A 115,343-nucleotide genomic window follows, 5' to 3' on the forward strand; every position below is an offset into this window, starting at 1 on the left:
CGGGCTTTCCAGCAAGAGAATTGAACATGCCTTCCACAACTTCTGTTTATACCTTGCCTTTTATTCATGAATTAAAAGGAACACAAGGAGAACCTGGTCATGCATTAACAGGAACCACTCCGATGCATGCAGAAAAAGATTTGCCAGAAGTTCCTGCCTATGTGTATGTGAGTGAGGTTTCCCATAATTTTAAAGGGCATGCATACTTATATGGGGGCGGATTGTATCGACGAGGAAATCTGAAACATGTTTTATTTGATCAAAAAGGAAAACGTTGGCAGTCAACTATAAAACCTTTACCGGAAGAAAACATTGATTATTACTTGGAAGTAAATGAAGAAGAGCCGGTAGGAACAACCGCCATTATGGCATTACGTACTCAGATTTTTGTAACAAGAAGTGAAGTTGCTCTTGTAAAAGGAATCCAAATAGGGATACCAAAAATAATGGGAATTTACGATAGCCAAGGGAAATACTTGAGAGGATGAGAAAGATGGGAAGATTTATCGTAATTGTTCTAGATAGTTTTGGAGTAGGAGCAATGGAAGATGTTCCGGAAGTAAGACCTGCTGATATGGGTAGCAATACTGCTCTACATATCATCGAAAGAAAACCGAATATTAAAATCGCTACTTTGGTAGAACTAGGTTTAATGAATGCGATTGGTGAAGAAACCAATCGTTTGAAATTTTCTTCCAAAGCCAATTGGGGAAAAGCAAATCTTGGACACCAAGGAGCAGACTCTTTCCTGGGACACCAAGAAATTATGGGAACAACCCCACCAATCCCACTCAACCAAGCTTTCAGCGAAATAATTGATGAAGTAGAGCATCATTTAAAAGAAGCAGGATACCATGTTCGAAGAGAAGGAGCAAAAGGTGAGCCAAAAATCTTAGTGGTAAATGACTCTGCAACAGTAGGAGATAATTTAGAAACAGATTTGGGGCAAGTTTTTAATGTATCTGCTTGTCTAGATCTTATGCCTTTTGAAGAAGTGAAGAAATTAGGAAAAGCAGTCCGAGAAGTAGTGAAAGTATCTCGTGTCATCGCTTTTGGTGGCGAAGAAATTCGTCTAAATGATTTATTAAATGCTCGCAAAGTGATAGGAAATAAGTTTGCTGGTGTGGATGCACCAGAATCAGGTGTATATAACAACGGGTATCAAGTTATTCATTTAGGATACGGCATTGATCCAGAAGTCCAGATCCCTACTATATTAGATCATGAAAATATCCCAGTTACCTTAGTTGGAAAAGTAGGAGACATCGTGCAAACGTCTAGCCCGTATGTTTTCTTAGGAGTGGATAGCGATGACCTATTCGACAGCTTGATTTCTCAAGTAAAAAAAATAAATACGGGTTTTTTCTGTTTAAATATTCAAGAAACGGATTTAGCAGGTCACGCTGAAAATGTAGATCGGTATGCAGACCGCTTGGAAGTGAGCGACAAACGAATCAAAGAACTAATTCCACTTTTAAACGAAGAAGATATTCTTATTGTTACAGCTGACCATGGAAATGATCCAACCATTGGACATAGTCAACATACCCGTGAATACGTGCCTTTGCTGATATATCGGAAGGGAATGGAAGGACATGAAGTTGGGATACGTAATAACATGTCCGATACGGCTGCAACAGCCGCGGCATACTTTAATGTGAAAAAACCGCAACACGGAGTTCCTTATTTAAATCTTATTCAAAATCATGAGGATTCAATAAACTAGGAACTGCAAAGTATCAATGGTAAAGTAGTAGTAAGAATAGTAAAGAGGTGTAGAAAATGATTGAAGCAGTTATTTTTGATATGGATGGTGTTATTGTTGATACTGAACCTGTCTACTATAAAAGAATGCAAGATTTTTTAGCACACCATCAAGTGGACTTCGATAAACGCGAACTAACACATTTAGTGGGTTCTACAGAAGAAGATGTTTGGAAGTGGGTTCAGGGGTTGTGGGACGGCGATTTAAGCAGAGAAAAATATGATAAAGCTTATGGGGATTTATATGAAGGCGAACCAGTTTCTTATCAAGACATTGTCGACCAAGAAATTTATGACGTACTCGATTGGTTAAAAAAAGAAAATTATAAAGTTGGCCTCGCATCTTCATCTTCTTTTGCAAATATTGAGAGTGTACTCGAACAATGCCAGTTGACTCACTATTTTGATTCTATTTTAAGTGGAGAAATGTTTGAACAATCCAAACCGCATCCAGAAATCTATTTAAATAGTGCAAAAAAACTTGATGTTCATCCTAATTATTGCCTAGCCATTGAAGATTCAACGAGGGGTATTAAAGCAGGGAAAGCAGCCGGAATGACTGTCTTTGCCAAGAAAGATAATCGGTTCAACTTCCAACAAGATTTAGCAGATAAAAAAATAAAAAGTTTAAAAGAGATTATGGAAGAATTAAAAAAATAATTAGTTCAACTCTACATAGATACTCAAAAAGAGACTAGGTAGAGTTTTTTTGTGCGTTCAACTAGTCATTCTTACTCATAACCGTTATTATAAACGTAAAGATTGAAAGCGCTGTTATTTACACTGCTTTCTGTTTATAAAATCATCATTCTATAGGAGGAATACACAATGAAGTGGGCCATTTTAGGAGCAGGCAATATTGCAAACGAGTTCGCGCGTTCGTTCCAATCAGAAAAATCGGAACTGTATGCGGTAGCGTCACGTTCCTTTGAAAAAGCAAAAGTATTTGCGGAGAAGTATAAAATCCCAGTCAGTTATGGTAGCTATGAAGAAATGCTGGCAGATGAATCGATTACTGCCGTTTATATTGCTACTCCACACAGTCATCATTACGAACAAATGAAACAATGCTTAGAAGCTGGAAAGCATGTTTTTTGCGAAAAGGTAATCACGACTCGTAAAAATCAATTGGACGAAGTTCTTAACTTGGCTAATTCAAAAGGGTTGTATGTAGCAGAGGCCATGACGATTTTTCACGTGCCCTTGTATCCAAAATTGAAAAAATGGCTGAGTGAAAATCACGTAGGGAAGTTAAAGATGATTCATGCGCCCTTTGGTGCTCAAAAACCAACCGATTCCCCGATGTATTTTTATAAAATGGAATTAGCAGGAGGGGCTTTGTTCGATATTGGAACATACGCATTAACGTTCGTGCTTGAATTTATGAGTAGTAACCCAACAGAAATTCTCACGATGGGAAATATTCATGAGAGCGGTGTGGATGAATCATCGGTTATTTTGATGCGGAATAAAGAACAAGAATTGGCTACGGTCGAGCTTTCTTTTGGAGCCAATCTTCCTCATATCGGTGTGATAGCTTTTGAGAAAGGATACCTAGAAATTGAAAATTATCCGCGAGCCAGTAAAGCTGTCTTTACTTTCTTAGATGGCAAGCAAGTAATGGTTGAAGTAGAAGATCAAACTCCTGCGTTTACACATGAAATCAATCATTTTACGGATATGGTCCTTACAAATGGGGAGAATCCTACTATAGGGAGAACCCAAAATGTATTGAAAATCATGGATGTGGTGCGTAAAAAATGGAATCTCGTTTATCCTTTTGAAGAAATGAATAAGTAAAGACAAAAGGATAAAGGAGAGAGAAAAGATGGGAATAAAGGAAAGACTCATCGCCGGATTTGCAAAAGAGGAAATAACACCGGCCATTCCGGTTTCCATGTCTGGATATAAAGGGACGCGAACAGCTACAGGAATTCATGATCCATTATATGCATATGTCCTCGTAATCAAAAAGGGTGAAAATTTATTTGTCTTAACTGTTCTCGATTTATTGAGTGTAGATGTTGAATTAGTCGCTTCTATTCGTTCAAAAGCGGAAAGTCTAGGAATCAAAGGGCATCACGTTCAAATTCTAGCAACGCATACGCATTCAGGGCCAACTGGCATGAATGACACCAAAAGAGGAATCATGAAAGGTAATCAGTATTTCCTAGGCCATAAAAGTGATTCTTATATTCAAGAAGTTTCTGAAAAAATAATAAAAGCGATCCAAATGGCAATAGAAAACTTACAACCTCAATCCTTAACAATTGGAAAAACTACTGTTTCCGGAATATCGGGTAATCGCTCTAGAAAAAGTGATAAATATGATGATGTGTTGTTGGCATTAGAATTTTGCTCGGCTACCAATGAAAAGAATTTATGGATACGTTTTTCATGTCATCCAACAGTTTACAATTCTTCTAACACGTGTATTAGCGCGGATTTTCCAGCTGCTTTGTACCAACAATACGCCAATCAATACCAACACATTCTTTTTATGAACGGGGCCTGTGGAGATATCTCAACTAGATATACAAGGAAAACCGCTGATTTTAAAGAAATCGAACGAATTGGTCATGTTTTAGAAGAAGCCGTTACCCATTCCTTAAAAGAGCCTGTTTATAAAGGTGCTTTGGATTTTTTTCATATGTACTCCAAAACTTTCAATATTCAAACGAAGACTCCCGGAAATACAAAAGAGTTAGAGGAAAATTATCACTTAGCAAAAGAAGGAATTGAAAAAACTTCTCTCCAAGCAGAAATAGCGTACGCTAAACATCAAAAACAACAAATGGTTTCCTTGGAAGTCGGAGCGATTGACATTCAAGGCTTTATCTTGCTTTTTCTTCCTGTTGAAATTTATTCATCGTTAGTTTTAGACCAGTTAAATGAAGATATTTTCTTTTCGGGCTTTGCGAATGGATATTACACCTATTTACCTGATACAAAGGCGTATGAAAAAGGTGAATACGAAGCACATATGTCTCCTTTTGCTATAGGAGAGGGAGAGAGAATGATTGAACAGATAACCAGATGGGCACAAGGGTTTAAAAAGAAAGGAGAATGAAATGGATTTTATTGAACAGTATAACCAGTGCGTACAGGAATGCCTGCATGCTATTTATGCTCAAAAAGAGACCATCCAACAAGCAGCAAAACTGATGAGCGAGGCTCAAAGAGAGGGTCATAATCTCTACGCCATTGGAACAGGGCACTCACACATGATTGCGGAAGAAGTCTACGCGAGAGCAGGTGGGTACGCAAAAATCTATCCCATTATTGAAGTAGAAATGACGCTTATCACTGATCCGATGAAGAGTACGTATATCGAAAGAGAAAGCAGTTATGCCAATATAATTGAGAGTCTCTATCCCTTAAAAGAAAAGGATGTCTTAATTGCCATCAGTAATTCGGGAAGGAATGCTTTTATTATTGAATATGTTCAAAGAATGAAACAAAAAGGAGTAAAGGTTATTGTCATTACGTCTAGAGCTCATACTTCAAGAGTAGAATCGAGACACGAGAGTGGGCTTCGATTATTTGAGTTGGGTGATGTCGTACTAGATAATGCAGCGCCTTACAACGATGCAGCTATTGAAATAGCAAAAGACAAACTAATGGGCCCCTTGTCCACTATTGGAGGAACCTTTCTTATTCAAAGTCTGATGGGAGAAATGGTTACGAATTTAGTTTCCGAAGGCATGGATGTCCCCGTATTCAAAAGTAGCAATGCAGATGATGCCGACGAATATAATAAAGGGTTGTTTGATCAGTACATTTATAAGGGGAAGGGTTATTAAATATAAGAAATCGCTTAGAAATAGCGCGCCCCCCGAAAATATCAGGTTTTTTAATTAATTAAAGATAACAGTAAGTTCTCAGAGTAATACTTCAGGGGACTCCGGTAATATTTGGCCACTTCCCTTATGCTTTTATTCACTAATGAATATATCACCTTAAATATTCCAACAAAAGTATTTAAGCATTTATTAATCCTATTTTGAGATTATTGCAAAGAGTGATGAAATACGTTATAATAGATAGACGTGTAGCCATTTAGTTGGTATTAACAAACTACAATTGTTACAATGTGTCTAATAGAAGGAAAAGAGGTGTAGCATTCATGGAAATGGAAAATATTGACGAAAACACAATTCGCGTATTGATAGAAAGTACTGATTTAGAAGAACGGGGGATTACCTTTTTAGATTTGCTTGGTAATCAAAAGCAAATTGAAAGTTTCTTTTATAGTATTTTAGAAGAAGTAGACGTTGATAAGCAGTTTTTGGAAACAGACGCCATAACCTTCCAAGTGCTGCCAAAAGGAAGCGGACTTGAATTGTTCATCAGTAAAGCAAATGGTGACGATCTTGATTCGGTTGATGGTGACTTTGACCCCGCGGAACATTTACTGGAAATAATGAATAATCACTCAGAAAAGACAAAAACAAAAGAGATTCTAAAAGCAGATGACGATGGTGTTCTTGGCATTATGGTTAAATTCAATGATTTCGAACACTTTATTGAATTGTCTAAACATTTCTTCATTGAAAGCGGCCAATCAAATCTTTATTACTATAAAAATGATTACTATTTAGCGATTGACTTCTATATTGATGAGATGGTTAAAACAAATCTTGAAGTTACGATTGCAAGTATTCTTGAATTTAGTGAAGAGTCAGAGCTATCGGTTGAATTTTTAAATGAATACGGCCAACTTATTATGAGTGAGGATGCACTAGGAACAGCGCGTCAATACTTTAAATAGTCTAAAAGCAAAAACTGTCCATAAATAATCTGGATCCCAAGTCAAGGACAGTTTAAAAAAGAGAGAATCTAGGCTACTTGTTTCAAGAGCTGATCCCGGTAGGAAACCGGGGTCAGCTTTTTCAGTTTCCATTGGCCGCGCTCGTGGTTGTAGTAGTCCATATAGTTGATAATGACAGACTGTAACTCCTTCAGTGAATGACACTCCTCGTAAGGAATTTCGTCCTTTAGGTGGCCGAAGTAGCTCTCCTGTGGGGCGTTGTCCCAGCAGTTCCCACGGCGGGACATAGATTGGGTTAGGCCATTCTTCTGCACCAATTTCTGGAAGATGGGGCTAGTGTAGTGCGACCCTTGGTCGGAATGGAGGAGGGCTTGCGCAGGGAGGTCCTCTCCATGTTTTGCCACTAGATCTTTCACCGTATCGAGAGCTATGTCCAAGGTGATTCGGTCGGCGACGGCGTAGGCTAAAACCTCCTTTGTGGCGCCATCCAAGATGGTAGAGAGGTAGCCTAGGAAGCCGTCTTTTCCCCGGAGATAGGTAATATCAGTCAGGAGCACCTTCTTCGGCGCTGACTGATCAAACTGCCGCTGGAGCCGGTTCGGAACGGTGCGATGTTCTTGTGTGGCTTTTGCGATTTTTCGGTACGGGTTCGCACGGCGGATAGGACACTGGAGTCCATACTTTCGCATGATCCGCTGGACTTTCTTGCGGTTCACTACAGTTTTCTTCGTGTTGAGGAAGTACATGACAATGGCACGGGAACCTTTCGCCACCCGTTTATAGGCCATTGCTTCCAGAACACGGTCGCGCCACCTCTGGTCCTCCTCTTCCTTCTCCTGCCTTTTGCATTGGTTCTCGGGGGAGAAATGCGCGTAGTAGCCGGAATTGGATACTTCCAGAATCAGACAAGCTCTCCTGACGGAGAGCGAGCCGGGGCGACTCGTCACCTGTTGGATGAGGGCGAACCGCTCCTGCTTGCTTAACTCATTTCCCCTCCTTTCTGCGAAGTCGATTTTTTTTAACAGCTCATTCTCCTGTCTGAGGAGGACATTCTCCTGCTTGGCCCGGCGGAGCTGCTCTTCGGTCGAAAGCTCCGTGAGGCGGGGGCGCCCCGATGCGCCCTTGCGCTGATCTCGTACGCCCGTGATCCCGCTCTCCTGATAGGCCTTCTTCCAGCGGTTGGCAGCGGTGTGGATTCGCCGCTCGCCTAGGACCTCCACTGGGAGACTCGCCTCCATGAAAATCTGTCGGGCAGTCTTTCCCTTTTTCCACTCCGCAAGGAAGTGGACCTTGAACTCGTCCGAGTAGGTGATGGCTTTGGGGGAGACGTTCTGAACATAGGGGTTGTGGGATAGGTCTGTAACCTGCTCGTCCGTGAATGTTCGTTTTGACATGGGTTCCTCCTCTTAAAAATGTATTTTTTGTAAGGCTCTCTTGGGGGAGCGGTCGCGGTTCCCGTTCCTTTCCTCCAGTTTATCAGGAAAGGGAGACTAATTCTCGTACAAGACATAAAAAGACCCTATAAAGGGTCTCTTTTTTAAAGAGTCTACTTTATAGGGTCCAGTTTATAAAAACAGTCTTTGCTTTTTTTTTGAGCAATAAAAAACGATTTCTACCTTCTTTTGCATATTTATAAGTAGGAGGAGATCAGGATGTTTTATGCACAGACAATTGAAGGAAGGCGGGTCCATGCTAACGATTATGACAGAACGCAACCCCTTATCTGTCCTGGTTGCAGAGCTCGTGTTTATTTAAAAAGCGGAAACAAAAATGTTACTCATTTTGCCCATTATGCAAATTCAGACTGTCAACAGTTCTCTGAAGGGGAAAGTCAGCGTCATTTACTTGGTAAACAACTGTTGTATAGTTGGATAAAGTCGCAAAATATCAAAGTAGAATTAGAAGCGTGGTTGCCGGAAATGAAACAAAGACCGGATTTGTTATTAGAGATCGACCATCGACGTATTGCATTAGAATATCAGTGTAGTCCAATTCCTTATAAAAAATTAAAAGAGCGAACTCAAGGGTACCAGAATCATGGTTATGAAATTTATTGGATTTGTGGTATAGACTATTTTCCTCATGAGAGGTTAAGGGATAAAACACGGATGTTTTTACAAAAGAACGGCAGTTTAGTTTGTTTAGATAGCGTTAATGGGTTAGTTTACCAATTTGGAGACTTTCAATACAATAAATATAATAAGTTGACTTGGGTACAACAAATAAATAACATATCATTATTGAACGTAAATGAATTTGAAAAGTTATATTGTGATTCAATAGATCGACGCGTTCTCCAAAAGACCACGATGCCTTATCCAAAACAAATTGCGCTCTTATACAAAAAAGATCAGCGCCACCGAGACTTTCTATCTGATTTGTATGTCAATCAGCATGCACTAGCTAATTTACCAGCCTTTTTGTTTACACTTCCCAATAAAACGCTTGTCTATCAAATTCCAGCGTATATGTGGAAGTATGCCTTTTTAAATCAACTGCAATCTAGGCTAACTTATTCTCAAGTTCAGACTTTTATAGAAAAGTTACCACGTTATGAAACACTTTTTTATAAAGAAGAACCTTTGTTAGACTTTATTAAAGAACTAGAAGCCAGAAAGATTTTAAAGCGCATAGGAAAAAAAGAATGGCAAGTAAGTTCATTTCCTCTCCGAAATAAATGAGTTTATGATAAGATAATGATTATAGAAGTAAATTAATGGAGGGGTATAAGGATGTCTGAAATAAAACAATTACCAAAACGTCAAGAACTCGATGAGGCCATGACTTGGGATTTAACGTCTATTTTTGAAAACGATCAAGCTTACGAACAGGCTCTGGAAGAAGTTAGTCAGTTAGCAGAAGAAGCTAAAACATTACAAGGTAGTCTGGGTGCGAGTAGTAACGCTTTGTTAACAGCTATTGAAAAGGTATTGGAAGTGAACCAGAAACTTGAGCGTGTCTACGTCTATTCGCACTTAAAAAATGACCAGGACACAGCCAATAATACATACCAAACGCTACATGATCGTTCGATGGCAGTGCTGACAAAAGCTAGCGAAGCAACTTCTTGGTTTAATCCAGAAGTTTTAGCAATTCCTGAAGAGACTTTAGCTAAATATTTAGATGAAAATGAAGGATTACAAGCGTATCGTCATTTATTAGATGACTTAACTTCTCAACGTGAGCATGTTTTGAGTGCACGCGAAGAAGCTTTGCTTGCAGGAGCATCAGAAATTTTTTCTGCGTCTAGCCGGACTTTTTCGATTTTAAATAATGCTGATATTGAATTTCCAACGGTTAAAGATGAGGAAGGCCATGAAGTGAAGTTGTCGCATGGTTTATATGGCAAACTAATGGAAAGTTCAGATCGAGGTGTTCGTAAAGAAGCGTATGAGGCCTTATATAAAACTTACGCGGGATTAAAAAATACATTCGCGTCCACTTTGTCATCTCATGTTAAAACACATAATTACCAAGCAAAAGTACGTAATTTCCCATCTGCACGTGCTGCTTCTTTAGCGAATAACCATATTCCAGAAAGTGTTTATGACACTTTACTAGAAGTAGTAAATGACCATTTGCCATTGTTACATCGCTACGTTGCTTTACGTAAAAAATTGCTCAATGTAGACCATCTCTACATGTACGATATGTATACACCTTTGACTGGTGAAGCTCCTATTCAATATTCTATTGAAGAGGCAAGAGCAACAACTCTAAAATCTTTAGAACCTCTAGGAAAAGAATACCAAGAAATTTTACAAGAAGCATTTGGAAACCGTTGGATTGACTGGTATGAAAATGAAGGGAAACGTTCAGGGGCTTACTCATCTGGTGCTTATGATACTAATCCTTACATTTTAATGAACTGGCAAAATTCTTTAAACCAGCTTTATACATTGGTTCATGAGTTAGGACATAGCGTTCATAGCTACCATACTCGTAATAACCAACCTTATGCCTATGGGGATTATTCAATTTTCCTAGCAGAAATTGCTTCCACAACAAATGAAAATATTTTAACTGATTATTTACTTAAAAATGAGACCGATCCAAATGTCCGTATCTATGTATTAAATCATTACTTAGATGGATTTAAAGGGACTGTTTTCCGCCAATCACAATTCGCTGAATTCGAGCACTTTATTCATCAAAAAGGTCAAGAGGGTATTCCATTGACACAAGAATTCCTAACGGACTATTATGCTGATTTAAATGCACGCTATTACGGTCTAGCTGTTGAAGGCGATGATAAAATTGCACTAGAATGGTCACGTATCCCTCATTTCTACTACAATTACTATGTTTATCAATATGCAACTGGATTCGCCGCAGCAACTGCTTTATCTAAGCGCATCTTAGATGGTGAAGAAGGGGCATTAGAACAGTATTTAACTTACTTAAAATCTGGTAGCAGTGACTATCCAATAGAAGTAATGAAAAAAGCAGGCCTCGATATGACAGATTCAGCCTATTTAACAGATGCCATGAAAGTCTTTGAAGCGCGTTTAAACGAGTTGGAATCTCTAATTGAAAATAAATAAAAAAATAAAACTACCACGGCATCTATACGCCATGGTAGTTTTATTTTAGAATTTGTAAATAATTTTTACTGACAGGAAGAATATTGTTACTCTGAGTAAGTTTGAGATCTGAATGGTTAAACGCTTCTTCTAAGCGTTCGAAATTGATGATTTCTTCCAATAAAATACCAAATTGTTGGTTGTCATTTCCAAAAATGACTAGGGAAGGTGTCTGTTTAATATTCATCTCTTGCCCAATTCGTTGGTCAGCATCATAACTACTCTTAACAAAGTCAGAATCTTTATCCTCAAAGAACATCTCGACATCTAAGTTAGCACCTTTAGCAATTTTTTTCAAAAGTTGATCCGAATACAGTGCTAAGTTAACTGTTAATTCCTTTTGCAGGAGCAAAAGAAAGTTTCTTCCACGTTTTTTCCCTTGCATCAAAGCTGCTTTATAGGCAAGACTAGCATCATATATCGTTTGATAAACTTGGTTACGTAATTGAAGGTCGTTAACCGGTAAATCCATACGTCTCATATAAAAGCTAACGGTATTGAAGTTATGAAAGGTCAGAAAACGAAAGTGAATTTTTACATTTTTATTATCCGCAATACTCTCGATGTAGCGAAGCACTTCCTGCTCGCTATGATAGCATTTCAAACCGATGGGATTGACGAATAAATACAAGTCAAAATGCTTAATCGCATCTTTTGAATTTTGCAATGTTTGATTGTTTGTATGCATGATATCCCTTCTTAAAATACTATTTTCCTAATTGGTTAAAGTGAGTGATTAAATTGAAATAGGATTGACTTCTTATCTATTATAGTGTACGCACAGAAAGAAGTAAAACAAGTTGCTTTAATCAACACCTTGATTTTACTTCTATGTTCAAAATTTGGTCATATTATTTCTGAATGATTGGCTTATTTATTTGGATAATTAAGTGCGCGTGCGATTTTTTGTAGTGTCTTGCGTCGATTAATCCCATGTTTAACAAGAAATTTTTCAAAAACAGGTAACCCAATTTCAACGTCGTTTGTTTCAAATTCCAATTCATAGTCATTTTGATCTTGGTAATAACTCGCATCGAGACAAAATTCACCTTCGGGAACAGGAATGATGTAGCGGAAAGTCGATAACTGCCCCACAGGCTCTATATTTTCAATAGCAATCTCTTTTTCTTTTAATAAACGGGCAACGTCCCCATTTAACTTTAGTTGTCCATTACGAACTAAATGATTTCCTTCTTCTAAACTTAAAGGATCTGTCGTTTCAAGCATCTCATGCTCTCCTAAAGGAGACTTTAATGTTTGTTCCGAAAAGTCATCATAAATTCGGATTCTCAGCCCCATGCCCTGGTGGCGTAATTGACCATCTGCTGTATCATAATAAACATTGATCTGGTGAACGGGCTCTTTGCCGTCTAACTCAAAAACGGTGAGCAGTTGCTCATATTCATCTTTAGTCAATAAGTTTTTGAATTCTTTCTCAATTTGGTGACTCATACTTGCACATCCTTTCGACTGAGGGTATAAGGTTTATAGTGAACACCCTCTTTTCATAATAACACAATCAAGAGGGGTTCGGACATTTGAAGGTACTTATAATGTGAATTATGCTAAAATATGAGTATAGTCAAAAATATTAGAGTAGGTGTAGGTTATGGAAAATAATCTTATTACAAATTGGGATTCCTTCCTTGCTCCGTACGAGCAAGCTGTGGAGGAGCTAAAAATTAAATTAAAGGGAATTCGAAAGCAATATCGTGAAGTCAATTCCCACGCACCCATAGAATTTATTACTGGACGAATAAAAACCAAAGAGAGTATTTTAGAAAAGGCTGAAATTCGAGGTATTGCTTTGGATCGTTTAGAAGAAGACATTGAAGACATAGCGGGTATTCGAATTATGTGTCAGTTTGTTGAAGATATTCATGAAGTCGTTCGTCTACTGCGAGCGCGTAATGATCTTCATATTATAATTGAACGCGATTACATTACTCATAAAAAAGAAAGTGGGTATCGCTCCTATCATTTAGTCATTGAATATCCGGTACAGCGCATTGGCGGAGAGAAGATCGTGATGTGCGAGGTGCAAATTAGAACCTTAGCAATGAACTTTTGGGCCACAATTGAGCATACATTAAATTATAAATATCAAGGAGAATACCCACAAGTTCTGCACGATCGTTTAATACGAGCAGCCGAAGCTGCTTTCCTTTTGGATACGGAAATGTCAGAAATTCGTGAGGAAATTATGGAAGCAAATTATTTCTTTTCAGATAAAAAGAAAAATGTAAATTAGGGGTGCTTAAATATGCGTGTCGCACTGGTTAGTTATGATAAACCTCAAACCATTGCATTAGCTGAGGAATTTCTACAGAAAATTGCTGGAACAAGAATTACCATTGATGAAGAAAATCCTGAATTGATTGTGACAATTGGCGGAGATGGTACCTTGTTATCAGCCTTTCACAAATATAATCATTTGTTAGATAAAGTACGCTTCATTGGTATCCATACCGGCCACTTAGGTTTCTATACGGATTGGCGAAGTTTTGAACTAGATGAGATGATTGAAGGGCTTCTGCAAGATGAAGGTGAAAGCGTCAGTTATCCAGTCTTAGATGTTAAAATTAAATACCGTGATAAAAAAGAACCTTCGCACTTTATTGCTTTAAATGAAGCTGTTTTGAAAAAGATTAGCGGTACGATGGTTTGCGACATTTATGTTAAGGATGAACTGTTTGAAACCTTTCGAGGTGATGGGGTCTGTGTCGCAACACCTACTGGTTCGACTGGTATAAATAAATCGTTAGGGGGAGCTGTGATTCACCCACGAACCGAAGCGATTCAATTAACTGAGTTAGCATCTGTCAATAACCGCGTTTATCGAACCCTAATCTCACCCATGATTATTGCAAAAGATGAGTGGATTGTCTTGAAGCCTGAACAACAAGACGGTTTGATTTTATCCATTGATAATTTGTCTTTTGATAAGCAAAATATTGAATCGATTACTTATCGAATAGCGGATAAACGCGTTCATTTTGCGCGTTATCGTCATATGCATTTTTGGAGTCGCGTTGAAAATTCTTTTATTGGTAAAAAAGATTATTACGGAGAAAACGAAAGGGATGTTTAAGATGGCTAATATTTTAATAAATGAAAAACTTAAAGAATCGCAACTTAAAACAATCGCAGAGTTATTACCGGAATATGAGATACTGACTGAATTAGAGACAGATAAATTAAGGAATACTGAAGTAATCGTAAATTGGTCAAAAAAAATGACTGAACTATGGGAGGAAGGTAAGTTTCCGAATCTAAAATGGGTACAAGCGACCTCAGCTGGTGTTAGCTATTTACCTTTAAAAAAATTCCAAGAAAAAGGGATTGTGTTAACAAACGCATCGGGAATCCATAAATATACAATTACCGAACACATAGTTGGAGTCTTGTTAAGTTATTTAAGAGATTTCGATCAGTTAAAAGAAAATCAAGAAAAGAAGCATTGGACAAATGAAGTTCGTGTAAAACAGTTATATGGAAAAACAATTCTAATTTACGGTATTGGAAGCATTGGCCGTCAACTTGCTCGTGTTTGCCAAAGTTTTGGCATGCACGTGATTGGTGTAAATACTAGTGGCGACGCTGTTGATGAAGCAGATAAGACTTTGTCACAAGAAAATAGTGATACACGCATTCAAGATGCTGATATAATCGTAAATATTCTGCCAGAGACACAAGAAACAATTGGCTTTTTTAACCACCAACGTTTCCAAAAAATGAAAGCCCAAACCTTATTTGTAAACGTGGGACGTGGTAGTGCGGTTGATACAGAAGCACTTATAGAGGCTTTAGATAATGATATTATTGCTTTTGCTGCCCTCGACGTTTTTGAAACAGAGCCACTTGATGCTGACAGCCCGTTATGGGAACATGATAAAGTATTTATATCATCACATAGTTCTGGCAAGGTTGAACATTTTAGAGATGCCTTGTTTACAGTAGTGGAACCGAATGTACGTGCTTATGCTAAAAATGGAAAACCTTCACTTAATGTGATAGACTACGATAAAAGTTATTAAATAGATGTAAAACCTGCGGAATAATTCGGCAGGTTTTCTGCTGAAAAAGTTAGAATTGGGGCTATGTATTGTGATTTATGAATGGTATTTAGAACGAGATCAAGATATATTATTACTAACATTTTTAAGAGAACAAGGGGTGTCACGCAAATTACTGACAAAAGTTCGCCATTATGGCGGGAAGGTATGTATAAATGGTCAAGAGGCCTATATGCGGACACATTTAAAAGAGGGGGATTTTATCCAGTTATTTGTTCCTGACGAAGGCGAACATGAAACGACTGTTCCCAGTCAAATTCCTATCAAGATTTTATATGAAGATGCGCATTTCTTAGTTGTAGATAAACCTTTTGGTGTTGCATCGATTCCTTCCAGACAACAACCCGATATGTCGATGGCGAATCGCGTGAAAGGCTACTATCAGTCGCAGAATTATCCCGACCAGATTATCCATATTGTGACACGGTTAGATCGTGATACAACCGGGGCAATGCTGTTTGCAAAAAGTAAATATGCCCATGCTTTAATGGATAAGCAATTACAAAATAAAACGCTGGAAAAAATATACTATACAATTTTAACGGATACTGCAATACTTCCATCTGAGCACGGCTACATTGACCAACCCATTGGTAGAACGGAAGATTCTATTATTACGCGAATGGTTCGTGAAGATGGGAAACCAGCACTTACTGAGTATTGGGTAGAACATAGTTATCCAGATGGACAACTCGTACGCGTCAAACTACATACCGGGCGTACACACCAGATTCGTGTTCATTTTGCTTATATGCAGGCACCTCTACTGGGAGATTCTTTATATAATGGACGCTTGGATGCCACAATTCAACGTCAAGCCTTGCATTGTAAGGAGTTGTCCTTTATACATCCAATTACAAAAGAGCCTCTTCATATTGTTTCTGAATTTCCAGAAGACTTCCAAAACTGGTTAGGAGAGCAAGAGGTTAAGGAAGGAAGAGAAAATGCAAGAACAACAATATGAGTTTGAAATTGATTTGGAAACAGAGCGAATTGAACAATTATTACAAAGTAACAATTTAGTTGATTTTCGTGAAGAATTTTTGTCTTATCCCCTTTATGAACAAGCACAAATTTATCGAAATTTAAATGAAGAAAGTCGTTTGCAAATTTATAGCTATTTATCTCCCCAAGAAATTTCAAATATGTTCGAAATACTTGAGGAAGATATTGAATCGATTGAAGAATACCTTTTAGAAATGAATAAACAATATGCGGCTGATATGCTAGGAGAAATGTACACTGATAACGCGGTAGATATGTTGCAACAGCTACCAACTGATGAAATCCCTACTTATTTACGCTTAATGGATGCCAAACAAGCAAAGCAAATCCGTGAGATTATCCATTATGAAGATGAAACAGCAGGGTCAATAATGACCACTGAATATGTTTCTTTAAAGGCGAACCAAACGGTACGCTCAGCCATGGCTATTTTGAAAAGTATGGCTAAGGAAGCAGAAACAATTTATTATACGTACGTGATTAATACAGAAGGACAGCTAGTAGGTGTTTTATCTTTAAGGGATTTAATTATTTCAAATGAGGATGTCATGATTCGCGATATCATGAGTGACCGGGTTGTCACGGTCAACGTTGATGATGACCAAGCAGATGTTGCACACGTTGCACGTGATTATGATTTCTTAGCGTTACCTGTTATTGATGAAAATAATGTTTTATTAGGTATCATTACAGTGGATGATATCATGGATGTTATGCACGAAGAAGCAACCAGCGATTACTCTGGTTTAGCTGCGGTTGATGTTGACGAGGTAACTAATAATCCCTTTGAAGCTGCAAAAAAACGTTTGCCTTGGTTAATTACTTTGTTATTTTTAGGAATGGGAACATCTAGTTTAATCAGTAACTACGAAGGGTTAATTTCAGAGGCAGCTATTTTATCGGTGTTTGTGACATTGATTACCGGAACTGCTGGGAATGCAGGGACACAATCGTTGGCTGTGGCCGTTCGTAAGATTGGACAACCTGAAACAGAAAAAAGAAACTTTTCAGCGATGATTCTCCAAGAACTATTGACTGGTCTTATTTCCGGTCTGGTAACGGGTATTACGATTATGATAGTAGTAGGTATCTGGAAAGGAAACTTTATTTTAGGGGCTATTATTGGTTTTTCTATGTTGATGGCTATTACAGTCGCTAACTTAGCAGGGAGTTTGATTCCTATTTTAATGGACCGTCTTGGTTTTGACCCAGCTGTAGCAAGCGGACCGTTTATATCAACTTTTAGTGATTTAACATCTGTCCTTATTTATTTTAGTATTGCTCAGTACTTTTTATCAAATTTCTTATAAAAAAATCAGCAGTAAACGCATTTTATTAGCGTTTGCTGCTGATTTTTTAAAAACCTTTATAGTACTTTTTTCATATCATAGTGGTAGATTCCGGCTTCTTCATATTGCTCACTGCATATTTGATAGTCTAGCTTTTCATAGAACGGAAGAGCATGAACTTGGGCACCCAGAACCATTTCTGTTGCACCGAGTTGTTTTGCTTTAGCCTCCATAAAAGCCATAATTTCTTTCCCGTAGTTGTTCCCGCGTTCACGCAGAAGGACAGCCACACGCTGTAATTTGAAGGTTTGTGCATTAAGGGGATAAAGTCTAGCCGTTACTAAAGGGCGTTTTTTTTGATCATAACCGACCACGTGGATACAAGAAGATTCTTTTTCATCAATTTCGATAGCAAGCGAAACGTTTTGCTCGTCTACAAAAACACTATGACGCAAGGCTAAAGCATCTTGATAAATAGTTGATTCTATATCCGTTGATAATTCAAATGTTAGCATAAGCAAATCTCTCTTCTATCATAATTTCTGTCTCGTCTTTTCATTCTACCAAGATAATAAGTCAAAATCAATGAAGAGTTTAGGATCAAATAGTTGCAATCGTTTCGAAAAATGAGTAGAATATAGCCTGTAGTGAATACTATGGTTTCGATTGTGCAATTTTTCATTAGTTAGAGAGGATTTTGCATAATCAATTTTGTTTGCAAAAAAATAATTGATATATATGGAGGCTATACAAATGAAAGTAGTTGTAGTTGGATGTACACATGCGGGAACCGCAGCCGTTAAAACAATCCTATCGGAAAACAATGATGTAGACGTTACAGTTTATGAGCGTAACGACAACGTATCCTTTTTATCATGTGGGATTGCCCTTTATGTAGGTGGCGTTGTTGAAGATGCACAAAGCCTCTTTTACTCAAATCCTGAAGAGCTAGAATCGTTAGGTGCTAACGTTAATATGGAGCACGACGTAAAAAATATAGATACAGATAATAAGACACTTACTGTTGAAAACCTTAAAACAGGTGAAACCTTTGAAGAGTCATATGATAAATTAGTTATGACAACCGGATCATGGCCAATTATTCCGCCGATTAAAGGAATTGAAAGTAAAAATGTTGTATTGTGTAAAAATTATAACCAAGCTAAAGAACTAATTGAACGTAAAACTGACAAACAAAAAATAACAGTTGTTGGTGGCGGTTATATTGGTATTGAATTAGTAGAAGCATTTGCAAATGATGGTAAAGATGTCACATTAATCGATGGTTTAGATCGTATCTTAAACAAATATTTAGATAACGAATTTACTGATATTCTAGAAACAGAATTGAAAGATCGTGGCATTAAAATTCAACTGAATGAAATGGTACAAGGGTTTGTTGATAGCGAATCTGGAGACACGACAACGGTTGTGACAAGCGAAGGGGAATACGAATCTGAACTTGTTATTCTATGTGTAGGATTCCGCCCAAGTACGGAGCTATTAAAAGGCAAAGTTGATATGATAGGAAACGGTGCAATCATTGTTGATGATTACATGCGTACAAGTATTCCAGATGTTTACGCAGCAGGAGACAACTGTGCGGTACATTACAATCCAAACGGCGGACATGCTTATATTCCACTTGCAACAAATGCTGTTCGAATGGGATTCCTAGTAGGTAAAAACATTAAAGATACAAAAATGAAATACCGTGGAACACAATCGACATCAGGCTTGCACTTGTTCGGATTTAATATTGGTTCAACTGGTGTGACTGCTGCAAGTTCTGGTGCTTTCGGTTTAGAAACAAAATCTGTTCTATTTGAAGACTACTACCGTCCAGAATTTATGCCAACCAATGAAAAATTACTTATGAAACTTGTTTACGAAAAAGAAACATTGCGCATTGTCGGCGGACAAGTAATGTCTAAATATGATATTACCCAATCTGCTAATACCTTGTCACTTGCTATCCAAGGTCGTATGACAATTGAAGATTTAGCTCTAGTAGACTTCTTCTTCCAACCACACTTTGACCGTCCATGGAACTATTTAAATCTATTGGCACAAAAAGCACTTGAACAAGAAGGATTAATTAACCATGTTGAAAAAGAATCATTTGATCAAGCTTAATAAGTGAGATTATGAAGAAAAAGACTGGAACTTAAGTTCTGGTCTTTTTTTATTCCTTATTACAATTGGTATCGTTCACTAACTTGTAATTTTAATGATTACCAGTCATAATAGAAAAAACAAGTTGATTCATGTGAATTAAAAATAAAAGGAGAAAAGACCCATATGAACGCAGATCCCGATAGTCAGAAGTTGATTTGGCAATTAATTTTGATAGCAGCTTTAACAGGTGTTAATGCTTTTTTTGCATCATCAGAGATGGCTTTTGTATCACTAAATAAAAATAAAGTTGCGAATGAAGCAATTAAAGGTGATGAAAAAGCGCGCAAAGTTTTAGCATTGCTAGAAAACTCAGATGATTTTTTAGCTACCATTCAAGTTGCCATTACTTTTGCAGGTTTCCTTTCCAGTGCTTCTGCCGCAAATTCATTTGCTAATCTCTTAAAACCCTATCTTGGTAGTATATCTGGAGCAAATGAAATTGCTATTGTGATTGTTACTTTTATTTTATCGTATATTTCATTGGTTTTTGGTGAGCTATTCCCTAAACAAGTCGCTATGCAAAGACCTGAGCAACTTGCTTATGCAGGGGCAGGTATTATCACCACGACTCAAAAAATAATGACACCGTTCGTACGCTTGTTATCTTTTTCTACAAGAGCTTTAGAAAAAATAACACCTTTAGATTTTTCAGATAAAAGTGAAAGTTACTCGCGCGAAGAAGTCCGTACGATGCTCGAGCATAGCAGCACCGAAGGGTTAATCGAAGCAGCTGAGTTTAAAATGTTAAAAGGTGTATTGGCTATGGACAATAAACTTGCTCGAGAAATTATGGTGCCACGGACAAATACCTTTATGTTAGATATTAATGAAGACTCTTACGAAAATATCCAAGCAGCACTCGTTTCACCACATACCCGCATTCCTGTTTATAACGATGAAAAAGATGATGTGATTGGTCTCCTGCATTTAAAAAACTTACTAAAAGAATCACGTTATACGCCAACTGACCAAATTGATTTGCGAAAAATTTTAAATCGGCCGCTGTTTGTTCCTGAAACGATTGTTATAGATGAATTAATGACTGTCTTGAAGCGTACACATAATCAAATGGCGATTCTGCATGACGAGTACGGTGGAATGGTCGGGATTGTTACCTTAGAAGATATTCTAGAAGAAATAGTGGGCGAAATAGAAGATGAATATGATGAAGCCTATATACTAATTGAACGAAAAGATGATAATTACTACGAGGTAGAAGGAGCCACACCACTTTACCGCTTTAATGAATTTTTTAATACCAACTTAGAATCGCCTTTGGTAGACACAATAGCGGGTTATCTATTGACGGAAGTGGGAATGTTACCGGAAAATGGAGAGTCAGTGGGGATTGAGATAGAAGGACTAAAAATTTATACTTTAGAATTCGATAGCAATCGCCTCTCTAAAGTGAGTGTGGTTTATAGTGATGGGTCTCCACATGAAACTCCTGAACGATTAGTTGTAGAACAAGTTCCAAAAATGTCTAAAAAAAATAAAAGTTGAAAGATGCTCCGGCAATCTGATAAGGGTTGCCGGAGCTACTATTTACCATTATAATAACAGAGGCGCTTTATACCGATTTAAATTGAGAAAGGACTAATTATGGCTCAAACATTAGCAGAAAAAGTACAGTCAAGAAAAACATTTGCCATCATCTCTCATCCCGATGCTGGTAAAACGACCATTACGGAACAACTCCTTCTTTTTGGAGGGGCAATTCGTCAAGCAGGGACCGTAAAAGGAAAAAAGTCTGGAAAATTTGCAAAATCAGACTGGATGGCAATTGAAAAACAACGGGGAATTTCCGTGACAAGTTCCGTCATGCAAGTTGACTACGATGGTTTTCAAATCAATATACTAGATACACCGGGTCACGAGGACTTCTCCGAGGATACTTATCGAACCTTGATGGCTGTGGATAGTGCCGTCATGGTTATTGATAGCGGTAAAGGGATTGAACCACAAACTAAAAAACTTTTTAAGGTTTGTCGTATGCGTGGGATTCCAATATTCACCTTTATCAATAAACTAGACCGGGATGGCCGTGAACCCATGGACTTAGTAGCGGAATTAGAAGAAGTGTTAGAAATAGATGCTTATCCAATGAATTGGCCTATGGGGATGGGTAAGAACTTTTTAGGAATCTATGATATTTATAATGAACGTGTTGAAGTGACGCATCCAGAACAAAATGGTGATAATGATTTCTTACCTTTAAATGATAAAGGAGAAATCGTTGGTGACTATCCAATCAAAGATTCAACTATTTATACACAGGCTCTAGATGAAGCATTGCTTTTGAAAGAGGCGGGTAATAAGTTTGATGAAGAAGCGATTACCAACGGTGAATTAACACCAGTATTTTTTGGTTCGGCTCTAACCGGCTTTGGTGTCCACACATTCCTAGATGCTTTTATTGACTTTGCACCCCAACCAGCTAGTAAAAAAACAGCAGAAGGTGACGTTGTTCCTACAGATGCAGAAGATTTGACTGGGTTTATTTTTAAAATCCAAGCCAATATGAATCCTGCTCATCGTGATCGAATTGCCTTTATGCGTATTTGCTCGGGTGAATTTGAACCAGGTGTCGATGTAACCATTCAACGGACCAATAAAAAGATGAAATTATCACACACGACACAGTTTATGGCAGATTCAAGGGGAAATGTTGAAAGTGCAGTAGCTGGCGATATTATCGGTCTGTACGATACTGGAAACTTACAAATTGGTGATACGCTTTATGAAGGTAAGGACCCGGTTCAATTTGAAGCTTTACCGCAATTTACTCCTGAACTATTCATGAAAGTAACACCTAAAAATGTTATGAAACAAAAATCATTTTATAAAGGCGTTAAACAGCTCGTACAAGAAGGAGCGATTCAGCTCTATAAAACCTATCACACAGAAGAATTTATTATTGGAGCTGTAGGGCAGTTACAATTTGAGGTCTTTCAATATCGCTTGTTGCATGAATACAAAGCAGAAGTGGACATGACACCGATGGGTTCTAAAATCGCCCGTTGGATTGATGAAGATGATTTGGATACCAATATGTCATCAAGTAGAAATCTCTTATGTAAGGATCGTTTTGATAACCCGGTCCTCTTGTTTGAAAATCAATTTGCAGTTCGGTGGTTTGAAGATAAATATCCGGATATAAAATTACGTTCTTTATTATAAAACCAAAAAACACCTACAATACCGTATCTTAAAAAAATACTGTTTTGTAGGTGTTTTTTTATGTCGTGTATATAAGTAACTCAATGAATCAATCGGTGGGCATCGTGTTTAACATAGGATAGTTCAACAAAGTTGTGCCCAGGTAATATTTCTACTTCTTCGATATTACGATTTGAAAGTTTGGATAAGACAAAGTCAATTTCATTTTGTTTTACACGACGATTGCGGTTTAGTAAAATAATATCTTCGTGCGTAGGTGCACCCGTAAAAATAACAGTTGTTTGACCGAGAGAATATACCTTGACAAAATTGGCATCGGTGTTAGCTAGTTGCTCCTTGACGAGTCGTGGATGACTATTGGTTACATCAATTAATTTCATAAGAACACACTCCCTATTCTAATGGTATTATGTCTATTATAGACGTTTTAAAACAATTAAAGTAGCTAAGAATACAAATTCTCATAAATAATAGAAAAAGAGATTGGGATATGGTCCCAATCTCTTCGGTTCGAAAGACTCTTAATCTTGTGTTTCACTTGTTACTTTACTTGTTTCTTTGACAAAAATTGTATCATCTTCGTTGACATCAAAATCAATATTTTTTACTTCAGGGTTATCAAGGTAATAGTCTGCTACGCGGTCTTCAATTTGTTCTTGAATAATACGACGAAGTGGGCGTGCACCCATTGCTGGGTTATAACCGAGATCGATTAATTTTTCTTTGGCTTTATCGCTCACTGTGATTGTAATATCTTTATCTTTTAATGCTAAGTTAACATCGTCAAGCAATAGACTTAAAATAGCTGTTAAGTTTTCTTTACTCAATGAGTTAAATTCCACTATGGCATCAAAACGGTTGATAAACTCTGGTTTAAAGTAGTTAGATAATTTATCAATGATTGAATGTGTCTTGCCAGCTAGAGCAGCGCCAAATCCAACGCTAGCTTCTTGGTCACCTGTACCAGCATTACTCGTCATAATAATCACTGTGTCTTTAAAACTAATTGTCCGGCCTTGAGCGTCTGTTAAGCGACCATCTTCTAGAATTTGTAAGAAGAGATGCATGACGTCTGGATGGGCTTTTTCAACTTCGTCTAGTAAGACAATACTATAAGGTGTTCGACGGACACGTTCAGTTAATTGACCAGCTTCTTCGTAGCCAACATAACCTGGAGGAGAACCGATTAACTTAGATACGGCATGTTTTTCCATATATTCACTCATGTCAAAACGTATAATCGCATCTTCAGTCCCAAACATTTCTTGCGCTAATTGACGTGCTAATTCCGTTTTACCTACACCTGTTGGACCAACAAATAAGAATGATCCAATTGGACGGTTTTTACGCGAGAATCCCACACGGTTACGGCGAATAGCTTTAGCCACACGATCAATTGCGTCATCTTGACCAATCACATGTTTCTTCAAATCTTCATCAAGATTTTTGAGTTGTGTTTGTTCTTTTTCTAATAAATCCCCAACGGGTATGTTAGTTTTTATTTCAATAATCGTTTGGATGTCTTTTTCCGTCACTAAATTATTTTGGTCTAAAGTCTGAGGGTTTTCCTTCATATGTCGTAAATTAGCAATTTGATCACGGTAATAAGCTGCTTTTTCGTAATCCTCTGCATTAGTTGCGGCTTCTTTTTCTTTTTCAGCTGTTTGAATCCGATTATCTATCTCGTTAGGATCAACAATTTTCAAGGTTAAGTTTTTCTTAGATCCAGATTCATCTAAAAGGTCGATTGCTTTATCCGGTAAGAAACGATCTTGAATATAACGATGCGACAATTTTACAGCTGCTTCAATCGCTTCATCTGAATATTTAACTTTATGATAGTCTTCATATTTTGCTTGTAAACCTTGTAAAATAATCAAGGCTTGTTCAGGCGTTGGTTCGCTAACGCGAACGGGTTGGAAACGACGCTCAAGAGCCGCGTCTTTTTCAATTTTACGGTATTCATTTAATGTAGTCGCACCAATCAATTGGAGTTCACCACGTGCGAGAGCTGGTTTAAGGATATTACCCGCATCCATGCTCCCTTCGGCACTACCTGCTCCTACAATTTCATGTATTTCGTCAATGAAGAGAATAATTTTATCATCATTACGAACTTGATCCATCAATTGTTGCATACGTTCTTCAAATTGACCGCGAATACCAGTCCCTTGAACAAGTGAAACCACATCTAAACGGATTAATTCTTTATCTATAAGTTTTTGAGGAACATCACCATCGACAATTTTTTGAGCCAGACCTTCTACAACAGAAGTTTTCCCAACACCAGCTTCACCTGTTAAAACAGGGTTATTCTTGCTGCGACGGTTTAAAATTTCAATAACCCGAGCAATTTCGCTGTCACGGCCAATAACCGGATCGATGGCACCTTGACGGGCGAGCTCTGTTAAATTAACGCCGTATTGTCCAAGTAGACCACCATCTTTATTCCCATTTCCTTGTCCTTGGTTCGGACGTGGTTCGCTAGCTGGTTTTTGTTGTCCACGGTTTGGTTGTGGCATTTGTCTAAAAAATTGTTCGAGGTCACCAAAATCAAAGGGGTTGCCATTGGGTTGGTTTCCAAAAATATTAAAGTTTCTACTTTGTCCACGTGAAGCTTTTAATTGCTGATAGCAATTTTGACAAAGATCTATTTTTTGAGTTTGTCCATTTAATGAAGCATATAAATGGATGGATGCTTCATTAAGTCCACAATTGATACATTTCATGCGATAAACATCCTTTCTTTTTTACCTATGTTATTTATTCATAATACAATTATACACTGACCTATTTTGACTTTCAAGTTATTTGATTAGAAAAAGGAATTAAGCGTCATAAACGAAATTAGCGTTTAAAATGGTTGTCCTAAAGTGAAATAAATGGTAATCTTATTTTATGAAAAGGTTACGTTTCTCGCGTAGAGTAGCTTTAACGGTAGAGGGAGTAGCAAATAAGTTACTACTAAATAGTTAAGATTACTTGAAAAGAAACACTTTACAAATTTCATAACAAAAGGGGATAAATATAATGGAGAAAAAAGACTTTCATATTATTGCTGAAACAGGGATTCACGCACGACTTGCTACTTTATTAGTACAAGCTGCAAGTAAATTTAACTCAGATATTAACCTTGAGTATAAAGGTAAATCAGTTAACTTGAAATCAATTATGGGTGTTATGTCTCTTGGCGTAGGTCAAGGTGCAAGCGTAACAATCACAACTGATGGTGCTGACGAAGTTGAAGCAATGGAAGGAATCGTTGAAACTCTTAAAAAGGAAGGACTGGCTGAATAATGACAAACCGTTTAGTAGGTATTGCAGCTAGTGATGGCATTGCAATTGGAAAAGCCTACCTTTTGACGGAGCCAGACTTATCTTTTGGAAAAATTTCAATCAATGATCCAGAGGGCGAAACAAATCGTCTTCTGGATTCTTTTGAAAAATCAAAAGAGGAGATTCAAGGTATCCGTGATCATGTAGCAGTAGCTGTTGGTGACGAAGAGGCCCAAGTTTTTGATGCTCATCTGATGGTTTTATCTGACCCTGAGTTAACTGAAGGTATAAAAAATGAAATTACAAACAATAAAATAAACGCTGAGGCTGCTTTATCACAAGTTGCAAATATGTATATTAGTATGTTTGCAGCAATGGAAGATAACCCTTATATGCAAGAGCGTGCTGCTGACATCAGAGATGTTACCGAGCGCGTTATGTCGCATTTACTAGGTTTGAAGATTCCAAGTCCAGCAACTATAAATAAAGAAGTCGTTATTGTAGCGCAAGATTTAACACCAAGTGATACTGCACAATTAAACCGCCAATTCGTAAAAGGGTTTGTAACCGATATCGGAGGGCGTACGTCTCACTCGGCCATTATGGCGCGTTCTTTGGAAATTCCAGCGATTGTTGGAACAAAAACAGTAACCCAAACGGTTTCTGAAGGAGATATGATTATCGTTGATGGTCTTAAAGGCGACGTTATCATTAATCCGGATGAAGAAACAATTGCTTCTTATCAACAACAACGCTTAGAATTTGAAAAATTACAAGCAGAATGGCAAAAATTAAAAAATGCTAAAAGTATTACTAAAGATGGTAAACAAATTGAAATCGCAGCAAACATTGGTACACCAAAAGATTTAGTTGGTGTGAATGATAATGGTGCGGAAGGAATCGGTCTGTATCGAACTGAATTTTTATATATGGATTCTGAAGACTTCCCTACTGAAGATGAGCAATTTGAAGCCTACAAAGAAGTTTTAGAAGGCGTCAATGGAAATGCGGTTGTTGTGCGTACCATGGATATTGGTGGCGACAAAGAACTGCCTTATCTAGATTTACCAGAAGAGATGAACCCATTCTTAGGGTACCGTGCCGTTCGGATATCTTTAGCTGAAACGGATATGTTCCGTACGCAATTGCGTGCCTTGTTACGTGCATCTCACTACGGGAAATTGCGTATCATGTTCCCAATGATTGCAACAGTAAATGAATTCCGTGATGCAAAAGCAATACTAGAAGAAGAAAAAGAAGCTTTAGTGGCTGCTGGAACACCCGTTTCAGACGAAATTCAAGTTGGAATTATGATAGAAATTCCTGCTGCAGCCGTTTTGGCACACCAATTTGCTAAAGAAGTTGACTTCTTTAGCATTGGAACTAACGATCTAATCCAATATACGATGGCAGCAGACCGCATGAACGAACGCGTTTCATACTTGTACCAACCGTATAATCCATCTATCTTAACGCTACTAAAACACGTAATTGATTCTGCTCATGCAGAAGGTAAGTGGGTTGGTATGTGTGGGGAAATGGCTGGCGATCAAACAGCTGTCCCATTGTTACTTGGTCTTGGATTAGATGAGTTTTCAATGAGTGCTTCAAGTGTTTTAAAAACAAGAAGTCTAATTGCAAAACTAGACTCAAAAGAAATGGAAAAACTAGCTGATAAAGCAATCAACGAATGTTCAACTGTTCAAGAAGTGATCGCTTTAGTTAAAGAAGTAGAAGCAAGTATAGCAAAATAAAGAGCTTAAAAAGTCACTAGAGAAATTTCTAGTGACTTTTTTTGTGCGGCTTTTAAACAATAGAAAAAGCTTGTTAATACGATTTGTTTAGATGGTTTGGTATACTAAAACAAACCGTATAGGAGGAGGGGAAATATGAGTAAGAAGATTGGTTTTATTGGGACAGGTGTCATGGGATCGTCTATGGTAGAACATCTCCTTGATGCAGGACACGAAGTTTATGTTTATAATCGAACAAAAAGTAAAACAGACCCATTAGTATCAAAGGGTGCTATTTGGCAAGGATCACCTGCTGCAGTGACAAAAAAAAGTGACATTATTATTACAATTGTAGGGTATCCTAAAGATGTAGAGAATACTCACTTTGGTGAGGATGGTATTTTTGAAACAGCTAAACCAGGTGATATTCTTATTGATATGACAACGAGTACACCTAGTTTAGCAGTTAAAATATATGAAGCAGCAAAGCAAAGACAAATTGAATCCTTAGACGCGCCTGTTTCGGGTGGAGATAAAGGGGCTAAGAACGGAACGCTGACTACCATGGTAGGTGGTGAACGTGCTACATTTGAAAAAGCCAAAGAAATATTAGAAGTTTTCTCCAGCAAAGTTATGTTACAAGGACCCGCCGGTAGTGGCCAGCATACTAAGATGGCAAACCAGATTATGATTGCGAGTACCATGGTGGGAATGACTGAGTTAATGGTATATGCAAAAAAAGCAGGGTTAAATGTTGAAAGTGTCATTGAACAAGTCGGTTCAGGGGCAGCTGGTAATTGGTCGCTAACAAATTATTCTCCTCGCATTTTACAAAAGGATTATTCACCTGGATTCTTTGTAAAACACTTTATTAAAGATTTAAACATCGCGCTTGACGAAGCTGAAAAAATGGAATTAGCGTTGCCAGGAACTAAATTGGCACGGGATCTGTACCAACAATTAGCTGAAAGTAGGCACGCAGAAGATGGGACACAAGCACTGATTAAATTATGGTGGAATTAGTAAAGTTTAAAAAAATAATGCGAGGCCATAGAAATAATGTTAAAATGATAAATAAGTCTGTTTCGAAAGGGGAAAAATTATGAAACCTTCACAATTATCAGCAATCATTCGCCGCCTAGAAGTGATGATGGAAGACGATGGGGAAATCGAAGTTCGTCGCTTTGAGAAAGATGGGGAAGAACGATGTGTAGTAAAATATGATCGGGAAACACAAACCTTTGAGTTAGAAGAACGTGAAAGTAACCAATCCTATCAATTTGATGATTTAGATTTAGTTGCGATAGAAATTTTTGAATTAATCCAAGACTAAAGTAAGAAGAAGGGTGGACGAGAGTCTACTCTTTTCCTATATCAAAGGGAAGTAATCATATGGTATTGACAGTAAAAGTAGCACTGTTAAGCTTTGGAACTGTTTGACGTGGCGTCTACGATATTCTTTATGAAAACGGTAAAGAGATCGTGAAACGAACAGATATAAATATAGAAATTATAAAAATATTAGCGTCCGATCAAACAGCTCACTTGGCCGCTATTGAAAAAGGGTTACCCATAACCAATCAATTTGAAACGATTGATATTGTGGTCGAGGTAATGGGAAGCCCAGAAGTTGCCAAAACCTATATAAGCCAAGCTTTGAAATCAGGAAAAAACGTTGTTACTGCTAATAAGGATATCATAGCAGCCTATGAGAGCGAATTAGGAAAAATTGCTGAGGTAAATGGCAAGGATTTATTTTTTGAAGCGAGTGTAGCAGGCGGGGTTCCCATTACTCGTGTCTTATCAGATAGTTTTGTAGGTGATCGCATTCAAGAAATAAATGGTATTTTAAATGGTACAACCAACTTTATTATGAGTCAGATGTATGATGACCATCAAAGTTATCAAGATGGATTGCGTTTATCTCAAGAGCTGGGGTTTGCAGAAGCGGACCCCAGTGCTGATGTTGAAGGTTTAGATCCGGCCCGTAAGTTAATTATTTTAATGAAATTAGCCTTTGGATATACAGCAAAATTATCTAATTTAACTGTGGAAGGGAAATAAACATTGACATAAACTGATTTTCTAATAGCTGAGAAGTTAGGGTTTACACTTAAATTAATTGCACATGCAAAAAAAATAAACACTAATTTAGTAGCAATGGTTACAGTGATGCTTGTCCCTTTGGATCATCTACTAGCAGCAGTAAAGAATGAGAATAATGCTGTGTTACTAGTAGGAGAGTCAGTAGGTGAAACTATGTTTTACGGACCTGGAGCAGGAGGGTTACCAACAGGTAATAGTATAGTAGCTGATATACTTGCCGTTTCAAGAAATATAGCTTCCCATTCGACAGGACAAACTAATCAGGGCATTTCTGAAAAATTCGATTGGTTAGAGACTAACGCTTTTTATTTTGATGTCCTACTGCGTAGTGATGATAGTCAGTTAATTGTTAATTGTTTAAAAATTAAAGGAATTTTAGGGCATAGGATTAGCGATACGCATGTATTTGTGAAACGAATATCGGAAGCTCAATTAAGCAACTTGCGAAGAGATGTTCCCATCCATGCTGTATTTAGAAGTCTATAGGGAGAAGATTATATGAAGCTAATAAGAGTACCGGCAACGTCCGCTAACTTGGGACCAGGGTTTGATTCCTTCGGTGTAGTGATTTCTCTATACTTATGAGTTAAAGGTTCTAGCACCAAGTGAAACCTGGTTTATTGCGCACAATTTAGGTAAGGATATTCCTCATGACCACAATAACCTAATTATTCAAACAGCGCTTAAGTTAATTCCCAATCTAACTCCTCACCATTTGCAAATGACCTCTGAGATAGCACCAGCAAGAGGTTTAGGGAGCAGCTCGGCTGCTATTGTTGCTGGTATCGAATTAGCGAATTTATTAGGTGATCTAGAATTAACAGCGGATGCAAAAATTCAATGGGCTTCTAAAATAGAAGGACATCCAGATAATGTTACGCCTGCAATCGTTGGGGGATTTGTTGTAAGAGCAGTATTGGATGACCGTGTTTACTGGAAAAAAATTCCTTTTCTAGATGTAGCGATGGTTGTCTGTGTACCAGAACATCAATTAAAAACCATTCAAAGTCGAACCGTTTTGCCAACAAATTTGCCGTTTAAACAGGCTGTTAAAGTGAGTAGTTTAGCAAACGTTTTATTAGCATCCTTACAAAAGGGAAATTTAATAACGGCAGGTAAAATGATAGAGTCAGATATTTTTCATGAACCCTATCGAGCTAAATTAATACCAGAACTTAATCACGTTCGTTCAATTGGCCATGAGGAAGCAGCCTATGGAACATATATAAGTGGGGCAGGTACAGCCGTTATGACAATGATTTCTCGTGAATATGCAAGGAATCTTCGAGAACGCTTACAAATAGAGCTTCCACGTTGTCGGACGCATATAACACATGTTGGTGGGAAAGAATCGGTCATTTTATAAAGGAGATAGACTTGGTAACGCTCTTCTTGTCTTTCTTTGCTATTCTCTTATAATAAGGGTACAATTAATTGCTGAAAATAAACAGAACGAGGAGAAATTATGCTGGAACAATTTAAGCCTGATTGGATGATTGAAACGGTTTATCAAATCACACCGGAGATGCTAAAAAAACATAATATTAAAGCGGTTTTTGCAGATTTGGATAACACCTTGATAGCTTGGAATAACCCCAATGGTACACCAGAATTAAGAGAGTGGATTAAAAATTTAAAAGCCCATGAAATCCCTGTTGTTATTGTTTCAAACAACAGTAATAAACGTGTTAAAATTGTAGCAGAACTTTTGGGGTTAGGTTATGTATCGCGTGCTTTTAAGCCTCTTACGGCAGGGATAAAAAGAGCTTCTAGGAAGATTGGAGTACCAATTGAGGAGTGTGTTATGATTGGTGACCAACTGATTACAGATATTCAAGGGGCAAATCGAGCTGGGGTACGTACGATTTTAGTACGACCTATCATTGACTCGGATGCTTGGAATACACGCTTGAATCGTTTTATAGAAAGATACATCATGCGGTATTTATTGAAAAAAAATCCTGACATGAAATGGAGGAATGAATGTGACTGAAGAAGAACTATATTGTATTGGTTGTGGGGCTAAAATACAAACAGAAGATAAAACATTGCGCGGGTATACACCGGCTAGTGCATTAGCCAAAGGATTAGAATCTGGGCAAGTACTCTGTCAGCGTTGCTTCCGTTTACGTCATTATAATCAACTTGAAAAAGTATTCGCAACTGACGATGAATTCTTAGCTATGCTAGATAGTATCGGTGAAGAGAAAGCATTAGTAGTGAAGGTGGTTGATATTTTTGACGTTTATGGGAGTATGATTCCCGGCTTACATCGTTTTGTGGGAAATAATCCTGTTTTAATGGTTGGAAATAAAGTTGATGTGTTACCACGGTCTATTAAACCATCACGGATTAAGCACTGGATGATGAAGCAAGCGCGCGTAGCTGGATTACGTCCTATTGATGCTATGTTAGTAAGTGGAAAAAAAGCCACGAATATAGATGACTTACTAGAAATGATTGAAAAATACCGTGAGGGACGAGACGTTTATGTGGTTGGAGTAACCAATGTCGGCAAATCAACCATCATGAATCAGATTATTAAAGCGGCTACTGGAAATAAAGAAGATATTATTACAACTTCACGTTTTCCTGGAACGACCTTAGATCAAATTCGTATTCCACTTGATGATGGTACTTTTTTAATTGATACACCAGGTATTATCCATCATCATCAAATTGCTCATGTCCTATCAGAAAAGGATTTGAATTTAGTATCGCCACAAAAAGAATTGAAGCCAGTTACCTATCAACTTAATCCCGGACAGACCTTATTCCTAGGAGGCATTGCTCGTTTTGATTATATTAGCGGCGAACGGGCTTCATTTACGTGTTACTTTAATAATGATTTAAAAATTCATCGTACAAAATTAGAAAATGCAAGTGCCTTTTATGAGAAACATAAAGGTGGTTTATTGCAACCACCTAACGAAAAAGATAGCCCTAGCTTCCCAGACTTAGTTAAACGCGAGTATATGGTCAAAGAACCGTCCGACATTGTCTTTTCAGGACTTGGATGGATTGCTGTCCACAAACCAGGGAAAATCGCTGCTTGGGTGCCTGAAGGCGTAGATGCGGTTATTCGCGAATCCATTATATAGAAAAGAGTGAAAACATGAATTTAAGAGGAAAGCAAAAGCAGTTTTTAAAAAAAGAAGCACACCATCTACAACCGCTTTTTCAAATTGGAAAAGCAGGATTGACGGATGAGATTATTCATTCGATCGATGAAGCACTCGAAAAACGTGAGTTAATAAAAATTAATTTATTACAAAATACAGATGAAGAAGTTGGAGATGTTGCAGAACAAGTAGCAGATCGTACAGATGCATTGATCGTTCAACAAATTGGTAAAACAATTATCTTTTTCCGTGAATCAACGAAAGAAAAAAACCAAAACATCTCCACACAAGTTAAGAAGATATAGCTTAAAACGGAAGGTGACGGGAACATGGTTAGTTTGTTAAGTGTTGTTGAAAAAATGCAATTTTTTGTGTTAGAAGAAACGCAAGCCCATGAAGAGGTAGAAAAACGTCAACGAGTAGGAATTTTAGGGGGGACTTTTAATCCCCCTCATTTTGGTCATTTAATTATGGCAGAGCAAGCTGGTAAAAAATTGGGTTTAGATAAAGTTTATTTTATGCCTGATGCAGAACCCCCTCATATTGATAGAAAACCATTCATCGCTGGAAGGCATCGTTCTGAGATGGTCAAGCGCAGTATTGCGGGTAATCCTCTTTTTGAGCTCGAAACAATTGAGTTAGAGCGTGGTGGGAAGAGTTATACCATTGATACTATGGAGGAGCTTATAAGGCGTCACCCTCATACCGATTATTACTTTATTATCGGAGGCGATATGGTTGAGTATTTGCCTAAGTGGCATCGAATCAACGAGCTTGTTACGATGGTTAATTTTGTTGGTGTTGCCCGTCCAGGATACGAAAAAATAAGTCCTTATCCTATTATATGGGTCGACTCACCTGAAGTAGCAATCAGTTCTACCGAGGTCAGAAAGATGGTTCGAAACGGTCAATCTGTTCGGTACCTTGTCCCCGAAGCAGTTGAACAGTACATGATGGAAGAAGGGCTTTATCTTGATTAATTCTTACACAAGTTGGGAACGCGCTGATATACTGAAGGAATTGAAAAAACAAGTTAAAAAAACACGTTTCGAACATATTTTAAGGGTGGAAGAAAAGGCATTAGAATTGGCTGAAAAATACCATGCTGATAAGGAAGCGTGTCAACTAGCAGCGCTTTTACATGACTATGCCAAAGATTTAGACGTAAAGGTAGTTAAAAAGTTACAAAAAGAAGCACATATCGATGATGAAATGTTAGCTTATGGGAGTAATGTCTGGCATGGTCCTATGGCGGCCTATTTTGCAAAAGAAAAATTCGGTATAACAAATCCAGAGATTCTAACGGCTATCTCCCAACACACGATTGGTGGCAGAGAGATGTCACTCGTGGGCAAAATTTTATTTATCGCCGACTATATTGAAGAAGGTCGAAAGTTCCCTGGAGTAAAAAAAGCACGTAGATTAGCTGATAAAAATATAGATCGTGCTGTCCGATATAAAGTGATACAAACGCTTTTACATTTAGTTGAAAATGAAAAGAAAATTTATCCTGAAACACTAGAGGTCTATAATCAATGGGTGTAACTAATGGAGGTTGAAAGAATTTGAATAATGAGGAAATATTAGAAATAATTGTTAAAGCTGCCGATGATAAACTGGCAGAAAATATTATGGTTTTAGATGTTCGGGGATTAACATCCTTAGGCGATTATTTTGTTATTATGAACGGGCGCAATGAACGCCAAATGCACGGGATTGTTGATGGTGTTTTAGAAGCTGCTCACAAAAATAATATGGAAGTTCTTCATCAAGAAGGAAAGAACTCTGGAAACTGGACCTTAATTGATTTAAATACCGTGATTGTCCATGTTTTTAATGCGGAAGAACGTTCCTATTATAATCTAGAAAAATTATGGAGTGAAGCACCACTTGTCGATATCACTGGAATGATAAATGAACAATGAGCTACCAAACTTTTGCTCACTTCTATGATAAAGTGATGGACCAGACGGTATATGATGATTGGATGGCTTTTATTGCCCGTTACAGGGCGCATTCAAAACCATTATCAATATTAGAACTCGCATGTGGAACTGGACAGGTTGCAGTTCAACTTGCTAAAGCGGGTCATGAGGTAACCGGATTTGACTTGTCTGATGATATGCTTGTGCTCGCCAATGAAAGAATGATCGCTGAAGGTGTCAATTTTTCCCTTATACAAGGTGATATGCGTGATATAGGTCAAGTAGGTAAGTTTGATTTATGTACATGCTTCTCAGATTCACTCTGTTATTTAGATAATGAAGCAGATTTGCAGGATGTTTTTGATGGTGTCTATAAAAATCTTCAAGAAGATGGTTTGTTTCTATTTGATGTTCATTCACTCTATCAAATGCGAGAAGTATTCCCAGGTTACCAATATATCTATCAAGACCAAGAAGATGTTTTCTTGTGGGAAAGCTTTGAAGGAGACCTTGAAAACTCAGTGGAGCATGTATTAACTTTCTTTGTTCCGAATAAAAACGGGACATTTAATCGTCTCCAAGAAGTTCATCAAGAACGGGTATTCGAAATAGATGTTTACAAAAAAATACTTAAACGAGCAGGATTTGAAACAGTTGAAGTAAGTTCCGATTTTGGTCGTTCAACTGTGGAAGCAGAAAGTCCCCGTTGGTTTTTTGTTTGTCAAAAATAAGTTTCGCACTGTAAGGGGAGAAGTACTGATGAAGAGTTGTGGTATTATAGCAGAATACAATCCTTTTCATAGTGGGCATGCTTATCACCTACAAGAAGCACGTCGTCAATCAGGGGCAGATATTTTAACCGTAGCGATGAGTGGAAACTTTACTCAACGAGGTGAACCGGCTATCTTTGATAAGTGGCAACGAGCACGAGCAGCTTTGGAAAACGGGGCTGATTTGGTAGTTGAAAATCCTGTCTTGGGCAGTGCACAGGCGAGTGATCTTTTTGCGAAATCTGGAGTGAGAATTTTACAGGCATTAGCCTGTGACTGGATTGCTTTTGGAGCGGAAAATGGATCATCTCAAGAGTTTTCAGAACTAGCTCAAGCATTAGTTGAACAAGAAGCTACAATTAATCAAACATTCCATCAAGTAAAAAATGATGGCCGTTCTTATGCCGTTCAGATGAATGAGGCTATTCAGAAAGTAATGAAGCCTTCGCGTATTGCTTTAGAGCAACCTAATAATCAGTTAGCGCTTGCTTATCTAAAAGAGAATGTTTCTTATCCACATCCGATGCAAGCTCTTGCTATATTAAGACGTGGCGCTGACCACCATGCCCAACAAGCAGTTTCTACTCATTTTGCCAGTGGAACGAGTTTACGTTTATTGCTCTTAGCTAAGGAATATGATAATCTTGAACAGTGGGTTCCGAATGCAAAGACACTAAAAGTTTTAGAACCCCTTGATTGGGAAAAATATTGGCCTTTCCTAAGGTACCAAATCATCTTACAGAGCCATGCTGACTTGCAATCTATTTATCAGATGGAAGAAGGCATTGAGTACAGGCTGAAAGATAAAATTAAACAGGCAGATTCTTTTGCGAGTTTTATTGGTTTGGTAAAAAATAAACGTTGGACTTGGGTTCGTTTACAGAGACTTTGTTTGTATGTTCTCTTAGGAATAAAAAAAGAAGAAGTCCTTTCTTTCTATAAGAATGAACCTGTTTTGCGCATACTTGGTTTTAATAAAAAAGGACAAGCTTATTTAAATCAACTGAAGCACCAAAGGGATTTAACAATAGTCACGAATTTAAATAAAAAGACGGCATCTTTATTACCAGTAGAAATTCGTGCTGACCGTATTTATATTTTGCCAAGTGGAAAAGAACAAAATTTTAGTCGTATTCCTATTATGGTTTCATAGCATAATTATTTTTATATGAGCTTGTAAAGGAAAAAGCATTGACAAACAATTTTTTGACTAGTATAATTCAATTTGTTATTTTAGGGGTGAAATAAATGAAATGGACCTTAAAAGAAATCAAAGAACATCGAGATGAACCCGTTTATTTTTCAGAAACGGTTAATCGGGAAGCGTCATTGATGAAGAGGGATAACGAAATTTTGGCAGTTTCAGATATTAAAGCAACTGGCTTTTTATTATATGAAAACCAATCCGTACTGGCCAATTTCCAGATCGATTATACGATCACCCTACCTTCGTCACGTTCTTTGGAGCCAGTAGAGCTAGCGTTAACTGTTCCGATTTTTGAAACTTACGTAGAAGATGAGGAAGATATCGATGGTTTTGATAACCCAGAAGATGTCATTATTCCAATCGAAAACGGTGAGATCGATTTAGTTCCAGCTATCGAAGACATGATTCTACTTTCAATTCCTGTCCAAGTTTTAACGGCAGAAGAAATAGCATCTGGTCGTATGCCGCAAGGCGAAAGTTGGAGTGTCGTTACAGAAGATGACTACGAGCAACAAAGAGCGAAGGAAAAAGAAGAGCAAGATGATCCGCGCTTCGCAGGATTAAAGGCACTTCTTGAAGACGAAGAAAACTTAGATTGATGCTCGATTGCTGATTCATTCAGCAAACAATACAGGGAGGTGTAAGGAAATGGCAGTACCTAAAAGAAGAACATCTAAAGCGCGTAAAGCGAAAAGACGTACACATATCAAATTGGAAGTTCCAGGCATGACACTTTGTCCAAATTGTGGCGAATTCAAAAAGAGCCATCACGTGTGTGCTTCATGTGGTCACTATGACGGCAAAGAAATTGTTTCAAAAGAAGCATAATAAAGGATATAAGATCCACTAAAAACGGAAGACACTAGTCTTCTGTTTTTTTGTGTTTAAATTTAAGCGAATAGACCGTGCCTTTTTGATTAATTCATTGTAAAATGAAAAGGATGAATATACGTGAGGATGTGTAAAAAGTGAGCAGGTTCGATTTGTTAGAAGTTTTTCTGTATATCATTCCGATTGCAGAAATATTATTGATTCATTTTTTCTTTAAACCTTATTTGCGTTATAAGGATCATTTTAGACTATCTGTTACGGATGTAGTACTTCCAATTATTCTAGTTGGAATGCACATTTTAAGCGTGCGTTTGCTTTCTTTTAGTATTCTGCCATATTATTTATTTTTAATTTGTTTAAGCGGACTCTTGATTACATTTTATTTTGAAAAAAAGCAAAATAAAAAGCCTATAAATAAAATTATATCAGTTGTTTTCAAACTATCATTTTTGGTCGGTTTTCTCAGTTACTATGGCATTGTAATTGCAAGAATAATTCAATTTATAAGAGGATAAGCTATTATGAAAACTTCATATATTTTTTATTTAATAAAAAAACAACGTGAGATTAAAAATCGAAATGTTGTTTTTTTCATTTCTATAGAATTTTAGTGGTGGGAAGTGGGGGATTGTGGTAGACTAAAATTATATTAGTAGTGGGGGCTGATTTTCATGTTGATGGGCGAATATAGACACAATATGGATACAAAAGGCCGAATTATTATACCGGCAAAATTTAGGGAAGAATTAGGCCCATCTCTCGTCTTAACGAGAGGACTAGACGGGTGTTTATTTGGTTACCCCATGAGTCAGTGGCAGGTCCTTCAAGATAAATTAAAGCAGTTACCACTCGCTAAAAAAGATGCACGCTCCTTCGTTCGTTTTTTCTATTCAGCTGCGGTTGAAGTAGAAATAGATAAACAAGGTCGAATTAATATTCCCAAAACCCTACTTGAATACGCCAACATACAAAAGGAATGTCATGTTATTGGTGTTTCAGACCGTATTGAAATTTGGAGTAGTGAGAAATGGGAAAGTTTTGCTGAAGCAGCAGAAGAAACGTTTGAAGAAATTGCAGAAAATATGATTGATTTCGGATTGTAGGTGTAAAAATGACTGAATATGAACATTATAGCGTTCTTTTAGAAGAAGCGATAGAAGGCTTGGCAATCAAACCAAACGGTATTTATGTTGATTGTACACTAGGTGGTGGCGGTCACAGCCTTAAAATATTAGAAAAATTAAATGAAGAGGGGCATCTCTACGCCTTTGATCAAGATCGTGTTGCGATTGAAAATGCTGAACGCGAATTAGCTACTTATATTGAAAAAGGGCAAGTCACCTTGATTAAATCTAATTTCAGAAACTTAAGAGAAGAATTAGAAAACAGAAGCATCACTAGTGTTGATGGCATCCTTTATGATTTGGGTGTATCTTCTCCGCAACTTGATGAAGCGGAAAGAGGTTTTAGTTATCGATTTGATGCAACCTTAGATATGCGTATGGATCAAGATCAAGAGTTAACGGCTTACACAATCGTGAATGAATGGTCTTATGAAAAATTAGTAAAAATATTTTATCGTTATGGAGAGGAAAAATTTTCCAAGCAAATTGCGCGTCGAATTGAGCGTATTCGTGAAGACAAGCCAATCCAGACAACAAGTGAACTCGTTGATATCATCCGTGATAGTATCCCAGCAGCTGCTCGAAGAAAGGGTGGACACCCAGGCAAACGGATTTTCCAAGCTTTACGAATTGCTGTAAACGATGAATTAGGTGCCATTGCAGAGTCTTTAGAAGATGCATTGGATTTACTGAACGTTGGAGGAAGAATCAGTGTTATTACCTTCCAATCACTAGAAGATCGTATTGTTAAAACGATGTTTAAAGAAGTTTCATCTAGGGAAGAAATTCCAGCTAACTTGCCACTCTTACCTTCGCAAATGGAAGTTGATTATAAACTAATCAATCGAAAACCCATTTTACCAAGTGAAAATGAGCTCAATCAGAATAAGCGCTCGCAGAGTTCAAAACTGAGAGTGATTGAACGAAGAAAAAAATAGGTCGATGCAGTTTGTTTTAATATGTATGGGCTAATAGAAAGGAATGTTTTCTGTGGCAACATCAGAATATGCGGAACAAGTATACAATCAAGCTGTCGAAATCCAAAACCCAAACCCAAACCCACATCCTGTTCCTGTTAACCCTACCGTAACCGCACCACGCCGGAAATATAAAAAATGGAGCAAAGAAATTACCGCACTTGTCGCAATTATGATTACAGCAATTATTTTAGTTTTCTTAAGTTTATTGACACAAGTGACTATTTCTAATCAGAATCGTCAATTACAGGATTTACAGGATCGCAGTTTAGTTATTTCAATGGAAAATGATAATTTATCACAAGAAGTTCAAGAGTTATCTCAATATAGTCGAATTATGGAAATTGCTGAGACGATGGGTCTTGAAATGAATGAAGCAAACGTAAGGAATGTCATGAGATGAAAAATAATAACAATCCGCAAAAAAACCGACGTAATATGACGCGTGTTTTAATGCTCTTCACCGGAGTAATCTTTCTTATCTTTGCTACCCGGTTTTCAATGATTATGATGACGAAAACAGTGAATGGCGAAAATTTAAGTGAACGGATTGAGAACTTGTATACTAGAAGTAGCATTCTACCAGCAAAAAGGGGAACTATCTATGATATAGGTGGGAATCCAATTGCTCTGGATGCTACTTCTTATTCATTAATCGGTGTTTTAACTGATAAATGGAGCAATGAAGACCAACCTAATCACATTATTGAGAAAGAAAAAACGGCAGAAGCATTAGCGAAGCATATTGACTTGAGTAAAAGTGAATTATTAGAAATTTTGAATCAAACAGAAAGAGACCAAGTTGAATTTGGTGAACCGGGTATGAATTTAACGTATGGCGAAAAAATTAAAATTGAAGAAGAGAAGCTACCAGGAATTGTCTTCCAAGAGACACCTTCTCGACTCTATCCAAATGGAGTTTTTGCTTCGCATTTGGTTGGATACGCTGCTATTAGTGAGGAATCGAAAGAAGCAGCTGATCAAGTGTTGACTGGTTTTATGGGCGTTGAAGAAGAATTTGATAAACAATTAAAAGGAACCGATGGCGAAGTTATAAGACAACAAGATTCACAAGGTTATGCTTTACCTGGTATGGAGATGATTTTGGAAGAGCCAACGGATGGTAAGGATATTTATATGACTTTGGACTTACGGTTGCAAACCTATTTAGAATCTCTTATAACTACTGCATTTGAAGAGTCAGAACCCAAATCCATGACTGCAATGCTCGTAAATGCTAAAACAGGTGCAATTGAGGCGGCAACGCAACGACCAAGTTTTAATGCAACCACAATGGAGGGCGTTGACCTGAAATGGCAAAATTTGCTCGTAGAGGAGACATTTGAACCTGGGTCAACCTTCAAGGTTCTCACAATCGCTGCAGCTATAAATGAAGGTGTCTTTCAGCCGCAGGAAACCTATCAGTCTGGTTCTATTGCTGTTGAAGGTGGAATTATTTCAGATTTTAACAAAATTGGCTGGGGCGAAATCTCGTATTTAGAAGGATTCGCTCGTTCAAGTAATGTGGCAGTGGTAAAATTAATTGAAAAAATGGGCTTTGATGTTTGGGAATCTTATATGCAAGCATTTGGTATCTCAACAAGCACGAATTCGGGACTGTCCAATGAAGCGAAAGGTCACTACAATTTCGATTATCCCTTAGAACAAGCCAATACAGCGTTTGGCCAAGGTGTAACGGTCACACCTTTCCAATTAGTACAAGCTTTCACCGCGATTTCCAATGGCGGAACGATGATGAAAATTCACTATATTGACAAAATTGTTGACCCAAAAACAAAGGAAGTACAAAAAATAGAACCAGAAGAATTAGCATCTCCTATCACCCCTGAAACAGCAAAAGCTGTCTTGAATTATTTAACGGAAGTTGTTTATACAGACTACGGAACAGCCTCTGCTTATCAAATTGATAATGCACGAGTAGGTGTAAAAACAGGGACAGCTGAATTAGTAAATCCCGAAACTGGGATGTACTACACAGGTACTTACGAATACCTCTATTCAGCAATTGGTTTTGCTCCAATCGAAGACCCAGAGTATATTTTATATGTTACTTTGGAACTTCCACAAAATAATGAACCGAAAGTTTTCGTCGATTATTTATCAGAAGTTTTCAATCCTTTAATGACACGGGCAGTGTCCTATGCACAATTAGGTAACGAGGATCAAGAAGAAACAGTTCAAGCACAAATTCCCAAAGTCACTCAATTATCAAAAGAAGAAGCCATTACAAAGTTAGAAGAAGATGGCTTTGGTTTAATTAGCACAATTGGTACCGGCAGTCGTATTGTCCAACAATATCCGGCACAAATGGTTCCAACCTTACTTAACCAAAGGATTATATTGATGACCGAAGGAGCAATGACGATGCCAGATGTGAGTGGCTGGTCCCGTGATGATGTTTTAAAAGTTTCTGAATTAACAGGTGTTAATTTTCAATTTAAAGGAGAAGGATTTGTTAGTGAACAAGATTTACCAGCTGGCTATCTTTTAGATACCAAAAAGACAATCCATATTACTTTAGAATAATAAAAACAACTCGAATAAGTAGTTTAAATAAGGAGAATTTAATATGCACTGGACAGAAATGTTATTGCCACCAGTATTTAGTTTTGCACTAACGGTTAGTATTATGCCGATATTTATAGGGTATTTGCGAATGCGTCAATTTGGTCAGACGACAAGAGAAGAAGGGCCATTATGGCATGAAGTAAAATCAGGAACTCCCACTATGGGAGGTGCCATTTTTGTTTTATCGGCGGCAATTATTTTAATTGGTATGGCATTTTGGCAAAACGTCTTAAATGTTTCCACTTTTATGTTGCTTTTTGTCCTCTTGTTTTTTGCCGTTATCGGTTTTTGGGATGATTTTATAAAAGTCTTTAAAAAACAGAATGAAGGACTAACCTCAAAACAAAAATTTATCGCTCAGCTTGCTGGGTCTGCAATTTTTGTCATGCTGTTTTATTTTAGTGGATCAGAACCGATTTTAAGTTTACCTTTTGTTGGTTCAGTTGCAAATTGGTTACTTTTTGCCATTTTTACTATCATATGGATTACTGGCTTTTCAAATGCAGTGAATTTAACGGATGGCTTAGATGGTTTGGTAGCTGGAACAGCAACAATCGCTTATAGTGCCTATGCTTATATTGCTTATCTACAAAATCAAATTGAAGTATTACTCTTCTGTCTAGTCATTATTGGTGGCTTAGTTGGTTTCTTTTTCTTTAATAAAAAGCCGGCCAAAATCTTTATGGGAGACGTTGGGTCCTTATCGTTAGGGGCCGGGCTTGCAGTGGTTTCTCTGGCTTTGCATCAAGAATGGTCTTTATTGATAATTGGTCTTATCTTTGTCATTGAAACAGCGAGTGTTATTTTGCAAGTAGGTTCATTTAAATTAAGAGGGAAACGTATTTTTAAAATGAGTCCAATCCATCATCATTTTGAAATGAGTGGTTGGAGTGAGTGGCGAGTAGTTATTACATTTTGGCTAGTTGGATTAGTAGGAGCTATACTGGGCCTTTTGTTAATTCTATAAGGAGGTAGTAGGATGTTGGAACGTAATCGGTTTAAAAATAAAAAGGTATTGGTTCTTGGTTTAGCTGTGAGTGGGTTTCATGCTGCAAAATTACTGCATGAACTAGGAGCAGATGTTACCGTCAATGACGCAAAGGATTTATCAGAAAATGCAGATGCACAAGAACTCCTAGCAACTGGTATTCCCGTTGTATCTGGCTACCATCCAACTGATTTATTGGATGACACCTTCTCTTTTGTCATTAAAAATCCGGGTATTCCTTATTCTAACGAGATGATAAAGCAAGCTTTATCATTGGGAATTCCAATCTTTACGGATATAGAACTCGCTTATGAAATTATCAAAGCACCCATAATTGCGATTACCGGATCGAACGGAAAAACGACTACAACGACTATGGTTCATGAAATATTAAACTTAAATCGTCAATCTGGTATTGCTTATAAAGCTGGCAACATTGGTATCCCAGCAACAACCATTTCAAAAGAAGCTTTACCTGAAGACGATGTTGTCATGGAGTTGTCAAGTTTTCAACTAATGGGAATTGATACCTTTCATCCCCATATCGCTGTCATTACGAACATTACGTCTTCACATTTAGACTACCACGGCTCCCGTGAGGCATATGTTGCTGCTAAATGGCGTATAACTATGAATCAAACTCCAGAAGATTACCTCATTTTGAATTGGGACCAAAAAGAGCTACAAGAACTGGCGCAAACTAGCCAAGCAAAAATTATTCCTTTTTCTCGTAAAGAAGTTTTATTGCAAGGAGCTTATGTAAAAGAAGATTGGCTCTATTTTAAAGAAGAAAAAATAATGCCGGTAGAAGCCATCGGTGTACCCGGTATTCATAACATCGAAAATGCTTTGGCTGCTTTAGCAGTAGCTAAAATAAAAGGTGCTAGTAACCAATCAATATTTGAAGCTTTAGCGGCGTTTGGAGGCGTAAAACACCGCATCCAATTTGTAACAGAAATAAAGGAACGTTCCTTCTACAATGACTCTAAATCCACAAACATTTTAGCAGCGCAAACAGCTTTAGAAAGTTTTCCTGATAAACCAATTATATTTCTGGCTGGCGGACTGAATCGTGGGGATAATTTCGATGCTTTAATTCCATATCTCACGAACGTCAAGGCTATGATTGTTTTTGGTCAAACAGCAAAAAAACTAAAAGATATTGCGGTACAAGCGGGGATCGAAACAATTATAGAAGTTGAAGATGTCGCAGCGGCCGTTCCTAAAGCTTATCAAATAAGTGATTCTGGTGATATTATTTTATTGTCTCCGGCTTGTGCAAGCTGGGATCAATATAAAAACTTTGAAGAGCGTGGGGACGTTTTTATCCAAGCTGTCGAAGGTCTGTTAGAAAAAGAAAAGGAGGAGGCATAAAATGAGAATTCTCTTATCAGGAGGCGGGACGGGTGGACATATATACCCAGCATTGGCCTTGATGCGTCAAATAAAAAAGCAAGATCCTCAAGCAGAATTCTTATATGTAGGCACAGAGCGTGGTTTAGAAAGTACGATTGTTCCTAAAACGGGTCTTAAATTTCAATCTGTTGAAATCCAAGGCTTGCGTCGTTCTTTTTCCTTAGAAAATATAAAAACCCTTTACTTAATGCTAACAAGTGTTCAAAAATCAAAAAAAATTATTCGTGCGTTTAAACCAGACGTTGTAGTAGGGACTGGTGGATATGTATGCGCACCTGTTCTTTATGCCGCTCACCGACTTGATATTCCTACAATCATTCACGAACAGAACTCAGTCGCTGGTGTGACTAATAAGTTTTTAGCGCCTTATGTTAATAACATTGCTATTTGTTTTGAGGATGTTCGTTCAGATTTTTCTAAGTATGCAAAAAAAGTTGTTTATACTGGAAATCCTCGTGCTCAAGAAGTAGTTGATAGCGAAGAGATTACTTCTTTAAGTACCTTTCATTTAAAAGATGACTTACCAACGGTTCTTGTATTTGGCGGGAGTCGTGGAGCAGAAAAAATCAATCAGTCAATGGTGGAAGCTGCTCCTTTTTTTGAAGGAAAAGCCTATCAAGCGATTTTAGTAACCGGGCAAAGGCATTATGAAGAGATTAAGACACAATTATCGGGGTTAAATTCGGTAGTAGACAATGTAAAAGTCGTTCCCTATGTTGATAACATGCCCGCTTTATTTCGTAGTGTAGATCTGGTTGTTTGTCGCAGTGGTGCAACAACTCTAATAGAATTGACAGCCTTAGGTATTCCCAGCGTTTTAATTCCTAGTCCTTATGTCACAGCTAACCATCAATTAAAAAATGCTGAAAGTCTGGCAAAAAAAGGCGCAGCTCAAATTATTGAAGAAGAGGCCCTTTCAGGTGATAGCCTCTTTTCGAAAATTGATTCTTTGTTACAAGATGACCAAGTTCGAATGGAAATGTCACAACAAGCAATTAGCCTAGGAGTACCCGATGCAGCAGATCGCCTATTTAAGGTGATCCAATCTTTAATCGAGTAAGTAAGGAGGTTAGTAAGATGTTGAAAAAAGTAGGAGCAAAACGGCCCAGAAGAGATCAACGGATAAGACAGACGAATAAAAAATATATTGGCTTATACGCCGGATTTAGTTTGGGTCTCATGTTTACTGGTTTCCTCATCTCTCCCTATGGAAAAGTAAATGACGTTTATGTAGAGGGAGTAGAGCAGCTACCAGAACAGCTCGTACTAGATGCCAGTCAAATCAGTCGCCATCAAACAACGATTGGGACACTAGCGAGCAGCCAAGCGGTAGAAGCAGCTATCATTTCAACACTTCCAAAGGTCAAAGCAGTTCAAGTCAAAAGAGAGGAACTCCATGACATTGTTTTAGAGGTTGAAGAATTTGAAACAATCGCTTATTTAGACCAAGCAAACGGTTATCATAGTGTACTTGAAAATGGCAGTATACTAGATGAATTTCATCAGGTGCCCATCGGAAATAATCCGATTCTCTCTCATTTTGAGCAAGGCCCTCTACTCAATCAATTTATTACGGCGTTTCAAACGATAGATGAAGAGGTACAAAATAGCATTTCTGAAATTACTTATGAAGGTACGAAACAAAATCCTTACAAGATTAGTTTATACATGAACGACGGTAATTATATTACTGCGAATATCAATGATTTCGCAGAAAAGATTATTTATTACCCCGCTATGGCCCAAACACTAAAAGATAAAAAAGGGACAATTGACATGGAAGTCGGCGCCTTTTTTACACCATTTGATTCGGAAACAACTCAAGAAATTGATTTAGAACTGGAATCTAGTGAATAATCACTAAAATATTTAAAAAAACTAAAAATTTGTGCTAGAATAGGTAGGGTATAAGTAATTTTATAAAATCAATAAAAATGGTCACATTATTATCGCGATTCTGCGAAAGCATTAGCAAACGGAGGTTTCAATAAACATGAAGAATGAAGGTTTATTTGTCAGTTTAGATATTGGAACCACTTCAATAAAAGTAGTTGTGGCGGAATATGCAAATAATCAGTTAAACGTTATTGGAGTCGGAAATGAAATATCTAAAGGACTCAGCAGAGGCGTTATTGTGGATATCGATGAAACAGTTACGTCCATAAAAAATGCAGTTGAACAAGCTGAAAAGAAAGCAAACAAAAAAATAAAGAATGTTGTCGTTGGGATTCCTGGTAACCAAATTAGTATTGAACCCTGTCATGGCATGTATGGTGTCACAAGTGAAGATAAAGAGATTACAGACAGTGATGTCCAAAATGTTTTCGCTGCTGCAAAAGTACGCTCGATTACTCCTGATAGAGAGATTATCTCCATCATTCCAGAAGAATTTATCGTGGATGGCTTTGACGGTATTCGAGATCCGCGTGGCATGATTGGTGTCAGGTTAGAATTATATGCCAATATGATAACTGGACCTAAAACAGTTGTCCATAATATTAAGCGCTGTGTGGAAAGAGCTGGGCTGGTTGTAGAAGATATGGTCGTTCAACCATTAGCGACTGCAAGCGTTGCGATGAGTAAAGACGAACGCGATTTTGGAACGATTTTAATTGATCTAGGAGGCGGACAGACAACAGCATCAGTCATACATGATGACCAGTTGAAATTTGTTTATGTCGATCCTCAAGGTGGCAATCTTGTTTCCAAAGATATTTCTATTATCTTAAATACAACAATGGACAACGCGGAATACATCAAACGTGAATTTGGTTGTGCCATCCCTGAAGATGCATCCGATGAGGAATTCTTCCCAGTAGAAGTTATTGGAAAAGATGAACCAATGCGAGCAGATGAAAAGTATTTAGCTGAAATCATCGAGGCACGGTTAGTGCAGATTTTTGAAACTGTTAAGAAAGCGCTCGACCAAGTTGAAGCGCGTGACTTACCTGGTGGGATTATCTTAACCGGAGGCGGGTCGGCTATTCCTGGGATAATTGAACTAGCTGAAGAAATATTTGAATTGAATGTTAAGCATTATGTTCCTGAACAAATGGGAATGCGTCATCCAATTTTTGCAACAAGTCTTGGTTTAATTAAATATACAGGTGAACAAGATGAAATTAACCTGGTGGCAAAAAAACAATCAGTCAAAAACAGACAGTCTGAACCTAAAGTTATTCCGATTCAAGAACGGAAACAACCAGTGGTTCACACGGAACCAACTTATGTGGAAGAAGAGCCAGAACGCGAACGATCAAAAAGTCAGTCGTTTTTTGACCAAGTAAAACAATTCTTCCAGTCAATTTTTGAATAATTCAGTAACTTAAAGATACGTAGGAGGATATATAATGGAATTAGAATTCGATTCAATCATGAGTGGTGGCGCAAAAGTTAAAGTAATCGGTGTTGGTGGCGCAGGTGGAAATGCTGTCAATAGAATGATTGCAGAAGGTGTCAAAGGCGTTGAGTTTATCGTTGCCAATACAGATACACAAGCGTTAAATGCTTCAAAAGCTGAAATGAAAATCCAACTTGGGCCAAAATTAACAAAAGGACTGGGCGCAGGCTCAATCCCTGATGTAGGTCGTAAGGCAGCTGAAGAAAGCGAAGCACAATTAGCAGAAGCACTTGCTGGAGCAGATATGATTTTTGTTACTTGCGGAATGGGTGGCGGAACCGGAACTGGTGCAGCACCTATTGTTGCTAAAATTGCTAAAGATCAAGGTGCTTTAACAGTTGGTGTTGTAACACGTCCATTTAGTTTCGAAGGCCCTAAAAGAGGTCGTTATGCAGCAGAAGGTATTGCTGAAATGAAACAAAATGTAGATACATTAGTTATTATTTCTAATAACCGACTACTTGAAATTGTAGATAAGAAAACACCGATGCTTGAAGCATTCCGCGAAGCTGATAACGTTCTACGCCAAGGTGTACAAGGTATTTCTGATTTAATTACTGCCCCTGGATATGTAAACTTGGACTTTGCGGATGTTAATACCGTTATGAAAGACCAAGGATCTGCTCTGATGGGGATCGGTATCGCTTCTGGTGAAAACCGTACTGCTGATGCGACTAAAAAAGCTATCTCTTCCCCATTATTAGAAGTTTCTATTGATGGCGCAGAGCAAATACTTCTTAATATCACAGGTGGTTCTGACTTAACACTATTTGAAGCACAAGACGCAAGTGATATTGTTGCTCAAGCTTCTACAAGTGATGTTAATATCATTTTAGGTACTTCCATTAATGAAGAATTAGGCGATGAAGTAATGGTTACTGTTATCGCAACAGGTATTGATGCTGACCGCAAAAAAGAAGAAAAAAAGACAACAAGCCGTGGTGGAAGTCCATTTAGATCACGTAAAGATTCTGGGTCTCAAACACAAGAAGAACCAGAGATGGCTGTCGAACAAGAAGAAGAAAAAGACTTGTTTGGAGATTGGGATATCCGCCGTGAATCAAACGTACGTGACACACATGCGCCATCATCAAAAGAAAATTACCCACGTTACCAAAATACTAAAGATGAAGATCATGGTGATGACGAATTAGAAACACCACCATTCTTCCGTAAAAGACGGAGATAATAATGACAATTGATTCAAACTATCAACGTGTTGAATCTGCTATTCAATCGCATTTAAATGCCGTAACTCGTAACCGTGACACATTAATTTGTGTTGCGGTTACTAAATTACAGAGCCTAAATGATACAGAAGTTCTGTACCAAAATGGCTGTCGTCATTTTGGAGAGAATCGCGTTGAAGGGTTACTAGAAAAGAAAAGTTTTTTTAAACAAAACGATATCACATGGCATTTCATAGGTTCTTTACAGACACGGAAAGTTAAAGAAGTGATCAATAAAATCGATTATTTCCATTCGCTTGATCGGGAGTCTTTAGCTAAAGAAATTAATAAGCGTGCAGAGAAACCTGTTTCGTGTTTTGTCCAAGTGAATGTGACTGGAGAACTATCTAAACATGGAATTTCGCCTAATGAATTGGATGCATTTATAAAGACAATTGAAAATTATCCAATGATTCATGTGGTAGGGTTAATGACGATGGCGCCCATTCATGCCCAAGAAACCGAATTACGGGCTTGTTTTCGAACATTAAAGGAGTTACAAGAATCTATTGCTTCTCAAAAGCTGTCATATGCTCCTTGTCATGAAACAAGTATGGGAATGAGTCGTGATTACCCTATTGCGATTGAAGAAGGTGCGACATTTATACGAGTAGGATCTGCTTTATTTGAAAGGTGAGGGAGTCAAATGAGTATAAAAACGAGTTTACGTAATTTTTTTGGAGTAGATGATGATGATGACCTAGACAGCAGCTCTACTCAGCCTCAAACCTATAAACAGGAACCGGAAGTATTTACCAGACAAACTAATAAAACTTCTCAAAGCAAAGTGAAAGTGGTCCCTATGATAAAACAAGTTGATCACCCAAAATCTAATATTTATATTGTAGAGCCCAGAGTATTCTCAGAGTCTGAAAAAATTGCGGACTATCTTATCAATAGCGAATCTGTTCTTTTAAATTTTAAAAGAATGGAAAATGATCAAGCAGCCAAAGTTATTGATTTTATTGCTGGGGCTGTCTACGCAATTGGTGGAGATATGAAACAAATCGGCGAAGGTATTTTTCTCTGCACGCCTCCTGAAATTGAAATAACAAGTATTGAAACAGAAGAACAACGAGAAAAATACTATTATTAATTATTTATTATACGGAAAAAGATAGTAGAAAGGAAAATTGAATGGTAAATATACTGCTTTGGTTATTAGCAATCGTTCCCAGACTCATCAATGCCTATTCAACTCTATTAATTATTTATGCCTTGATGACCTGGTTACCAAACGCTTTTGCTTCAAAATTTGGACAACTTATTGCGCGATTAGTTGAGCCTTACTTAAATGTTTTTCGCCGTTTAATCCCATCGGTTGGAATGGTCAGTTTTAGCGTCCTTTTTGCTATTCTTTTCCTTCGATTAGTCGAGTATGGCGCACAAGTTGTTTTGATATTTCTTATTCGTTTAGTCCAATAGTCAGGAAAGGCGGTGTAAGTAATGGAACAAGTGTATCAGCATTTTCGTAAAGAAGAGCAACCCTTTATTGACTTAGTTGAATCTTGGTTAATTCAAGTACAGGAACAATACGTACCTTATTTAACAGATTTTTTAGATCCTAGGCAACAATATATAATTGAAATGTTAGTGGGTAAACTAGGTGAAGTGAAGGTCCAGTTTTATGGTGGCTACCAAAATGCAGAACGTAAAAGAGCGCTTCTTTATCCAAACTATTTTGAACCAAAAGAAGAGGATTTTGAACTAGACCTCGTAGAAATTAATTACCCGATTAAATTTGCTACGCTAACGCATGGTAAAATTTTAGGTACCTTAATGGGAGCAGGCGTAAAGCGAGAAATGTTCGGCGACATTATGTCAGATGGCGAGCGTTGGCAGTTCTATTTAGCGCAATCCATCCGTTCATTTATAATTCTACAAGTGACTAAAATTGGAAAAACAACAGTTCGTTTAGAAGAAAAAAACTATACAGATTTAATTAAACCAATTGATAATTGGGAAATTGAACATGACACGGTCAGTTCGCTACGGATTGATACTGTCATCTCTTCAGTCTATAACATATCGCGTCAACGTGCTAAAGACTTAGTAGCTGGTGGTAAAGTGAAATTAAATTGGGCAACCTATGATCGTCCCGATTTCGAATTGGGCGTACGAGATATTCTTTCCGTACGCGGGTATGGTCGTATTCAGTTACGTGAAATAGAAGGTAAGTCAAAGAAAGATAAATGGCGTGTTGAATTAGGAGTTCTTCGTAAGTAAACAGTTTTGAAAGGAATGGTTTGGATTGGGGTTAACGCCGGTAGATATTCAACATAAAGAGTTTGATATAAAAATGCGTGGATATGATAAAGAGCAAGTTAATAATTTTTTAGAAAGTGTTAAACAAGAGTTCGAGCAACTTATCAAAAGTAAAAAAGAACTCGATAAAAAAGTAAACCTTCTAGAAAATCGTGTTAGCCATTTTGAGGGGCTACAAGATACACTGAATAAATCGATTGTAGTTGCGCAAGAAGCAGCTGACCGTCTAAAAATAAATACACATGAGGAAGCTGACTTTATTTTATTGGAAGCGGAAAAAAGTGCCAATAAACTACTGAAGGAATCTGCTGAAAAAGCAAATCAGTTGATGAAAGAAACAGAAAAGGTTCGTCAGGAAAGCAGCCAATTTAAACAAGCGTTACTGGCATTAATTGAGTCCCAACTTGCATTAGTTAATAATGAAAAGTGGAATCTCCTTCTAACAAAGACCCCTGAACGTGATGTTCTAGCACCGACATTAGAAGAAATCATGGGAAAAAATACGAATATCCAAACCATGGCTGTTGAAATTTCTGAGGAAACAAAGTAGAATCATAGTAATCAATCAATGGAACACCCAAAGATTATAAACGAATAGCGAGTTGACAGCTGGTGGAAGGTCAACAGTCCCTATAATCGGCGGATCATCCGGGAAAATTTTGTTGAAACTCATACTGATAGTAGACAAAATCGCCTAAACCGCGTTAACAGTTTCTAGAGAAAGCAGGCTTTTTTATGCTTTAAATTTGGGTGGTACCACGAAGATTTCGTCCCTTTACCGAGGGAGAGGTCTTTTTTTATTTAATATAAATTATCGGAGGGATTTATTTCATGAAAATGAAAGAAACATTGTTACTAGGAAAAACAAAATTTCCAATGAAAGCAAATTTACCTGTGCGTGAATTAGAACGCGAGAAAGACTGGGAAGAAAACCAAGTATATGAAAAACGACAAGCGAAAAATGCTGACAAACCATCTTTTGTCTTACATGATGGACCGCCATATGCTAATGGCGCGATTCATATGGGACATGCTTTAAATAAAGTAAGTAAAGATATTATTGTTCGTGCGAAATCAATGTCTGGTTTCCGTGCTCCCTATGTTCCAGGTTGGGATACACATGGATTACCCATTGAACAAGCTTTAACGAACAAAGGGGTTAAACGTAAAGAAATGAGTGACGCTGAGTTTAGAAAACTATGTGAGGATTATGCATGGAATCAGATCGATGACCAGCGTACGGTCTTTAAACGCCTTGGTGTTGCAGGAGACTGGGATAACCCTTATGTGACTCTAAACCCCAAATATGAAGAGGCTGAAATTCGTGTCTTTGGTAAAATGGCAGAAAAAGGCTATATTTATAAAGGCTTAAAACCAATTTACTGGTCGCCATCTAGTGAATCTTCACTAGCAGAAGCTGAAATTGAATATAAAGACGTCAAGTCAGCATCTATTTATGTTGCTTTTCCAATAAAAGATGGGAAAGGTCTACTAGATGAAGATACTTCGCTGGTTATTTGGACGACAACACCTTGGACCTTACCATCTAATCTAGGGATTTCTGTTCATCCTGATTTTAAATATGTAGAAATTGAAGCAGATGGCAAAAAATATGTTGTTGCCGAAGGTCTTCTAGAAACACTTACAAATGAAATTGGATGGGAAACCGTATCTGTTTTGAAAGAACTGCAAGGTTCAGAATTGGAATATATGACTGCTCATCACCCGTTTTATGACCGTGAATCATTAGTTATGCTAGGTGATCACGTGACGCTAGAAGCAGGGACTGGTCTTGTTCATACCGCACCTGGTCATGGGGATGATGACTATATTATTGGTAAAAAATATGGTTTAGATGTCTTATCACCAATTGATGATAGAGGATGTTTTACCGATGAAGCACCGGGCTTTGAAGGTGTCTTTTATGATAAAGCCAACAAAATGGTTACTGAATTACTAGAAGAAAAAGGGTTGCTTTTAAAACTAGACTTTTTTGTACATAGTTATCCGCACGATTGGCGTACGAAAAAACCAGTTATTTTCCGATCAACTCCACAGTGGTTCGCATCTATCGAAGACTTCCGCCAAGATATTTTAGACGAAGTTGAAAAAGTTAATTGGATTCATCCTTCCGGTAAAGTCCGTATTTATAATATGATTCGCGATCGTGGTGACTGGGTTATCTCGCGCCAACGTATTTGGGGTGTACCACTGCCTATTTTCTATGCAGAGAATGGTGAACCAATCATTACACCAGAAACAATTGATCATGTAGCTAAACTTATCGGCGAACATGGTTCAAATATTTGGTTTGAAAGCGAAGCTAAAGATCTGTTGCCAGAAGGATTTACACATGAAGACAGTCCAAATGGACACTTTACAAAAGAAACAGACATCATGGATGTATGGTTTGATTCAGGATCATCCCATGAAGCAGTTTTACGTTCTCGTGAGGATCTCACCTTTCCGGCTGATATGTATTTAGAGGGTTCCGACCAGTATCGTGGCTGGTTTAATTCAAGTATCACAACCAGTGTGGCGATTAATGGTGTTTCACCATACAAGAGTGTGCTATCACAAGGTTTTGTTTTAGATGGTAAAGGGCGCAAGATGAGTAAATCTATTGGAAATACGGTCCTTCCTGAAAAAGTTATTAAAAATATGGGAGCCGATATCATTCGTTTGTGGGTGTCATCTGTTGATTATGAATCTGATGTTCGTATTAGTGATGAAATTCTAAAACAAGTTTCTGAAACTTATCGTAAAATTCGTAACACGATGCGCTTTTTAGTAGGAAATACAGAAGACTTTAATCCAGCTGAGGATCGGGTTCCATACGAAGAACTGGGGTCGGTTGATCAATACATGCTTGTACGCTTAAATCAAGTGATTGATACTTGCGTAAAGGCGTATGAAGACTACCATTTCTCAACTATTTATCAAACTATTATGAATTTCTGTACGCTGGAACTATCATCTTTCTACTTAAATTTTGCTAAAGATGTGGTTTACATTGAAGCAGAAGACAATAAAGCACGTCGCGCAATGCAAACTGTATTTTATGACGCTGTAGTAAGTATGACACGCTTATTAACACCAATCATTCCACATACCAGTGAAGAAATTTGGGAGTATTTAAAAGAAGAAGAAGAGTATGTACAGTTAGCAGAATTTCCGAAAGCAGTTTTCCCAGAAGATAAAGATGCTGTTTTAGCCAAATGGAATAAGTTCTTTGAACTACGCGATCAAATTCTGAAAGCTTTAGAAGAAGCTCGTAATGAGAAAATTATTGGTAAATCGTTTGAGGCACATCTAACCTTGAAGGTAAATAAAGAAACGGCTGCTTTGTTTGAGTCCATTGATTCTGATCTAGCACAACTACTGATTGTTTCACAATTAGTAGTTATTGAAACCGAACAGCCAGAAGCAATGATTGTCGAAGTGACACATGCTAAAGGAGAAACGTGTGAACGTTGCCGTGCGATTAAGCCAGAAGTTGGTACCATTGAAGATGCTCCAACTTTATGTGCACGCTGTGCTCATATTGTCCGTGTCTCATTCCCGGAAGCTTTAATACCTGAGGAAGAAGTATAAGAATATTTAAAAAATTAAGGAGAATGCCCTGAGAAAAAATCTTAGGACGTTCTCTTTGTTTGTAAGGAATTGTTATCTTGGTATAGAAAAAAACAGGGGTATTTAAACGCTTTCAAATGAAGGAACTTGCTTTTTTAAATAAACTTCATTATAATTAAGATAGTAATTTAGAATATAGATAATTATTTAGTTTTGCGATATTCGCACAATATAGTAAAAAAATTTATATCATTAAGTTACTAGAAAATATTTTTTGGAGGTACTGTAAAGTATGGAACAAGGTAAAGTAAAATGGTTTAATGCAGAAAAAGGATTTGGATTTATCGAAGTTGATGGAGGAGAAGACGTATTCGTACATTTCTCAGCTATTCAAGACGAAGGTTTTAAAACATTAGAAGAAGGACAAGACGTTCAATTCGACATCGTTGAAGGCGACCGTGGTCCTCAAGCAGCTAATGTAACTAAACTATAATAGTTAGTTTCTACTTTGTAAATTCAAAGGCATCGTAACTTTAGTTACGATGCCTTTTTCTATACAAAAGAGGATGGAATAAAAAATTCCATCCTCTAAGTCTGCTTATAATTTATCTTTTTGTTCTACTTAAGAAGAACGATACGATAAATATTAGTACAAGGGCACCAATTAAGGCAGGTATGATGTAGAATCCACCAATTTCAAATCCCCATTCTCCTAATAGAGAAGTACCGATCCATGAACCAATAAAACCTGCAATAATATTGCCAATAATTCCGCCTGGGATATCTCTTCCCATAATTGACCCTGCAATAGCGCCTAATACGCCTCCAACTATAAGTGACCAAATTAAACTCATTCTAACTCCTCCTTTACTTTTTTGTCATAGCATTACTTGGCTATATCTTTATTATAAGGGAGATAGGTTAAAATTCATAATAATAACCCTTGATATTAGTTTATAATATAAAAAACTCAAATCTAAGTTAAGCGTTCGTTCTCTTCTTTTTGTAAATTTAAAAGTTGCTCGCGGAGTTGATTCTCCATAGAAGACAATTCTTTCTCTGCATCCAAGCGTTTCGAGCGGCCTTCTTTTTGAATTCTAAGCGTTTCTTGTAAAGTTTCGATGAGGTCTTGCTGTGTTTTTTCCAAAGTCTCGATATCAATAATTCCACGCTCATTTTCTTGAGCCGTTTCAATGGCAGAAATTTTTAGCATTTCTGAGTTTTTAAGCATGAGATCATTAGTCGTTTGAGAAACTTGTCGTTGCGCTGTCACAGCATCTTTTTGACGTAAAAGTGTCATAGCAATGGCTACTTGATTTTTCCAAAGTGGAATTGCAGTATGAATTGAAGCTTGAATTTTTTCAGCCAAAGCTTGATTTGTATTTTGAATCAAGCGAATTTGTGGGGCTTGCTGAATCGTCATTTGACGCGTTAACAGTAAATCGTGTGTCCGTTTTTCAAGTCGGTCAAGAAATTGATTAAGGTCATTAACTGTTTGCACATCCATTTGACTGGAAGTCTTCTCTGCCTGTTCGATTGCTTGTGGAATGATCGTTTCTTGTAATTCTTGACGCTTTACTTCACCAGCAGCAATATAAATATTGAGCGCATGAAAATAATCTTCATTTTTTTTATAAAGTTGTTCTAAAATAATATTATCATTTAATAAGCCGTTTTTCTCGTGTTCCAATTTGATCGCAATTTTATCAATTTGCGCACCAATTTGTTGGTATTTAGCTGTAATTTCATAAACACTTTGTCTAACTTTACCAAACATTTTTCTAAAAATATTCTTGTCTTCTGCTTGTAAGTCAGCGGGACTAGCTTCGTTCAGTTTAAACATGAGTTCATTCAATGAGTCTCCAAGCTCCCCAATGTCTTGGTTTTGAACGTGATCTAACATGGAATGTGAAAAGTCACCTAATTTTTTTTGAGCTGCTGCACCGTAGCTAATAATAGCAGACATATTTTTTTCGTCTATTTGGGCTGCTAAGGCTCGCGCTTGTCGCTGGCTTTCCTCCGGCAAACGTGAAATCAGTGGGTCAACTGTTTTCGTATTCATGAGTTTATTTTTTTCTGTTTCTAATTGGTCTGTATTAGCAAAGGGATCAGTAAAAGGGTTGGCTAATAAGTCTTCTAATTCTTGGTTGACATCTTTCTGTTCATTATCCAATCTTATTCCTCCTATAGTTCAGTTTCTGATGGTTCTTTCACAACTTGAGTATTATTATCGCTTTCACGTCCATAATTCGCAAGTTCGATTTCTATTTCAGCACGATTTAAGTCATTAGCCATAAAGTCACGATAGCTACTTTCTATTTGTTGGCAAAGTGCATCAATTGCTTCAGCGCTTTTAGCCAGTATTTGATAAGTTTCTTTTGTCTTGGAAAGATGACTATCTATTTCAATGTAGTGACTGGTTAACTCTTTTAAATTGGGGAGTTGCGTGTATAAAAAAGTATTAACATCGTGTAAACGATTAGGTTGTTCAACGATGTGTCTAAAAAAATCTTTTAGTACTGGCATGGTATGGTTACGGCTCGTTATAGCTAAAAGCTTGGTGTTTTTTTTAATGTTTTTCTCTATTTCGTAAATGTCAATTCGTGCTGTATACATAGTTTTTCGGAAAAGATTCATCTCATCTTTTGTTAATCCCTTTACTTGATAGAAAGCTTCTTTTTCGGGGCTCACACGCTCTAAAGAAGGGTGAGTAGTATTTGGATTCTTGATTTTCTCTTTTTGATAAAGAAAAGCGCCCAAAATAAAAGTTAAGGCAAGCGAAGTGAAAAAATCAAATCCAAAACCGAAAAAGAGCACGATTAATGCTATCAGACAAATGACATTCGTAATGGTAAAGTAGAGTACATTTTTAATAGATGCCAACATCTCTGTTCCTCCTAATAAAACTTATATTTATCTATCTTTATTTTAACATATTGGGAACTAAGGCCATCAGTCAAAAGGATGATTTTACTAAGATAATGACGAAAGAGATGATTACAGGTTGTATTCCTGTTATTAATTACGGTATCATGAGAATAAAGACTTTGAAAAGGGAGTTGCTAGTATGGAGTTTGAAGAAAAAACACTTAGCAAAGAAGTTATTTTTGATGGTGTCTTAGTACATTTAGAACGCCTGGAAGTTTCTTTACCAAACGGTGGGACATCTGTTCGTGAAATTATTCGTCATCCAGGTGCTGTTGCAATGATTCCCTTTACGAAAGATGGGAAAATGGTTTTAGTTCGCCAGTTTCGCAAACCCCTCGATCGAACCGTCGTAGAGATTCCAGCTGGTAAATTAGAAGCAACAGATGAAGACCCTCTAGAAGCTGCCAAACGCGAATTAGAAGAGGAAACCCATTACCAAGCAGCTAAATGGGAAGCAATTGTTACTATGTATCCGACACCGGCTTATTTGGATGAAAAATTTACCATTTACTTAGCAGAAGAGTTATCGCTTGTAGAAAATCCTTTGCCACAAGACGAAGATGAATTTGTAGAAGTATTAGAATGTACTTATGAAGAAGCATTAGCCTTGCAAGCTTCTGGAGAAATTTGTGATGCCAAAACTCTCTACGCACTCTTGTATTGGCAATTAAGAATGAAAGAACAGGGATAAAAATAGATGAAAAAGAAAAATAACGAAGCAGGTTTGAAGCGAAAAAAACAGCGAAAAGGAAGCGTCAATACAGGTAAAACGATTGAAACAGGACAGCGCCTTTTAGAAAAAGAACAAGGAAGAAAGCTAGATACCTTTTATAATTGGGCTATTATCACCGTTATAATCGCTATTGTTTTGGTATTTGTATTGGCTTTTGTAATTTAGTAAGGGAAGAGGAAGTTAGATGATTGGTATTATTGGAGCAATGGAAGAAGAAACGCGGGTTTTATTAGCACAAATGGAAAATCAAAAAAAAGAAAAGATTCATCATTTATCTTATATAAGTGGTGAAATAGCGGGGAAACCTGTCGTCCTGACGCAATCAGGTATCGGCAAAGTAAATTCAGCTTTAGCAACAGCTTTTATGATTGATTGTTACCAACCGGAGCTCGTTATTAATACCGGGTCTGCTGGGGGCTTACAACCGGGCTTAAAAGTTGGAGATGTTTTAGTAGCTGATGAACTAAGTTACCATGATGTTGATGCAACCGCCTTTGGCTACGCTAAGGGTCAGGTGCCGCAAATGCCAGTTAGCTATCAAAGTGACAGCCTGGCAGTGAAAACGTTTATGGCAGCTGCGGAATTGCTCGGTCTAAGTCCTCACAAAGGTTTAATCGTATCCAGTGATTCGTTTGTGGCAAGTAAAAGAGAAGTTGAACGAATTCTTAAAGAGTTTCCCCAAGCAGGTGCAACTGAAATGGAAGGTGCTTCAATTGCGCAAGCGGCTTATTTACTAGAAGTTCCCTTTGTTGTTATTCGCTCTATTTCAGATAGTGCTGATGAAGAAGCATCTATCTCTTTTGATGAATTTATTATTAAGGCTGGTAAAAAATCAGCAGAATTAGTAATCAGTTTTATCAAAAATTACAAATAATAAGAGCTTCGGGGATTTAGTTTCCCGAAGCTTTTTTAAATACGAAAAAAGCAGAACCCGAAGGTTCTGCTTGAGATACTTATTAGCCTAATTTGTTGTAGTATTCAACGATGAATGACTCATCTACATCAGCAGTCAGTTCGTCACGAACTGGCAAGCGATTTAGAGAACCTTCAAGTTTTTCAGCATCAAAAGTAATGAAGTCTGGACGACCAAACAATGATTCAACTGCACTGCGGATAATAACTAAATCTTTAGATTTATCGCGAACAGAAATTGTTTGTCCAACTGAGACTTGGTAAGATGGAATATCAACACGTTTGCCGTCAACTTTGATATGACCGTGGTTTACCAATTGACGTGCTTGACGACGTGTAGTAGCTAAACCCAGACGGTAAACAACGTTGTCTAAACGACGTTCTAGAAGGATCATAAAGTTTTCACCTTGTTTACCTTCTTTGATTTTACCTGCTTTATTGAATGTTGTAACGAATTGACGTTCGTTTAAACCATACATCAAGCGTAGTTTTTGTTTTTCTTGTAGTTGTAGACCATATTCAGACATTTTTCTGCGGCTGTTTGGGCCGTGTTGTCCTGGAGCATATGGACGACGTTCAATTTCTTTCCCAGTACCTGTTAAAGAAATTCCTAAACGACGTGATTTTTTCCAACTTGGACCTGTATAACGTGACATAATTTTATTCCTCCAATAATAGTTTTGGAGTAAAATAATAATGAAAATAGAATAGGTACGTGCATTTCATCCTTCAATCTTCACCTTATGCAGCCGACAGGGTACACAATTGAACCTCGAAAGGCGATAAAATGTTGACGCGGAAACTCTATTTTCGCTGCATTATTTTACACATTCACCATCATACCATCATTCAATACTTTTTGCAAATCGTTATCTAAAAAGAAACACGCTTATTCCTTTAGCGGTCACTTTTTTTATAAAAAAAACTATGCTATACTAAACGATGACACTATGGTCGTTTTGTTAAAGTGAAGTCATAACAAAAATAGACTAGATGGAGGATTCTTAAATGGACTTATTTTACTGGTTAGCAGGAATATTAGTAGTCGCTTTAGTTGGCTATGCTATTGTCTACTATCTAAATCGCAAACAAGCAAATCGTATCAAAGAAACACAGAAAAAAAAGCATAAGATGATGACAATTCCCGTTGCGGATAATCTATATACTTTAAAGAACCTTAATTTAACGGGACAGACAAGACGTACTTACGAAAGTTGGCAGGCAACTTGGCAGACAATCACACGTTTTCAATATCCTGAAATTGAAGCCACACTTAGTAAAGCAGAAGACAATATTCAACAATTTAAATTTATAAAAGCAAAACAAGCCATTGACCATACGAACAAGCTAATTGAAGAGACGGAAACAAGTGTTTTAAAAGTTAATCGCGCACTTGAAGAACTTCTAGAAAGCGCTCAAGAAAATCGCAAAGAGCTGGAAGAAAGCAAAGAACGTTATAATAAAATACGCAAGCAACTACTCGCACATAGTTTTACATTTGGGCCTGCTGTTGAAACACTCGAGAAGAACTTAAACTATATGGAACTCGATTTCACCAAGTTTAATTCTTTAACAAACGAAGGCGATCATATGGAAGCAAAAGAAATTCTTGATCGTATCAATGAAGATTTAACAGTTCTTGAGGAAGTTGTGACCGAAATACCAGAATTAAACAATCAAATTAACGAAGAGTATCAAGAGCAACTCGAAGACTTACGTGATGGCTATGATCGTTTAATTGCCGATAAATATGTTTTTGATCATGTGAATGTTCCAGAAAAATTTAATGAAATTGAAATGGTTCTTAAAGAAGCAAAAAAAGCACTAGCTCAAGCTGATGTAAGTGGTGCACGGAAAAAAATGGATAAAACGGAACAAATTATTGATGAAACTTATACAGTTATGGAGAATGAGATGGAGGCCAAAGAGTTTGTTGATCGCCATCAAGCGAACCTTTCTCGTAAAATGGATCATGTCATGCAAAGTAACCGCTATGTGCTACTTGAAATCGATCGTGTTTCTCAAAACTTCTTCTTAAACAACAATGAATTAAGTCGTGCGCAAGAGTATGAAGAACAGTTACTTGCAGAAAATGAAGTGCTCCGATACCATGATAAAATGGTGAGTGAACATCAAATCTCATATACCGCAACAAAAGCTTATTATGAAAAAGTTTCTCAAAAATTAGCACAAATTGATAAAGAACAATCCGATTTTGTCTCTAAGCTAAGTAATTTACGTAATCGTGAAAAACAAGCAAAAAGTGCTGTCGATACTTTTGAAATGAATATGCGCAACATGAAACGGACTTTAGAAAAGCAGCATTTACCAGGACTTTCTCCTATGTACTTAGATTTATTCTTTTCAGTCTCTAACCGTATTGAAGAGTTGTCCTCTAAATTAAATCGATTAAAAATCGATATCGAGGAAATTGAAAAATTAACAACAATGTGTAAAGAAGACATCGAAATGCTAGAAAAACGAACGGAAGAAATATTGGATTACGCAAATATGACTGAATACTTAATTCAATATGCAAATCGTTATCGCCAAGAATATCCCGATATAGAGCGTGCAACAAGCGAAGCCATGCAACTCTTCCAAGTCTCGTATGATTATGAAGGTGCCATGTCAATTATGAAGCAAGCGTTAGATAAAATTGAATCAGGCGCATTTGAGAAGGTAGAAAAAAGTTATCGTGAAGACAAAAAGCGTCAGTCCTAAAATATACGGGACCTCTATATAAAACAAGTAAAGCTGAGACATAGCGTTTTATGTCTCAGCTTTCGCTATGTAAAAAACAGAAAGGATTAAGCGATGATTTATTTTGATAATAGTGCAACAACAAAAATATTTCCAGAAGCATTAGAAACGTACTTTAAAGTCAGTGAGGAAGTCTTTGGAAACCCTTCTTCTTTGCATCAAGAAGGTGTCTATGCGGACCAGCTCCTTCAACAGGCACGCCAACAAGTAGCACGTCTGCTAGAGGTTTCCCCGCAGGAAATATACTTTACGAGTGGGGGAACCGAGGGTGATAATTGGGTGATTAAAGGAACTGCTATGGAAAAATACCCACATGGTAAACATATTATCACTTCTGCGGTTGAACATCCTGCAGTTTCAAAATCTATGAAGCAACTGGAAAAGCTAGGGTTTGAAATAACTTATCTCCCGGTAAATGAACGTGGTGTCATTTCAACTGCGGATTTAGAGCACGCTATTCGCACCGATACCATCCTCGTATCCTTAATAGCCGTTAATAATGAAGTAGGTGCCGTTCAACCACTTAAAGAAGTAGGCGATATTCTAGAGCACTACCCACGAATTCATTACCATGTGGATGCTGTCCAAGCAGTTACTGAACAGAGAGCAGTCATTACCCATTCGCGTATTGACTTTTTAGTCCTATCTGCGCACAAATTTAATGGTCCAAAAGGAGTAGGAATTGTTTATAAGAAAGCAGGCCGACGTTTAGCGCCATTGTTAAGTGGTGGTGGACAAGAGTCGGGCGAAAGAAGCTCTACTGAGAACTTGCCAGGTATAGCAGCGACCGCTCGTGCTCTTCGAATTACAATTGAAGATAATCTGGAAACCCGTCAACATGAAAAGAAATTGCGTGATTTACTTATGAAGTTTTTAAAATCATTTGCAGATGTCCGATTATTTAGTGGTGTAGAAGGGGCCGCACATATCATTTGCTTTGCGATGCGCGATGTCCGAGGGGAAGTTATGGTTCATGCGTTTGAAGATGCAGGAGTCATCCTTTCAACGACAAGTGCTTGTGCAAGTAAAAAAAGTGATACACCGGCTACGTTACAGGCTATGGGAGTTTGTGATAGTTGGTCGCGTTGCGCCGTACGCATCAGTTTGTCAAAAGACAATACGGTCGAAGAAGTCGAGGACTTTAAAAAAATATTTGATCAGTTACATAGAAAATTTAAAAAAATACAAAAGTAAGAAGGAATGACAAATGGAGACACGTATCCAAATTCGTTTTGGAGAATTATCAACGAAAGGTAAAAATAAAAAGAGGTTTGTCCAACAATTAACTAGAAATATACGACAAGCGACATTCGCTTTTCCTCAAATTGAAGTGAAGCCAACACATGACTTTATATTTCTTAATTTAAATGGAGAAGATGAAGCAGCTGTAATCGAACGCTTAAAAGACATATTTGGGATAGCTAATTTTTCACCTGTTTATGTCTTACCACGTGACTACGAAAGGGCACAAACTTTTATTGTCGAAGCATTAGGTAAAAAAGCCAAAGCAGGGACCACCTTTAAAGTGGACACCCGTCGATCTGACCATACCTATGAACATGACACTGCTTGGATAAATTCAAAATTGGGAGCAGCTATATTAGACGCATATCCGGACCTGCGGGTTAAAATGAAAAATCCTGAGATACGAATTCGTTTTGATGTAAAAGAAGATTATTTTTTAGTGAGTACAGAAACTTATTCTGGAGCTGGCGGATTACCAGTAGGATCAAATGGTCGCGGTATGCTGATGCTTTCTGGAGGTATTGACTCTCCTGTTGCAGGCTATTTGGCGATGAAACGCGGCGTTCAAATTGAAGCCTTGCATTTTCACAGCCCCCCTTATACCAGTCCTCAAGCTTTGAAAAAAGCACAAGATTTAACGACAAAATTAACACGATTTGGCGGAGAAATCTCTTTTATTGAAGTTCCTTTTACTGAAATACAAGAAGAAATAAAAGCTAAAATACCCGATGAATATGCCATGACGATTACAAGACGTATGATGTTGCGAATAACGGATAAGGTGCGTGCAAAAAAGAAGCATACTGTTATTTTTAATGGCGAAAGTTTAGGACAAGTTGCTTCTCAAACCTTAGACAGTATGGCGGTTATTAACGAAGTAACTTGCACGCCGATTATCCGGCCCCTCGCAACTATGGATAAAAATGAAATCATTGCGTTAGCTAAAAGAATTGATACCTTCGACTTATCAATTCAACCCTTTGAAGATTGTTGTACGTTATTTGCGCCACGTGCCCCCAAAACACGTCCGCATTTCGATAAAATTCATCGCTTTGAGCAGCTGTTAGATATTTCCGGATTGGTTGAGCGGAGTGTGGGTGGCATGATTGTGACTAAAATGAATGAGCAATTGTCTTCAAGCGAAAAAGGCCGAGACTATTCTGCCTTACTATAAGAAGTGTTATTTCTTACAATTGTACCTTTTATTGGTATAATAGAATTAAATCATTTAAGGAGGAATAATTATGGAAATTACACGTAAAGGTCAAGCAATTCCACTAGAAGGTACCGTACCAACAGTAGGGGAAGCTATTCCCTCATTTTCATTAACAACTATCAAAGGTGAAACGGTGAGTAATGAGACCTTAAAAGGTCAATTAGCAATATTGAGCGTTTTCCCTGACATCAATACAAGTGTATGCGACCAACAAACACGCACCTTTAATGAAAAGGCTGCTAATATTGATAATATCCAACTTATTTCAGTTTCTAGAAACACCAAGGAAGAATTGAACAACTGGTGCGCAGCACAAGGTTTAGACATGGAAATGTGGATTGACGATAAGGGTGAGTTTGGCCAAGCATTTGGAATTAATATGCCAAGTTTAGATAAACTAGCGCGTAGCGTTTTTGTGATTACAGCAGATGGGCTATTAGCTTACAAAGAAATTGTTCCAGAAATGGTTGAGGAACCAAACTACGATGCAGCAATAGGTGCGGCAAAAGATTTACTTTAAAAATGATTCATTTGATGATAGACTATCTAAGTAAAGATGCGATTGGACTAGGAAAAGTAATTTCGTAAACGTTACACAGAGAAAAAAGTGAATGGTGAGAGCTTTTTTAACGAACGCGATGAAAGTAGCCTAGGAGCAAGTGAAATGAAGGGGAACTGTGTAATTTTACTCGGAGATACCTCCGTTATCAAATTGAGAGATGGGTAGAGTATGCCCATAAGTTTAGGTGGTACCGCGAGTTAATCGTCCTGCATAGTTGCAGGGCGTTTTTTTTATTTAAATATGAAAGGATGAAAATGATGACAGTAGAAGAAAGTATGTCAACCAAATATCAACCCTTAGAAGTTGAAAAAGGTAAATATCAAGAGTGGGTTCACAATAAATTGTTCCGTCCAAATGGAAATATGGAGGCAAAACCTTACTCCATCGTTATTCCCCCACCAAATGTCACTGGCCGCTTACACTTAGGCCATGCATGGGATGTTACCTTACAAGATATGTTGATTCGTATGAAACGCATGCAAGGATATGACACCTTATGGTTACCAGGTATGGATCATGCAGGAATTGCAACGCAAGCTAAAGTGGAAGAGAAACTCGCTAAAGAAGGCATTTCTCGCTATGATTTAGGTCGAGAAGCTTTTGTTAACAAAGTATGGGAATGGAAAGAGGACTATGCCAGTGTTATCCGTGACCAATGGGAAAAAATGGGTATTTCTGTTGATTATGACCGTGAGCGTTTTACCTTAGACCAAGGGTTATCTGAATCGGTTCGAAAAGTCTTCGTCAAACTTTATGAAAAAGGGCTCATTTACCGTGGCGCTTATATCATTAACTGGGATCCAAAAGCACAAACGGCACTTTCGGATATCGAAGTGATTCATAAAGATGTCAATGGTGCTTTCTATCATTTCCGCTACCCTTTAGCGGATGGAACGGGCTATTTAGAATTAGCAACAACGCGTCCTGAGACAATGTTAGGAGATACTGCCGTGGCGGTTCATCCAGAAGATGAACGTTATAACCAACTAATTGGTAAATCAATTATGCTGCCATTAGTTAACCGCGAAATTCCAATTATAGCAGACGACTATGTTGATCGAGAATTTGGAACGGGTGTCGTTAAAATTACCCCGGCTCACGATCCTAATGACTTTGAAATTGGTTTACGCCATGATTTACAACAACTAGTTGTTATGAATAAAGATGCAACGATGAATGAATTAGCAGGGAAATACCAAGGTATGGATCGTTTTGTAGCGCGTAAAGCGATTGTAAAAGATATGGAAGAATTAGGACTTTTAGTTAAAGTTGAAGAAATGGTTCACAGTGTAGGTCATTCGGAGCGAACAGACGTAGTAGTAGAACCACGTATTTCAACCCAATGGTTTGTAAAAATGCAACCACTAGCTGAATCGGCGATGGCAAACCAAACGACAGATGATAAAGTTAATTTTTTCCCGGAACGATTTGAAGGAACCTTTATGCGGTGGATGGAAGGCGTCCATGATTGGGTTATTTCGCGTCAATTGTGGTGGGGACATCAAATACCAGCTTGGTATCATAAAGAAACAGGAGAAATGTTTGTCGGAATGGAGGGACCAGCGGATATAGAAAACTGGGAACAAGATCCAGATGTTTTGGATACTTGGTTTAGTTCTGCTCTATGGCCATTTTCAACGATGGGGTGGCCGGATGAAGAATCTGCTGACTTTAAGCGTTATTTCCCAACCAGTACCTTGGTGACCGGTTATGATATTATTTTCTTCTGGGTCAGTCGGATGATTTTCCAATCACTCGAATTTACTGACCAAGCACCATTTGAGAACGTTTTGATTCATGGCTTGATACGTGATGAAGATGGACGTAAAATGAGTAAATCATTAGGAAATGGTATTGATCCAATGGAAGTCATTGAACAATACGGAGCCGATGCCTTGCGTTGGTTCTTAGCCAATGGTTCGGCGCCAGGGCAAGATGTGCGCTTTAGTTATGAAAAGATGGATGCATCTTGGAACTTTATTAATAAAATTTGGAATGCCAGTCGCTATGTACTAATGAACTTGGACGGATTAACTTACAATCAGATTGATATCTCAGGGGAGAAAACACTGGCTGATAAATGGATCCTTTCTAAGTTAAATCGAACCATTGAAAAAGTTACCGAACTCTTTGATAAGTTTGAATTTGGAGAAGCTGGTAAGACACTTTATCATTTCATTTGGGATGATTATTGTGATTGGTACATCGAAATGACAAAAGAAGTGCTTCAAGGCGAGGACGAAACAGCCAAACATACAGCTCGTAGTGTACTAGCTTACGTTTTGGATAATATTTTACGTCTGCTACATCCAATTATGCCTTTTGTAACGGAAGAAATTTGGCAAAATGCACCGCATGAAGGAACGTCTATTGTGGTTGCGGATTACCCAACGTTTGATAAAGAATTCATTGATTCTGAATCTGAATCGGCAATGGATAAATTGATTGGATTGATACGTGGTGTTCGTAACATCCGTAATGAAATGAATACTCCACTATCTAAAAAAGTTCCGATGCAAATAAACGTTCTAGATGAAGAAACGGAAAGAATATTTACACAAAACCAAGCTTATATTATTCGTTTTTGTAACCCTGAAAGTCTAGAAATAGGTCAGAATATTGAAACCTCAGGTGAAACAGTAACGGCAATTATATCTGGTGGTGAGGTCCATATGCCTTTAGCTGGTTTAATTAAATTAGAAGATGAAATCACCCGTCTAAGTGGAGAAGCAGCTAAACTTGAAAAAGAAGTTGACCGAGTTGTTAAAAAACTTTCTAATGATAAGTTTATCAACAAGGCGCCACAAAAAGTTGTTGAAGCAGAACAAATCAAAGAAAAAGATTATCGTGAAAAATTAGCAACTGTAAAAGAGCGGATTGAAAAATTAAAAGAGCAACTATAAAAAATAAGAGATGGCTGAAAAATCAGCCATCTCTTTAGAGTGAAGGTGAAAAGGTGTTTACGACTTATGAAGAAGCACTGGATTGGATTCATACAAGAAGAGGTTTCGGACCAAAACCAGGTATACGACGAATGGAATGGTTAATGAACAAAATGAATCATCCTGAAAGAGACTTTCCATCCATCCATATTGCTGGAACGAATGGAAAGGGCTCAACAGTCGCTTATTTGACCAGTTTATTTCAAACAGCTGGCCATAGTGTAGGGAGTTTCACATCCCCTCATATTATGAAATTTAATGAGCGAATCAGCTTAAACGGAACGCCAATTTCTGACGAAACGGTTAGACAGTTAGCCAATGACCTCTATCCTTTATGTGAAGAAATTTCGCAGACTGAATTAGGCGGATTAACAGAATTTGAAGTCGTTACGGCTATGATGTTTCGCTATTTTTCAATGTCTCAACCAGATGTCGTTTTGATAGAGGTTGGCTTGGGTGGTCTTTATGATAGTACAAATATAGTCACTCCAGAGGTAACCATTATTACCACTATTGGTATGGATCATGTGCAAATATTAGGAAATAGTTTGGAAGAAATTGCCTTTCAAAAAGCTGGTATTCTTAAAAAAGGAGTTCCGGCTATTTTAGGAAATATTCCCGATACAGCTAAGAAAGTTATTTACGAGGTAGCTCAAGAGACTGAGAGTGGTGTTCAAGCTTATAAAGATGATTTTCAAGCGATTGATTTACCAAAAAAGCAGGCCTTTCATGAATACTTTAATTTTCAAAATTCAAACCAATTTATAGAAAATATTGCGATTAGCTTAATGGGACATCATCAAGTTGATAATGCGGCAACGGCTCTCCAGGCTTTTCTTTTATACTGTGATCGTTTGGGGTTAACATATTCCAAAGAGACGATTAGAAAAGGCTTTAAAGAAACTTTTTGGCCGGTACGGATGGAAATTATTTCTCAGAAGCCTTTTATTATTTTAGATGGTGCACATAACGAGCCAGCACTCAGTGCACTTTTAGAGACTATAGAGGGTAACTTTTCCGATAAAAAAATAAAAATACTCTTTGCGGCTTTGACGACAAAAGAGCTTGAAAAAATAGCCATATGGTTACAAAAAATTCCCAATCATGAAATACATCTTACAACGTTTGATTTTCCACGTGTTGCAAGCCTAGCTGATTTAAAGGAACGGATGGCTATTCCAAAAGCAATCTATCATGAAGACTGGAAACAAGCGTTAAATAGTCTGAAAGCAAACTTAACCGATGATGAAATCTTGCTTGTGACTGGCTCCTTGTACTTCCTATCTGATGTCCGGCATTTCTTTATGGATGATAGTTTGTCAAATTAAGTGCAACACCTCTTCCATAAAGACCTCGTGAGGCGTTCGGTAGCCAAGACATTTTCTTGGTCTATTATTAATCAGGTACAAAGCTTTTTGAAGTTCTTCCTGTTCCACATGATCAAAGTTGGTTCTCTTCGGAAAGAACTCCCTCAGGAGTCCATTACTGTTTTCATTGCTTCCTCGTTGCCAAGAAGAATAAGGATCTGCGAAATAAACAGGGATGCTTAAGTCTTCTTCAATGACAGGATAACAGCTGAATTCCTTTCCTCTGTCTGTCGTAAAACTTTGGAAGGCAGTTTCAGGAAAAAGCGTAGTCAGTTTTCGTATAGCCCCTTCCATTGAGGAAGCGGAACGGTTGGGAATTTTGATGGCGAGGTACCAGCGGCTTTTCCTCTCTAGGAAAGTAGCAACGCAACCTTTTGCCTGTCCGCGTCCTGATACGACGGTGTCCAGCTCCCAGTGACCGAAGGTCGTTCGCTTCTTGACGTCTTTTGGTCGTTTTGAAATAGAGGTTCCGATATTGAATCTTCCTCTGGTTTCTTTTGGTTTCTGTCGTTTGCCTTTTTGTCTCAGAACGGACAATGGAACTTGTAAGAGACCGTAATAGAGCCAGCGATAGATTGTTTTGAAAGAAATTTTCCCTTGAAATAGCCGGCCTACAATTTGTTCTGGAGACGAGGTAAGAGTTAGTTTTTCCTGAACCTTTTCTTTGATTTCAGAAGTCAACTTTGATTTTGCTCCACAGTTCGCTTTCTTTTGTTTATAGCGTTCCTGTGCCTGATCACACTGATAATATGGGTTCCTGTTCAGTTCCCGTGAAACAGAAGAAGGGGCACGACCAAGGATTCGAGCGATCCGGCGGATCGAAAAACCTAGATCACGAAGCGTTTCTATTTTTGAGCGTTCGGCTATGGTAAAATGAGTGTAGCTCATGGCGAGTCCTCCAGTCGAATGTTGTGTGGTAACTCCATTCTACACGAGGTCGTCATGGGTTTCTTTTATTTTACCTAGGTGTTGCACTTAATATTACAATTCATCGGATAAATAAAATAAAAAAACGTCATTTTACTTTTTTTGCATATTTATATCTATAGAAGGAAATAGAGGAGAGAAGATATGCAAGAGACAACATTAGTTCGAGAAGTTCCAAAATCATCACGACCACGTGAAAGACTAGCAAGCTATGGCGAAAAAGCACTTGCAACGCATGAATTGTTGGCAATTTTATTACGAACTGGTCCAAAAGATAGTAATGTTTTACAATTAGCGATGCGGGTATTAAATGAGTTTGAAGATCTTCACTCATTAAAAATGGCTTCAGTAGAAGAGCTGACAGCAATTAATGGTATCGGACCAACAAAAGCAATTGAAATCAAGGCTTGCATAGAGCTAGGATTACGCTTGGCTCATTCCTCCCAACTTAAAAGTGGAATTATTACCTCTACAAAAGCAGCCGGTGGTTTGTTTATGGAAGAGATGCGGGATCTACAGCAAGAGCATGTTATTGCACTTTATTTAAATACCAAAAATGAAATTATTAAAAAGAAAACAATCTTTGTGGGTAGCTTAAATAGCAGTGTGGCGCATCCGCGTGAAATATTTAGAGAAGCAGTTCGTTTTGCAGCAGCGCGAATTATTCTTGCCCATAATCATCCCTCGGGTAATCCAGAACCATCAGAGGCCGATTTAGTTTTTACAAGGAGAATGGTGGAGTGTGGTGAAATGATGGGGATTGATTTATTGGATCATTTTATTGTTGGAGACCAAAAATATATAAGCTTGAAAGAATACGGAATAATCTAGCACATTACTTGCAAACTTATCATTCTAACGGTATAATAAGCTTGTGTTTTTGTAAGGTAAAGAAAGTTATGTCGTGAACATTCCGATCGTACCATTTGCAAATAACATCAATATTTGTGCAAATTGCACGAGGAGGAATATTTACATGGAAAATGGAACAGTAAAATGGTTTAACTCAGAAAAAGGTTTTGGATTTATCGAACGTGAAAACGGAGAAGACGTATTCGTACATTTCTCAGCAATCAACAGCGATGGATTTAAAACATTAGAAGAAGGACAAGCAGTTTCTTTCGACATCGTTGAAGGCGATCGTGGACCTCAAGCATCAAACGTAGAAAAAATATAATTTTTTCAATCAATTGTAATGAAAAGTTGAGACATTTATATGTCTCGACTTTTTTTATTTTCTTAAAATATTAAAGATTTAATATAATTACGAATTTCTATTTTAAAGGACTTTTTTATGTTAAAATATGAGGGATGCTTTATTCAAAAAGAGGAAATGAGGTATAGAGGTGAATCAATTTTTCAATAATAAAAGAATGATCGTCTTATTAATTTCCGTTATTATTTTTATCAGTACAATTGCCTTCTCTATCACTCGTAGCCGAGAAGAAACGTCATCTTCGCAGTTGTTTATAAATGATATAACTAGTCTTGGGACAGCTATTTTAGCTAAACCAGGGGAGATAGCGGATAGTTTTGTGGACTCAGTGGATAATCTAATCCATACTTATGAAGAAAACCAACATCTAAAAAAGAAAATAGATGACTTAGAAAATATGCAAGCGAATCTGTATAGTCTTACAGAAGAAAACCAGGCTATGAAAGAAGAGTTAGCATTACAAAAAAACTTAACCGAATATACTAAAATTAATGCAACGGTTATTGCTCGAAATCCAGATACTTGGTTGGATCAAATTGTCATCGACAAAGGAAGTCGAGATGGTTTAGCAGTAGATATGTCTGTTATGTCAGGACAAGGACTGATTGGTCGTGTATCGGAAGTGAGTGCGACAACTGCTAAAGTATTACTGTTATCAACCAAAAATGCAGCTGCTAATCGTATCTCTGCAGAAATTCAAATGGCCGATTATACAATCCATGGTATTGTTGATAATTATGAGGAAAAGAGTCATTTATTAATTATGTCAGAGATCGACCCCAAAGCGAAAATCGAACTCGGGAAACAAATTGTTACTTCCGGTTTAGGTGGTATCTCTCCAAAAGGATTAGTCATTGGAACGGTAAAAGAAGTTAGAATGGATGAGCTTGGTTTATTCCAAGAGGTTACAATTGAACCTGCTGGAAATCTTTCGGATGCTTCTTTTGTAACAGTTATCGTTCGGGGGAGTGAGGTAATCGAGGAATGATTCGGAATCGTAAATTAAGCCATACCTACGTCATCCCGTTGATTATTTTTTTAGGATTGATTTTAGATGGCATTATTATGAATGTATTCTCCTCCCAATTAATCGATGGCAATTATGTGCTGGTACCGCGATTGATGATGGTATTATTAATTGTTTTATCGCTCTTATTTCCTAAACAGCCGCTCTTTTTTTATGCATTCATTTTTGGTGTTATTTATGACAGTTACTACGTAGGGGTAGTAGGAATTTATACGGCAGGTATTGTTTCTTGTATTTATCTTTTGAAACGAAGTCAAAAATATGTACAATTAACACCATTGGTTTTGTTATTGCTTTATTTTTTAAGTTTAAGTTATATTGAAATATTTTCTTTTACGACCTACACGATACTTAGTTTGGTTGATATGTCTTTCTTTCGATTTTTAATAACTCGTCTCGCACCCACCTTATTGTTAAATACGTTTTTCCTTGTTTTTACTTATTTGCCTTTGAGGAAGCTAAGTGATTGGATGTATCGTTAACTGAATTAAATCATAGAAAAAGTGTTTCATACTTGTCATTAAAAAAATATGTGTTATTATTACTCTACCTAAATGAAATGCCTAGAAGAGAAAAAGTAGTTTTCCAAACATTCAATAGAGAGTTTGCGCTTGGTGGAAGCAAACGTTTGAGGGAAATGAACACACATCTCTGAGCAAGCCTACCGAAAAGATTACGATCGCAAGTAAGTAGACTCGGGTGTGCCCGTTATCGCACTAACGTTTAATAAATGAACGTGACAAGGTAATATCTGTGAAGGTATTACAAATAAAGGTGGAACCACGAAGCAAATTTGCTATCGTCCTTTGATTTCCTATTATAGGGAATCAAAGGGCGATTTTTTTGTTGGACTGCAGCCGATGAAATACTGGTAAAACCCCATCGCTACCATTTCGCTAGGTATAAGAGCTATTTAAATTAGGAGGAAATAATCATGAAAAAACTGATAATGCTAGCAACTTCCACACTTTTACTAGCCGCATGTGGACAAGAAGTAGAAACAGAAACGACAGAATCCATAGTTGATGGTGCTTTAAAAGAGTCCTACATCATCGGTTTAGATGAAACGTTTGCACCAATGAGTTTTCGTGATGTCGAGGGTGATATTGTTGGTTTCGATGTAGATTTTGCAACGGAGATTGGTAAACTCAGTGGATTGCGTTTTGAATTTCAACCGATTGATTGGGTGATGAAAGAAACGGAATTAAATGCTGGTAATATTGATTTGATATGGAATGGTTATACTATTACGGAGGAGCGGAAGGAAAAAGTCGCTTTCAGTGATGCTTATTTAGAAAATTCCCAAATTATTGTGACGTTAAACGATAGTGACATTCAAAGTAATGAAGACTTAGCAGGACAAGTCGTCGCAACGCAACAAGCATCAGCAACTCTAAATGCGATGGAAGCGGATGAAACTGGTATTGTAGAAAAGTTTGATGGGGGAGAACCCATCCTTTATCCGACCTTTACAGATGTTTTTAACGATTTAGAAAGTGGCCGAAGTGACGCCATTGTAGTTGATGAAGTTTTGGGTCGTTACATTATGAAGCAAAAAGGTTCAGAAAAATTTAATGTTTTAACGGATAACTTTGGGGATGAAGAATACGGTGTAGGAATTCGAAAAGAAGACACTGCCCTACAAGAGGCTATAAATGAAGGTTTAGTTGAAATAAAAGAAAACGGTACATATGACACAATCTATCAAAAATGGTTTGCAAAATAAATGGAGACTTTTTTTCCACAAGAATAAAAAGGAGCGCTAAATATGGAACTTATACAAACAATTTGGCCATCATTAATGTCTGGCTTTCTTATCTCCCTGCGAATCTTTTTTATTGTAGGCCTAATCAGTATTCCTTTGGGTTTTTTAATCGCTGTGGTGCGCGTATACGCACCACGATGGATTGGGGCGCTTATTCAGGTATATATTTTTATAATGCGCGGAACTCCGCTATTACTGCAGTTAATGTTTTTCTTCTTTGGCCTTCCTTTTGTCGGAATTGTTATGGATCGTTTTACTGCAGCAATTTTAGCCTTTATCATTAATTATGCTGCTTATTATGCAGAGATATTCAGAGGAGGAATCATGGCGATTCCAAGGGATCAATTCGAATCGATTGATGTTTTAGGTATTGGCAAACTAAGAGGGTTTATTCGTATTATTATCCCCCAAGTTTTTCGAATCGTTTTACCATCAATCGGCAACGAAATTATATCTTTGGTCAAAGATACTTCCCTCGTTTATATATTGGGCATTGGTGAGCTATTACGGGCCGGACAAATCGCAGCTAATACCTATGCATCTTTAATCCCATTTTTAGGGGTAGGCGTTTTATATCTCGTAATTACTGGTATTATTACACTTATTTTAAATAGCCTTGAGTCTAGAAGAAAATTTTAGGAGGTGGTTAGCATGTTACTAGAAGCAAAAGAAATTTCAAAAAAATTCCAAGGGAAAACAATTTTATCAAACTTTTCGTTTAAAATTGATAAGGGTGATATCATCGTTTTAACCGGGCGATCAGGTACTGGTAAGACGACCCTCATGCGCATATTAAATAATTTAGAAACAGCAGACAGTGGCAGCTTAGCGATAGGTGACACGGTACTGTTCAGTCAAACAGAAAAAGGGGTGACTTATGCATCCCGTAAACAGCGGAAATTATTTCAAAACAAGATTGGAATGGTTTTTCAAGATTACGCCTTGTTTCCTAACTTAACAGTTCGCGAAAATCTCTTAGAAGCACCTTTGGCTCAGAAATTGGGCAGTAAAGCAGAAATTATCCAACGAGCAGAAGCATTAACAGAAGAAATGGGAATCACTGATCAAATGGATAAAATGCCATCACAACTTTCTGGTGGTCAAAAACAACGCGTCGCTATTGCCCGTGCCATGATGTTAAATCCCACGATATTATGTTTTGACGAACCCACATCGGCTTTAGACCGCGAATCAGCCGACAGTATTGGACAATTAATTAAGAAGATTGCAGAAAAAGGAACAGGTATTTTAATAGTAACCCATGATATTCCTTTTGGAGAAAAATATGGGACACGCGTTTTTTCTTCTTCTGATTTTATTAATAAGAGTTAAATAAAGCTTGTAAAAGATGTGAAGACTTGTATAATAATGGAGAACTAAAATAAAGAATGACGAGAGCATTCATTTTGAGGAGCGATTATTATGGATAAAAATAGAATACTTGTGCAACGTGCTGCAATAATAGGGTCAGGAACAGATGATTTAACAAACATGTTTCTGTCTCTTTCTTTGTCTTCAATTATAATTGATTTAGGAATTACCAACGTTCAAGCGGGATCCATTTCAACAATCACGAATTTTGGTATGTTGCTTGGTGGATTGGTATTTGGTTATTTGGCAGATAAATACGGGACCCTCAAGCTATTTAAAACGACTTTAATATTATTTGCATTAGCAACGGCTAGTATGTATTTTGCTACCAGTATGACCACAATTTACATACTACGTTTCTTGGCAGGAATTGGTACAGGTGGAGAGTACGGAATTGCTATTAGTCTCTTAGCTAAAGTCACTCCGTCTTCTAAAATGGGCAAAATGTCTGCTTATAATGGTGTCGCTGGAATGGTTGGGAATATTTTAGCAGCATTGTTAGCAAGTATTATTTTACCGACATTAGGCTGGAATTTTCTTTTCCTACTGGGTTTATTACCCTTATTGATTGTTGCTTGGGTACACTTCAATGTAAAGGATGATGTTCTTAATCAAACCGAGCATTCGGTTAAAGCAATTAAGCCCTCTTATAAAGAACTTTTTAAAACACCAAAACTCGCGCGTCAGACTTTTGCGCTTATGTTTATGGCGATTGTGCAAATTAGTGGCTACTTTGGGTTGATGAATTGGTTGCCACAAATCATGCAACAAAGTCTTGGGTTAACCGTGTCGGGAAGTTCTTTATGGATGATTGCGACTATAGTTGGGATGTCCGTTGGGATGATTTTTTTTGGGAGAACATTGGATGCTTTTGGCCCAAGATTAGCCTATAGTATATTTTTAATTGCTTCGGCCTCAGCCGTCTTTTTATTCACTCTAGTGACGAATGAATTTGCAATGTTAATCGGTGGCGCTTTGGTTGGCTTTTTTGTAAACGGAATGTTTGCTGGCTATGGAGCAATCGTTAGTAAATTATATCCCAAACACGTCCATTCAATGGCAAATAATCTTATTATAAATGTAGGACGAGCAGTGGGAGGGTTTTCCTCAATTATTATTGGCTTCCTAATGGATTTTGGGAATATCACCACAGTGATGATCTTTTTATCATGTAGTTATCTGGCAAGTTTTCTAGTTATGATGACGATTAAAGAATTTTCAAAACAACGGTACCAGTATGCGGTGATTAATATTGAGATTTAGTTTGACGGCTTCTAGCAAGTTTGGTATACTACCAATGTTGTAAATGTGTGCACCACAACTACAACCGCACGTAAAGAGTTGAAGTTCCTTTTGGACACTCTGGTCGGCGAGTCTAAGTATAATAAGGAGGTGCAGGAATATGTACGCAATTATAAAAACAGGTGGAAAACAATTAAAAGTTGAAGTTGGACAACCAATCTACATTGAAAAATTGAATGTTGATGCTGGAGAACAAGTAACTTTTGAAGAAGTTGTTTTTGTTGGTGGAGAAGACACTAAAATCGGTGCTCCTTTAGTAGAAGGCGCAACTGTTGTCGGAACTGTTGAAAAACAAGGCCGCGAGAAAAAAGTGACAACTTACAGATATATGAGAAGAAAAGATTCTCACCGTAAACAAGGTCATCGTCAACCTTATACTAAGGTTATGATCGAAGCAATTAACGCATAAGAGATGTGAACAGAATGATCATTGCAAAATTCATAGAAAATTCAAAGGGTCTGATTTACTCCTTTGAAATTACCGGACACGCAGGTTACGCTGAAGCGGGTGAGGACATTGTTTGTGCTGCCGTTTCTGTTTTAGCAATTGAAACAGTAAACAGCATCGACAAAATGGCGGATCATCAAATGTTTGTTGAAGAAGCAGATAATGATGGTGGTTATCTGTTTGCACAGATTAAACCTAACCTTTCAGAGAATCAAGCACAGGTGACACAAATTTTGCTCAAACATTTATATTTATCTCTTCAGGATGTTGCAACGACTTATCCTGATTATGTAACCATTGAGACTATCTAATAATTTAAATCTGTGCCAGGGAGGTGCAACTCATGTTGAAACTAAATCTACAATTATTCGCTACTAAAAAAGGTGGTGGATCTACAAGTAACGGTCGTGATTCCCATTCAAAACGTTTAGGAGCTAAACGTTCAGATGGACAACTCGTTTCTGGTGGTTCAATTTTGTACCGTCAACGCGGAACAAAAATCCATCCAGGTGCTAATGTAGGCAGAGGTGGCGACGATACACTATTTTCCAAAATCGATGGAATCGTTCGTTTCGAACGTGTTGGTCGTAATAAAAAACGCGTATCCGTTTACCCTAACGCTCAATAATGATTGGTATTACCAATCACACCATTTTCATACACACAACTACTTGCGAAGGGATAACCTGACGCAAGTTTTTTTTTGAAACTTAATGGTAGGAGGGAAGATACAGATGGTAAATATTGGAAAATTAGAAGGTTTATTTAATCAATTTGATGAAGCGGTCGGGTTGCTGCAAACAGCAATCGATGTATCTTATGTAGAAGCATTAACTGAGACCCTTCAAAATGTTGCCTATGAGGGTAAAGCCCAGCAGTTGGAGGGGTTACCGTCAGATGAAGTAGTAGCGAAATTAAATCGGCTCTATCGAAAAATGAAATGGGACGAGCTTTCACGTGAAGATGTTCGTAAGTTAGTCCAACTAGGTTTTATTAAAGCAATTCGAGTAGATAAGATTCAATCCAATCATCAAATGACTCCTGATACAATTGCTTTTTTACTCGCGTATTTCATAGGAGCCATTAAGAATGATCCGACTGAGGCCTTACATATTCATGATTTAGCAGTTGGGACAGGTAATTTATTGATGATAGTCATGGATTACTTAGGAAAACGTGGTAACAAGGTTACTGCTGAGGCAGTCGATAATGATGATTTATTAATTGCACTGGCATCTAACCATGCTCACTTACAAAAGTGGGACCAAGCGATTAGCTTTAATCATTCAGATAGTCTGCAAGAGCTATTAATCAAGCCAGCGGATCTGGCCGTAACAGATTTACCGGTTGGTTATTATCCCGTGTCCGAACGTGCAAATAAATTTTCGACTTCTTTTGAAGAAGGATATTCATATGCGCACTTTCTTCTCATTGAGCAACAGCTTAAGTATTTAAAAGATGGTGGGTGGGGATTTTTTATCGTTCCAAAAAATCTAATTGAGAGCGATAAAGAAGGTGTCTTTATGAATTGGCTGAAAGGGAATGCTTATCTTCAAGGAATGTTACAGCTTCCTGAGAGTCTCTTTCATTCTGAACAAATGCAAAAATCAATTTTGATTTTGCAAAAGAAGGGAAACCAAGCCAGACAAGTAGATGAAGTCTTATTAGGAAGCATTCCGAATATAAAAGATGCAAAAAGAATGCAGGCTTTTCTTGGTCAATTTAACAATTGGGTAAAATAAATGATATAATTAATGAGATTGATACTAACAAAACCAGATAGGAGCGGAATTAATGTCTAAAATTATTGCAATTAACGCAGGGAGTTCAAGTTTGAAGTTCACGTTATATGAAATGCCAGGAGAGGTTACAGTATCTTCAGGAATTATTGAAAGAATCGGTTTAAAAAATTCCATTTTTACAATTAAATACGGAGATGGCCAAAAATACAATGTCGTTGAAGATATTGAAAATCACGAAGTTGCCGTTGAAAAATTAATGAAACAGTTGAAAGAACTAGGAATTATAGCTGATTTTAGTGAAATTACAGGTGTTGGACACCGAGTTGTTGCAGGAGGAGAACTTTTTAAAGAATCTACACTAATTACCGATAATGTGTTAGAAAAAATTGAAGAATTATCCGAATTAGCTCCACTTCATAACCCAGCTAATGCAACAGGAATTCGTGCTTTCAAAAAATTATTGCCAGAAATTACGAGTGTAGCAGTTTTCGATACAGCATTCCACACAACCATGCCGAAAGAAAATTATCTATATAGTATTCCAATGGAATATTATGATGATTTTGCTGCTCGCAAGTATGGTGCTCATGGAACAAGTCATCAATATGTTTCGGAACGTGCAGCAGATATGTTAGGTAAACCACTTGAAGATTTAAAAATTATTACTTGTCATTTGGGTAATGGTGCTTCGATTACTGCTGTAGATGGTGGTGTTTCAGTTGACACATCAATGGGCTTTACTCCTTTAGCAGGTGTTACAATGGGAACACGTTCAGGTGATATTGACGCTTCCTTGCTACCTTACTTAATGAATAAACTAGAAATCACTGATATTAATGAAATGATTAATATTTTAAATAAAAAATCTGGTTTATTAGGTTTATCTGGTATATCTAGTGATATGCGTGATATTGAAGAAGCAGCTGAAGCTGGTAATGATCGTGCTCAGACTGCACTAGATATTTTCCATAACCGTGTTCAAAAATATATTGGTCAATATATTGCAGTTATGAACGGTGTGGATGCTATTGTATTTACTGCCGGAATTGGCGAAAATGCTGCCTCTACTCGTAAAATTATTATTGATGGTATTAGCTGGTTTGGCTGTGAAATAGATGATGAAAAGAACAATATCCGTGGGGAAGAACGTGTTATTTCGTCAGAAGATTCCAAGATTAAAGTTTTATTGATACCAACTGATGAAGAATTGGTTATTTTACGCGATGTTGTATGTTTTGCAGAAAAAGCTTAAAGCATAAAAAAAGGGTGGGTCCATTGAGGCCCATCCTTTTTTATGCTTTAAAATTTACTATAATTTTCTAAATCAGTTCGAACAACAGTAACGTCACAAGGAGCATTTCGAATAACGTACTCAGAAATGGATCCAATAAATAATCGTTCTACAGCATTCAAACCTGTTGCTCCAATCATAATTAAATCAGCATGGTTTTTTACAGCTAAATCTTTAGCGATCATTATCTTGGGCGAACCATAATCGACGACGGTCTCAACATCTTTAACCCCATGATCACGCGCAATTTTTTCATGGTAATCCATCATGACTTTTGTTTGACGAATGATTTCGTCTGAAAAATTACCTTCAAACCCCGATGGTGTTTGGATTGCTCTTGTATCAATGACATGCGCAATCACAAGTTTTGCATTAATTTTTTTTGCCACATGAACGGCTTTTTTAAAAGCTAACTCAGACTGTTCCGAACCATCAACGGGCGATAGAATCACTTCATATTCTTTCATCATCTCAACCACTCCATTCTATAAGTCTTCTGATACTTATATTGTAACCGATAACACAAGAAACATAAAGAAAAGGAAACGGTTATTTTTTAAGCGAAGAAGCTAATCGAATCGAGAAAAAAGCCGTATAGATAGAAATGATAGTTAAAATGACCGTATAAATAAGTTGGCTATTTAATAAAACGCTGAAAAAAGATAAAATTGTAAAGGAAAAGTAAATTTTTCCATTAAAACGAAGGGTTTTTTCTACACTTTTTTTATCAAAGACAAGGACTATTTCACTGGATTTTGTTAATAAAAACCAAGTCAAAAGTCCAAGCAAAAGAGAGAATAGGAACATCATAGCTTGAATCATTTTATCACCTACAAAATTAAAAGCCGCTCATAAGAGCGGCTTCTAAAGTTAATACTTTATAAAAAATTCCGATGGTGCCGTTTTTGTTATTCTACTAGTTTTGAACCCGCAATATCAGCAGGTGGGCTCCACAAAATGTCATCTAGTGTCCATATGAAGTGGCATGCTATTTGAACATTTATCAAGGATCCCAAGGTAAAATTATTTGTTCGGTCAACACATTGAGAATATATCGTACACCTCAGAACTTCTTGTACTTATAGTAGCATATCGAAAAAACTTATGCAAGAATGAATACTTAAAATATTAAAAAAAGCTCTAGAAGATAAGGATGGAAGCGCCGTCTTGATGATGTCATTTCCTTTTTTTCAACTGACTGGAAAGTGCTTGTTCATACTTGCCAGTCACAGCTGGCTTATAATAAACAGCCTGTTTAATTGAATCGGGAAGGTATTGTTGGGCAACCCAGTGATCCTCATAAGCATGCGGAAACTTATAAGAAACTCCCCGACCTAAAGCTTCTGCTCCTTTATAATGAAAATCCTTTAAATGCTTGGGAACATCACCTGATTTTCCATCTCGAATATCCTGTAGTGCGCGATCAATTGCTTCTATCGACGAATTAGATTTAGGAGATAAGGCAAGATCGATAACGGCATGCGCCAAAGGAATACGTGCTTCGGGCAACCCCAGCATCTGTGCTGCTTGTACTGCAGAGACTGTTCTCTGGACAGCATTTGGATTGCCAAAGTTAATATCTTCATAAGCAATCACCATTAAGCGGCGGCAGATGACAGTTAATTCACCAGCTTCAACAAGACGGCCTAAATAATGAAGGGATGCATCGACATCACTGCCACGAATTGACTTTTGAAAAGCTGAAATAACGTCGTAATGAGCATCACCATCTTTGTCGTGAACAAGTGCTTTCCGTTGTAAGCACTCCTCAGCAACAGCTAGAGTAATTTTAATATTTCCGTTTTCATTAGGGGGGGTAGAAAGGGCAGCTAATTCTAATGCGTTGAGAGCACCTCGTAAATCTCCCATAGAGCTGCGAGAAAGATGCAATAAAGCACTTTCATCAATTACGATTGGAAGTTCTCCCAAACCGTCAGTTTTGTCCTCTAAAGCGCGATTCAGTGCTTTTTGCATATCGGTGCTGCTTAACGGTTTTACTTCAAATATTTGACAGCGACTTCGAATCGCAGGACTAATACTAATATAAGGGTTTTCTGTTGTCGCTCCGATTAGGATAACAAGGCCACTCTCTAGGTGAGGTAAGAGGAAATCTTGTTTTGGTTTATCGAGACGATGGATTTCATCCAAGAGTAAAATAACTTGACCTGAAAATTTAGCTTCTTCTACTACAATTTGTAAATCTTTTTTTGAATCTGTCGCGGCATTTAAATGTCGAAAAGCTGACTTTGTTGATCCAGAAATGGCGCTAGCAATACTTGTTTTTCCGGTACCAGGTGGTCCATATAAAATCATTGAAGATAGCATTTTCGCATCTACCATACGCCGAATAATTCGATTTTTGCCTACTAAGTGTTCTTGTCCTACAACTTGATCAATCGTTTTAGGACGCATCCGGTAGGCTAGTGGTTTCTTCATAATACCCGCTCCTTTGTCTTTGTTATTATAAGCTATTGGCTACAAAGGAACAAACATTCGATTTAATTTACATTATATAAGTAAACTTGCTTATCAAAACCCATGTGTATGGTTATAATAGAACCATTGAATATTGTTTATGAAAGTGAGCTTAAAAAATGAATATACAAGAGGTTATAAAGAAAAATAAATTAGAACCCCTATTTACGCAAGGGACATTCGGGATCGAAAAAGAGTCGCAACGAATATTAAAAGATGGCCATATTTCAAAAACAGATCATCCTTCAGAATTTGGGAATCGTAATTTTCATCCATACATACACACGGATTTTGCCGAATCACAAATGGAACTTGTTACCCCCCCATTAGAAAGTGTAGAAGAAGTTTCAAGGTGGCTAATGGCTATTCATGATGTGTCATTACAAACAATCCCTGAAGATGAGTACTTGCTACCAACGAGTTCACCGCTTTATATGCCAGCTGATGAAGATATTAAGGTTGCTAAACTTGACCGTGCCAAAGATGTCGCTTATCGGGAGTATTTAGTAGAGACATATGGAAAAAGAAAACAGATGGTGAGTGGTATTCATTATAATTTTGAATTCCATGCCGATTTTATCAAGGCGCTATATGGACAAAAAACTACTGACATCAGTTTAAAAGATTTTAAATCACGCGTTTATTTGAAATTAGCTCATAATTTTTTACGCTATCAGTGGGTGTTAACCTATTTGATGGGCGCATCTATTGAGACAAAACCCGAATATTTTCAGGAAAATCAAATACCAGAAGATATTCCTGACGGTTTGATAAGAAGTTTACGTAGTAGTAAATATGGGTATGTAAATAATGAAGATGTTTTTGTTTCTTTTGAGTCTGTCGAAGAATATGTTAAGACAATTGGACAAATGGTAACAGATAAGAAATTGATTGCGGAAAAAGAGTTTTATTCAAATGTACGTTTTCGCGGCGGAAATAGCGCACAAGAAATTTTAAAAAACGGCATTGCTTATTTAGAATTTCGTTTGTTTGATTTGAATCCCTTCGCCCCGTTTGGGATTACAACCGAGGATATGAAATTTATCCATTACTTTTTAATGTATTTGGTATGGACTGAAACAGAAGTGGGCCAAGAGGGTAGAGCAATTGGTAAAAAGATGAACCATGTAACGGCTTTTGAACATCCACATTCCGAATCCACCTACAAGGAAGAAGGCATCCAACTATTAGAAGGGATTAAACAAATGCTTGTTGAGCTAGGAATAGATACCAGTATTGTAGAAGAAAAAATAGCTGCTTTTTACAATCCAAGCTTAACAATTAGCGGACGTCTGGCTTCAATTCCTAGAGAAGAATACTACAAATGGGTATTGGATCAAGCAAAAGCTTACAAAGCTGAAGCACTAGAGAGACCGTACGCTTTGCGTGGATTTGAAGAAATGGAACTATCGACACAAATTTTACTTCATGATGCTATTCAAAAAGGTTTACACATTGAAGTATTGGACCGCCATGATCAGTTTTTATCACTGAGATATCAAGATCATTTGGAATATGTTAAAAATGGGAACATGACGTCACTCGACACTTATATTTCATCACTCGTGATGGCGAATAAGGTGGTAACTAAGAAAATTTTAGCTAAAGAAGGTTACGTTGTTCCTGCAAGTAAAGAATATACACAAGTAGAGGATGCGCTTCGCGACTACAGTCTTTTTGAAAAGAAAGGGTTCGTTGTAAAACCAAAATCGACTAATTACGGTATTGGGATTTCAATCTTTAAAGATGGAGCTAACGAAACAAATTATCGAAAAGCCATTGAAATTGCTTTCGAAGAAGATACGACCGTACTTGTAGAAGATTTTGTTCATGGTACAGAATACCGTTTCTTCGTAGCGGGTGATGAAACAAGAGCTGTTTTGTTGCGTGTAGCTGCTAACGTTGTTGGTGATGGGGAGCATACTATAAAAGAATTAGTAGCTATTAAAAATAATAATCCTCTTCGTGGTAAAAATCATCTGACTCCTTTAACGTTAATAGAACTCGGTAAAATTGAACAATTAGCTCTGGATGAACAAGGCTATACAGTAGATTCTGTACCTGAGGAAGGGACAACGGTTTATTTGCGAGAAAATTCAAATATCAGTACCGGTGGGGACTCTTTTGATTTTACAGATGATATGCATGAAAGTTATAAAAAAATTGCTGTGGGTGTCGCGAAAGCAATGGGGGCTACTTTTTCTGGTGTAGACATCATGGTGGACGATTACCGGATTCCACCAAGCGAAGAAAATCCCGGGTATGGTATTATTGAAGCAAACTTTAACCCAGCAATGATGATGCACATCTATCCTTATCAAGGCCAAGGACGTCGTTTGACTCTAGATGTTCTGGGTTTGTTATTTCCAGAAATGGAGATAAAGGGGGAGTAAGAATGAAATTAAAACAGTTTTTTCTAGTTTTTGTTTCTTTTATTGCTCTGAGCTTTGGGTATTTAGTTGGAAGGAATCAGACATTCGATCAGCTGATTAACTCAATACCACTTATTCAATTAGTAATTGTTATGTTAATAGCTGTTTATACACAGTATATTCATATCATGCTTCATGAAAGCGGACATTTTTTATTTGGGAAACTAACTGGTTATAGGTTGGTTTTCTTTCAATTATCCAATATTCGCTATGATGCTATAAATAAAAAAATAAGACGAATGTCTATAAATCAATCTGTTTTTAAAGCGCAATGTGTGATGACGCCATCCACTAATAAGAAGGGTTTACAAACGCCTTATTTTTTATATCTGGCTGGAGGACTTCTTGTTAACCTTATAACAGCAGTCACTTTTTATACAGGTTCTTTTTTTCTTCAAGGTATTTGGAGTTTTTCGGCATTTGCTCTAAGTTTGCCACCCTTTTTATTATTTTTCTGGTACCTCTTAGAAGAAGGCACTCTTATTCGAACGATTAGCCAGTCTGAGCGAGCTAAAAAAATATTTTTAAAGGAATTAAATATAAAAGCTTTACTCGAAGCAGGTCAAACATTTGAAGATTTACCAGCTGACTACTTTGATGAAATTGAACAAAGTATTTTTACGGAGTCGCGTTTAGGAGAGTATCTTTTATTAGTCGCTTATCAAAGACAACTATCAGTTTTAGATTTTGAAAAAGCTGAACAGCTGAGAAGGCAATACGACCAACATTGGAACTTTCTTCAATCTCCTTATGCAAGGAAATTAGCTAGTGCCAACCTCTTCCTGTATGCTCTCTTTGGTCGTTATGATGCCGCAAAAAAACTCTCTAAACAAATTGATCAAAGGCGAGAACTAAAAACTTACTATGAACAGTCTATTGCTGTGCAAGCGGCTTACAGCTTTTTTATAAAAATAGATATCAATCAAACGAAACAGATATTAAAAAATAAAAGCGCGCTTTCTCAAATAAGTGTGAGTCAAGCAGAATTACAGTTGCAAAAAAAATTACTTGATTGGTTAAAAGAATATATCGATTAAATACGAAAAGAAAAGAGGAAGATAATGATTTATTTTGACAATGCTGCTACAACTCCTGTTGACAGTGACATCGTTGCTGTGATTTCAGAGACTTTAGCTAATAATTATGGTAATCCGTCAAGTCTCTACCAAATTGGTCGAGAAACACGCCAATTAGTAGATCAAGCACGTGAGGTGTTTGCTAGGTCAATTCAAGCGAAGTCAGAAGATATCATCCTAACAAGTGGTGCAACAGAATCAAACAATACAGCTATTATTGCAACTGCAATGGCTTTACGTGAAAAAGGACATCACCTTATTACCACCATGGTCGAACACCATTCAGTTTTACATCCCATGCAGTATTTAGAAACGCAAGGATTTGAGGTTACCTATTTACCAGTAGATAAGTACGGTTGCGTAACAGCTCAGCAAGTAAAAATGGCATTGCGTTCGGATACCATTTTAGTTTCAATCATTTATGCTAATAACGAAGTTGGGAGCGTCAATCCAATTAAAGAAATTAGTGAAGTCGTAGCGCAACATCCTGCATATTTCCATACGGATGCTGTCCAAGCGTATGGGACGTTGCCGATTGACGTCAAGGCTGAAAACATTGATCTTTTATCTGTGACGGCACATAAATTAAACGGTCCGAAAGGAACCGGATTTTTATTTCGCCGTAGTGCTTTACACTTACCCAACTACTTACACGGAGGAACGCAGGAAAATGATCACCGTGGTGGAACAGAAAATACTGCCTATATTCATGGCTTTGCCAAAGCAGTTGAAAAAATGCTCGCAAATCGTCAAGAAAATAATGACCATAAGCAATACTTACGTCAATATTTCCTGCAACAACTAACCGAATATGGGGTTCATTTTGGAGTGAATGGCCAAATTGAAGGAGGCCTACCACATATTATCAATATCTGGTTGCCTCACCTAAAGTCGGACAAGCTATTAATCCAATCTGATCTACAAGGAATCATGATTTCAGCTGGTTCGGCCTGTACGGCTGGTAGTCTCGAACCGAGTCATGTGTTGATGGCCATGTTTGGTGATAACAAAGAACGCATCTTAGAATCCATACGGGTTTCTTTTGGAAAAGAAAACACCACTCAAGAAATAGATCGCTTTGTTGCACTATTAGCTAAGTTACAAGGAAGATATAACGAAGAAACAATAAAGGAGGGCTAAGGATGTCAAGTAGTAAAACAGTCAGCTTCAAAGGGGATACAAAGCAATATCGGCTTAATCAAAACGTTAAGCGGTATACTTTACGAGACCAAGGGTTTACTGAAACAAAATCAGGTAAATTTCAATTCATTCGCGATTTGAGTACTGTTACTAATAGTAAGCAAGGTATTTTGTTAAAAGTAGTGGTTTCAAATGATCTTACCGATCTGAAAATGTCTACAACGAGCGCAAACGGTTTACGAACAGTCGATATTTACAGCAACGAGAGTATGCGTCCACTTATTGAACAGCTTGAATATTTACTTAATAATTTTGTAGAACAAGGTATCTTAGAAGTCGTTTAAGAAAACCAAAGAAGCTAGGAATTTTATCCTAGCTTCTTTATATTTAATATTTAAAAACTAGCAATGAAACAAAGAGGTTGCTATCTACGCTTAATTCGTGTATTATTCCTATTTGTATACAAGTTACTTATTATTTAGAAGTGAACAGGTAAAAAATGAAAGGAGAATGTGACAATGACAGAAAATGCTAAAACAAGAATTGTTGTGGGAATGAGTGGTGGCGTCGACTCGTCTGTTACTGCCCTTATGCTAAAAGAACAAGGGTATGATGTGATTGGTATTTTTATGAAAAATTGGGATGACACAGATGAATTTGGAGTTTGTACCGCAACAGAGGATTATAAAGACGTGCAAGCAGTCGCACAACAAATTGGAATTCCATATTATTCTGTTAATTTTGAAAAGGAATACTGGGACAAAGTTTTTCAATATTTCTTGGATGAGTATAAAAAAGGTCGCACTCCTAATCCAGACGTGATGTGCAATAAAGAAATCAAATTTCGAGCTTTTTTAGATTACGCAGTCGATTTGGGAGCTGATTATGTCGCAACCGGTCACTATGCCCAAGTGGTCAGAGATAAAGATGGTCGTGCGCACATGCTAAGAGGTGTTGATAATAACAAGGATCAAACTTACTTCTTAAACCAACTTTCACAAGAACAACTTTCAAAAACTCTATTTCCACTCGGCGGATTAGAAAAATCTGAAGTTCGTCGTATTGCTGAAGAAGCAGGGCTGGCAACTGCTAAAAAGAAAGATTCTACTGGTATTTGTTTTATTGGTGAGAAAAACTTTACGGAATTTCTAACAAATTATTTACCCGCACAATCTGGTGATATGATGAGTTTAGATGGCACTAAAATGGGCATACATGCCGGTTTGATGTATTATACCATTGGCCAAAGAAAAGGATTAGGAATTGGTGGCGGCGGTCAAACAGATGATCCTTGGTTTGTAGTAGGTAAAGACTTAGAAACAAATACGCTTTATGTTGGACAAGGTTACCACCATGAACGTTTATACGCAAATAGCTTGTTAGCAACTGATATTCGTTTTACTACCGAAGAAAAAATGCCAAAGACTTTTAAATGTACGGCTAAGTTCCGTTATCGTCAAAAAGATACAAGTGTAACAGTCACGTTGAATGATGATCAAACAGAAGCTACGGTAGTCTTTGATGAGCCGGTACGCGCAATTACACCTGGACAAGCAGTGGTTTTTTATAAAGATATGGAATGTTTAGGTGGAGGGACAATTGACAAAGCTTTCCAAAAAGAAACCCTCTTACAATATGTATAAAATGCGGCACTTCTTAAAAAGAAGTGTCTTTTTGTTTTTTTCATTTAGGTTACTTCGATATTTTGGTATGATAGAGGGTAGAAAAGAATGAAAGGAGATAGATGGAATGGAAGAAACGTCACAACCCTATATTACTGGTGAAATAAAGGCTATATTTTATGAAAATCCATCTAACTTCTATAAAGTTGTTCTTATTAGCCTAGAAGAAAATAATTTTGAATTAGAAAACGATGAAATTGTCGTAACGGGTACTTTCGGGGAAATGACAACCGATACGCGCTACCGTTTTTTTGGATCGGTTGTTAATCACCCTCGTTATGGTGTGCAATTTCAAGCAATTTCTTATGAGAGAGAAAAACCAACGGGTAAAAGTGGTCTTATTGCTTATTTATCTGGGGAACGTTTTCCAGGTATTGGAAAACGAACAGCTGAAAAAATTGTTGAACACTTAGGCCTCGATTCTATTGATGCCATATTAGAAAATCCCGCATCGTTAGAGGCGGTTAAGGGCTTAAATGATAAAAAACGCGCTTTAATCTATGATGTGATTCAGCAAACACAAGGTACTGAAAAGACGATCATTGAGTTGGTCAATTATGGGTTTTCAAACAACATGGCGGCTGCGATTATAAATGTTTATAAAGGTGACACGCTAAAAATCATCAAAGAAAATCCTTACCAGCTCATAGAAGATGTTGAAGGTTTAGGCTTTCAAACAGCCGATCGGTTAGCAGAAGAACTTGCGATTCCGGCTGACGATAAAAACCGCATTAAAGGGGCCTTATTGGCAACGATCAATGATATTTGTTTAGCAAATGGTGATACCTATGTAGCGAGTAATGAGTTGATGACCTATAGTTTACAGATGTTAGAAACCTCGCGTCGTTTCATTATCGAGGATAAACTCTTAATTGAAGCTTTGGTTGAACTAGTTGAAGAAATGAAAATAATTGAAGATGAACGACGATTTGCCTTGCCTTCTCTTTACTTTTCAGAAGAAGGAATTGCTGCTAATTTAGATCAATTACTAAATAAAAGACAAGAAGTAACGTACCCAGAAACGGATATAAAAAAGGAATTAAAAACAATTCAAAAAAATTTAGAAATTGTTTATGATGCCATTCAAGTAGATGCTATTGTTCGAGCGATCAGTAACCGTTTTTTTATTTTAACGGGCGGTCCAGGAACCGGAAAAACCACTGTATTAAAGGGAATTGTCCAGTTATTTAGTGCACTGAATGATTTACCACTCGATTCTAATGAATTTACTGATGGTATCTATCCGATTATTATGGCAGCACCAACTGGTCGTGCCGCTAAGCGAATGAACGAAATGACTGGCATTCCTAGCAGCACCATTCACCGTTTATTAGGCTTAACGGGACAAGAAAATCCAAATGAAGAAATGTATACTGCTGAGTTAGAAGGTAAGCTATTAATTATTGATGAAGCGTCCATGGTTGATACTTGGCTGATGCATCGGTTATTAAAATCAGTACCCGCTGGTATGCAGGTAATTCTTGTGGGAGACAAGGATCAACTACCTTCAGTAGGGCCCGGTCAAGTATTAAATGATTTATTAGAAAGTAAGGCAATTCCACATATAGAATTGTCGCAAATATACAGACAAGCTGATGATTCTTCTATCATTCCACTTGCCCATGATATAAAAAACGGGCGTTTACCCGATGACTTTAAAAGCAATCAACCGGATCGCTCTTTTTTTTCTTGTCAAGCAGCTCAAATTGAGCCACTTGTTCGAGTCGTCGTTGAAAAAGCTAAAGCCAAGGGGTTTATGGCTAAAGATATCCAAATATTAGCCCCTATGTATAAAGGACCAGCAGGGATTAATGCTTTAAATGTAATGATGCAAGAAATAATGAACCCTAATCCAGATAAAAAAAGGCGCGAAGTAAAACATTTTGATTTTGTTTATCGTGTAGGAGATAAAGTGTTACAACTTGTTAATCAGCCAGAGCTGAATGTTTTTAACGGCGATATGGGTGAAATTACCAGCATTCAACTTGCCAAAGAAACAGCTGATAAAGTGGATGAAGTAACTATTCTATTCGATACAACCGAAGTTACCTATCAGAAAAAAGACTGGAATAAGTTTACGCTTTCTTATTGTTGCTCCATTCATAAAGCCCAGGGTAGCGAGTTTGATATGGTTATTTTACCAATGGTTCGCCAATATGGTCGGATGTTGAGACGAAATCTTTTGTACACAGCGATTACACGTAGTAAAAACAAACTAATCCTTTGCGGCGAAGAAGCCTCTTTTGCCTTTGCGACAGAAAACACCGGTGACATTCGAAAAACAATGCTGGTAGAGAAAATTGTGCGTTTTAATCAGCGCGAAAAACAAGTTTATTTAGAACCGAAACCGCCAGAGAAAATAAAAGAATCTTACATATTAACGCATGCCATGATAATCAACCAAGAGGTTGACCCTATGATTGGCATGACAGACTTAGGGCCAAAAGAATTTATGAAATAGAGCTCGTACTTTTTGTACTTGCACTGGTGTTTGTTTTTAGTTATAATAGCAACGATTGTAAAAGGCCATATTATTTGTAACAGAAAGAGAGTCCACCACTGGTGAAAGGGGACACCGCAAATAATGCTCCCTTTTTTTAATACGATAGCAATATCGTCGCGACCAGCGTTAACGGTATAGAGACGTAATGATGAATGAAATGACTAACATTCCATTGCAATCAAGGTGGTACCGCGTTAAAACGCCCTTGAATGCAATGGGGTGTTTTATTTTTTTTAAAATAGTGAAGAGGATGATACATAATGAAACAATTAACCAGTAATGATATCCGCAACTTATTTTTAGATTTTTGGGCTTCTAAAGGGCACAAAGTTGAGCCAAGTGCTTCTCTAGTACCAGTTGATGATCCCACACTGCTTTGGATTAACTCAGGAGTAGCGACATTAAAAAAATATTTCGACGGATCTGTTAAACCAGATAATCCTCGAATTACGAATGTCCAAAAAAGTATTCGGACGAATGATATTGAGAATGTCGGTGTAACTGCGCGCCACCATACCTTATTCGAGATGTTGGGTAATTTTTCAATTGGTGACTACTTCAAAGAAGAAGCGATTCCATGGGCATGGGAATTTTTAACAGATGAAAAGTGGTTAGGTTTTGATCCTGACCTTCTATATGTCACCTATTATCCTGAAGATACAGATACCAAGCGTATATGGTCTGAGAAAGTTGGTTTAACAGATGAGCATATTGTAGCAGTTGCTGATAATTTCTGGGATATCGGAGCAGGCCCTTGTGGCCCCGATACCGAAATTTTCTATGATCGCGGCCCAAAATTTCAGGATTTAGACGATAGTGATCCAGAAATGTATCCAGGTGGAGAAAACGAACGGTATCTTGAAATTTGGAACTTAGTTTTTTCTGAGTTTAATCATATGCCAGATGGCAGTTATCAACCACTACCGCATAAAAATGTCGATACAGGAATGGGATTGGAACGTGTTGTTTCGATCGTTCAAAATGCGCCAACTAACTTTGAAACAGATTTATTCATGCCTATTATCCATAAAATTGAAGAGCTTGCCGGTAAGGTAAAATACGGGCAAGATAAGCAGGCAGACGTTTCTTTTAAAGTTATCGCAGATCATGTTCGTGCTGTAAGCTTTGCAATTGGCGATCGGGCATTACCATCTAATGAAGGCAGAGGGTATATTCTTCGCCGCCTAATCCGCCGCTCTGTTATGCACGGTCAGAAACTGGGAATAAACCGTTTATTTTTATTTGAACTTGTTCCGGTAGTGGCTGATATAATGGCTGTTTATTATCCAGAAGTAAAAGCAAATCAAGAATTTATCATTAAAGTTATTACAAATGAAGAGCAACGTTTCCAAGAAACCATCCATGACGGACTTGATATTTTATACTCGGTATTTGATACAATCGAACAAAATAATACACAAGTGGTTCCAGGTAAAGATGCCTTCAAACTGTACGATACGTATGGGTTTCCATTAGAATTAACAGAAGAGTACGCAGAAGAAAAAGGTTTCACTGTTGATAAAGATGGGTTTAATGAAGAAATGCAGAGTCAGCGCAATCGTGCCCGTGCAGCTCGTCAAGTAGAAGATTCTTTTTCTGTCCAAACGCGTGTCTTAGGTGAAATTGATGTCGACAGTCGTTTTGTGGGTTATGACCAATTGGTTATAAATTCTGAGTTGTCTGTTTTAATTGTAGAAGACGAATTGCAAAATACAGCAAATGCTGGTGAGACAGTCCAAGTTATCTTTAAAGAAACGCCTTTCTATGCTGAAATGGGGGGGCAAGTAACGGATAAAGGGCTTTTACAAGATAAAACAGGTAAAGTAGTCGGAGAAGTTACTGAAGTTAAGCGCGCTCCAAATGGCCAACACCTTCATACAGTAGCAGTTAAAAATCAACTACATGTGGGGTATGTCTATACACTTCAAGTAGACGAAAAACGTCGTCGTAGTATCACTAAAAATCATACAGCGACTCATTTGTTGCACCAAGCACTAAAAGACACACTCGGGAGCCATGCCGCCCAAGCTGGTTCTCTCGTTGCACCGAATTATTTGCGCTTTGACTTTACGCATTTTGGTCAAGTTACTGCGGAAGAGTTACTAGAAATGGAAACAATCGTAAACCAAAAGATTTGGGATGCGCTACCTGTGACAACACTCGAAACGATTATTGATAAAGCAAAAGAAATGGGTGCGATGGCTCTTTTTGGTGAAAAATACGGAAAAGAAGTTCGGGTTGTAAAAGTCGGGGATTATTCCATTGAACTATGTGGTGGGAATCATGTCGCTAATAGCCAAGATATTGGCGTTTTCAAAATACGTTCTGAGTCCGGTATTGGTGCTGGTGTACGTCGAATTGAAGCAGTGACAAGCCAAGCGGCATACGACTATTTCCGCCAAAAAGAAGCAGAGTTAACGGCAGCAGCTCAGGCTGTTAAAGCCCAACAAACAAAAGAAGTGGTTACTAAAATAGAAGGATTAAAGCAACATCTTAAAGAAATAGAAGCGGAAAAAGATTCCCTGCGTTCTAAATTAATGGCTGTAGAATCCCAAGACATCTTTAGTAAGGTCGAAGAAGTGAATGGCTTTAGCTATATTACTTATCACGCGAAGAACCAAGGAATGAATGATTTAAGAGAAATGGCTGACCAGTGGAGACAAAAAGCTAGTTCTGATGTTTTTGTAGTAGCTTCTGATTTGGATGGAAAAGTAAGTTTATTAGCTGCTGTAGCAAAAGATAAAACGAAAAGTATTAAAGCAGGCGATTTAATTAAAGAAATTGCTCCCCTCGTTGGCGGCGGTGGTGGCGGTCGACCAGACATGGCGCAAGCGGGTGGAAAAGATCCTTCCGGAATTCCTGAGGCTCTTAAACGTGTAGGTGAATGGTTAGCTCAGTGATAATGTTTTCATAAGTTTATTTGATTGGGTTGTAGTTTGAAGCGAAGTCTTGTAAAATAAGGATAAATAAAAAAATTGGGGTGTCTATATTGAAATCATTAGATGAAACAATGTTATTTAACTTTGATGAGCGTTCAAATAAAGATATTAAAGAAACATTGTCAATTGTATACCAGGCACTTGAAGAGAAAAGCTATAATCCAGTAAATCAAATCGTCGGCTTTTTGCTATCAGGTGATCCGGCTTACATTCCACGTCACAAAGATGCTCGTAATTTGATTCGTCGCTTTGAGCGTGATGAAATTATGGAAGAACTACTTCGCAGCTATTTAGCGATTGATTCAGAGGATAAATAGTGAGAATACTGGGATTAGATGTTGGTTCAAAAACGGTTGGCGTCGCAGTTAGTGATTTAATGGGGTGGACGGCACAAGGCGTAGAAATCATTCCTATTAATGAAGCTGTAGGTCAATTTGGTTTTGAACGGTTAAAAGAACTGATTACAATCTATGAAGTTGATAAAATTGTGATCGGCTTACCAAAAAATATGAATAATTCCATTGGTCCTCGCGCCGAAGCGTCACTGACTTATGGTAGAATGGTAGAAGAAACATTTGGTTTGCCCGTTGATTTTGTCGATGAACGTTTAACAACAGTTCAAGCAGAGAAAATGTTAGTTAACGAAGGAAATGTTTCGCGTAAAAAACGTAAAAAAGTAATCGATAAACTTGCTGCGGTTATTTTGTTACAAAATTATTTAGACTCACAATAAAAATTAAAGAGGTGTCAATATGACAGAACATGAACATCACGATCACGAGCATCATGATCACGACCATATTACAATTGTAGATGAACAAGGTAATGAAGAACTACACGAAATCCTATTTACATTTGAATCTGAAGATTTTGGAAAATCTTATGTTTTACTTTACCCAGCAGGAATCCCTGAAGGGGAAGAGATTGAACTTCAAGCATTTTCATATATAGAAAATGAAGATGGTACCGAAGGTGATTTAAAACCAATCGAGACGGATGCAGAATGGGAAATGATTGAAGAAGTATTGAACACATTTATGACAGATGAAGAGAACGAAGAAGACTAAACAGTCACCCTATAAAGCCAGGAGAAATCCTGGCTTTTGTTCTGGCTAAAGTGGGAGTAAAAGTTCAAAAAAAAAGTTTTTCATGTATAATGATTTGAGTTATACGTAGTAAATGTTTTCAATCATGATGAATAAGGGGGTTAAAATTTGGTGAGGAAGTTGACCAAGCAACCTAAAGATAATTCAGACGTTACAAATAATTTTAGTGAAGAAAGAGAAAAAGAAAAATCACTCATTCGTAAAATTGTTTTTTCAATTGTATTTGTAGGTCTTTTACTTGTTTTGATAGTTGGGTTAGTCGGTTATAATTATGTATCCAGATCTTTGGAACCTTATAATCTTGAAGAGACTGATTTAATTGAGGTAGAAATCCCACTAGGGACAACGACCAAAGGCATTGCTGAGATAATGGAAGAAAAAGAGCTTGTAAATGATGCGACTGTTTTCAATTATTATATGAAAACCCAGAATGTGGATGAATTCCAAGCGGGCTTTTACCAAGTAGCACCGGCAATGACCTTGGATGAAATCATTTCAGTTTTGGAAAAGGGTGGAACCTCATCACCAACAGCGGATGACCATAAAATTTTAATTCGTGAGGGAGCAACTGTAGAAGAGATAGCTGACGAATTTGCAGAAAAAACTGAATATACAAAAAATGACTTTATTAAAACTGTAAATGATAAAGAATTTTTAAAATCGCTAATGAAAGAATACCCAAATGTTATAACGGAAGCTTTAAAAAATAAAGATATCAAATATAAACTTGAGGGCTACTTATTTCCAGCTACTTATGATTATTTGACCGAATACACACCAGAAGATATGATTGCGATGATGGTCGAAAAAACAGATGAGGTATTAATGAATTATCAAACGCAAATCGATGCTAGTGATTATTCCCTGCATGAACTCTTAACCTTAGCTTCACTAGTTGAAAAAGAAGGCGTTGTTTACGAGGACCGTCAAAAAATAGCGGATGTCTTTTTCAATCGACTAGAAAAAGATATGCCGATTCAATCAGATATTAGTATTCTTTACTCTTTAGGATCACACAATGAATATGTTACCATCAAAGACACCGAAGTGGATTCTCCTTATAATTTATATCTGAATAAGGGGATAGGACCAGGTCCATTTAACAATCCAAGTGAAGAATCTATTAAAGCTGTTTTAAATCCTGTTGAGACTGATTTTCTATACTTCCTAGCTGACTTGGAAACAGGAAAAGTTTATTTTTCAAAAAACTTTGAAGAACATTTAGAATACCAAGAAAAATATGTAAAAGATCCTGATGATGAATCAAATTCAGAATAGAGAGGAAACTGGCGTTGTGAAAAAACCGATTGTTATTGGCGTAACCGGAGGATCGGGAAGTGGCAAGACCAGTGTGAGTCGAGCTATATTTGAGAAGTTCACTGACTTATCGATCCTTCTCTTAGAACAAGATTATTACTACAAAGACCAAAGTCATCTGCCTTTTGAGGAGCGGCTGAAAACCAATTATGACCATCCCTTTGCTTTTGACAATGATCGCTTTATTGAAGACTTGGAAAGCTTAATTGCTTTTAAGTCGATTGACCAACCCATTTATGATTACGCAAAACATACACGTAGCGATCAAACGATTCATAGAGAACCCAAAGAAGTGATTATTGTTGAAGGCATCTTGATACTTGAAGATGAACGTCTCCGTGATTTAATGGACATCAAAGTTTATGTAGACACCGATGACGATATTCGTATCATCCGCCGTATAAAACGTGATATTGAAGAACGCGGACGTACATTGGATAGCGTGATTACTCAATATTTGAGCGTTGTCAAGCCGATGCACCATCAATTTGTTGAACCTTCAAAAAAGTTCGCTGATATTATCATTCCAGAAGGTGGAAAAAACCAAGTTGCCATTGATTTAATGACAACTAAAATAGCTTCAATCCTAACAAGTATTGACTAATAATAAAATATTCACATAATGTTTGTAATTTTTATAAGAAAGTGGTATTTTATTAACATTATAGCTGATCTATACTTTTTATGAATATGGTATAAAAAAACAGGTATCCGCTTACGTGCGGATGCCTGCTTTCTTGAAAAAGCATCATAAAAAGCGACAGATAAAGGCTATCTTAATATTAAACTTCACAATAAGAATAAAAGGGAGCAAGAAAGATGATTGAAAAAGTTTATCCGATGACAGTAGAAGGAAAACAAAAGTTAGAAGAAGAATTAGAAAATCTAAAAATCAACAAACGGAAAGAAATTGTTGAGCGTATTAAAATTGCAAGAAGCTACGGAGACTTATCTGAAAACTCAGAGTACGAATCCGCAAAAGACGAGCAAGCTTTTGTCGAGGGACGGATTTCAACTCTAGAGAAAATGATTCGTTTGGCAGAAATTATTGATGACAAAGATATTGAAGCAGATGTTGTTTCTTTAGGTCGAAAAGTTACTTTTACAGAGCTTCCTGATCAAGAAGAAGAAGAATATTCAATTGTGGGGAGCGCCGAAGCAGATCCTTTACAAGGTAAAATATCTAACGATTCCCCAATAGCTAAAGCCTTATTAGGAAAACGTGTCGGTGACCAAGTAACAATTAGTACACCAGGTGGCGACATGATTGTAAAAATTATTAAAGTGGCAAAAATATAAGGAAGAATGGACTGAGACAATTGTTTCAGTCTTTTTTTAATCGATATTATGTTCAGACTTTAGACTGAGAGTCGCATCCTTCTTTTGCATACAGACTTAAGATTATTGTTTCGGTATAATGAAGAAAATGAAAAGGGAGGAAAGTAAATGCGTAAAATGCTATTTAAATTCTTTATAGCAATAGAAGGAATGTTACTCTTACTAGCTGCTTTCCAAATAATCCAACAAACAGAATTGTTATTGATAATCTTTATAGGGTATTTACTAGTAAGAACGGGTAAGCGGAAAAAAAATAGAAATAAAACATCGACTTGGATTGGTTGGTTTATGATTTTTTTTAGTATCTTATCTACCGTTACTGTTTGGGTTGTACTAGGAATCGCCCTTATTTATTTAACTTTTAGTGGAACCTATTTATTTAAAAAAATTAATGTTACTAGCTTTGGAGATTTTCCCTGGAAAAAGAAAGAGTATGTTGGAGTCCGGACGGCTGAACCCCTTAATCAATCGGGAAGACGTATCAGACAAAAGTGGATTGGTGATAGTCGAATAGGCAACCATGTATATGAATGGAATGATATGAATCTATCTCGTTTGATTGGAGATACCATTATTGATTTAGGCAATACCTTACTGCCAGATGATCAAAATGTCATACTTATTCGTAAAGGAATTGGGAAGACACGTATTATTATTCCAATGGGTGTAGGTGTCTCTATTCAACATGCCGCTGTCCAAGGGCATCTCATTTTCGATAATGAACCTTATAGTTTGTCAAATGAAGTTCTAACCTTATACAGCAAAAACTTTGAGACAGCAAGTCGAACTATAAAAATTGTTTCGTCAGCTATAATCGGTGATTTTGAGGTGATTTATCTATGAGGGGTGTCACCTTTTTAAAATTATATTCCCGAATTTTTTTAATTTTATTGTTAACAGTTGCCGTTACGATTTTCTCTCTACGTCCCATTTTATCAATTCGTGATTTTTGGAAAATTAATAATTACCACGTTCCCGTGTTATTATTTTTAGCCGCAGTTGTTTTTATTTTATCGTTTGTTATCTCTTTAATGGTTTATTTAACAATTGTTAAAACAAAAAAAAGGCTTATTGAAACGCTTCAGCAACTAAATAGTGGTAATTATAATAAACCATCCAAACCGTTAGAATCTTTCTCGGGCTTTGGAGAAAGTCTAGAGGAGATTGAAAATGAACTTACGTTATTACGCCAAAAAATGATGCAACTTTCACGAGAAGTTCAAGAATTGAGTAGTGTTCCTAAGTTAGTAGGTAGTGAAACAAAGGAAGAAATCCTTGAACAAGAACGCCACCGTATTGCGCGCGAATTACATGATTCAGTTAGTCAGCAACTGTTTGCAGCAATGATGTTGCTGTCTGCTTTAGATGAGAAGTCCCAGGAACTACCGGATCATACTCAAAAATCTTTAAAATTAATAAAAGCCATTGTTAATGAATCACAATCAGAAATGCGAGCCTTATTACTCCATTTACGGCCTATAAAATTAGAAGGTAAGACGCTAAGAAAAGGAATTGAACAATTACTGAATGAATTAAAAACGAAAATTGAAATTCAGTTAAAATGGGAAATTGCTCCTATCGATACGATACCAGGTGTGGAAGACCATTTGTTTCGTATTGTCCAAGAACTTCTTTCGAATACTTTGCGTCATGCCAAGGCCAAAACCCTAGAAGTGTATTTATTGCAAAACGAACAGGAAATAAGTTTGCGTATCTTTGATGATGGGGTTGGTTTTGATCCGTCTGTAACAAAAGCCGGCAGCTATGGACTTATGAATATTCAAGAACGTGTGAGTAGTTTAGGAGGAACTTGTAAAATTATTAGTTTTCCCAATCAAGGGACAATTATTGATATTAGAATTCCTAATACGATGGAGGACTAGGGGGATGTAGCAATGATAAAAGTAGTAATAGTGGATGACCATGAAATGGTAAGGCTAGGATACTCTACCTACTTATCCATTCAAGATGATATTGAAGTTATTGGTGAAAGTGAAAATGGACAAATTGGCTATGAGATGGCTTTGCAATTACGTCCCGATATCATTTTAATGGACTTGGTTATGGAAGTGATGGATGGGATTGAAGCAACAAAAAAAATATTGAGTGAATGGCCAGAAGCAAAAATAATTATCGTGACCTCTTTTATCGATGATGAAAAAGTATACCCAGCTTTGGAGGCAGGAGCAGCAGGTTACATGCTAAAAACATCATCGGCAAACGAGATAGCTGATGCTATTCGTCTAACATATCAAGGAGAGCGTGTACTCGAACCGCAAGTAACAGACAAGGTAATAAAGCGTCTTACTCAACAAAAAGCTCCACAATTACATGAAGATTTAACAAATCGCGAGATGGAAGTTCTTTTACTAATTGCCCAGGGACATTCTAACCAAGACATTGCAGAGCAACTATTTATTACATTAAAAACAGTTAAAACACATGTTTCTAATATTTTATCTAAGTTAGAAGTTAATGACAGAACGCAAGCAACGATTTATGCTTTTAAACATAATTTAATTATCTAATCTCCGTATAAAATTTGGTTTTCAAGCTAAAGAATTAACACAGTTTTTACAAGCTGTGTTATGATGTTTGTAAGATGACATAGAGAGGGGGAGTCGGAAATTAGTTTCCGGCGCAAAAAAGAAATGAAAATTACAATCACTGAAGCTGCACAAAAATGGTATGAAGAAGAGATCGGTATTCCAGAAGGCTATGGTATTCGGTTTTTGGGTAAAGTATATGGGAGTAGTCCTGTTCATGAAGGTTTCTCTTTAGGAATAACAGTAGATAAGCCTGATGAAGTAATGGCTTTGACTACGATTAATCATATTCCTTATTTTGTGGACGCCAATGATGAATGGTTTTTTAGTGGTTACGATTTAGAGGTTATCTTAGATGAGACTTTAAATGAACCAGAGTATCTGTTTCATAAAAACAATTAACCGACAAAAAAACGGGGCCAAGGTATAGACCTTGACTCCGTTTTTTATTTTGCTGATTAGAGAGGCATAATGACTGGTACAATCATTGGACGTCGTTCTGTTTTTTCAAATAAATACGGCTGAACCGCATCAATAATGACATCCTTCAGAGCTTTTTCATTTAGATTTGTTTCAGAAGCTAAAGCTTTTTTTACTTCTTGTTTGATTTGAGTTTGAGCGCCATTAATTAAGTCGCCTGATTCTCGCATGTAGATAAAGCCACGGGATAAAATATCTGGACCAGCAACGAGTTCTTGATTTTTGAAATCAACTGTCAAGACTACAACAACAAGTCCATCTTGGGATAGAACACGGCGATCACGTAAAACGATGTTTCCAATATCGCCAATTCCTTTTCCGTCTACATAGACGTCACCAGCTGGAAAACTACCAGCTGGACGAGCAGAATCACTAGTCAAAGCTAAAATTTCACCATTATCCATAATAAAACAATTCTCGCGTGGCAATCCACACTGTTCAGCTAGATTAGCATGAATTTTCAGCATTCTGAACTCACCATGAACCGGCATGAAATATTTTGGTTTCATTAAGCGCAACATTAATTTCATTTCCTGTTGACCACCATGACCTGATGTATGAACATCGTTAATACGGCCGTGGATAACGCGTGCGCCAGCTTCCAATAATTGGTTGATGACACGATTAACACTCCCAGTATTTCCCGGAATTGGGGAACTTGAAAAAATGACGGTGTCTGCTGGTTGAATTGTAATTTGACGGTGGGTACCATTAGCGATACGACTTAATGCAGCCATTGGTTCCCCTTGTGACCCTGTACAAACAATCAACACTTTGTCAGCTGGATATTGATTAAGCTCCCGGGCACTTATAAAAGTGTCATCTGGAGCAGTAATATAACCCAACTCAAGAGCAGTTCGGAAAGAATTTTCCATACTTCTTCCGAAGACTGCAATTTTTTTGCCAGTCGCGATTGCGACTTCAGCTACTTGTTGTAAGCGTGAAATATTTGACGCAAAAGAGGCGAATATAATTCGGCCTTCAACCTTTTGAATGATATTTGCAAGTGATTGCCCAATAATACTTTCAGATTTTGTGAATTCAGAAATTTCAGCATTCGTACTATCACTTAATAAAAGTAAAACACCTTCTTCGCCTAATTGTGCAATTCGGTGAAGATTAGCAGGATTTCCATCCACCGGGGTAAAATCAAATTTAAAGTCACCTGTGAACACAATGTTACCTGGTGGTGTTTTTACGACAATACCACGGGTGTCTGGAATACTGTGAGTTGTACGGAAGAAACTAACGCTTGTTTTTCGAAATTTAATAACAGTGTCATCTTTGATTTGATGTAGGACAGCATCACGTAAGAGTCCATGTTCATCTAGTTTGTTACGAATCAAAGCAAGTGCTATTTCACCAGCATAAATAGGGACATTGATTTCTTTTAATAAAAAAGGAATGCCACCAATATGATCTTCATGTCCGTGTGAAATAAAAAGACCTTTTATTTTAGCTTGGTTTTGAACGAGGTAGGAATAATCGGGAATGACGTAATCAATTCCCAATAAATCATCTTCTGGGAACATGACACCAGAATCAAGAATAATAATTTCATCTTGATATTGAACGGCGTACATATTTTTACCAATTTCGCCTAAACCCCCTAAGGCGAAAACACCTACTTCATTATTTTTTATATTTGGTTTCATTCAGAAAATTCCGTAATTTCGAAATCGGGTTTATTTTGTTCATATTCTAAATGTTTACCTTGAAGAGGCTGGATAAACTCAATATTATAGGGGGTATTTCTATCCAATTTTTTTCTTGCTTCAATTTCGTTTTCTGCTTCTACATAAAGAGACATGGTTGTTTCTCTTGTAGGTACGTCAAGCATATTAGCTTGATAAGTTACTTTAAAAATCATGTTTTATCACTCCTGATAATTCTTTTATTTCGCATTGAAAAAACAACATATTTCCATACGGGTTCCATTATTGTATTTTTCTATACAATTACTAGTCTCAGTTTACCACAATTAAGGTAAATTCGTATAGCAATCTCATCAATTTCTATTTTAACCGTATCTATCAATGAATAATAAAATAATTTGGTAGACCTTTTTCAAATAGTTAGCTAAAATAGACTGATATCTAAAATGAAGGAAAAGATTGGGGGTAGGCTACAGTGTCTTTGATTTGGAAATATGTAAAACGTTATAAATTAGTTTTATTATTAAACGTTATAGGTTCATTTGGTTTTGTTTTTGTAGAATTAGGGTTACCAACAATGTTAGCAAATTTAATAAATGGGACCATTGCTGGTATTGGGCAATCGCAAATAAGGAATGTCATTATTTGGATGCTAGCCTTTACCTTTTTTGGTTTTTTTGGAAGAAGTTTGGTTGCTTACGCAACGAGTCGTCTTACTACAAATATGATAGCAGAGATGCGAAATGATTTATTTAGTAAAATTCAAACCTTCTCTCATGAAGAGTTTGATCGTTTGGGCGTGTCATCGTTGGTGACACGAGTTACCAACGATGCATTTATACTGATGCAATTTAGTCAGATGGTACTACGGTTGGGTGTTTCAACGATCTTGATGCTATTTGCAAGTTTTTACATGATTTTTCAAACGAGTCGTTCTTTATCAATTGTTTTAATTCCAGCATTTCCATTTTTACTTATATCGGTGTTGATTATTGGCAAATTATCTCGACCCTTATCAGAAGCACAACAAAAAAATCTAGACAACATTAACTTAACGCTACGAGAATCTCTAACAGGTTTACGCGTTATTCGTGCTTTTGTAAGAGAAAAGTTTCAATCAGCTCGTTTTTCGGTTGTGAATGAAGCCTACAGCACGGTAAGTCGGCGTCTTTTTTATTTAATGGCTTGGACACAACCACTGTTCTCACACGTGATTAATCTCATTATTATTGCCATTGTTTGGATGGGGTCTGATTTACTGGAAACGGGTGATTTACAAATTGGAACAATGGTTGCTTATATTGAGTATAGTTTCTTCGCACTTTATTCTTTTTTAAATTTTGCCATTGTATTTATGATGTATCCGCGAGCAGCAGTGTCTGCTGGAAGAATTCAGGAAGTATTTGATACGGTCAGTTCAATTGATTCAAATGAGATGGGAATTCAAGGAACTAAAACTCATGGTTTTATTCAGTTTGAAAATGTTTCTTTTTCATATCCAGATAATAAAGGAACTCCGGTTATTGAAAATATCAATTTCTCAGCAGGACCAGGACAGACGATTGCTTTTATTGGTAGTACTGGTAGTGGAAAATCAACGATTATGCAGCTCATTCCGCGGTTCTATGATGTGACAGGTGGAAGAATTATAATGGATGGGTATGATTTAAGAGACTATAATTTAAAAGCTTTACGCCAAAAAATAGGTTATATCCCACAAAAATCGTTGCTTTTTACAGGAAGTATTGCTGATAATTTGCGTTATGGGAAATTTAATGCAACCCATGGGGAAATGGAAGAAGCTTCTGATATATCCCAAGCCACTGATTTTATCTTAGATAAAGCAGAAAAATTCGAAGAGCATTTATCTGAAGGAGGAAGCAATCTGTCGGGTGGACAAAAACAACGGTTATCAATTGCGAGAGCTGTAGTGCGCCGACCTGATTTTTATATTTTTGATGATAGTTTCTCTGCCTTAGATTATAAAACAGACCAACAATTGCGAAACCGTTTAAAAAAGGAGACCCTTCATGCGACCGTTATTATTGTTGCGCAACGGGTTAGTTCTATCCTACATGCAGACAAAATTATTGTTTTAAATGAAGGAAGAGTTGTTGGTGAGGGGACTCATAGGGAACTTCTTAAGACCAATAAAATATACTATGATATTGCATCTTCTCAACTGAGAGAGGAGGAGTTGGCATGATGAAACCCAAAAAAATAAGTCAATTTACTTTGTTATGGGCATATATTAAGCCTTATAAACACCGCTTTTATTTCGCTATTTTACTAACGGTAGCAATGGCCTTTCTAAACGTAATGGAACCTTACGTTTTAGGGCTTGCTATTACCGAGTTAGGAAAAAACGTGGTTAGTATCTTTAAAAACGAGCCAGGAGCCATGATCAACTATACGTATGTCTCGCGAATATTAATTATTTATTTCATTCGAGCACTTGCTTATCAGGCTAGTATTCTTTTTTCACAACGTTTCATGACAAGTGTCGTCCAAAGCGCCATGTTTGACCTGCGATCAGACTTAGACCGTAAAATTAACCGGTTACCTGTTTCTTATTTTGACTCGCATTCATTTGGTGATGTCTTGAGCCGTGTTACCAATGATGTGGATGCTGTTTCTAATGCCATGCAACAATCCTTACTACAAGTTGTAAATGCGTTTTTGGGAATTACTTTTGCTGTTACTATGTTCTTTTGGATTAGTTGGAAATTAGCAATTATTACACTTATTATGATTCCAGCTTCATATTTAATCTCCAAAAAAATAACGAATATTTCCCAACCCTATTTTACAGGCCAGGCTAAGTACTTAGGGCAATTAAATGGTTTTGTGCAAGAAAATTTAACTGGTTTTTCAGTTATAAAACTTTATGGGAAAGAAGAAGATTCTGTAAAAGAATTTTCAGAGATTAATGATCAATTACGTCAGAGTGGATTTAGAGCGGCTTTCATATCCGGACTGATGTCTCCATTAACGGCTTTAGTTTCTAATTTGGCTTATATTAGTATAGCAGGATTTGGGATTATGCAAGTGATTGCTGGTACGCTTACGATTGGGAACGTCCAAGCAGCAGCCCAATATATTTGGCAAATTAACCAACCAATCACAATGGTTACCCAACTCTCAAGTGTGATTCAATCCGCTCTGGCAGCTATACAACGTATTTTTGGTTTCTTAGATGAGGAAGAGATAGTAGAAGGGAAGACACAACCACTTCCAGAAGTAATCAAAGGAGACATCACATTTGATAATGTCTCATTCAATTACTCTGCTGATCAACCACTTATTAAAAATTTTAATGTCAAAGTTACGAGTGGAGAAACGGTTGCGATAGTGGGGCCTACTGGAGCTGGGAAGACCACAATGATTAATTTATTAATGCGCTTTTATGATGTGGACTCAGGAGCTATTAAGCTCGATGGTCATGATATCCGTAATTTCACTCATCAAGAATACCGTTCTCAATTTGGTATGGTCTTACAAGATGCCTGGCTCTATCAAGATACCATTGCTGAAAATATTCGATTTGGTAAATTAGAAGCAAGTGATGCAGAGGTCAAACAAGCAGCTGAGATCGCAAACGTGGATCATTTTATACAAAGTCTAGGTGAAGGTTATGGAACTGTTATTAACCAAGAGGCATCAAATCTATCTTTAGGTCAAAAGCAATTGTTGACGATTGCACGCACCTTTATTGCTAATCCGAAAGTCCTTATTTTGGATGAAGCAACAAGTTCGGTTGATACAAGATTAGAAGTTCTGATTCAAAAAGCTATGGTTAAAATAATGGAAAAAAGAACCAGTTTTGTAATTGCACACCGTTTATCTACCATTCGAAATGCAGACTTGATTCTAGTCATGGATAAAGGACAAGTGATAGAACAAGGAACGCATGAAGAATTAATTTCTCAAAAAGGTTTTTACTATAATCTCTATAATAGTCAGTTTCAAGAAAATTAAAAAACAGGTTGTGAGAATTTTTCACAACCTGTTTTTTAATTAGTTGACTTTAACCAATAACTTTAACATCATCAGAAAGCTCAAATGGCTCTTGATTATTTATATAATCATAAAACATAATTCCATTTAGATGATCAATTTCGTGTTGAATAACAATAGCAGCGTAGCCCTTAAAACGCTTTTTAAAAGAATTACCATCTAGATCTTGATAAGTAACGGTAATACGACTATGACGAACAACGAAACCGGGTATTTCCCGGTCAACTGAAAGACAACCTTCTCCATCTTTTAAGCAAGCATCAGCGACAGAGTGACTCACAACCTTTGGATTAATCATAACAAGCTCTAATTCAGGAGGATCGTCTTCATACTCTCCAGGAATTAATAGAGCAATCATTCGCTTGCTAATATCAAGTTGGGGTGCGGCAAGTCCGACACCAGCTCTGAGACCTAATTCCTCAGATAGTTCTGGATCTTGGCTGTTTTTTAAAAATGCCATCATATCCTCTGCCAATGTGCGTTCATCAGGTGTTATTGGATGACTCATTTCTTTTGCGATTTTACGCAATGCGGGGTGGCCTTCCCGAACAATGTCTTCCATAGTAATCATGGTAACATCTCTCCTTTGTTATTAAATAGATCCGATTAAAAAATATCAACCTAATCATTTTACTACAAGAACTAGCAAAAAGCGAAAGAATAAACCGTTGTATAAATATCCTGAACACTGTACAATAACGAGATAAGAATACGGTTAAAAAATTGACGAATTCTGTTAGGAGATCAAGGTATGTCACTATCCAAAGATTATATTGAAACTGTTTATAAAAAATTAGAAGAGAGGGGCGCTCATCAGACAGAGTTTCTCCAGGCCGTTAGGGAAATGTTTAATACCATTGAGCCAGTAATCGAAAAAAAACCTGATTATATAAAATGGAATATACTGGAACAATTAGTGGAACCAGAAAGAATCATTACTTTTAAAGTACCTTGGATGGACCAAGCTGGTAAAATTAATATTAATAAAGGATATCGTGTGCAATTTAATTCCGCAAAAGGACCTTACAAAGGTGGCTTGCGTTTCCATCCTAGTGTAAATGAAAGTATTATGAAGTTTCTAGCTTTCGAACAAATTTTTAAAAATAGTTTAACAGGTTTACCAATTGGTGGTGGTAAAGGTGGTTCAGACTTTAATCCAAAAGGGAAGTCCGATATAGATATTATGCGCTTCTGCCAATCCTTTATGACTGAGTTGCATCGACATATAGGTCCGCAATTAGATATCCCTGCTGGTGATATCGGTGTCGGTGCACGCGAAATAGGGTACCTATATGGACAATACAAACGATTGAATGGATCAGAAACAGGTGTTTTAACTGGAAAACCAATTAGTATGAATGGTAGTTTGGGCAGAAAAGAAGCAACCGGGTATGGTCTAGTTTATTACACGGATGAAATGTTAAGAGCTAATGGCAAGTCATTTCAAAATCAAAAAGTTGTTGTGTCTGGTAGTGGGAATGTCGCAATTTATACTATAAAAAAAGTGCAAGAATATGGTGGAACTGTGATTGCTTGCTCAGATTCAAACGGTTATATTTATGATGAATCAGGAATAGATGTTACCTTACTTCAAGAAATTAAAGAAATAAAGCACTTACGACTATCGCAGTATCAGACACAAACAAGTCATTATAGTGAAGGCAGTATTTGGAATTTAAATAAGCGTTATGATATTGCCTTGCCTTGTGCCACACAGAATGAGATAGATAAAGACAAAGCTCAAAAAATAATTACCAATGGCGCTTATTGTGTAAGCGAAGGTGCAAATATGCCAAGTACAATCGACGCGATTACTTTGTATCAAAAGAATAAAGTACTTTATGGCCCCGCAAAAGCAGCAAATGCCGGTGGCGTGGCGACGAGTACACTTGAGATGGCACAAAATGCTTCACACAGTCATTGGCCACGGGAACAGGTTGAAAATGAGTTAAAAGCGATTATGAAGAATATTTTTGATACTGTAAATAAAACATGCGAAACATACAATCTTGGTAATAATTATTTAGTAGGGGCAAATATTGCTGCTTTTACTCAAGTAGCCGACGCTATGATTTATCAAGGAATTGTTTAATTGAATACGAAAAAACTATAAGCTAAGGAAATCTTAGCTTATTTTTTTATAAAAAATGTTTGTGATATATTTTTTAATCTTTCGTCATAAAGACAGAAGATACTTTTTAGGAAGAAAAGAAAAACTTTTAAAAAAAATAAATGAAAGTTTTCTCCCAGTAAGGAGTAAAAGGTCTGTTTTAAGCGGAAAGATGAAATAGTGACGATTCGTAAAAAAAATAATAGTACAGCATACAAAAATATTTGAAACAGAATGAAACAGAAAACGTTTTACAGCTCATTTATATATAAGTAGGTAAAAGCTTACAAGGGACAACCTCGACTAGTTAATAAATGAGCAAGTCGTAAAAAGAACACGCTTACAATGCTTTCATAGCAACTGGGGCTTAAAAAAAACAAAGCAGAAGCCTTGCATAAAGCGTGAGTAAATGGTAAATTAATTATGTGAGGTAGCAAGAATAATACAGTTTAAAGAAACTGTGTAAAAAACTCATCGTTATGATGAAATTTTAAGGTTAAGAGAGGAATGTGCTAGCATGGTTACACAAAAACAGAAAATTGATATTGACGCGTTATTAAATCCGTCAAACACAGATTTTCGAATGGTTCAAATTTTGGATGAAGAAGGAAAAGTTGTTAACCCTGATTTAATGCCTGACGTTTCAGATGAAGAACTGGTTCAATTTATGACAGATATGGTTTGGTCTCGAATTCTTCATGAACGTTCAACTGCTTTGAATCGTCAAGGTCGTCTAGGATTTTATGCCCCAACAGCAGGACAAGAAGCAAGCCAATTGGGTAGTATTGCCGCAATTGAAAAAGAAGATGTTTTGCTTCCAGGGTACCGTGATGTTCCTCAACTGATTAAGCATGGTCTCCCGTTGTCACAAGCCTTCCTATGGTCTAGAGGACATGTTGAGGGAAATGACTATCCAGAAAGTTTAAATGCTTTACCACCACAAATTATTATTGGTGCACAATACATTCAAACTGCTGGTGTTGCTTTAGGACTTAAAAAACGTGGTAAAAAGAATGTTGCCGTTACTTATACTGGTGATGGTGGATCTTCACAAGGTGACTTCTATGAAGGAATTAACTTTGCTGGAGCATTTAAAGCACCTGCGATTTTCTTTATTCAAAATAATGGCTGGGCAATCTCTACTCCTCGTGAGTTACAAACAGCAGCGAAAACACTTGCTCAAAAAGCTGTTGCTGCAGGGATTCCAGGAATCCAAGTAGACGGAATGGACTTCTTAGCAGTTTATGCTGTTACTAAAAAAGCTCGTGAGTATGCAGTTGCTGGAAATGGTCCCGTACTGATTGAAACAATGACATACCGTTTTGGTCCTCATACACTATCTGGAGACGATCCAACTCGTTACCGAGATAATGAAGTGCTCGAAGGCTGGCAAGCAAAAGATCCACTTATTCGTATGCGTAAATTCCTAACCGAAAAAGGTCTATGGAGTGAAGAAAAAGAAAACGAAGTAATTGAAAATGTTAAAGAAGATATTAAAGAAGCAATTAAAGAAGCTGATAAAGCACCTAAGCAAAAAGTTTCTTCTTTCTTGAAATCCATGTTTGAAGAACCTACACAAGGAATTGCTGAACAGATTGAAATTTTTGAAGCAAAGGAGAATAAATAATCATGGCACAAAAAACAATGATTGAAGCGATTACGGCTGCGCTTGCGCACGAACTTGAAACAGATCCAAATGTCTTGATTTTTGGTGAAGACGTGGGTAAAAACGGAGGAGTATTCCGAGCTACTCAAGGACTTCAAGAAGAATTTGGCGAAGATCGCGTATTTGACACTCCTTTAGCAGAATCTGGTATTGGTGGTTTGGCTTTTGGTTTAGCTTTAGAAGGCTATCGTCCGGTTCCTGAAATCCAATTCTTCGGGTTTGTATTTGAAGTAATGGACTCAATTGTGGGACAAATGGCTCGTACACGCTACCGTATGGGTGGAACGCGCAATATTCCTGTTGTGATTCGTTCTCCATTTGGTGGAGGTGTTCATACACCAGAATTGCACTCGGATAACTTAGAAGGATTAATAGCACAATCACCTGGTATTAAAGTAGTCATTCCATCTAACCCGTATGATGCAAAAGGTTTATTAATTTCTGCTATTCGTGATAATGACCCAGTTATTTACTTAGAACATATGAAATTATATCGTTCTTTCCGTGATGAAGTTCCTGATGAAGCATACACGGTTCCACTAGGAAAAGCAGCTATTACAAAAGAGGGTACTGATGTTTCAGTTATTACTTATGGTGCAATGGTTCGTGAAGCAGTTAAAGCTGCAGAAAAACTTGAAAAAGAAGGTATTTCTGTAGAAATAGTCGATTTACGTACAGTTTCTCCATTAGATGTTGAAACAATTATTGCTTCTGTTGAAAAGACAGGTCGCGTTGTTGTTGTTCAAGAAGCACAACGTCAAGCTGGTGTCGGAGCAATGGTGATGTCAGAAATTTCAGAACGCGCTATTTTATCTTTAGAAGCACCGATTGGTCGTGTAGCAGCACCAGACACTGTTTTCCCATTTGGTCAAGCAGAAAACTCATGGTTGCCTAACGCACAAGATATTGAAGACAAAATAAAAGAAGTTTATAATTTCTAATTTATTAGGACAGGGTAAGTACGGTTTTCGCTAGAAAACTGTACTTCCACCTGTTTATAATGACTAAATAAGTTAAACGATGAATTGAAGGGATGATAAGATAATGGCTTATAAATTCAAATTGCCCGCACTAGGCGAGGGGATCATGGAAGGCGAAGTAGCTTCGTGGCCAGTTAATGTGGGAGACACAATCAATGAGGATGATACGCTTGTAGAGATCCAAAATGATAAATCAGTAGAAGAAATTCCATCTCCAGTAACCGGTACAATTACCAAGATTGTTGCGCCTGAAGGGACAGTAGCAGTCATTGGTGACGTTTTAGTAGAAATTGATGTACCTGGATATGAAGATGAAACAAGCGAGGAATCAACCGACGCAACAACTGAACCAGTTATTGCTCAATCGGAATCACCAGCTTCTTCTAACAACGTATTCCAATTCAAATTGCCTGCTTTAGGTGAGGGAATTATTGAAGGTGAAGTTGCTTCATGGCCAGTTAAAGTGGGAGACACAATCAATGAGGACGATACACTCGTAGAGATCCAAAATGATAAGTCAGTAGAAGAAATTCCATCTCCAGTAACCGGTACAATTACCAAGATTGTTGCACCTGAAGGGACGGTAGCTGTTATTGGTGACGTCTTAGTAGAAATCGATGCACCTGGTCATAATAACGCATCTTCATCTGCTTCAGCCGAAACTAAAGCTGACACTGAAACAAATACTGACTCAGAAAAAGCAACACCTGCAACAGCACCGGTTGCACCAGGACCAACTACTGGTAAACCAGCAGCTGATTCCAATGCGCGTGTTTTAGCAATGCCATCTGTGCGTCAATATGCACGTGAAAAAGGGGTAGACATTACCCAAGTTTCTCCAAGTGGTAAAGGTGGACGTGTTATAAAAGCGGATATTGATAATTTCGGTTCTCAAACTACATCAGAATCTAGCCAAACAGAGTCAAAAGAAGTGGTGGTTTCTACATCTAAACAAGCAGCAACCCCATCGAAAGAAACATCTGCTCCAACAGTTGCAGCTAAACCATATAAATCTGATGCAGCTGAAATGGAAACACGTGTAGCAATGACTGGAATGCGTAAGGCAATTGCGAAAGCAATGGTCAATAGTAAACATACTGCTCCACATGTAACTCACCATGACGAAGTAGAAGTATCTAAATTATGGGATCACCGTAAGAAATTCAAAGATATCGCTGCAGAAAAAGATACGAAGTTGACTTTCTTACCTTATGTAGTGAAGGCTCTAACTGCAACAATTCGTGAGTTCCCAATTCTGAATGCTTCTATTGATGATGAAACACAAGAAATTGTTTATAAAAACTACTTCAATATTGGTATCGCAACTGATACAGACGCAGGTTTATTTGTACCAAATGTTAAAGATACTAATTCTAAAGGTATGTTCCAAATTGCAGATGAAATTAACGAATTAGCAGCTAAAGCGCATGAAGGTAAACTAAAAGCTGATGAAATGAAAAATGGTTCTATTACGATTAGTAATGTGGGTTCTGTTGGTGGTGGATGGTTTACACCAGTTATCAATCACCCTGAAGTTGCAATTCTAGGAGTTGGAACAATCTCTCAACAACCAATCGTAAACGCAGAAGGTGAATTAGCTGTGGGACGTGTTATGAAGTTATCGTTGAGTTACGATCACCGTGCCATTGATGGAGCCACTGCTCAAAAAGCATTGAACAATATTAAACGTTTATTAGCTGACCCTGAATTGTTATTGATGGAAGGATGATTAAAGTATGGTAGTAGGCGACTTCGCTGTTGATTTAGATACAGTTGTGATTGGTTCTGGACCTGGTGGCTATGTAGCTGCCATCCGTGCCGCACAAATGGGACAAAAAGTAGCTATTATTGAAAGAGAATGGATTGGCGGCGTTTGTTTAAACGTTGGTTGTATTCCTTCTAAAGCATTGATAGCTGCAGGACATCGTTACCAAGAAGCACTGGATTCATCTGCTTTTGGTGTAACAACTGAAAATGTCACTTTAGATTTCACAAAAACGCAAGAATGGAAAGATAATAAAGTAGTCAACACACTAACCAGTGGTGTTGAATACTTATTGAAGAAAAATAAAGTCGAAATAATTATGGGAACAGCCTTCTTTAACGATGAGAATACATTACGTGTTTTCACTGATGAAGCTGCTCAAACCTATACTTTCAAAAATGCTATTGTAGCAACCGGTAGTCGACCAATTGAAATCAAAGGTTTCAAATTTGGAGGACGCATTATCGATTCTACGGGCGGACTTAATTTAACTGAAGTTCCTAAAAAACTTGTCATTGTTGGCGGTGGGGTTGTAGGAACAGAGTTAGGAACTGCTTATGCAAACCTAGGCGCAGACGTTACAATTCTTGAAGGTTCCCCTCAACTATTACCATCATTTGAAAAAGATATGGTGAAACTAGTTGAAAAATCATTTAAAGAAAAAGGAATTACCTACGTGACCAATGCGATGGCTAAAGAAGCTGTTGACAATGGTGATAGTGTCACCGTTAAATATGAAGCTGCTGGTAAAGAAGAACAAATCGAAGCAGACTATGTGATGGTAACAGTAGGTCGTCGTCCCAACACGGATGACTTAGGTTTAGAAGTTGTTGGTATTGAGATGAGTGATCGCGGATTAGTGAAGGTTGATAACCAAGGTCGCACAAACATTAAAAATATTTATGCGATTGGTGATATTACACCTGGTGCTGCTCTTGCACATAAAGCTAGTTATGAAGCAAAAATTGTCGCAGAAGCGATT

The 115,343-nt window shown here is 37.3% G+C and carries 113 protein-coding genes, 1 other RNA gene, 1 pseudogene and 3 other annotated features (2 of these 118 running past the window's edge); of the genes and pseudogenes, 97 read left to right on the top strand and 18 right to left on the bottom strand.

Annotation, left to right across the window (positions count from 1 at the left end):
• From BW727_RS01970 to BW727_RS02000, 7 genes are all read left to right on the top strand, one after another.
• Positions 1 to 488 carry the end of a YhfX family PLP-dependent enzyme gene (locus tag BW727_RS01970; RefSeq protein WP_062468351.1) on the top strand. The gene continues 670 nt to the left of window position 1, outside the view, so 488 of the gene's 1,158 nt are visible here — the last part of the coding sequence; its start codon lies beyond the left edge, outside the window; the stop codon is at positions 486 to 488.
• A 5-nt stretch (positions 489 to 493) separates the two neighbouring features.
• Complete coding sequence (locus BW727_RS01975) at positions 494 to 1,726, top strand: phosphopentomutase (RefSeq protein ID WP_062468350.1); 1,233 nt, start codon at positions 494 to 496, stop codon at positions 1,724 to 1,726.
• 56 nt (positions 1,727 to 1,782) lie between these two features.
• Positions 1,783 to 2,424 (top strand): HAD family hydrolase, encoded by a 642-nt coding sequence (locus tag BW727_RS01980; protein ID WP_062468348.1) that lies wholly within the window; start codon positions 1,783 to 1,785, stop codon positions 2,422 to 2,424.
• Between the two features lie 168 nt (positions 2,425 to 2,592).
• Positions 2,593 to 3,564: a Gfo/Idh/MocA family protein gene (locus tag BW727_RS01985; RefSeq protein ID WP_062468346.1), complete on the top strand. Its 972-nt coding sequence runs from the start codon at positions 2,593 to 2,595 to the stop codon at positions 3,562 to 3,564.
• 28 nt (positions 3,565 to 3,592) lie between these two features.
• A complete protein-coding gene (locus BW727_RS01990; RefSeq protein WP_062468344.1) occupies positions 3,593 to 4,834 on the top strand; it encodes a neutral/alkaline non-lysosomal ceramidase N-terminal domain-containing protein in 1,242 nt (413 codons plus the stop codon).
• A 1-nt stretch (position 4,835) separates the two neighbouring features.
• A complete protein-coding gene (locus tag BW727_RS01995; RefSeq protein ID WP_062468342.1) occupies positions 4,836 to 5,567 on the top strand; it encodes a sugar isomerase domain-containing protein in 732 nt (243 codons plus the stop codon).
• 323 nt (positions 5,568 to 5,890) lie between these two features.
• Positions 5,891 to 6,535, top strand: a complete 645-nt coding sequence (locus tag BW727_RS02000; RefSeq protein WP_062468340.1) for an adaptor protein MecA — start codon at positions 5,891 to 5,893, stop codon at positions 6,533 to 6,535.
• A gap of 68 nt (positions 6,536 to 6,603) precedes the next feature.
• Here BW727_RS02000 and BW727_RS02005 read toward each other — a convergent pair whose 3' ends face one another.
• Positions 6,604 to 7,929: an IS3 family transposase gene (locus BW727_RS02005; protein WP_062532880.1), complete on the bottom strand. Its 1,326-nt coding sequence runs from the start codon at positions 7,927 to 7,929 to the stop codon at positions 6,604 to 6,606.
• A 258-nt stretch (positions 7,930 to 8,187) separates the two neighbouring features.
• On the opposite strand from BW727_RS02005, the gene BW727_RS02010 reads away from it, so the two are divergent.
• Positions 8,188 to 9,216, top strand: coding sequence for a competence protein CoiA (locus tag BW727_RS02010; protein WP_062471374.1), 1,029 nt, complete (start codon positions 8,188 to 8,190; stop codon positions 9,214 to 9,216).
• Between the two features lie 51 nt (positions 9,217 to 9,267).
• Entirely contained in the window at positions 9,268 to 11,079 is a 1,812-nt protein-coding gene (pepF, locus tag BW727_RS02015; protein WP_062471371.1) for an oligoendopeptidase F, read from the top strand.
• Between the two features lie 40 nt (positions 11,080 to 11,119).
• Here the strand turns inward: pepF and BW727_RS02020 are convergent, their stop codons facing one another.
• Both BW727_RS02020 and BW727_RS02025 read right to left on the bottom strand, forming a co-directional pair.
• Positions 11,120 to 11,806, bottom strand: coding sequence for a DsbA family protein (locus tag BW727_RS02020; protein ID WP_062471368.1), 687 nt, complete (start codon positions 11,804 to 11,806; stop codon positions 11,120 to 11,122).
• Between the two features lie 182 nt (positions 11,807 to 11,988).
• Entirely contained in the window at positions 11,989 to 12,570 is a 582-nt protein-coding gene (locus tag BW727_RS02025; RefSeq protein ID WP_062471365.1) for a CYTH domain-containing protein, read from the bottom strand.
• Between the two features lie 157 nt (positions 12,571 to 12,727).
• On the opposite strand from BW727_RS02025, the gene yjbM reads away from it, so the two are divergent.
• The 5 genes from yjbM (at position 12,728) to mgtE (ending at position 17,509) form a co-directional block, all read left to right on the top strand.
• Positions 12,728 to 13,369, top strand: a complete 642-nt coding sequence (yjbM, locus tag BW727_RS02030; protein WP_062471362.1) for a GTP diphosphokinase — start codon at positions 12,728 to 12,730, stop codon at positions 13,367 to 13,369.
• Positions 13,370 to 13,381: 12 nt separating this feature from the next.
• The gene (locus BW727_RS02035; RefSeq protein WP_062471359.1) at positions 13,382 to 14,209 is read left to right on the top strand and encodes an NAD kinase; all 828 of its coding nucleotides are present in this window, start codon (positions 13,382 to 13,384) and stop codon (positions 14,207 to 14,209) included.
• 1 nt (position 14,210) lies between these two features.
• On the top strand, positions 14,211 to 15,155 hold the full coding sequence (locus tag BW727_RS02040) for an NAD(P)-dependent oxidoreductase (RefSeq protein ID WP_159443125.1): 945 nt from the start codon (positions 14,211 to 14,213) through the stop codon (positions 15,153 to 15,155).
• A gap of 70 nt (positions 15,156 to 15,225) precedes the next feature.
• A complete protein-coding gene (locus BW727_RS02045) occupies positions 15,226 to 16,158 on the top strand; it encodes an RluA family pseudouridine synthase (RefSeq protein ID WP_062471353.1) in 933 nt (310 codons plus the stop codon).
• Positions 16,139 to 17,509: a magnesium transporter gene (gene mgtE, locus BW727_RS02050; protein ID WP_062471350.1), complete on the top strand. Its 1,371-nt coding sequence runs from the start codon at positions 16,139 to 16,141 to the stop codon at positions 17,507 to 17,509. Before BW727_RS02045 ends, mgtE begins: the two co-directional genes overlap by 20 nt.
• Positions 17,510 to 17,565: 56 nt before the next feature.
• On the opposite strand, the gene BW727_RS02055 is transcribed toward mgtE, so the two are convergent.
• Complete coding sequence (locus BW727_RS02055; RefSeq protein WP_062471346.1) at positions 17,566 to 18,003, bottom strand: GNAT family N-acetyltransferase; 438 nt, start codon at positions 18,001 to 18,003, stop codon at positions 17,566 to 17,568.
• Between the two features lie 238 nt (positions 18,004 to 18,241).
• On the opposite strand from BW727_RS02055, the gene BW727_RS02060 reads away from it, so the two are divergent.
• The 3 genes from BW727_RS02060 to BW727_RS02070 all read left to right on the top strand — a co-directional run bounded on the left by BW727_RS02060 (position 18,242) and on the right by BW727_RS02070 (position 22,846).
• Positions 18,242 to 19,624 carry an FAD-dependent oxidoreductase gene (locus BW727_RS02060; RefSeq protein WP_062471344.1) on the top strand — a complete coding sequence of 461 codons (1,383 nt, stop codon included), beginning with the start codon at positions 18,242 to 18,244 and terminating at the stop codon, positions 19,622 to 19,624.
• A 165-nt stretch (positions 19,625 to 19,789) separates the two neighbouring features.
• A complete protein-coding gene (locus tag BW727_RS02065) occupies positions 19,790 to 21,169 on the top strand; it encodes a hemolysin family protein (RefSeq protein ID WP_077795702.1) in 1,380 nt (459 codons plus the stop codon).
• Positions 21,170 to 21,268: 99 nt separating this feature from the next.
• A complete protein-coding gene (locus BW727_RS02070) occupies positions 21,269 to 22,846 on the top strand; it encodes a peptide chain release factor 3 (protein WP_062471341.1) in 1,578 nt (525 codons plus the stop codon).
• An 80-nt stretch (positions 22,847 to 22,926) separates the two neighbouring features.
• On the opposite strand, the gene BW727_RS02075 is transcribed toward BW727_RS02070, so the two are convergent.
• A complete protein-coding gene (locus BW727_RS02075) occupies positions 22,927 to 23,226 on the bottom strand; it encodes a DUF1827 family protein (RefSeq protein ID WP_062471339.1) in 300 nt (99 codons plus the stop codon).
• A gap of 141 nt (positions 23,227 to 23,367) precedes the next feature.
• A complete protein-coding gene (locus BW727_RS02080; protein ID WP_062471337.1) occupies positions 23,368 to 25,575 on the bottom strand; it encodes an ATP-dependent Clp protease ATP-binding subunit in 2,208 nt (735 codons plus the stop codon).
• A gap of 301 nt (positions 25,576 to 25,876) precedes the next feature.
• Between BW727_RS02080 and BW727_RS02085 the strand changes: the two genes are divergently transcribed.
• From BW727_RS02085 to BW727_RS02255, 34 genes and pseudogenes are all read left to right on the top strand, one after another.
• A complete protein-coding gene (locus BW727_RS02085) occupies positions 25,877 to 26,143 on the top strand; it encodes a phosphocarrier protein HPr (RefSeq protein ID WP_077795703.1) in 267 nt (88 codons plus the stop codon).
• Positions 26,143 to 27,876: a phosphoenolpyruvate--protein phosphotransferase gene (gene ptsP / locus BW727_RS02090; protein ID WP_062471333.1), complete on the top strand. Its 1,734-nt coding sequence runs from the start codon at positions 26,143 to 26,145 to the stop codon at positions 27,874 to 27,876. Before BW727_RS02085 ends, ptsP begins: the two co-directional genes overlap by 1 nt.
• Positions 27,877 to 28,011: 135 nt before the next feature.
• Complete coding sequence (locus BW727_RS02095; protein ID WP_062471323.1) at positions 28,012 to 28,878, top strand: NAD(P)-dependent oxidoreductase; 867 nt, start codon at positions 28,012 to 28,014, stop codon at positions 28,876 to 28,878.
• Positions 28,879 to 28,957: 79 nt separating this feature from the next.
• On the top strand, positions 28,958 to 29,188 hold the full coding sequence (locus BW727_RS02100) for a YkuJ family protein (protein WP_062471319.1): 231 nt from the start codon (positions 28,958 to 28,960) through the stop codon (positions 29,186 to 29,188).
• Positions 29,189 to 29,310: 122 nt separating this feature from the next.
• A pseudogene (locus BW727_RS10710) lies at positions 29,311 to 30,447 on the top strand (homoserine dehydrogenase).
• Positions 30,448 to 30,652: 205 nt separating this feature from the next.
• Positions 30,653 to 31,327 (top strand): homoserine kinase, encoded by a 675-nt coding sequence (locus BW727_RS02115; protein ID WP_233418548.1) that lies wholly within the window; start codon positions 30,653 to 30,655, stop codon positions 31,325 to 31,327.
• Between the two features lie 99 nt (positions 31,328 to 31,426).
• The gene (locus BW727_RS02120; RefSeq protein ID WP_062471310.1) at positions 31,427 to 31,954 is read left to right on the top strand and encodes a YqeG family HAD IIIA-type phosphatase; all 528 of its coding nucleotides are present in this window, start codon (positions 31,427 to 31,429) and stop codon (positions 31,952 to 31,954) included.
• A complete protein-coding gene (yqeH, locus tag BW727_RS02125) occupies positions 31,941 to 33,062 on the top strand; it encodes a ribosome biogenesis GTPase YqeH (RefSeq protein WP_062471307.1) in 1,122 nt (373 codons plus the stop codon). Before BW727_RS02120 ends, yqeH begins: the two co-directional genes overlap by 14 nt.
• Positions 33,063 to 33,076: 14 nt before the next feature.
• Complete coding sequence (gene yhbY, locus BW727_RS02130; protein WP_062471304.1) at positions 33,077 to 33,388, top strand: ribosome assembly RNA-binding protein YhbY; 312 nt, start codon at positions 33,077 to 33,079, stop codon at positions 33,386 to 33,388.
• Between the two features lie 54 nt (positions 33,389 to 33,442).
• The gene (locus BW727_RS02135; protein WP_227807239.1) at positions 33,443 to 34,063 is read left to right on the top strand and encodes a nicotinate-nucleotide adenylyltransferase; all 621 of its coding nucleotides are present in this window, start codon (positions 33,443 to 33,445) and stop codon (positions 34,061 to 34,063) included.
• Positions 34,056 to 34,628: a bis(5'-nucleosyl)-tetraphosphatase (symmetrical) YqeK gene (gene yqeK / locus BW727_RS02140; RefSeq protein ID WP_159443126.1), complete on the top strand. Its 573-nt coding sequence runs from the start codon at positions 34,056 to 34,058 to the stop codon at positions 34,626 to 34,628. Before BW727_RS02135 ends, yqeK begins: the two co-directional genes overlap by 8 nt.
• Before the next feature lie 20 nt (positions 34,629 to 34,648).
• Positions 34,649 to 35,008, top strand: a complete 360-nt coding sequence (rsfS, locus tag BW727_RS02145) for a ribosome silencing factor (protein WP_062471295.1) — start codon at positions 34,649 to 34,651, stop codon at positions 35,006 to 35,008.
• A complete protein-coding gene (locus BW727_RS02150) occupies positions 35,005 to 35,739 on the top strand; it encodes a class I SAM-dependent DNA methyltransferase (RefSeq protein ID WP_062471292.1) in 735 nt (244 codons plus the stop codon). The genes rsfS and BW727_RS02150 overlap by 4 nt, the downstream gene beginning before the upstream one ends.
• A 28-nt stretch (positions 35,740 to 35,767) precedes the next feature.
• Complete coding sequence (locus tag BW727_RS02155; RefSeq protein ID WP_077795706.1) at positions 35,768 to 36,931, top strand: nucleotidyltransferase; 1,164 nt, start codon at positions 35,768 to 35,770, stop codon at positions 36,929 to 36,931.
• Positions 36,932 to 37,026: 95 nt separating this feature from the next.
• Positions 37,027 to 37,584 carry a YceD family protein gene (locus BW727_RS02160; protein WP_062471290.1) on the top strand — a complete coding sequence of 186 codons (558 nt, stop codon included), beginning with the start codon at positions 37,027 to 37,029 and terminating at the stop codon, positions 37,582 to 37,584.
• A gap of 49 nt (positions 37,585 to 37,633) precedes the next feature.
• Complete coding sequence (rpmF, locus tag BW727_RS02165; protein ID WP_062471287.1) at positions 37,634 to 37,813, top strand: 50S ribosomal protein L32; 180 nt, start codon at positions 37,634 to 37,636, stop codon at positions 37,811 to 37,813.
• A 155-nt stretch (positions 37,814 to 37,968) separates the two neighbouring features.
• Positions 37,969 to 38,331: a DUF3397 family protein gene (locus BW727_RS02170; protein ID WP_159443127.1), complete on the top strand. Its 363-nt coding sequence runs from the start codon at positions 37,969 to 37,971 to the stop codon at positions 38,329 to 38,331.
• A gap of 156 nt (positions 38,332 to 38,487) precedes the next feature.
• Positions 38,488 to 38,919 carry a division/cell wall cluster transcriptional repressor MraZ gene (mraZ, locus tag BW727_RS02175; protein WP_062471280.1) on the top strand — a complete coding sequence of 144 codons (432 nt, stop codon included), beginning with the start codon at positions 38,488 to 38,490 and terminating at the stop codon, positions 38,917 to 38,919.
• An 8-nt stretch (positions 38,920 to 38,927) separates the two neighbouring features.
• Entirely contained in the window at positions 38,928 to 39,878 is a 951-nt protein-coding gene (rsmH, locus tag BW727_RS02180; protein WP_062471276.1) for a 16S rRNA (cytosine(1402)-N(4))-methyltransferase RsmH, read from the top strand.
• 52 nt (positions 39,879 to 39,930) lie between these two features.
• Positions 39,931 to 40,320 carry a cell division protein FtsL gene (gene ftsL / locus BW727_RS02185; RefSeq protein ID WP_062471273.1) on the top strand — a complete coding sequence of 130 codons (390 nt, stop codon included), beginning with the start codon at positions 39,931 to 39,933 and terminating at the stop codon, positions 40,318 to 40,320.
• Complete coding sequence (locus BW727_RS02190) at positions 40,317 to 42,464, top strand: penicillin-binding transpeptidase domain-containing protein (protein ID WP_062471269.1); 2,148 nt, start codon at positions 40,317 to 40,319, stop codon at positions 42,462 to 42,464. The genes ftsL and BW727_RS02190 overlap by 4 nt, the downstream gene beginning before the upstream one ends.
• A 43-nt stretch (positions 42,465 to 42,507) precedes the next feature.
• Positions 42,508 to 43,473, top strand: a complete 966-nt coding sequence (gene mraY, locus BW727_RS02195) for a phospho-N-acetylmuramoyl-pentapeptide-transferase (protein WP_062471266.1) — start codon at positions 42,508 to 42,510, stop codon at positions 43,471 to 43,473.
• A gap of 12 nt (positions 43,474 to 43,485) precedes the next feature.
• Entirely contained in the window at positions 43,486 to 44,868 is a 1,383-nt protein-coding gene (gene murD / locus BW727_RS02200) for a UDP-N-acetylmuramoyl-L-alanine--D-glutamate ligase (RefSeq protein WP_062471263.1), read from the top strand.
• Between the two features lies 1 nt (position 44,869).
• Complete coding sequence (gene murG, locus BW727_RS02205; RefSeq protein WP_062471260.1) at positions 44,870 to 45,970, top strand: undecaprenyldiphospho-muramoylpentapeptide beta-N-acetylglucosaminyltransferase; 1,101 nt, start codon at positions 44,870 to 44,872, stop codon at positions 45,968 to 45,970.
• Between the two features lie 17 nt (positions 45,971 to 45,987).
• Positions 45,988 to 46,767, top strand: coding sequence for a cell division protein FtsQ/DivIB (locus tag BW727_RS02210; RefSeq protein ID WP_062471258.1), 780 nt, complete (start codon positions 45,988 to 45,990; stop codon positions 46,765 to 46,767).
• Between the two features lie 136 nt (positions 46,768 to 46,903).
• The gene (ftsA, locus tag BW727_RS02215) at positions 46,904 to 48,226 is read left to right on the top strand and encodes a cell division protein FtsA (protein WP_062471254.1); all 1,323 of its coding nucleotides are present in this window, start codon (positions 46,904 to 46,906) and stop codon (positions 48,224 to 48,226) included.
• Between the two features lie 34 nt (positions 48,227 to 48,260).
• Positions 48,261 to 49,499 (top strand): cell division protein FtsZ, encoded by a 1,239-nt coding sequence (gene ftsZ, locus BW727_RS02220; RefSeq protein WP_062471251.1) that lies wholly within the window; start codon positions 48,261 to 48,263, stop codon positions 49,497 to 49,499.
• 2 nt (positions 49,500 to 49,501) lie between these two features.
• Complete coding sequence (locus tag BW727_RS02225; RefSeq protein WP_062471248.1) at positions 49,502 to 50,176, top strand: YggS family pyridoxal phosphate-dependent enzyme; 675 nt, start codon at positions 49,502 to 49,504, stop codon at positions 50,174 to 50,176.
• Between the two features lie 9 nt (positions 50,177 to 50,185).
• Positions 50,186 to 50,635, top strand: coding sequence for a cell division protein SepF (locus tag BW727_RS02230; RefSeq protein ID WP_062471246.1), 450 nt, complete (start codon positions 50,186 to 50,188; stop codon positions 50,633 to 50,635).
• Positions 50,636 to 50,676: 41 nt separating this feature from the next.
• Positions 50,677 to 50,964 (top strand): YggT family protein, encoded by a 288-nt coding sequence (locus tag BW727_RS02235; protein WP_062471244.1) that lies wholly within the window; start codon positions 50,677 to 50,679, stop codon positions 50,962 to 50,964.
• Positions 50,965 to 50,985: 21 nt separating this feature from the next.
• The gene (locus BW727_RS02240; protein ID WP_062471241.1) at positions 50,986 to 51,765 is read left to right on the top strand and encodes a YlmH family RNA-binding protein; all 780 of its coding nucleotides are present in this window, start codon (positions 50,986 to 50,988) and stop codon (positions 51,763 to 51,765) included.
• Between the two features lie 25 nt (positions 51,766 to 51,790).
• On the top strand, positions 51,791 to 52,354 hold the full coding sequence (locus tag BW727_RS02245; RefSeq protein ID WP_062471238.1) for a DivIVA domain-containing protein: 564 nt from the start codon (positions 51,791 to 51,793) through the stop codon (positions 52,352 to 52,354).
• Positions 52,355 to 52,635: 281 nt separating this feature from the next.
• A complete protein-coding gene (gene ileS / locus BW727_RS02250; protein WP_062471236.1) occupies positions 52,636 to 55,398 on the top strand; it encodes an isoleucine--tRNA ligase in 2,763 nt (920 codons plus the stop codon).
• A gap of 271 nt (positions 55,399 to 55,669) precedes the next feature.
• A complete protein-coding gene (locus tag BW727_RS02255; RefSeq protein WP_062471235.1) occupies positions 55,670 to 55,870 on the top strand; it encodes a cold-shock protein in 201 nt (66 codons plus the stop codon).
• A gap of 112 nt (positions 55,871 to 55,982) precedes the next feature.
• Here BW727_RS02255 and BW727_RS02260 read toward each other — a convergent pair whose 3' ends face one another.
• The 3 genes from BW727_RS02260 to BW727_RS02270 form a co-directional block, all read right to left on the bottom strand.
• The gene (locus tag BW727_RS02260) at positions 55,983 to 56,231 is read right to left on the bottom strand and encodes a GlsB/YeaQ/YmgE family stress response membrane protein (protein ID WP_062471232.1); all 249 of its coding nucleotides are present in this window, start codon (positions 56,229 to 56,231) and stop codon (positions 55,983 to 55,985) included.
• A 122-nt stretch (positions 56,232 to 56,353) separates the two neighbouring features.
• On the bottom strand, positions 56,354 to 57,550 hold the full coding sequence (locus BW727_RS02265; RefSeq protein ID WP_062471230.1) for a toxic anion resistance protein: 1,197 nt from the start codon (positions 57,548 to 57,550) through the stop codon (positions 56,354 to 56,356).
• Between the two features lie 11 nt (positions 57,551 to 57,561).
• A complete protein-coding gene (locus BW727_RS02270; protein WP_062471229.1) occupies positions 57,562 to 58,263 on the bottom strand; it encodes a 5-bromo-4-chloroindolyl phosphate hydrolysis family protein in 702 nt (233 codons plus the stop codon).
• Positions 58,264 to 58,444: 181 nt separating this feature from the next.
• Here BW727_RS02270 and BW727_RS02275 point away from each other — a divergent pair, with 181 nt between their 5' ends.
• Genes BW727_RS02275 through BW727_RS02285 form a run of 3 tightly spaced genes read left to right on the top strand, consistent with a single transcriptional unit; the run spans position 58,445 to position 59,912 of the window.
• Positions 58,445 to 58,996 (top strand): NUDIX domain-containing protein, encoded by a 552-nt coding sequence (locus tag BW727_RS02275; protein ID WP_062471227.1) that lies wholly within the window; start codon positions 58,445 to 58,447, stop codon positions 58,994 to 58,996.
• A gap of 6 nt (positions 58,997 to 59,002) precedes the next feature.
• Positions 59,003 to 59,203: a hypothetical protein gene (locus tag BW727_RS02280; protein ID WP_062471224.1), complete on the top strand. Its 201-nt coding sequence runs from the start codon at positions 59,003 to 59,005 to the stop codon at positions 59,201 to 59,203.
• A gap of 19 nt (positions 59,204 to 59,222) precedes the next feature.
• The gene (locus BW727_RS02285; protein WP_062471222.1) at positions 59,223 to 59,912 is read left to right on the top strand and encodes a 5'-methylthioadenosine/adenosylhomocysteine nucleosidase; all 690 of its coding nucleotides are present in this window, start codon (positions 59,223 to 59,225) and stop codon (positions 59,910 to 59,912) included.
• Between the two features lie 82 nt (positions 59,913 to 59,994).
• On the opposite strand, the gene rpsD is transcribed toward BW727_RS02285, so the two are convergent.
• On the bottom strand, positions 59,995 to 60,606 hold the full coding sequence (rpsD, locus tag BW727_RS02290) for a 30S ribosomal protein S4 (protein WP_062471220.1): 612 nt from the start codon (positions 60,604 to 60,606) through the stop codon (positions 59,995 to 59,997).
• A gap of 352 nt (positions 60,607 to 60,958) precedes the next feature.
• Between rpsD and BW727_RS02295 the strand changes: the two genes are divergently transcribed.
• From BW727_RS02295 to BW727_RS02320, 6 genes are all read left to right on the top strand, one after another.
• Positions 60,959 to 62,674, top strand: coding sequence for a septation ring formation regulator EzrA (locus tag BW727_RS02295; RefSeq protein WP_062471217.1), 1,716 nt, complete (start codon positions 60,959 to 60,961; stop codon positions 62,672 to 62,674).
• 93 nt (positions 62,675 to 62,767) lie between these two features.
• Positions 62,768 to 63,907, top strand: coding sequence for a cysteine desulfurase family protein (locus BW727_RS02300; protein ID WP_062471211.1), 1,140 nt, complete (start codon positions 62,768 to 62,770; stop codon positions 63,905 to 63,907).
• 13 nt (positions 63,908 to 63,920) lie between these two features.
• Positions 63,921 to 65,132, top strand: a complete 1,212-nt coding sequence (thiI, locus tag BW727_RS02305; RefSeq protein ID WP_062471208.1) for a tRNA uracil 4-sulfurtransferase ThiI — start codon at positions 63,921 to 63,923, stop codon at positions 65,130 to 65,132.
• 70 nt (positions 65,133 to 65,202) lie between these two features.
• Complete coding sequence (tpx, locus tag BW727_RS02310) at positions 65,203 to 65,694, top strand: thiol peroxidase (protein ID WP_062471205.1); 492 nt, start codon at positions 65,203 to 65,205, stop codon at positions 65,692 to 65,694.
• 32 nt (positions 65,695 to 65,726) lie between these two features.
• Positions 65,727 to 65,948, top strand: a binding site (T-box leader).
• A 45-nt stretch (positions 65,949 to 65,993) separates the two neighbouring features.
• The gene (locus tag BW727_RS02315; protein WP_062471201.1) at positions 65,994 to 68,639 is read left to right on the top strand and encodes a valine--tRNA ligase; all 2,646 of its coding nucleotides are present in this window, start codon (positions 65,994 to 65,996) and stop codon (positions 68,637 to 68,639) included.
• A gap of 53 nt (positions 68,640 to 68,692) precedes the next feature.
• Positions 68,693 to 70,006: a bifunctional folylpolyglutamate synthase/dihydrofolate synthase gene (locus tag BW727_RS02320; RefSeq protein ID WP_062471198.1), complete on the top strand. Its 1,314-nt coding sequence runs from the start codon at positions 68,693 to 68,695 to the stop codon at positions 70,004 to 70,006.
• Here BW727_RS02320 and BW727_RS02325 read toward each other — a convergent pair.
• Positions 69,998 to 70,933 (bottom strand): IS30 family transposase, encoded by a 936-nt coding sequence (locus BW727_RS02325; RefSeq protein WP_077795707.1) that lies wholly within the window; start codon positions 70,931 to 70,933, stop codon positions 69,998 to 70,000. The two genes, BW727_RS02320 and BW727_RS02325, sit on opposite strands and share 9 nt — an antisense overlap.
• Before the next feature lie 183 nt (positions 70,934 to 71,116).
• Here BW727_RS02325 and radC point away from each other — a divergent pair, with 183 nt between their 5' ends.
• The 13 genes from radC to BW727_RS02395 all read left to right on the top strand — a co-directional run bounded on the left by radC (position 71,117) and on the right by BW727_RS02395 (position 81,095).
• Positions 71,117 to 71,803 carry a RadC family protein gene (radC, locus tag BW727_RS02330; protein ID WP_062467631.1) on the top strand — a complete coding sequence of 229 codons (687 nt, stop codon included), beginning with the start codon at positions 71,117 to 71,119 and terminating at the stop codon, positions 71,801 to 71,803.
• Positions 71,804 to 71,948: 145 nt separating this feature from the next.
• The gene (locus BW727_RS02335; RefSeq protein ID WP_062467632.1) at positions 71,949 to 72,149 is read left to right on the top strand and encodes a cold-shock protein; all 201 of its coding nucleotides are present in this window, start codon (positions 71,949 to 71,951) and stop codon (positions 72,147 to 72,149) included.
• Between the two features lie 169 nt (positions 72,150 to 72,318).
• On the top strand, positions 72,319 to 73,176 hold the full coding sequence (mreC, locus tag BW727_RS02340) for a rod shape-determining protein MreC (protein ID WP_062467633.1): 858 nt from the start codon (positions 72,319 to 72,321) through the stop codon (positions 73,174 to 73,176).
• On the top strand, positions 73,173 to 73,697 hold the full coding sequence (gene mreD / locus BW727_RS02345) for a rod shape-determining protein MreD (protein WP_062467634.1): 525 nt from the start codon (positions 73,173 to 73,175) through the stop codon (positions 73,695 to 73,697). Before mreC ends, mreD begins: the two co-directional genes overlap by 4 nt.
• A 73-nt stretch (positions 73,698 to 73,770) precedes the next feature.
• Positions 73,771 to 74,025, top strand: a binding site (T-box leader).
• Positions 74,026 to 74,149: 124 nt separating this feature from the next.
• Positions 74,150 to 74,941, top strand: coding sequence for an amino acid ABC transporter substrate-binding protein (locus tag BW727_RS02355; RefSeq protein ID WP_062467636.1), 792 nt, complete (start codon positions 74,150 to 74,152; stop codon positions 74,939 to 74,941).
• 42 nt (positions 74,942 to 74,983) lie between these two features.
• A complete protein-coding gene (locus BW727_RS02360; protein ID WP_062467637.1) occupies positions 74,984 to 75,619 on the top strand; it encodes an amino acid ABC transporter permease in 636 nt (211 codons plus the stop codon).
• A 12-nt stretch (positions 75,620 to 75,631) separates the two neighbouring features.
• The gene (locus BW727_RS02365; RefSeq protein ID WP_062467638.1) at positions 75,632 to 76,312 is read left to right on the top strand and encodes an amino acid ABC transporter ATP-binding protein; all 681 of its coding nucleotides are present in this window, start codon (positions 75,632 to 75,634) and stop codon (positions 76,310 to 76,312) included.
• 90 nt (positions 76,313 to 76,402) lie between these two features.
• Positions 76,403 to 77,614, top strand: a complete 1,212-nt coding sequence (locus BW727_RS02370; RefSeq protein WP_062467639.1) for an MFS transporter — start codon at positions 76,403 to 76,405, stop codon at positions 77,612 to 77,614.
• 52 nt (positions 77,615 to 77,666) lie between these two features.
• Positions 77,667 to 77,738, top strand: a sequence feature (ribosomal protein L21 leader region).
• 15 nt (positions 77,739 to 77,753) lie between these two features.
• Positions 77,754 to 78,062 (top strand): 50S ribosomal protein L21, encoded by a 309-nt coding sequence (gene rplU, locus BW727_RS02375; RefSeq protein ID WP_062467640.1) that lies wholly within the window; start codon positions 77,754 to 77,756, stop codon positions 78,060 to 78,062.
• A gap of 14 nt (positions 78,063 to 78,076) precedes the next feature.
• Positions 78,077 to 78,412, top strand: coding sequence for a ribosomal-processing cysteine protease Prp (locus BW727_RS02380; protein WP_062467641.1), 336 nt, complete (start codon positions 78,077 to 78,079; stop codon positions 78,410 to 78,412).
• 32 nt (positions 78,413 to 78,444) lie between these two features.
• Complete coding sequence (rpmA, locus tag BW727_RS02385; RefSeq protein ID WP_062467642.1) at positions 78,445 to 78,729, top strand: 50S ribosomal protein L27; 285 nt, start codon at positions 78,445 to 78,447, stop codon at positions 78,727 to 78,729.
• A gap of 106 nt (positions 78,730 to 78,835) precedes the next feature.
• On the top strand, positions 78,836 to 79,843 hold the full coding sequence (locus BW727_RS02390; protein ID WP_062467643.1) for a class I SAM-dependent methyltransferase: 1,008 nt from the start codon (positions 78,836 to 78,838) through the stop codon (positions 79,841 to 79,843).
• Positions 79,844 to 79,895: 52 nt separating this feature from the next.
• Positions 79,896 to 81,095 (top strand): acetate/propionate family kinase, encoded by a 1,200-nt coding sequence (locus tag BW727_RS02395; protein WP_062467644.1) that lies wholly within the window; start codon positions 79,896 to 79,898, stop codon positions 81,093 to 81,095.
• A gap of 47 nt (positions 81,096 to 81,142) precedes the next feature.
• Here the strand turns inward: BW727_RS02395 and BW727_RS02400 are convergent, their stop codons facing one another.
• From BW727_RS02400 to BW727_RS02415, 4 genes are all read right to left on the bottom strand, one after another.
• Positions 81,143 to 81,604, bottom strand: coding sequence for a universal stress protein (locus BW727_RS02400; protein ID WP_062467645.1), 462 nt, complete (start codon positions 81,602 to 81,604; stop codon positions 81,143 to 81,145).
• A 79-nt stretch (positions 81,605 to 81,683) separates the two neighbouring features.
• A complete protein-coding gene (locus BW727_RS02405) occupies positions 81,684 to 81,956 on the bottom strand; it encodes a hypothetical protein (RefSeq protein ID WP_062467646.1) in 273 nt (90 codons plus the stop codon).
• Positions 81,957 to 82,017: 61 nt separating this feature from the next.
• Positions 82,018 to 82,207, bottom strand: a non-coding RNA gene (gene ssrS, locus BW727_RS02410) — 6S RNA.
• A gap of 103 nt (positions 82,208 to 82,310) precedes the next feature.
• Positions 82,311 to 83,570, bottom strand: coding sequence for a replication-associated recombination protein A (locus BW727_RS02415; RefSeq protein ID WP_062467647.1), 1,260 nt, complete (start codon positions 83,568 to 83,570; stop codon positions 82,311 to 82,313).
• 158 nt (positions 83,571 to 83,728) lie between these two features.
• On the opposite strand from BW727_RS02415, the gene gshAB reads away from it, so the two are divergent.
• The 17 genes from gshAB (at position 83,729) to BW727_RS02500 (ending at position 102,090) form a co-directional block, all read left to right on the top strand.
• On the top strand, positions 83,729 to 86,002 hold the full coding sequence (gene gshAB, locus BW727_RS02420; protein ID WP_062467648.1) for a bifunctional glutamate--cysteine ligase GshA/glutathione synthetase GshB: 2,274 nt from the start codon (positions 83,729 to 83,731) through the stop codon (positions 86,000 to 86,002).
• Between the two features lie 2 nt (positions 86,003 to 86,004).
• Positions 86,005 to 87,078: a hypothetical protein gene (locus tag BW727_RS02425; protein WP_062467649.1), complete on the top strand. Its 1,074-nt coding sequence runs from the start codon at positions 86,005 to 86,007 to the stop codon at positions 87,076 to 87,078.
• Positions 87,079 to 87,102: 24 nt separating this feature from the next.
• A complete protein-coding gene (locus BW727_RS02430; RefSeq protein WP_062467650.1) occupies positions 87,103 to 88,257 on the top strand; it encodes a cysteine desulfurase family protein in 1,155 nt (384 codons plus the stop codon).
• Between the two features lie 2 nt (positions 88,258 to 88,259).
• On the top strand, positions 88,260 to 88,601 hold the full coding sequence (locus tag BW727_RS02435) for a cysteine desulfurase (RefSeq protein ID WP_062467651.1): 342 nt from the start codon (positions 88,260 to 88,262) through the stop codon (positions 88,599 to 88,601).
• Positions 88,602 to 88,775: 174 nt separating this feature from the next.
• Positions 88,776 to 89,900 (top strand): tRNA 2-thiouridine(34) synthase MnmA, encoded by a 1,125-nt coding sequence (gene mnmA / locus BW727_RS02440; RefSeq protein WP_062467652.1) that lies wholly within the window; start codon positions 88,776 to 88,778, stop codon positions 89,898 to 89,900.
• Positions 89,901 to 90,006: 106 nt separating this feature from the next.
• Positions 90,007 to 92,400 carry an SF1B family DNA helicase RecD2 gene (recD2, locus tag BW727_RS02445; RefSeq protein WP_062467653.1) on the top strand — a complete coding sequence of 798 codons (2,394 nt, stop codon included), beginning with the start codon at positions 90,007 to 90,009 and terminating at the stop codon, positions 92,398 to 92,400.
• Between the two features lie 302 nt (positions 92,401 to 92,702).
• Complete coding sequence (gene alaS / locus BW727_RS02450) at positions 92,703 to 95,342, top strand: alanine--tRNA ligase (protein WP_062467654.1); 2,640 nt, start codon at positions 92,703 to 92,705, stop codon at positions 95,340 to 95,342.
• 89 nt (positions 95,343 to 95,431) lie between these two features.
• Positions 95,432 to 95,698, top strand: a complete 267-nt coding sequence (locus tag BW727_RS02455) for an IreB family regulatory phosphoprotein (protein ID WP_062467655.1) — start codon at positions 95,432 to 95,434, stop codon at positions 95,696 to 95,698.
• Positions 95,698 to 96,114 (top strand): Holliday junction resolvase RuvX, encoded by a 417-nt coding sequence (ruvX, locus tag BW727_RS02460; RefSeq protein WP_062467656.1) that lies wholly within the window; start codon positions 95,698 to 95,700, stop codon positions 96,112 to 96,114. Before BW727_RS02455 ends, ruvX begins: the two co-directional genes overlap by 1 nt.
• A 19-nt stretch (positions 96,115 to 96,133) precedes the next feature.
• Positions 96,134 to 96,448 carry a DUF1292 domain-containing protein gene (locus tag BW727_RS02465; RefSeq protein WP_062467657.1) on the top strand — a complete coding sequence of 105 codons (315 nt, stop codon included), beginning with the start codon at positions 96,134 to 96,136 and terminating at the stop codon, positions 96,446 to 96,448.
• 150 nt (positions 96,449 to 96,598) lie between these two features.
• Entirely contained in the window at positions 96,599 to 97,765 is a 1,167-nt protein-coding gene (mltG, locus tag BW727_RS02470; RefSeq protein WP_227807241.1) for an endolytic transglycosylase MltG, read from the top strand.
• Entirely contained in the window at positions 97,746 to 98,408 is a 663-nt protein-coding gene (gene udk, locus BW727_RS02475) for a uridine kinase (RefSeq protein WP_062467659.1), read from the top strand. The genes mltG and udk overlap by 20 nt, the downstream gene beginning before the upstream one ends.
• A 215-nt stretch (positions 98,409 to 98,623) precedes the next feature.
• Positions 98,624 to 99,103: a transcription elongation factor GreA gene (gene greA, locus BW727_RS02480; protein WP_062467660.1), complete on the top strand. Its 480-nt coding sequence runs from the start codon at positions 98,624 to 98,626 to the stop codon at positions 99,101 to 99,103.
• A 147-nt stretch (positions 99,104 to 99,250) separates the two neighbouring features.
• A complete protein-coding gene (liaF, locus tag BW727_RS02485; protein ID WP_062467661.1) occupies positions 99,251 to 99,985 on the top strand; it encodes a cell wall-active antibiotics response protein LiaF in 735 nt (244 codons plus the stop codon).
• The gene (locus BW727_RS02490; protein WP_062467662.1) at positions 99,982 to 101,025 is read left to right on the top strand and encodes a sensor histidine kinase; all 1,044 of its coding nucleotides are present in this window, start codon (positions 99,982 to 99,984) and stop codon (positions 101,023 to 101,025) included. The genes liaF and BW727_RS02490 overlap by 4 nt, the downstream gene beginning before the upstream one ends.
• 12 nt (positions 101,026 to 101,037) lie before the next feature.
• Positions 101,038 to 101,670, top strand: coding sequence for a response regulator transcription factor (locus tag BW727_RS02495; protein ID WP_062467663.1), 633 nt, complete (start codon positions 101,038 to 101,040; stop codon positions 101,668 to 101,670).
• Between the two features lie 123 nt (positions 101,671 to 101,793).
• Entirely contained in the window at positions 101,794 to 102,090 is a 297-nt protein-coding gene (locus BW727_RS02500; RefSeq protein WP_062467664.1) for a HesB/YadR/YfhF family protein, read from the top strand.
• A 56-nt stretch (positions 102,091 to 102,146) separates the two neighbouring features.
• Here the strand turns inward: BW727_RS02500 and rnjA are convergent, their stop codons facing one another.
• Both rnjA and BW727_RS02510 read right to left on the bottom strand, forming a co-directional pair.
• Positions 102,147 to 103,823, bottom strand: coding sequence for a ribonuclease J1 (gene rnjA / locus BW727_RS02505; protein WP_062467665.1), 1,677 nt, complete (start codon positions 103,821 to 103,823; stop codon positions 102,147 to 102,149).
• Positions 103,820 to 104,038 carry a DNA-dependent RNA polymerase subunit epsilon gene (locus BW727_RS02510; RefSeq protein ID WP_062467666.1) on the bottom strand — a complete coding sequence of 73 codons (219 nt, stop codon included), beginning with the start codon at positions 104,036 to 104,038 and terminating at the stop codon, positions 103,820 to 103,822. The genes rnjA and BW727_RS02510 overlap by 4 nt, the downstream gene beginning before the upstream one ends.
• Positions 104,039 to 104,298: 260 nt before the next feature.
• Between BW727_RS02510 and BW727_RS02515 the strand changes: the two genes are divergently transcribed.
• Positions 104,299 to 106,029, top strand: a complete 1,731-nt coding sequence (locus tag BW727_RS02515) for an ABC transporter ATP-binding protein (RefSeq protein WP_062467667.1) — start codon at positions 104,299 to 104,301, stop codon at positions 106,027 to 106,029.
• The gene (locus BW727_RS02520) at positions 106,029 to 107,801 is read left to right on the top strand and encodes an ABC transporter ATP-binding protein (protein WP_062467743.1); all 1,773 of its coding nucleotides are present in this window, start codon (positions 106,029 to 106,031) and stop codon (positions 107,799 to 107,801) included. Before BW727_RS02515 ends, BW727_RS02520 begins: the two co-directional genes overlap by 1 nt.
• Positions 107,802 to 107,850: 49 nt before the next feature.
• Here the strand turns inward: BW727_RS02520 and def are convergent, their stop codons facing one another.
• A complete protein-coding gene (gene def, locus BW727_RS02525; RefSeq protein ID WP_062467668.1) occupies positions 107,851 to 108,411 on the bottom strand; it encodes a peptide deformylase in 561 nt (186 codons plus the stop codon).
• A gap of 180 nt (positions 108,412 to 108,591) precedes the next feature.
• On the opposite strand from def, the gene gdhA reads away from it, so the two are divergent.
• The 5 genes from gdhA to lpdA all read left to right on the top strand — a co-directional run.
• Positions 108,592 to 109,932: an NADP-specific glutamate dehydrogenase gene (gene gdhA, locus BW727_RS02530; RefSeq protein ID WP_062467669.1), complete on the top strand. Its 1,341-nt coding sequence runs from the start codon at positions 108,592 to 108,594 to the stop codon at positions 109,930 to 109,932.
• A 535-nt stretch (positions 109,933 to 110,467) separates the two neighbouring features.
• Positions 110,468 to 111,577 (top strand): pyruvate dehydrogenase (acetyl-transferring) E1 component subunit alpha, encoded by a 1,110-nt coding sequence (pdhA, locus tag BW727_RS02535; RefSeq protein ID WP_062467670.1) that lies wholly within the window; start codon positions 110,468 to 110,470, stop codon positions 111,575 to 111,577.
• Between the two features lie 2 nt (positions 111,578 to 111,579).
• The gene (locus BW727_RS02540; RefSeq protein WP_062467671.1) at positions 111,580 to 112,557 is read left to right on the top strand and encodes an alpha-ketoacid dehydrogenase subunit beta; all 978 of its coding nucleotides are present in this window, start codon (positions 111,580 to 111,582) and stop codon (positions 112,555 to 112,557) included.
• A 103-nt stretch (positions 112,558 to 112,660) separates the two neighbouring features.
• Positions 112,661 to 114,325 (top strand): dihydrolipoyllysine-residue acetyltransferase, encoded by a 1,665-nt coding sequence (locus tag BW727_RS02545; protein WP_062467672.1) that lies wholly within the window; start codon positions 112,661 to 112,663, stop codon positions 114,323 to 114,325.
• Between the two features lie 7 nt (positions 114,326 to 114,332).
• Positions 114,333 to 115,343, top strand: partial view of a dihydrolipoyl dehydrogenase gene (gene lpdA, locus BW727_RS02550; RefSeq protein WP_062467673.1) — the 5' portion only. It continues 396 nt past the right edge of the window; the window shows 1,011 of its 1,407 coding nt (coding positions 1–1,011); it begins with the start codon at positions 114,333 to 114,335; its stop codon lies off the right edge, out of view.

The organism is Jeotgalibaca dankookensis, from assembly GCF_002005405.1.
Lineage (GTDB): Bacteria > Bacillota > Bacilli > Lactobacillales > Aerococcaceae > Jeotgalibaca > Jeotgalibaca dankookensis.

What these genes read in the sequence shown, in the direction of transcription:
- BW727_RS01975 (WP_062468350.1), top strand. Translation starts at nt 494, where the DNA reads ATGGGAAGATTTATCGTAATTGTTCTAGATAGTTTTGGAGTAGGAGCA.
- BW727_RS01980 (WP_062468348.1), top strand. Translation starts at nt 1,783, where the DNA reads ATGATTGAAGCAGTTATTTTTGATATGGATGGTGTTATTGTTGATACT.
- BW727_RS01985 (WP_062468346.1), top strand. Translation starts at nt 2,593, where the DNA reads ATGAAGTGGGCCATTTTAGGAGCAGGCAATATTGCAAACGAGTTCGCG.
- BW727_RS01990 (WP_062468344.1), top strand. Translation starts at nt 3,593, where the DNA reads ATGGGAATAAAGGAAAGACTCATCGCCGGATTTGCAAAAGAGGAAATA.
- BW727_RS01995 (WP_062468342.1), top strand. Translation starts at nt 4,836, where the DNA reads ATGGATTTTATTGAACAGTATAACCAGTGCGTACAGGAATGCCTGCAT.
- BW727_RS02000 (WP_062468340.1), top strand. Translation starts at nt 5,891, where the DNA reads ATGGAAATGGAAAATATTGACGAAAACACAATTCGCGTATTGATAGAA.
- BW727_RS02005 (WP_062532880.1), bottom strand. Translation starts at nt 7,929, where the DNA reads ATGTCAAAACGAACATTCACGGACGAGCAGGTTACAGACCTATCCCAC.
- BW727_RS02010 (WP_062471374.1), top strand. Translation starts at nt 8,188, where the DNA reads ATGTTTTATGCACAGACAATTGAAGGAAGGCGGGTCCATGCTAACGAT.
- pepF (WP_062471371.1), top strand. Translation starts at nt 9,268, where the DNA reads ATGTCTGAAATAAAACAATTACCAAAACGTCAAGAACTCGATGAGGCC.
- BW727_RS02020 (WP_062471368.1), bottom strand. Translation starts at nt 11,806, where the DNA reads ATGCATACAAACAATCAAACATTGCAAAATTCAAAAGATGCGATTAAG.
- BW727_RS02025 (WP_062471365.1), bottom strand. Translation starts at nt 12,570, where the DNA reads ATGAGTCACCAAATTGAGAAAGAATTCAAAAACTTATTGACTAAAGAT.
- yjbM (WP_062471362.1), top strand. Translation starts at nt 12,728, where the DNA reads ATGGAAAATAATCTTATTACAAATTGGGATTCCTTCCTTGCTCCGTAC.
- BW727_RS02035 (WP_062471359.1), top strand. Translation starts at nt 13,382, where the DNA reads ATGCGTGTCGCACTGGTTAGTTATGATAAACCTCAAACCATTGCATTA.
- BW727_RS02040 (WP_159443125.1), top strand. Translation starts at nt 14,211, where the DNA reads ATGGCTAATATTTTAATAAATGAAAAACTTAAAGAATCGCAACTTAAA.
- mgtE (WP_062471350.1), top strand. Translation starts at nt 16,139, where the DNA reads ATGCAAGAACAACAATATGAGTTTGAAATTGATTTGGAAACAGAGCGA.
- BW727_RS02055 (WP_062471346.1), bottom strand. Translation starts at nt 18,003, where the DNA reads ATGCTAACATTTGAATTATCAACGGATATAGAATCAACTATTTATCAA.
- BW727_RS02060 (WP_062471344.1), top strand. Translation starts at nt 18,242, where the DNA reads ATGAAAGTAGTTGTAGTTGGATGTACACATGCGGGAACCGCAGCCGTT.
- BW727_RS02065 (WP_077795702.1), top strand. Translation starts at nt 19,790, where the DNA reads ATGAACGCAGATCCCGATAGTCAGAAGTTGATTTGGCAATTAATTTTG.
- BW727_RS02070 (WP_062471341.1), top strand. Translation starts at nt 21,269, where the DNA reads ATGGCTCAAACATTAGCAGAAAAAGTACAGTCAAGAAAAACATTTGCC.
- BW727_RS02075 (WP_062471339.1), bottom strand. Translation starts at nt 23,226, where the DNA reads ATGAAATTAATTGATGTAACCAATAGTCATCCACGACTCGTCAAGGAG.
- BW727_RS02080 (WP_062471337.1), bottom strand. Translation starts at nt 25,575, where the DNA reads ATGAAATGTATCAATTGTGGACTTAATGAAGCATCCATCCATTTATAT.
- BW727_RS02085 (WP_077795703.1), top strand. Translation starts at nt 25,877, where the DNA reads ATGGAGAAAAAAGACTTTCATATTATTGCTGAAACAGGGATTCACGCA.
- ptsP (WP_062471333.1), top strand. Translation starts at nt 26,143, where the DNA reads ATGACAAACCGTTTAGTAGGTATTGCAGCTAGTGATGGCATTGCAATT.
- BW727_RS02095 (WP_062471323.1), top strand. Translation starts at nt 28,012, where the DNA reads ATGAGTAAGAAGATTGGTTTTATTGGGACAGGTGTCATGGGATCGTCT.
- BW727_RS02100 (WP_062471319.1), top strand. Translation starts at nt 28,958, where the DNA reads ATGAAACCTTCACAATTATCAGCAATCATTCGCCGCCTAGAAGTGATG.
- BW727_RS02120 (WP_062471310.1), top strand. Translation starts at nt 31,427, where the DNA reads ATGCTGGAACAATTTAAGCCTGATTGGATGATTGAAACGGTTTATCAA.
- yqeH (WP_062471307.1), top strand. Translation starts at nt 31,941, where the DNA reads ATGAATGTGACTGAAGAAGAACTATATTGTATTGGTTGTGGGGCTAAA.
- yhbY (WP_062471304.1), top strand. Translation starts at nt 33,077, where the DNA reads ATGAATTTAAGAGGAAAGCAAAAGCAGTTTTTAAAAAAAGAAGCACAC.
- BW727_RS02135 (WP_227807239.1), top strand. Translation starts at nt 33,443, where the DNA reads ATGCAATTTTTTGTGTTAGAAGAAACGCAAGCCCATGAAGAGGTAGAA.
- BW727_RS02150 (WP_062471292.1), top strand. Translation starts at nt 35,005, where the DNA reads ATGAGCTACCAAACTTTTGCTCACTTCTATGATAAAGTGATGGACCAG.
- BW727_RS02155 (WP_077795706.1), top strand. Translation starts at nt 35,768, where the DNA reads ATGAAGAGTTGTGGTATTATAGCAGAATACAATCCTTTTCATAGTGGG.
- BW727_RS02160 (WP_062471290.1), top strand. Translation starts at nt 37,027, where the DNA reads ATGAAATGGACCTTAAAAGAAATCAAAGAACATCGAGATGAACCCGTT.
- rpmF (WP_062471287.1), top strand. Translation starts at nt 37,634, where the DNA reads ATGGCAGTACCTAAAAGAAGAACATCTAAAGCGCGTAAAGCGAAAAGA.
- mraZ (WP_062471280.1), top strand. Translation starts at nt 38,488, where the DNA reads ATGTTGATGGGCGAATATAGACACAATATGGATACAAAAGGCCGAATT.
- rsmH (WP_062471276.1), top strand. Translation starts at nt 38,928, where the DNA reads ATGACTGAATATGAACATTATAGCGTTCTTTTAGAAGAAGCGATAGAA.
- BW727_RS02190 (WP_062471269.1), top strand. Translation starts at nt 40,317, where the DNA reads ATGAAAAATAATAACAATCCGCAAAAAAACCGACGTAATATGACGCGT.
- mraY (WP_062471266.1), top strand. Translation starts at nt 42,508, where the DNA reads ATGCACTGGACAGAAATGTTATTGCCACCAGTATTTAGTTTTGCACTA.
- murD (WP_062471263.1), top strand. Translation starts at nt 43,486, where the DNA reads ATGTTGGAACGTAATCGGTTTAAAAATAAAAAGGTATTGGTTCTTGGT.
- murG (WP_062471260.1), top strand. Translation starts at nt 44,870, where the DNA reads ATGAGAATTCTCTTATCAGGAGGCGGGACGGGTGGACATATATACCCA.
- BW727_RS02210 (WP_062471258.1), top strand. Translation starts at nt 45,988, where the DNA reads ATGTTGAAAAAAGTAGGAGCAAAACGGCCCAGAAGAGATCAACGGATA.
- ftsA (WP_062471254.1), top strand. Translation starts at nt 46,904, where the DNA reads ATGAAGAATGAAGGTTTATTTGTCAGTTTAGATATTGGAACCACTTCA.
- ftsZ (WP_062471251.1), top strand. Translation starts at nt 48,261, where the DNA reads ATGGAATTAGAATTCGATTCAATCATGAGTGGTGGCGCAAAAGTTAAA.
- BW727_RS02225 (WP_062471248.1), top strand. Translation starts at nt 49,502, where the DNA reads ATGACAATTGATTCAAACTATCAACGTGTTGAATCTGCTATTCAATCG.
- BW727_RS02230 (WP_062471246.1), top strand. Translation starts at nt 50,186, where the DNA reads ATGAGTATAAAAACGAGTTTACGTAATTTTTTTGGAGTAGATGATGAT.
- BW727_RS02235 (WP_062471244.1), top strand. Translation starts at nt 50,677, where the DNA reads ATGGTAAATATACTGCTTTGGTTATTAGCAATCGTTCCCAGACTCATC.
- BW727_RS02240 (WP_062471241.1), top strand. Translation starts at nt 50,986, where the DNA reads ATGGAACAAGTGTATCAGCATTTTCGTAAAGAAGAGCAACCCTTTATT.
- ileS (WP_062471236.1), top strand. Translation starts at nt 52,636, where the DNA reads ATGAAAATGAAAGAAACATTGTTACTAGGAAAAACAAAATTTCCAATG.
- BW727_RS02255 (WP_062471235.1), top strand. Translation starts at nt 55,670, where the DNA reads ATGGAACAAGGTAAAGTAAAATGGTTTAATGCAGAAAAAGGATTTGGA.
- BW727_RS02260 (WP_062471232.1), bottom strand. Translation starts at nt 56,231, where the DNA reads ATGAGTTTAATTTGGTCACTTATAGTTGGAGGCGTATTAGGCGCTATT.
- BW727_RS02270 (WP_062471229.1), bottom strand. Translation starts at nt 58,263, where the DNA reads ATGTTGGCATCTATTAAAAATGTACTCTACTTTACCATTACGAATGTC.
- BW727_RS02275 (WP_062471227.1), top strand. Translation starts at nt 58,445, where the DNA reads ATGGAGTTTGAAGAAAAAACACTTAGCAAAGAAGTTATTTTTGATGGT.
- BW727_RS02280 (WP_062471224.1), top strand. Translation starts at nt 59,003, where the DNA reads ATGAAAAAGAAAAATAACGAAGCAGGTTTGAAGCGAAAAAAACAGCGA.
- BW727_RS02285 (WP_062471222.1), top strand. Translation starts at nt 59,223, where the DNA reads ATGATTGGTATTATTGGAGCAATGGAAGAAGAAACGCGGGTTTTATTA.
- rpsD (WP_062471220.1), bottom strand. Translation starts at nt 60,606, where the DNA reads ATGTCACGTTATACAGGTCCAAGTTGGAAAAAATCACGTCGTTTAGGA.
- BW727_RS02295 (WP_062471217.1), top strand. Translation starts at nt 60,959, where the DNA reads ATGGACTTATTTTACTGGTTAGCAGGAATATTAGTAGTCGCTTTAGTT.
- BW727_RS02300 (WP_062471211.1), top strand. Translation starts at nt 62,768, where the DNA reads ATGATTTATTTTGATAATAGTGCAACAACAAAAATATTTCCAGAAGCA.
- thiI (WP_062471208.1), top strand. Translation starts at nt 63,921, where the DNA reads ATGGAGACACGTATCCAAATTCGTTTTGGAGAATTATCAACGAAAGGT.
- tpx (WP_062471205.1), top strand. Translation starts at nt 65,203, where the DNA reads ATGGAAATTACACGTAAAGGTCAAGCAATTCCACTAGAAGGTACCGTA.
- BW727_RS02315 (WP_062471201.1), top strand. Translation starts at nt 65,994, where the DNA reads ATGACAGTAGAAGAAAGTATGTCAACCAAATATCAACCCTTAGAAGTT.
- BW727_RS02325 (WP_077795707.1), bottom strand. Translation starts at nt 70,933, where the DNA reads ATGAGCTACACTCATTTTACCATAGCCGAACGCTCAAAAATAGAAACG.
- radC (WP_062467631.1), top strand. Translation starts at nt 71,117, where the DNA reads ATGCAAGAGACAACATTAGTTCGAGAAGTTCCAAAATCATCACGACCA.
- BW727_RS02335 (WP_062467632.1), top strand. Translation starts at nt 71,949, where the DNA reads ATGGAAAATGGAACAGTAAAATGGTTTAACTCAGAAAAAGGTTTTGGA.
- mreD (WP_062467634.1), top strand. Translation starts at nt 73,173, where the DNA reads ATGATTCGGAATCGTAAATTAAGCCATACCTACGTCATCCCGTTGATT.
- BW727_RS02355 (WP_062467636.1), top strand. Translation starts at nt 74,150, where the DNA reads ATGAAAAAACTGATAATGCTAGCAACTTCCACACTTTTACTAGCCGCA.
- BW727_RS02360 (WP_062467637.1), top strand. Translation starts at nt 74,984, where the DNA reads ATGGAACTTATACAAACAATTTGGCCATCATTAATGTCTGGCTTTCTT.
- BW727_RS02365 (WP_062467638.1), top strand. Translation starts at nt 75,632, where the DNA reads ATGTTACTAGAAGCAAAAGAAATTTCAAAAAAATTCCAAGGGAAAACA.
- BW727_RS02370 (WP_062467639.1), top strand. Translation starts at nt 76,403, where the DNA reads ATGGATAAAAATAGAATACTTGTGCAACGTGCTGCAATAATAGGGTCA.
- rplU (WP_062467640.1), top strand. Translation starts at nt 77,754, where the DNA reads ATGTACGCAATTATAAAAACAGGTGGAAAACAATTAAAAGTTGAAGTT.
- BW727_RS02380 (WP_062467641.1), top strand. Translation starts at nt 78,077, where the DNA reads ATGATCATTGCAAAATTCATAGAAAATTCAAAGGGTCTGATTTACTCC.
- rpmA (WP_062467642.1), top strand. Translation starts at nt 78,445, where the DNA reads ATGTTGAAACTAAATCTACAATTATTCGCTACTAAAAAAGGTGGTGGA.
- BW727_RS02390 (WP_062467643.1), top strand. Translation starts at nt 78,836, where the DNA reads ATGGTAAATATTGGAAAATTAGAAGGTTTATTTAATCAATTTGATGAA.
- BW727_RS02395 (WP_062467644.1), top strand. Translation starts at nt 79,896, where the DNA reads ATGTCTAAAATTATTGCAATTAACGCAGGGAGTTCAAGTTTGAAGTTC.
- BW727_RS02400 (WP_062467645.1), bottom strand. Translation starts at nt 81,604, where the DNA reads ATGATGAAAGAATATGAAGTGATTCTATCGCCCGTTGATGGTTCGGAA.
- BW727_RS02405 (WP_062467646.1), bottom strand. Translation starts at nt 81,956, where the DNA reads ATGATTCAAGCTATGATGTTCCTATTCTCTCTTTTGCTTGGACTTTTG.
- BW727_RS02415 (WP_062467647.1), bottom strand. Translation starts at nt 83,570, where the DNA reads ATGAAGAAACCACTAGCCTACCGGATGCGTCCTAAAACGATTGATCAA.
- gshAB (WP_062467648.1), top strand. Translation starts at nt 83,729, where the DNA reads ATGAATATACAAGAGGTTATAAAGAAAAATAAATTAGAACCCCTATTT.
- BW727_RS02425 (WP_062467649.1), top strand. Translation starts at nt 86,005, where the DNA reads ATGAAATTAAAACAGTTTTTTCTAGTTTTTGTTTCTTTTATTGCTCTG.
- BW727_RS02430 (WP_062467650.1), top strand. Translation starts at nt 87,103, where the DNA reads ATGATTTATTTTGACAATGCTGCTACAACTCCTGTTGACAGTGACATC.
- BW727_RS02435 (WP_062467651.1), top strand. Translation starts at nt 88,260, where the DNA reads ATGTCAAGTAGTAAAACAGTCAGCTTCAAAGGGGATACAAAGCAATAT.
- mnmA (WP_062467652.1), top strand. Translation starts at nt 88,776, where the DNA reads ATGACAGAAAATGCTAAAACAAGAATTGTTGTGGGAATGAGTGGTGGC.
- recD2 (WP_062467653.1), top strand. Translation starts at nt 90,007, where the DNA reads ATGGAAGAAACGTCACAACCCTATATTACTGGTGAAATAAAGGCTATA.
- alaS (WP_062467654.1), top strand. Translation starts at nt 92,703, where the DNA reads ATGAAACAATTAACCAGTAATGATATCCGCAACTTATTTTTAGATTTT.
- BW727_RS02465 (WP_062467657.1), top strand. Translation starts at nt 96,134, where the DNA reads ATGACAGAACATGAACATCACGATCACGAGCATCATGATCACGACCAT.
- udk (WP_062467659.1), top strand. Translation starts at nt 97,746, where the DNA reads ATGAATCAAATTCAGAATAGAGAGGAAACTGGCGTTGTGAAAAAACCG.
- greA (WP_062467660.1), top strand. Translation starts at nt 98,624, where the DNA reads ATGATTGAAAAAGTTTATCCGATGACAGTAGAAGGAAAACAAAAGTTA.
- liaF (WP_062467661.1), top strand. Translation starts at nt 99,251, where the DNA reads ATGCGTAAAATGCTATTTAAATTCTTTATAGCAATAGAAGGAATGTTA.
- BW727_RS02490 (WP_062467662.1), top strand. Translation starts at nt 99,982, where the DNA reads ATGAGGGGTGTCACCTTTTTAAAATTATATTCCCGAATTTTTTTAATT.
- BW727_RS02495 (WP_062467663.1), top strand. Translation starts at nt 101,038, where the DNA reads ATGATAAAAGTAGTAATAGTGGATGACCATGAAATGGTAAGGCTAGGA.
- BW727_RS02500 (WP_062467664.1), top strand. Translation starts at nt 101,794, where the DNA reads ATGAAAATTACAATCACTGAAGCTGCACAAAAATGGTATGAAGAAGAG.
- rnjA (WP_062467665.1), bottom strand. Translation starts at nt 103,823, where the DNA reads ATGAAACCAAATATAAAAAATAATGAAGTAGGTGTTTTCGCCTTAGGG.
- BW727_RS02510 (WP_062467666.1), bottom strand. Translation starts at nt 104,038, where the DNA reads ATGATTTTTAAAGTAACTTATCAAGCTAATATGCTTGACGTACCTACA.
- BW727_RS02520 (WP_062467743.1), top strand. Translation starts at nt 106,029, where the DNA reads ATGAAACCCAAAAAAATAAGTCAATTTACTTTGTTATGGGCATATATT.
- def (WP_062467668.1), bottom strand. Translation starts at nt 108,411, where the DNA reads ATGATTACTATGGAAGACATTGTTCGGGAAGGCCACCCCGCATTGCGT.
- gdhA (WP_062467669.1), top strand. Translation starts at nt 108,592, where the DNA reads ATGTCACTATCCAAAGATTATATTGAAACTGTTTATAAAAAATTAGAA.
- pdhA (WP_062467670.1), top strand. Translation starts at nt 110,468, where the DNA reads ATGGTTACACAAAAACAGAAAATTGATATTGACGCGTTATTAAATCCG.
- BW727_RS02540 (WP_062467671.1), top strand. Translation starts at nt 111,580, where the DNA reads ATGGCACAAAAAACAATGATTGAAGCGATTACGGCTGCGCTTGCGCAC.
- BW727_RS02545 (WP_062467672.1), top strand. Translation starts at nt 112,661, where the DNA reads ATGGCTTATAAATTCAAATTGCCCGCACTAGGCGAGGGGATCATGGAA.